This is a genomic window from Antrihabitans stalactiti (assembly GCF_012932915.1).
GTDB classification, from domain to species: Bacteria; Actinomycetota; Actinomycetes; order Mycobacteriales; family Mycobacteriaceae; genus Antrihabitans; species Antrihabitans stalactiti.
Window position 1 is genome coordinate 52334 of record NZ_VCQU01000007.1, and the last position, 108908, is coordinate 161241.

General features: G+C 63.7%; 128 protein-coding genes and 3 pseudogenes (2 of these 131 running past the window's edge). 55 read left to right on the top strand and 76 right to left on the bottom strand.

Going from position 1 to position 108908, the window contains the following annotated elements; all coding sequences use genetic code 11:
- Window positions 1-64, top strand: the end of a protein-coding gene (locus FGL95_RS19625; RefSeq protein WP_169589961.1) for a hypothetical protein. 278 nt of this gene lie to the left of the window's left edge; the window shows 64 of its 342 coding nt (coding positions 279-342); its start codon lies beyond the left edge, outside the window; its stop codon occupies window positions 62-64.
- Between the two features lie 16 nt (window positions 65-80).
- Here the strand turns inward: FGL95_RS19625 and FGL95_RS19630 are convergent, their stop codons facing one another.
- The 4 genes from FGL95_RS19630 to FGL95_RS19645 all read right to left on the bottom strand — a co-directional run bounded on the left by FGL95_RS19630 (window position 81) and on the right by FGL95_RS19645 (window position 3727).
- The gene (locus FGL95_RS19630) at window positions 81-383 is read right to left on the bottom strand and encodes a hypothetical protein (RefSeq protein WP_169589855.1); all 303 of its coding nucleotides are present in this window, start codon (window positions 381-383) and stop codon (window positions 81-83) included.
- 206 nt (window positions 384-589) lie between these two features.
- On the bottom strand, window positions 590-1798 hold the full coding sequence (locus FGL95_RS19635) for an FAD-dependent monooxygenase (protein WP_169589963.1): 1209 nt from the start codon (window positions 1796-1798) through the stop codon (window positions 590-592).
- A gap of 22 nt (window positions 1799-1820) precedes the next feature.
- Window positions 1821-3287: a class I adenylate-forming enzyme family protein gene (locus FGL95_RS19640; protein WP_169589964.1), complete on the bottom strand. Its 1467-nt coding sequence runs from the start codon at window positions 3285-3287 to the stop codon at window positions 1821-1823.
- Entirely contained in the window at window positions 3284-3727 is a 444-nt protein-coding gene (locus FGL95_RS19645) for a MarR family winged helix-turn-helix transcriptional regulator (RefSeq protein WP_169589966.1), read from the bottom strand. Before FGL95_RS19645 ends, FGL95_RS19640 begins: the two co-directional genes overlap by 4 nt.
- A gap of 153 nt (window positions 3728-3880) precedes the next feature.
- Between FGL95_RS19645 and FGL95_RS19650 the strand changes: the two genes are divergently transcribed.
- The 4 genes from FGL95_RS19650 (at window position 3881) to FGL95_RS19665 (ending at window position 7791) form a co-directional block, all read left to right on the top strand.
- Window positions 3881-4720: an EAL domain-containing protein gene (locus tag FGL95_RS19650; RefSeq protein ID WP_169589968.1), complete on the top strand. Its 840-nt coding sequence runs from the start codon at window positions 3881-3883 to the stop codon at window positions 4718-4720.
- A gap of 27 nt (window positions 4721-4747) precedes the next feature.
- Window positions 4748-5587: an LLM class F420-dependent oxidoreductase gene (locus tag FGL95_RS19655; protein ID WP_169589969.1), complete on the top strand. Its 840-nt coding sequence runs from the start codon at window positions 4748-4750 to the stop codon at window positions 5585-5587.
- A gap of 93 nt (window positions 5588-5680) precedes the next feature.
- Complete coding sequence (locus FGL95_RS19660; protein ID WP_169589971.1) at window positions 5681-6265, top strand: dihydrofolate reductase family protein; 585 nt, start codon at window positions 5681-5683, stop codon at window positions 6263-6265.
- Window positions 6266-6294: 29 nt separating this feature from the next.
- A complete protein-coding gene (locus FGL95_RS19665) occupies window positions 6295-7791 on the top strand; it encodes a carboxyl transferase domain-containing protein (protein ID WP_169589973.1) in 1497 nt (498 codons plus the stop codon).
- A 5-nt stretch (window positions 7792-7796) separates the two neighbouring features.
- Here the strand turns inward: FGL95_RS19665 and FGL95_RS19670 are convergent, their stop codons facing one another.
- The gene (locus tag FGL95_RS19670) at window positions 7797-9524 is read right to left on the bottom strand and encodes an N-acyl-D-amino-acid deacylase family protein (protein WP_169589974.1); all 1728 of its coding nucleotides are present in this window, start codon (window positions 9522-9524) and stop codon (window positions 7797-7799) included.
- 22 nt (window positions 9525-9546) lie between these two features.
- On the opposite strand from FGL95_RS19670, the gene lipE reads away from it, so the two are divergent.
- Window positions 9547-10800 carry a lipase LipE gene (lipE, locus tag FGL95_RS19675; RefSeq protein ID WP_169589976.1) on the top strand — a complete coding sequence of 418 codons (1254 nt, stop codon included), beginning with the start codon at window positions 9547-9549 and terminating at the stop codon, window positions 10798-10800.
- Window positions 10801-10843: 43 nt separating this feature from the next.
- The gene (locus FGL95_RS19680; protein WP_240963170.1) at window positions 10844-11632 is read left to right on the top strand and encodes a DUF1460 domain-containing protein; all 789 of its coding nucleotides are present in this window, start codon (window positions 10844-10846) and stop codon (window positions 11630-11632) included.
- Here FGL95_RS19680 and FGL95_RS19685 read toward each other — a convergent pair.
- Window positions 11626-12840: a serine hydrolase domain-containing protein gene (locus FGL95_RS19685; RefSeq protein WP_169589978.1), complete on the bottom strand. Its 1215-nt coding sequence runs from the start codon at window positions 12838-12840 to the stop codon at window positions 11626-11628. The two genes, FGL95_RS19680 and FGL95_RS19685, sit on opposite strands and share 7 nt — an antisense overlap.
- Before the next feature lie 108 nt (window positions 12841-12948).
- Window positions 12949-13371 (bottom strand): GNAT family N-acetyltransferase, encoded by a 423-nt coding sequence (locus FGL95_RS19690; protein WP_169589980.1) that lies wholly within the window; start codon window positions 13369-13371, stop codon window positions 12949-12951.
- Window positions 13372-13451: 80 nt separating this feature from the next.
- On the opposite strand from FGL95_RS19690, the gene FGL95_RS19695 reads away from it, so the two are divergent.
- Window positions 13452-16034 carry an ATP-binding protein gene (locus FGL95_RS19695; protein WP_206072143.1) on the top strand — a complete coding sequence of 861 codons (2583 nt, stop codon included), beginning with the start codon at window positions 13452-13454 and terminating at the stop codon, window positions 16032-16034.
- 109 nt (window positions 16035-16143) lie between these two features.
- The gene (locus FGL95_RS19700) at window positions 16144-16989 is read left to right on the top strand and encodes a class I SAM-dependent methyltransferase (protein WP_169589983.1); all 846 of its coding nucleotides are present in this window, start codon (window positions 16144-16146) and stop codon (window positions 16987-16989) included.
- Here FGL95_RS19700 and FGL95_RS19705 read toward each other — a convergent pair.
- Window positions 16970-17299, bottom strand: coding sequence for an HNH endonuclease (locus FGL95_RS19705; RefSeq protein WP_206072144.1), 330 nt, complete (start codon window positions 17297-17299; stop codon window positions 16970-16972). The two genes, FGL95_RS19700 and FGL95_RS19705, sit on opposite strands and share 20 nt — an antisense overlap.
- A 214-nt stretch (window positions 17300-17513) precedes the next feature.
- Between FGL95_RS19705 and FGL95_RS19710 the strand changes: the two genes are divergently transcribed.
- Together FGL95_RS19710 and FGL95_RS19715 are read left to right on the top strand one after the other, a co-directional pair.
- Window positions 17514-17897, top strand: coding sequence for a TA system antitoxin ParD family protein (locus FGL95_RS19710; RefSeq protein WP_169589986.1), 384 nt, complete (start codon window positions 17514-17516; stop codon window positions 17895-17897).
- Window positions 17894-18478, top strand: a complete 585-nt coding sequence (locus FGL95_RS19715) for a zeta toxin family protein (protein WP_169589988.1) — start codon at window positions 17894-17896, stop codon at window positions 18476-18478. The genes FGL95_RS19710 and FGL95_RS19715 overlap by 4 nt, the downstream gene beginning before the upstream one ends.
- On the opposite strand, the gene FGL95_RS19720 is transcribed toward FGL95_RS19715, so the two are convergent.
- The 4 genes from FGL95_RS19720 to FGL95_RS19735 form a co-directional block, all read right to left on the bottom strand.
- The gene (locus FGL95_RS19720) at window positions 18475-19377 is read right to left on the bottom strand and encodes an LLM class flavin-dependent oxidoreductase (protein WP_169589990.1); all 903 of its coding nucleotides are present in this window, start codon (window positions 19375-19377) and stop codon (window positions 18475-18477) included. The two genes, FGL95_RS19715 and FGL95_RS19720, sit on opposite strands and share 4 nt — an antisense overlap.
- A complete protein-coding gene (locus tag FGL95_RS19725; protein WP_169589991.1) occupies window positions 19374-20984 on the bottom strand; it encodes an SDR family NAD(P)-dependent oxidoreductase in 1611 nt (536 codons plus the stop codon). Before FGL95_RS19725 ends, FGL95_RS19720 begins: the two co-directional genes overlap by 4 nt.
- Before the next feature lie 80 nt (window positions 20985-21064).
- Entirely contained in the window at window positions 21065-21403 is a 339-nt protein-coding gene (locus tag FGL95_RS19730) for an ArsR/SmtB family transcription factor (RefSeq protein WP_169589992.1), read from the bottom strand.
- Window positions 21400-21846 (bottom strand): SRPBCC domain-containing protein, encoded by a 447-nt coding sequence (locus FGL95_RS19735; protein ID WP_169589994.1) that lies wholly within the window; start codon window positions 21844-21846, stop codon window positions 21400-21402. The genes FGL95_RS19730 and FGL95_RS19735 overlap by 4 nt, the downstream gene beginning before the upstream one ends.
- Window positions 21847-22039: 193 nt before the next feature.
- Between FGL95_RS19735 and FGL95_RS19740 the strand changes: the two genes are divergently transcribed.
- Window positions 22040-22783 (top strand): glutamine amidotransferase, encoded by a 744-nt coding sequence (locus FGL95_RS19740; protein WP_169589996.1) that lies wholly within the window; start codon window positions 22040-22042, stop codon window positions 22781-22783.
- Between the two features lie 13 nt (window positions 22784-22796).
- On the opposite strand, the gene FGL95_RS19745 is transcribed toward FGL95_RS19740, so the two are convergent.
- Complete coding sequence (locus tag FGL95_RS19745) at window positions 22797-23000, bottom strand: hypothetical protein (protein WP_169589998.1); 204 nt, start codon at window positions 22998-23000, stop codon at window positions 22797-22799.
- Window positions 23001-23010: 10 nt separating this feature from the next.
- Window positions 23011-23619 carry a hypothetical protein gene (locus FGL95_RS19750; protein ID WP_169590000.1) on the bottom strand — a complete coding sequence of 203 codons (609 nt, stop codon included), beginning with the start codon at window positions 23617-23619 and terminating at the stop codon, window positions 23011-23013.
- Window positions 23620-23719: 100 nt separating this feature from the next.
- Between FGL95_RS19750 and FGL95_RS19755 the strand changes: the two genes are divergently transcribed.
- Window positions 23720-24274: a dihydrofolate reductase family protein gene (locus tag FGL95_RS19755; RefSeq protein WP_169590001.1), complete on the top strand. Its 555-nt coding sequence runs from the start codon at window positions 23720-23722 to the stop codon at window positions 24272-24274.
- Here FGL95_RS19755 and FGL95_RS19760 read toward each other — a convergent pair whose 3' ends face one another.
- The 3 genes from FGL95_RS19760 to FGL95_RS19770 are packed head-to-tail and all read right to left on the bottom strand — an operon-like array spanning window position 24275 to window position 26081.
- The gene (locus FGL95_RS19760) at window positions 24275-24856 is read right to left on the bottom strand and encodes an NADPH-dependent FMN reductase (protein ID WP_169590003.1); all 582 of its coding nucleotides are present in this window, start codon (window positions 24854-24856) and stop codon (window positions 24275-24277) included.
- A complete protein-coding gene (locus tag FGL95_RS19765; RefSeq protein WP_169590004.1) occupies window positions 24853-25785 on the bottom strand; it encodes a patatin-like phospholipase family protein in 933 nt (310 codons plus the stop codon). Before FGL95_RS19765 ends, FGL95_RS19760 begins: the two co-directional genes overlap by 4 nt.
- Window positions 25782-26081, bottom strand: a complete 300-nt coding sequence (locus FGL95_RS19770) for a hypothetical protein (protein WP_169590006.1) — start codon at window positions 26079-26081, stop codon at window positions 25782-25784. Before FGL95_RS19770 ends, FGL95_RS19765 begins: the two co-directional genes overlap by 4 nt.
- A gap of 72 nt (window positions 26082-26153) precedes the next feature.
- Here FGL95_RS19770 and FGL95_RS19775 point away from each other — a divergent pair, with 72 nt between their 5' ends.
- Together FGL95_RS19775 and FGL95_RS19780 are read left to right on the top strand one after the other, a co-directional pair.
- Entirely contained in the window at window positions 26154-27251 is a 1098-nt protein-coding gene (locus FGL95_RS19775; protein ID WP_169590007.1) for an NAD(P)H-dependent amine dehydrogenase family protein, read from the top strand.
- Window positions 27248-27727, top strand: a complete 480-nt coding sequence (locus FGL95_RS19780) for a carboxymuconolactone decarboxylase family protein (protein ID WP_169590009.1) — start codon at window positions 27248-27250, stop codon at window positions 27725-27727. Before FGL95_RS19775 ends, FGL95_RS19780 begins: the two co-directional genes overlap by 4 nt.
- A gap of 60 nt (window positions 27728-27787) precedes the next feature.
- Here FGL95_RS19780 and FGL95_RS19785 read toward each other — a convergent pair whose 3' ends face one another.
- Together FGL95_RS19785 and FGL95_RS19790 are read right to left on the bottom strand one after the other, a co-directional pair.
- The gene (locus tag FGL95_RS19785) at window positions 27788-28321 is read right to left on the bottom strand and encodes a dihydrofolate reductase family protein (protein WP_169590010.1); all 534 of its coding nucleotides are present in this window, start codon (window positions 28319-28321) and stop codon (window positions 27788-27790) included.
- Between the two features lie 108 nt (window positions 28322-28429).
- Complete coding sequence (locus FGL95_RS19790; protein ID WP_169590012.1) at window positions 28430-28825, bottom strand: DUF6632 domain-containing protein; 396 nt, start codon at window positions 28823-28825, stop codon at window positions 28430-28432.
- A gap of 51 nt (window positions 28826-28876) precedes the next feature.
- Between FGL95_RS19790 and FGL95_RS19795 the strand changes: the two genes are divergently transcribed.
- On the top strand, window positions 28877-29902 hold the full coding sequence (locus FGL95_RS19795; RefSeq protein ID WP_169590013.1) for a tocopherol cyclase family protein: 1026 nt from the start codon (window positions 28877-28879) through the stop codon (window positions 29900-29902).
- Between the two features lie 3 nt (window positions 29903-29905).
- On the opposite strand, the gene FGL95_RS19800 is transcribed toward FGL95_RS19795, so the two are convergent.
- On the bottom strand, window positions 29906-30892 hold the full coding sequence (locus FGL95_RS19800) for an RNA polymerase subunit sigma-70 (protein WP_169590015.1): 987 nt from the start codon (window positions 30890-30892) through the stop codon (window positions 29906-29908).
- Between the two features lie 72 nt (window positions 30893-30964).
- Between FGL95_RS19800 and FGL95_RS19805 the strand changes: the two genes are divergently transcribed.
- Both FGL95_RS19805 and FGL95_RS19810 read left to right on the top strand, forming a co-directional pair.
- Window positions 30965-31789 carry an alpha/beta fold hydrolase gene (locus tag FGL95_RS19805; protein ID WP_169590016.1) on the top strand — a complete coding sequence of 275 codons (825 nt, stop codon included), beginning with the start codon at window positions 30965-30967 and terminating at the stop codon, window positions 31787-31789.
- A gap of 10 nt (window positions 31790-31799) precedes the next feature.
- The gene (locus tag FGL95_RS19810; protein ID WP_169590018.1) at window positions 31800-32396 is read left to right on the top strand and encodes a DinB family protein; all 597 of its coding nucleotides are present in this window, start codon (window positions 31800-31802) and stop codon (window positions 32394-32396) included.
- Here FGL95_RS19810 and FGL95_RS19815 read toward each other — a convergent pair.
- The 3 genes from FGL95_RS19815 to FGL95_RS19825 form a co-directional block, all read right to left on the bottom strand.
- Window positions 32374-32790, bottom strand: coding sequence for a nitroreductase/quinone reductase family protein (locus tag FGL95_RS19815; RefSeq protein WP_206072122.1), 417 nt, complete (start codon window positions 32788-32790; stop codon window positions 32374-32376). The genes FGL95_RS19810 and FGL95_RS19815 overlap by 23 nt on opposite strands.
- Before the next feature lie 39 nt (window positions 32791-32829).
- Window positions 32830-34182: a hypothetical protein gene (locus FGL95_RS19820; RefSeq protein WP_169590019.1), complete on the bottom strand. Its 1353-nt coding sequence runs from the start codon at window positions 34180-34182 to the stop codon at window positions 32830-32832.
- Window positions 34183-34268: 86 nt separating this feature from the next.
- Window positions 34269-34748 carry a hypothetical protein gene (locus FGL95_RS19825; RefSeq protein WP_169590021.1) on the bottom strand — a complete coding sequence of 160 codons (480 nt, stop codon included), beginning with the start codon at window positions 34746-34748 and terminating at the stop codon, window positions 34269-34271.
- A gap of 41 nt (window positions 34749-34789) precedes the next feature.
- Here FGL95_RS19825 and map point away from each other — a divergent pair, with 41 nt between their 5' ends.
- Genes map through FGL95_RS19840 form a run of 3 tightly spaced genes read left to right on the top strand, consistent with a single transcriptional unit; the run spans window position 34790 to window position 37706 of the window.
- Entirely contained in the window at window positions 34790-35557 is a 768-nt protein-coding gene (gene map / locus FGL95_RS19830; protein ID WP_169590023.1) for a type I methionyl aminopeptidase, read from the top strand.
- 55 nt (window positions 35558-35612) lie between these two features.
- Window positions 35613-36440: a VOC family protein gene (locus FGL95_RS19835; RefSeq protein ID WP_169590024.1), complete on the top strand. Its 828-nt coding sequence runs from the start codon at window positions 35613-35615 to the stop codon at window positions 36438-36440.
- Window positions 36441-36458: 18 nt separating this feature from the next.
- A complete protein-coding gene (locus FGL95_RS19840; RefSeq protein ID WP_240963171.1) occupies window positions 36459-37706 on the top strand; it encodes a M23 family metallopeptidase in 1248 nt (415 codons plus the stop codon).
- Here the strand turns inward: FGL95_RS19840 and FGL95_RS19845 are convergent.
- Window positions 37703-38701, bottom strand: a complete 999-nt coding sequence (locus FGL95_RS19845; RefSeq protein WP_169590026.1) for an NAD(P)/FAD-dependent oxidoreductase — start codon at window positions 38699-38701, stop codon at window positions 37703-37705. The two genes, FGL95_RS19840 and FGL95_RS19845, sit on opposite strands and share 4 nt — an antisense overlap.
- A 68-nt stretch (window positions 38702-38769) precedes the next feature.
- On the opposite strand from FGL95_RS19845, the gene FGL95_RS19850 reads away from it, so the two are divergent.
- Window positions 38770-39342, top strand: coding sequence for a helix-turn-helix domain-containing protein (locus FGL95_RS19850; RefSeq protein WP_338079962.1), 573 nt, complete (start codon window positions 38770-38772; stop codon window positions 39340-39342).
- 42 nt (window positions 39343-39384) lie between these two features.
- Window positions 39385-40179: a maleylpyruvate isomerase family mycothiol-dependent enzyme gene (locus tag FGL95_RS19855; protein WP_169590029.1), complete on the top strand. Its 795-nt coding sequence runs from the start codon at window positions 39385-39387 to the stop codon at window positions 40177-40179.
- Here the strand turns inward: FGL95_RS19855 and FGL95_RS19860 are convergent.
- The 3 genes from FGL95_RS19860 to FGL95_RS19870 all read right to left on the bottom strand — a co-directional run bounded on the left by FGL95_RS19860 (window position 40141) and on the right by FGL95_RS19870 (window position 43172).
- A complete protein-coding gene (locus FGL95_RS19860) occupies window positions 40141-41322 on the bottom strand; it encodes an acyl-CoA dehydrogenase family protein (RefSeq protein ID WP_169590031.1) in 1182 nt (393 codons plus the stop codon). The two genes, FGL95_RS19855 and FGL95_RS19860, sit on opposite strands and share 39 nt — an antisense overlap.
- Window positions 41322-42554, bottom strand: a complete 1233-nt coding sequence (locus FGL95_RS19865) for an acyl-CoA dehydrogenase family protein (protein ID WP_169590033.1) — start codon at window positions 42552-42554, stop codon at window positions 41322-41324. Before FGL95_RS19865 ends, FGL95_RS19860 begins: the two co-directional genes overlap by 1 nt.
- Before the next feature lie 198 nt (window positions 42555-42752).
- Window positions 42753-43172 carry a TIGR03618 family F420-dependent PPOX class oxidoreductase gene (locus FGL95_RS19870; RefSeq protein WP_169590034.1) on the bottom strand — a complete coding sequence of 140 codons (420 nt, stop codon included), beginning with the start codon at window positions 43170-43172 and terminating at the stop codon, window positions 42753-42755.
- A gap of 24 nt (window positions 43173-43196) precedes the next feature.
- On the opposite strand from FGL95_RS19870, the gene FGL95_RS19875 reads away from it, so the two are divergent.
- Window positions 43197-43949, top strand: coding sequence for a methyltransferase domain-containing protein (locus tag FGL95_RS19875; RefSeq protein ID WP_169590036.1), 753 nt, complete (start codon window positions 43197-43199; stop codon window positions 43947-43949).
- Here FGL95_RS19875 and FGL95_RS33170 read toward each other — a convergent pair.
- Window positions 43890-44432: pseudogene (locus tag FGL95_RS33170) on the bottom strand (DUF6928 family protein); the annotation flags it as partial. The gene FGL95_RS19875 and the pseudogene FGL95_RS33170 overlap by 60 nt on opposite strands.
- Window positions 44433-44453: 21 nt before the next feature.
- Window positions 44454-45599, bottom strand: coding sequence for an acyl-CoA dehydrogenase family protein (locus tag FGL95_RS19880; protein WP_169590037.1), 1146 nt, complete (start codon window positions 45597-45599; stop codon window positions 44454-44456).
- A 92-nt stretch (window positions 45600-45691) separates the two neighbouring features.
- On the opposite strand from FGL95_RS19880, the gene FGL95_RS19885 reads away from it, so the two are divergent.
- Window positions 45692-46690: an AurF N-oxygenase family protein gene (locus FGL95_RS19885; protein WP_169590039.1), complete on the top strand. Its 999-nt coding sequence runs from the start codon at window positions 45692-45694 to the stop codon at window positions 46688-46690.
- On the opposite strand, the gene FGL95_RS19890 is transcribed toward FGL95_RS19885, so the two are convergent.
- The 3 genes from FGL95_RS19890 to FGL95_RS19900 are packed head-to-tail and all read right to left on the bottom strand — an operon-like array spanning window position 46680 to window position 49222.
- Window positions 46680-47411 (bottom strand): TetR family transcriptional regulator, encoded by a 732-nt coding sequence (locus FGL95_RS19890; RefSeq protein ID WP_169590041.1) that lies wholly within the window; start codon window positions 47409-47411, stop codon window positions 46680-46682. The genes FGL95_RS19885 and FGL95_RS19890 overlap by 11 nt on opposite strands.
- Before the next feature lie 19 nt (window positions 47412-47430).
- The gene (locus FGL95_RS19895) at window positions 47431-48417 is read right to left on the bottom strand and encodes an AraC family transcriptional regulator ligand-binding domain-containing protein (RefSeq protein WP_169590043.1); all 987 of its coding nucleotides are present in this window, start codon (window positions 48415-48417) and stop codon (window positions 47431-47433) included.
- Entirely contained in the window at window positions 48410-49222 is an 813-nt protein-coding gene (locus FGL95_RS19900) for an oxidoreductase (RefSeq protein WP_338079936.1), read from the bottom strand. The genes FGL95_RS19895 and FGL95_RS19900 overlap by 8 nt, the downstream gene beginning before the upstream one ends.
- 118 nt (window positions 49223-49340) lie before the next feature.
- On the opposite strand from FGL95_RS19900, the gene FGL95_RS19905 reads away from it, so the two are divergent.
- The 3 genes from FGL95_RS19905 to FGL95_RS19915 all read left to right on the top strand — a co-directional run bounded on the left by FGL95_RS19905 (window position 49341) and on the right by FGL95_RS19915 (window position 51204).
- Window positions 49341-50135, top strand: coding sequence for a HugZ family pyridoxamine 5'-phosphate oxidase (locus tag FGL95_RS19905; protein ID WP_169590044.1), 795 nt, complete (start codon window positions 49341-49343; stop codon window positions 50133-50135).
- Window positions 50136-50140: 5 nt separating this feature from the next.
- Entirely contained in the window at window positions 50141-50902 is a 762-nt protein-coding gene (ygiD, locus tag FGL95_RS19910; RefSeq protein ID WP_476726944.1) for a 4,5-DOPA-extradiol-dioxygenase, read from the top strand.
- A gap of 71 nt (window positions 50903-50973) precedes the next feature.
- The gene (locus FGL95_RS19915; protein ID WP_169590048.1) at window positions 50974-51204 is read left to right on the top strand and encodes a hypothetical protein; all 231 of its coding nucleotides are present in this window, start codon (window positions 50974-50976) and stop codon (window positions 51202-51204) included.
- Between the two features lie 9 nt (window positions 51205-51213).
- Here the strand turns inward: FGL95_RS19915 and FGL95_RS19920 are convergent, their stop codons facing one another.
- Window positions 51214-51633: a VOC family protein gene (locus FGL95_RS19920; protein ID WP_169590049.1), complete on the bottom strand. Its 420-nt coding sequence runs from the start codon at window positions 51631-51633 to the stop codon at window positions 51214-51216.
- Window positions 51634-51719: 86 nt separating this feature from the next.
- Between FGL95_RS19920 and FGL95_RS19925 the strand changes: the two genes are divergently transcribed.
- The gene (locus tag FGL95_RS19925) at window positions 51720-53408 is read left to right on the top strand and encodes a FumA C-terminus/TtdB family hydratase beta subunit (protein WP_169590051.1); all 1689 of its coding nucleotides are present in this window, start codon (window positions 51720-51722) and stop codon (window positions 53406-53408) included.
- On the opposite strand, the gene FGL95_RS19930 is transcribed toward FGL95_RS19925, so the two are convergent.
- The 3 genes from FGL95_RS19930 to FGL95_RS19940 all read right to left on the bottom strand — a co-directional run bounded on the left by FGL95_RS19930 (window position 53405) and on the right by FGL95_RS19940 (window position 55855).
- Complete coding sequence (locus FGL95_RS19930; protein WP_169590053.1) at window positions 53405-54250, bottom strand: Abi-alpha family protein; 846 nt, start codon at window positions 54248-54250, stop codon at window positions 53405-53407. The genes FGL95_RS19925 and FGL95_RS19930 overlap by 4 nt on opposite strands.
- A gap of 2 nt (window positions 54251-54252) precedes the next feature.
- Entirely contained in the window at window positions 54253-55620 is a 1368-nt protein-coding gene (locus FGL95_RS19935) for a DUF445 domain-containing protein (protein WP_169590054.1), read from the bottom strand.
- 70 nt (window positions 55621-55690) lie between these two features.
- Complete coding sequence (locus FGL95_RS19940) at window positions 55691-55855, bottom strand: hypothetical protein (protein WP_169590056.1); 165 nt, start codon at window positions 55853-55855, stop codon at window positions 55691-55693.
- Between the two features lie 59 nt (window positions 55856-55914).
- Here FGL95_RS19940 and FGL95_RS19945 point away from each other — a divergent pair, with 59 nt between their 5' ends.
- Complete coding sequence (locus FGL95_RS19945; protein WP_169590058.1) at window positions 55915-57000, top strand: S-(hydroxymethyl)mycothiol dehydrogenase; 1086 nt, start codon at window positions 55915-55917, stop codon at window positions 56998-57000.
- A complete protein-coding gene (locus tag FGL95_RS19950; protein ID WP_169590060.1) occupies window positions 56997-57620 on the top strand; it encodes an MBL fold metallo-hydrolase in 624 nt (207 codons plus the stop codon). Before FGL95_RS19945 ends, FGL95_RS19950 begins: the two co-directional genes overlap by 4 nt.
- Here the strand turns inward: FGL95_RS19950 and FGL95_RS19955 are convergent.
- Complete coding sequence (locus FGL95_RS19955; protein ID WP_169590061.1) at window positions 57607-58317, bottom strand: hypothetical protein; 711 nt, start codon at window positions 58315-58317, stop codon at window positions 57607-57609. The two genes, FGL95_RS19950 and FGL95_RS19955, sit on opposite strands and share 14 nt — an antisense overlap.
- A 17-nt stretch (window positions 58318-58334) precedes the next feature.
- Here FGL95_RS19955 and FGL95_RS19960 point away from each other — a divergent pair, with 17 nt between their 5' ends.
- Complete coding sequence (locus FGL95_RS19960; RefSeq protein WP_169590063.1) at window positions 58335-58730, top strand: DUF1801 domain-containing protein; 396 nt, start codon at window positions 58335-58337, stop codon at window positions 58728-58730.
- A 4-nt stretch (window positions 58731-58734) separates the two neighbouring features.
- On the opposite strand, the gene FGL95_RS19965 is transcribed toward FGL95_RS19960, so the two are convergent.
- From FGL95_RS19965 to FGL95_RS33270, 4 genes and pseudogenes are all read right to left on the bottom strand, one after another.
- Window positions 58735-59964: an RNA polymerase sigma factor gene (locus tag FGL95_RS19965; protein WP_169590065.1), complete on the bottom strand. Its 1230-nt coding sequence runs from the start codon at window positions 59962-59964 to the stop codon at window positions 58735-58737.
- 2 nt (window positions 59965-59966) lie between these two features.
- Window positions 59967-60368 carry a YciI family protein gene (locus FGL95_RS19970; protein WP_206072150.1) on the bottom strand — a complete coding sequence of 134 codons (402 nt, stop codon included), beginning with the start codon at window positions 60366-60368 and terminating at the stop codon, window positions 59967-59969.
- A 104-nt stretch (window positions 60369-60472) separates the two neighbouring features.
- On the bottom strand, window positions 60473-62539 hold the full coding sequence (locus tag FGL95_RS19975; protein WP_476726943.1) for an MMPL family transporter: 2067 nt from the start codon (window positions 62537-62539) through the stop codon (window positions 60473-60475).
- Window positions 62433-62651: pseudogene (locus FGL95_RS33270) on the bottom strand (hypothetical protein); the annotation flags it as partial. The gene FGL95_RS19975 and the pseudogene FGL95_RS33270, both read right to left, overlap by 107 nt.
- Before the next feature lie 59 nt (window positions 62652-62710).
- On the opposite strand from FGL95_RS33270, the gene FGL95_RS19980 reads away from it, so the two are divergent.
- Complete coding sequence (locus FGL95_RS19980) at window positions 62711-63409, top strand: TetR/AcrR family transcriptional regulator (RefSeq protein ID WP_338079937.1); 699 nt, start codon at window positions 62711-62713, stop codon at window positions 63407-63409.
- 40 nt (window positions 63410-63449) lie between these two features.
- The gene (locus FGL95_RS19985; protein WP_240963172.1) at window positions 63450-64307 is read left to right on the top strand and encodes a YdcF family protein; all 858 of its coding nucleotides are present in this window, start codon (window positions 63450-63452) and stop codon (window positions 64305-64307) included.
- Here the strand turns inward: FGL95_RS19985 and FGL95_RS19990 are convergent.
- Window positions 64304-65215, bottom strand: coding sequence for an SDR family oxidoreductase (locus tag FGL95_RS19990; RefSeq protein ID WP_169590072.1), 912 nt, complete (start codon window positions 65213-65215; stop codon window positions 64304-64306). The two genes, FGL95_RS19985 and FGL95_RS19990, sit on opposite strands and share 4 nt — an antisense overlap.
- A 57-nt stretch (window positions 65216-65272) precedes the next feature.
- On the opposite strand from FGL95_RS19990, the gene FGL95_RS19995 reads away from it, so the two are divergent.
- Entirely contained in the window at window positions 65273-67141 is a 1869-nt protein-coding gene (locus FGL95_RS19995) for a Na+/H+ antiporter (RefSeq protein ID WP_169590073.1), read from the top strand.
- Here FGL95_RS19995 and FGL95_RS20000 read toward each other — a convergent pair.
- Window positions 67117-67917 carry a putative protein N(5)-glutamine methyltransferase gene (locus tag FGL95_RS20000; protein ID WP_169590076.1) on the bottom strand — a complete coding sequence of 267 codons (801 nt, stop codon included), beginning with the start codon at window positions 67915-67917 and terminating at the stop codon, window positions 67117-67119. The two genes, FGL95_RS19995 and FGL95_RS20000, sit on opposite strands and share 25 nt — an antisense overlap.
- A complete protein-coding gene (locus FGL95_RS20005; RefSeq protein WP_169590078.1) occupies window positions 67914-68495 on the bottom strand; it encodes a hypothetical protein in 582 nt (193 codons plus the stop codon). The genes FGL95_RS20000 and FGL95_RS20005 overlap by 4 nt, the downstream gene beginning before the upstream one ends.
- Window positions 68496-68591: 96 nt before the next feature.
- On the opposite strand from FGL95_RS20005, the gene FGL95_RS20010 reads away from it, so the two are divergent.
- A complete protein-coding gene (locus FGL95_RS20010; RefSeq protein WP_169590081.1) occupies window positions 68592-69368 on the top strand; it encodes a DUF427 domain-containing protein in 777 nt (258 codons plus the stop codon).
- On the opposite strand, the gene FGL95_RS20015 is transcribed toward FGL95_RS20010, so the two are convergent.
- Entirely contained in the window at window positions 69352-69951 is a 600-nt protein-coding gene (locus FGL95_RS20015; RefSeq protein ID WP_169590083.1) for a maleylpyruvate isomerase family mycothiol-dependent enzyme, read from the bottom strand. The two genes, FGL95_RS20010 and FGL95_RS20015, sit on opposite strands and share 17 nt — an antisense overlap.
- 35 nt (window positions 69952-69986) lie before the next feature.
- Here FGL95_RS20015 and FGL95_RS20020 point away from each other — a divergent pair, with 35 nt between their 5' ends.
- Complete coding sequence (locus FGL95_RS20020; protein WP_169590084.1) at window positions 69987-70841, top strand: alpha/beta fold hydrolase; 855 nt, start codon at window positions 69987-69989, stop codon at window positions 70839-70841.
- Here the strand turns inward: FGL95_RS20020 and FGL95_RS20025 are convergent.
- Window positions 70800-71783, bottom strand: coding sequence for a helix-turn-helix transcriptional regulator (locus FGL95_RS20025; RefSeq protein WP_169590086.1), 984 nt, complete (start codon window positions 71781-71783; stop codon window positions 70800-70802). The two genes, FGL95_RS20020 and FGL95_RS20025, sit on opposite strands and share 42 nt — an antisense overlap.
- 92 nt (window positions 71784-71875) lie before the next feature.
- Here FGL95_RS20025 and FGL95_RS20030 point away from each other — a divergent pair, with 92 nt between their 5' ends.
- On the top strand, window positions 71876-72280 hold the full coding sequence (locus FGL95_RS20030; RefSeq protein WP_169590088.1) for a VOC family protein: 405 nt from the start codon (window positions 71876-71878) through the stop codon (window positions 72278-72280).
- A gap of 66 nt (window positions 72281-72346) precedes the next feature.
- Here FGL95_RS20030 and FGL95_RS20035 read toward each other — a convergent pair whose 3' ends face one another.
- Both FGL95_RS20035 and FGL95_RS20040 read right to left on the bottom strand, forming a co-directional pair.
- Complete coding sequence (locus FGL95_RS20035) at window positions 72347-73114, bottom strand: metalloregulator ArsR/SmtB family transcription factor (RefSeq protein WP_169590090.1); 768 nt, start codon at window positions 73112-73114, stop codon at window positions 72347-72349.
- A 40-nt stretch (window positions 73115-73154) separates the two neighbouring features.
- Window positions 73155-74333 (bottom strand): FAD-dependent monooxygenase, encoded by a 1179-nt coding sequence (locus FGL95_RS20040; RefSeq protein WP_169590092.1) that lies wholly within the window; start codon window positions 74331-74333, stop codon window positions 73155-73157.
- A 92-nt stretch (window positions 74334-74425) separates the two neighbouring features.
- On the opposite strand from FGL95_RS20040, the gene FGL95_RS20045 reads away from it, so the two are divergent.
- Window positions 74426-75148, top strand: coding sequence for a TetR/AcrR family transcriptional regulator C-terminal domain-containing protein (locus FGL95_RS20045; protein ID WP_169590094.1), 723 nt, complete (start codon window positions 74426-74428; stop codon window positions 75146-75148).
- Window positions 75149-75177: 29 nt separating this feature from the next.
- On the opposite strand, the gene FGL95_RS20050 is transcribed toward FGL95_RS20045, so the two are convergent.
- Window positions 75178-76002 carry an SDR family NAD(P)-dependent oxidoreductase gene (locus FGL95_RS20050; protein WP_169590095.1) on the bottom strand — a complete coding sequence of 275 codons (825 nt, stop codon included), beginning with the start codon at window positions 76000-76002 and terminating at the stop codon, window positions 75178-75180.
- A 35-nt stretch (window positions 76003-76037) separates the two neighbouring features.
- Entirely contained in the window at window positions 76038-77609 is a 1572-nt protein-coding gene (locus tag FGL95_RS20055) for a succinic semialdehyde dehydrogenase (protein WP_169590097.1), read from the bottom strand.
- 71 nt (window positions 77610-77680) lie between these two features.
- Here FGL95_RS20055 and FGL95_RS20060 point away from each other — a divergent pair, with 71 nt between their 5' ends.
- The 5 genes from FGL95_RS20060 (at window position 77681) to FGL95_RS20080 (ending at window position 81355) form a co-directional block, all read left to right on the top strand.
- Window positions 77681-78343: a TetR/AcrR family transcriptional regulator gene (locus tag FGL95_RS20060; protein WP_169590099.1), complete on the top strand. Its 663-nt coding sequence runs from the start codon at window positions 77681-77683 to the stop codon at window positions 78341-78343.
- 54 nt (window positions 78344-78397) lie between these two features.
- Window positions 78398-78745 (top strand): YciI family protein, encoded by a 348-nt coding sequence (locus FGL95_RS20065; protein ID WP_169590100.1) that lies wholly within the window; start codon window positions 78398-78400, stop codon window positions 78743-78745.
- Window positions 78742-79980, top strand: a complete 1239-nt coding sequence (locus FGL95_RS20070) for a sigma-70 family RNA polymerase sigma factor (RefSeq protein ID WP_169590102.1) — start codon at window positions 78742-78744, stop codon at window positions 79978-79980. The genes FGL95_RS20065 and FGL95_RS20070 overlap by 4 nt, the downstream gene beginning before the upstream one ends.
- Window positions 79981-80041: 61 nt before the next feature.
- Complete coding sequence (locus FGL95_RS20075) at window positions 80042-80851, top strand: pentapeptide repeat-containing protein (RefSeq protein WP_169590104.1); 810 nt, start codon at window positions 80042-80044, stop codon at window positions 80849-80851.
- Between the two features lie 60 nt (window positions 80852-80911).
- Entirely contained in the window at window positions 80912-81355 is a 444-nt protein-coding gene (locus FGL95_RS20080; protein ID WP_169590106.1) for a hypothetical protein, read from the top strand.
- On the opposite strand, the gene FGL95_RS20085 is transcribed toward FGL95_RS20080, so the two are convergent.
- The 11 genes from FGL95_RS20085 to FGL95_RS20135 form a co-directional block, all read right to left on the bottom strand.
- The gene (locus FGL95_RS20085) at window positions 81352-82095 is read right to left on the bottom strand and encodes an MBL fold metallo-hydrolase (protein WP_169590107.1); all 744 of its coding nucleotides are present in this window, start codon (window positions 82093-82095) and stop codon (window positions 81352-81354) included. The genes FGL95_RS20080 and FGL95_RS20085 overlap by 4 nt on opposite strands.
- 3 nt (window positions 82096-82098) lie before the next feature.
- Window positions 82099-82737 carry an SRPBCC family protein gene (locus FGL95_RS20090; RefSeq protein WP_169590109.1) on the bottom strand — a complete coding sequence of 213 codons (639 nt, stop codon included), beginning with the start codon at window positions 82735-82737 and terminating at the stop codon, window positions 82099-82101.
- Window positions 82737-83078: a metalloregulator ArsR/SmtB family transcription factor gene (locus FGL95_RS20095; RefSeq protein WP_169590111.1), complete on the bottom strand. Its 342-nt coding sequence runs from the start codon at window positions 83076-83078 to the stop codon at window positions 82737-82739. Before FGL95_RS20095 ends, FGL95_RS20090 begins: the two co-directional genes overlap by 1 nt.
- A gap of 39 nt (window positions 83079-83117) precedes the next feature.
- Window positions 83118-83774 carry a DUF6230 family protein gene (locus FGL95_RS20100; protein WP_169590113.1) on the bottom strand — a complete coding sequence of 219 codons (657 nt, stop codon included), beginning with the start codon at window positions 83772-83774 and terminating at the stop codon, window positions 83118-83120.
- Complete coding sequence (locus FGL95_RS20105; protein ID WP_169590115.1) at window positions 83771-84541, bottom strand: hypothetical protein; 771 nt, start codon at window positions 84539-84541, stop codon at window positions 83771-83773. The genes FGL95_RS20100 and FGL95_RS20105 overlap by 4 nt, the downstream gene beginning before the upstream one ends.
- Before the next feature lie 8 nt (window positions 84542-84549).
- A complete protein-coding gene (locus FGL95_RS20110; protein ID WP_206072124.1) occupies window positions 84550-85020 on the bottom strand; it encodes a DUF6114 domain-containing protein in 471 nt (156 codons plus the stop codon).
- Window positions 85014-85823 carry a DUF6230 family protein gene (locus FGL95_RS20115; protein ID WP_169590117.1) on the bottom strand — a complete coding sequence of 270 codons (810 nt, stop codon included), beginning with the start codon at window positions 85821-85823 and terminating at the stop codon, window positions 85014-85016. Before FGL95_RS20115 ends, FGL95_RS20110 begins: the two co-directional genes overlap by 7 nt.
- A gap of 2 nt (window positions 85824-85825) precedes the next feature.
- Window positions 85826-86245, bottom strand: a complete 420-nt coding sequence (locus tag FGL95_RS20120) for a DUF6114 domain-containing protein (RefSeq protein WP_206072125.1) — start codon at window positions 86243-86245, stop codon at window positions 85826-85828.
- Between the two features lie 9 nt (window positions 86246-86254).
- Window positions 86255-86923: a DUF6230 family protein gene (locus tag FGL95_RS20125; RefSeq protein WP_169590118.1), complete on the bottom strand. Its 669-nt coding sequence runs from the start codon at window positions 86921-86923 to the stop codon at window positions 86255-86257.
- Between the two features lie 97 nt (window positions 86924-87020).
- The gene (locus tag FGL95_RS20130; RefSeq protein ID WP_169590120.1) at window positions 87021-87821 is read right to left on the bottom strand and encodes a crotonase/enoyl-CoA hydratase family protein; all 801 of its coding nucleotides are present in this window, start codon (window positions 87819-87821) and stop codon (window positions 87021-87023) included.
- Between the two features lie 36 nt (window positions 87822-87857).
- Window positions 87858-88418: a helix-turn-helix domain-containing protein gene (locus FGL95_RS20135; protein ID WP_169590122.1), complete on the bottom strand. Its 561-nt coding sequence runs from the start codon at window positions 88416-88418 to the stop codon at window positions 87858-87860.
- A gap of 130 nt (window positions 88419-88548) precedes the next feature.
- Between FGL95_RS20135 and FGL95_RS20140 the strand changes: the two genes are divergently transcribed.
- The 4 genes from FGL95_RS20140 to FGL95_RS20155 all read left to right on the top strand — a co-directional run bounded on the left by FGL95_RS20140 (window position 88549) and on the right by FGL95_RS20155 (window position 90666).
- Window positions 88549-89136, top strand: coding sequence for a dihydrofolate reductase family protein (locus FGL95_RS20140; RefSeq protein WP_169590124.1), 588 nt, complete (start codon window positions 88549-88551; stop codon window positions 89134-89136).
- Window positions 89137-89190: 54 nt separating this feature from the next.
- On the top strand, window positions 89191-89871 hold the full coding sequence (locus tag FGL95_RS20145) for an AzlC family ABC transporter permease (RefSeq protein ID WP_169590125.1): 681 nt from the start codon (window positions 89191-89193) through the stop codon (window positions 89869-89871).
- A complete protein-coding gene (locus tag FGL95_RS20150; RefSeq protein ID WP_169590127.1) occupies window positions 89868-90191 on the top strand; it encodes an AzlD domain-containing protein in 324 nt (107 codons plus the stop codon). Before FGL95_RS20145 ends, FGL95_RS20150 begins: the two co-directional genes overlap by 4 nt.
- A gap of 82 nt (window positions 90192-90273) precedes the next feature.
- Window positions 90274-90666, top strand: a complete 393-nt coding sequence (locus FGL95_RS20155; protein WP_169590129.1) for a DUF1761 domain-containing protein — start codon at window positions 90274-90276, stop codon at window positions 90664-90666.
- Here the strand turns inward: FGL95_RS20155 and FGL95_RS20160 are convergent.
- On the bottom strand, window positions 90647-91111 hold the full coding sequence (locus FGL95_RS20160) for an alpha-isopropylmalate synthase regulatory domain-containing protein (protein ID WP_169590130.1): 465 nt from the start codon (window positions 91109-91111) through the stop codon (window positions 90647-90649). The genes FGL95_RS20155 and FGL95_RS20160 overlap by 20 nt on opposite strands.
- Before the next feature lie 446 nt (window positions 91112-91557).
- Here FGL95_RS20160 and FGL95_RS20165 point away from each other — a divergent pair, with 446 nt between their 5' ends.
- Window positions 91558-92277 (top strand): serine hydrolase, encoded by a 720-nt coding sequence (locus FGL95_RS20165; protein WP_169590545.1) that lies wholly within the window; start codon window positions 91558-91560, stop codon window positions 92275-92277.
- Between the two features lie 2 nt (window positions 92278-92279).
- Here the strand turns inward: FGL95_RS20165 and FGL95_RS20170 are convergent, their stop codons facing one another.
- Entirely contained in the window at window positions 92280-92972 is a 693-nt protein-coding gene (locus FGL95_RS20170) for an NUDIX hydrolase (protein ID WP_338079938.1), read from the bottom strand.
- 75 nt (window positions 92973-93047) lie between these two features.
- Between FGL95_RS20170 and FGL95_RS20175 the strand changes: the two genes are divergently transcribed.
- Window positions 93048-94049 carry an SPFH domain-containing protein gene (locus FGL95_RS20175; protein WP_169590133.1) on the top strand — a complete coding sequence of 334 codons (1002 nt, stop codon included), beginning with the start codon at window positions 93048-93050 and terminating at the stop codon, window positions 94047-94049.
- A gap of 1 nt (window position 94050) precedes the next feature.
- The gene (locus FGL95_RS20180; RefSeq protein WP_169590135.1) at window positions 94051-94941 is read left to right on the top strand and encodes a diacylglycerol kinase catalytic domain-containing protein; all 891 of its coding nucleotides are present in this window, start codon (window positions 94051-94053) and stop codon (window positions 94939-94941) included.
- On the opposite strand, the gene FGL95_RS32985 is transcribed toward FGL95_RS20180, so the two are convergent.
- The 4 genes from FGL95_RS32985 to FGL95_RS20200 all read right to left on the bottom strand — a co-directional run bounded on the left by FGL95_RS32985 (window position 94924) and on the right by FGL95_RS20200 (window position 97218).
- On the bottom strand, window positions 94924-95613 hold the full coding sequence (locus FGL95_RS32985) for a TetR family transcriptional regulator (RefSeq protein WP_206072126.1): 690 nt from the start codon (window positions 95611-95613) through the stop codon (window positions 94924-94926). The genes FGL95_RS20180 and FGL95_RS32985 overlap by 18 nt on opposite strands.
- Before the next feature lie 4 nt (window positions 95614-95617).
- Complete coding sequence (locus tag FGL95_RS20190; protein WP_206072127.1) at window positions 95618-96049, bottom strand: hypothetical protein; 432 nt, start codon at window positions 96047-96049, stop codon at window positions 95618-95620.
- An 86-nt stretch (window positions 96050-96135) separates the two neighbouring features.
- Window positions 96136-96492, bottom strand: coding sequence for a BlaI/MecI/CopY family transcriptional regulator (locus FGL95_RS20195; RefSeq protein ID WP_169590137.1), 357 nt, complete (start codon window positions 96490-96492; stop codon window positions 96136-96138).
- A gap of 9 nt (window positions 96493-96501) precedes the next feature.
- On the bottom strand, window positions 96502-97218 hold the full coding sequence (locus tag FGL95_RS20200; protein ID WP_206072128.1) for a M23 family metallopeptidase: 717 nt from the start codon (window positions 97216-97218) through the stop codon (window positions 96502-96504).
- A gap of 508 nt (window positions 97219-97726) precedes the next feature.
- Between FGL95_RS20200 and FGL95_RS20205 the strand changes: the two are divergent.
- A pseudogene (locus tag FGL95_RS20205) lies at window positions 97727-98460 on the top strand (LpqN/LpqT family lipoprotein).
- Here FGL95_RS20205 and FGL95_RS20210 read toward each other — a convergent pair.
- Window positions 98447-99907 carry a cytochrome P450 gene (locus FGL95_RS20210; protein WP_338079939.1) on the bottom strand — a complete coding sequence of 487 codons (1461 nt, stop codon included), beginning with the start codon at window positions 99905-99907 and terminating at the stop codon, window positions 98447-98449. The pseudogene FGL95_RS20205 and the gene FGL95_RS20210 sit on opposite strands and share 14 nt — an antisense overlap.
- Before the next feature lie 71 nt (window positions 99908-99978).
- Between FGL95_RS20210 and FGL95_RS20215 the strand changes: the two genes are divergently transcribed.
- The gene (locus tag FGL95_RS20215) at window positions 99979-100653 is read left to right on the top strand and encodes a TetR family transcriptional regulator (protein WP_169590140.1); all 675 of its coding nucleotides are present in this window, start codon (window positions 99979-99981) and stop codon (window positions 100651-100653) included.
- Between the two features lie 144 nt (window positions 100654-100797).
- Window positions 100798-102225 (top strand): NAD(P)/FAD-dependent oxidoreductase, encoded by a 1428-nt coding sequence (locus FGL95_RS20220; protein ID WP_169590142.1) that lies wholly within the window; start codon window positions 100798-100800, stop codon window positions 102223-102225.
- Here FGL95_RS20220 and FGL95_RS20225 read toward each other — a convergent pair whose 3' ends face one another.
- The 8 genes from FGL95_RS20225 to FGL95_RS20260 are packed head-to-tail and all read right to left on the bottom strand — an operon-like array spanning window position 102226 to window position 108241.
- Window positions 102226-102567 carry an ArsR/SmtB family transcription factor gene (locus FGL95_RS20225; RefSeq protein ID WP_169590144.1) on the bottom strand — a complete coding sequence of 114 codons (342 nt, stop codon included), beginning with the start codon at window positions 102565-102567 and terminating at the stop codon, window positions 102226-102228.
- Window positions 102564-103235 (bottom strand): urease accessory protein UreD, encoded by a 672-nt coding sequence (locus tag FGL95_RS20230; RefSeq protein WP_169590145.1) that lies wholly within the window; start codon window positions 103233-103235, stop codon window positions 102564-102566. The genes FGL95_RS20225 and FGL95_RS20230 overlap by 4 nt, the downstream gene beginning before the upstream one ends.
- Entirely contained in the window at window positions 103228-103911 is a 684-nt protein-coding gene (gene ureG / locus FGL95_RS20235; protein ID WP_169590147.1) for an urease accessory protein UreG, read from the bottom strand. Before ureG ends, FGL95_RS20230 begins: the two co-directional genes overlap by 8 nt.
- A gap of 12 nt (window positions 103912-103923) precedes the next feature.
- Entirely contained in the window at window positions 103924-104559 is a 636-nt protein-coding gene (locus FGL95_RS20240; RefSeq protein WP_420838070.1) for an urease accessory protein UreF, read from the bottom strand.
- Window positions 104556-106277 (bottom strand): urease subunit alpha, encoded by a 1722-nt coding sequence (locus tag FGL95_RS20245; protein ID WP_169590150.1) that lies wholly within the window; start codon window positions 106275-106277, stop codon window positions 104556-104558. The genes FGL95_RS20240 and FGL95_RS20245 overlap by 4 nt, the downstream gene beginning before the upstream one ends.
- Entirely contained in the window at window positions 106274-106588 is a 315-nt protein-coding gene (locus FGL95_RS20250; protein WP_169590152.1) for an urease subunit beta, read from the bottom strand. Before FGL95_RS20250 ends, FGL95_RS20245 begins: the two co-directional genes overlap by 4 nt.
- Before the next feature lie 8 nt (window positions 106589-106596).
- The gene (locus FGL95_RS20255; RefSeq protein ID WP_169590154.1) at window positions 106597-106899 is read right to left on the bottom strand and encodes an urease subunit gamma; all 303 of its coding nucleotides are present in this window, start codon (window positions 106897-106899) and stop codon (window positions 106597-106599) included.
- Between the two features lie 46 nt (window positions 106900-106945).
- Complete coding sequence (locus FGL95_RS20260) at window positions 106946-108241, bottom strand: glycosyltransferase (protein WP_169590155.1); 1296 nt, start codon at window positions 108239-108241, stop codon at window positions 106946-106948.
- A gap of 61 nt (window positions 108242-108302) precedes the next feature.
- Between FGL95_RS20260 and FGL95_RS20265 the strand changes: the two genes are divergently transcribed.
- Window positions 108303-108908, top strand: partial view of a TetR family transcriptional regulator gene (locus FGL95_RS20265; protein ID WP_169590157.1) — the 5' portion only. It continues 39 nt past the right edge of the window; the window shows 606 of its 645 coding nt (coding positions 1-606); it begins with the start codon at window positions 108303-108305; its stop codon lies beyond the right edge, outside the window.

Here is a 108908-nt window from a genome sequence, read left to right on the forward strand (position 1 = left end):
GGTCGCGGTCCGAGCGTTGCCGCAGCTGCCAATTGGCGACTGGATTTGGGCAGTCGCCAACTAGCGCTGGCTGATAGCCGTCAGGCGGTGTTCATCGGGTTCGTCGGGCTGGTCGGGTTCAGCGGACTCAGCGGATTGGCCGGGTTCATTTCGTTCTGCGGGTTCCCGGGGTTCAGCGGGCTCAACGGGTTTGTCGGATCATTGAGATCGCCGCCTGCAGGCCCCTTGGGGAGCGGATTCGGCGTGGCGTTCGGATCTGCGACCCATGGACCATTCGCGCAAATCGGATTCCCTTGCGCCAATATGCATCGGGGATCCAACGGTCCGGACGGGTTGACCTGGCGAGGCGTCAGGATGCTGGAGACCTCTCCAACAGCAGGCATCGCGTACGCCGCTCCTGCCGCAGCCGACCAAGCGATTCCAACAAACACCGCAACCCCAGCTGTTCGAAGATTCACCCTGCTCATCCGTCTCTCCCTACCTGCGGACCTAGTTTGACCATGCTGACCTACCTGTCCCCCGATATTGTCATATTCGCAATTCGGCGGAGGTGAAACAGTCCTAGGCGAATTCGATAGTTTTGGCAGATTCAACCGAGGGAATAGTTCGGCAGATCGATCGCGTCGGCGATCGTGAACCACTTCTTCTCGGCGTACGAGCGAAACGGCCAGCGCTGCATCCATTTCATGATTCCGGTTCGGATCGCGATCTCGCTCGGTGTCGCCGGCATATAGGTATCGAGGTCGTTGGCCAGGTGCTGACAGCTCTCGATGTATGGCGCCATGATGGCTTCGTAGCGCTCGAATGCCGCTGCAATGCCTGCAGTGTCGAGTGATTCTGCGGGACCCAGCTCACCGGCAAGAACATACGAACCGACCAGCGCCAAACTGGTTCCCATTCCGCTCAAAGGCGATGCGCAGTAACCTGCGTCGCCGACCAATGTCACCCGGCCACGCGAGACCGTCGGCATGTGCACTTGAGCGAAGGAATCGAAATAGAAGTCGTCGGCCTCGGCGGCTGCTGCGAGAAGTTCATCGCAGTGCCACCCCTGGCCTGCCAGTCGCTCTTCCAACAGCCCGCGTTGCTGTGCCACATCGTGGCGGTCGTAGTCGATTGGCTCCGACCGAAACGCCAGACCGGCTTTCGCAATGTGGGGATCGTGCGACGGCCGCATCGATGCGTTGATTCCGGGCGCTTGGTACAGCAGGTACCAACCGTCGAGGCCGACCGTATCCGGTGCTGTGAACCAGGCGTGGTACCCACCAAGCGGTACGACGAACTGCTCTTCAGGCCCGAACACCAACCGCCGTACCGCCGAATGCGGACCGTCTGCCCCGACCACGAGATCGACCGTCAGCGACGTGCCGTCGGTCAGCGTGACGTCGACCGCGTCCCCACGGTCCGAGAGCGCGGAAATCCTTGTGCTGAAACGGTACTCGACGCCGTCTTTCGTAGCCTGATATAGCCCGTCCGCCAGGTCGCCTCGAAGAATCTCCAATTGGGAGATCAAGCCGTTGCCGTGAAACGCCGTTACCGGCATTTCGGCACGTCGACTGCCGTCGGACCGCACCCACGCCGCGCCTGCTTGGTCGAGGGACCGTGACCGCATCTCCTCGAGCAAGCCCATGCGCTGCACGACCTCGCGGCCTGCACCGCGTAGGTCGACGGTTTGACCACCCGGGCGTATCCCATCGGCGAGTTCGAGAACGATTACCCGGTAATCTGATTCGCTCAGCCAGTACGCCAGCGAGGGGCCTGCAAGTCCGGCGCCGCTGATCAGAACCGTCGGTGCGTTCATGATCGTCAGCTTAGAACTTAGGTCAGCCTTCCGATAGTTCGCGACGGTTGATTTTGCCGCTTGTCGTGAGCGGGAGCGCGGCACGGAAATACAGCCGTGCCGGGATTTTGTATGCGGCAATTCGGTTGCGCAAGAAAGACAGTAGGTCTTCGATCGTCAGCACAGCGTCGTCGCGTGGGACGACGAAGGCGACCGGAACCTGACCTTCCTCTGCGTCGGGGACGCCGATCACGGCGGCCGCGGCAACACCGGGATGCTCGTCGAGAGCGGACTCCACCTCGCCAGGTGAGATTTTCGACGTGCGGCGCACGATGATGTCCTTGATTCGACCGGTGAACCACCAGACACCGTCGGCGTCCTGTTCGCCGAGGTCGCCGGTGTGCAACCACCCGTCGGTGAGGGTTGCGGCGGTGAGCGTTTCGTCCTCCCAGTAGTGGTCCATCACCATCGGCCCGCGCACCAGCAACTCGCCGGTCTCGGGGTCGGTGCGGACCTCGAGGCCCGTGACGGGCACACCTATGCACCCGTCTCGGTCCAGCTGCGGATCACGACTGATCGTCAGCCAGATCGCTTCCGTCATTCCCCAGCCGACGCCGATGGGTAAACCGCTGGCCGCCATGAATTCTCGCTGCAATGCGGCAGGCACCGTGTCGCCGCCGGTGTAGACGCCGCGCAGCGAAGAGAACCACGATCGCTGCATTCCCGGTTCCCGCAGCACCTGCGCGAGGACGTCGATGTGCGTGCACACGAGTGTCGGACGATGTTTCTGCAGCGCTTCCACATACCTGGCCGGGTCGAAACCGTCGTACAGCGCGACAGTGCCGCCTGCCAGCAACGTCGTCATCGTCGCGATGAAACCACTGACATGGACCTGCGGTTCGAAGACCTGAGTGACGTCGTCAGCGGTCACGTCACCCAAGGCCTCGGACGTGCTCGTCAAGATCCCAAGCGCCGAACGATGGCTGTGTACAACACCTTTCGGCCGACCTGTCGATCCGGACGTGAAGAACATGACGGCCGGCGCTCCTGGGTCCGACGCCTCCGGATCGCGCGAACCGGACGGAGCGCGCACAGCCCCGAATTCCTCGTGGCCTCCGGCCGAGTCACCGACGACGAGCACACGGGTGTCGTCGAGGACGGCTGGATCGATGAGCGCGAGGTCCGCCAGTTTGCCCGAGTGCACAACGAGCCAGCGCGGGCGAGCGCGACGCAGCGCCTGCTCGAGTTCCGGTGGCGCGTAACGGGTATTGAATGGTGTTGCGACCGCGCCCGAGGCGAAACACGCGAGGTAGCACAGCACCAACTCCGGGCAATTCGGCAGCGCAAGTGCAACTCGTTCGCCTCGCAGGTCTGCGGCGGTCATCGCGCGTGCCAATTCGTCTGCTGCTGCCGCCAGTTCGGCGTACGACCACGACTCCCCCGCATAAACGAGTGCAGTTCGTTCGCTCGCCGACACGAGGGTGCTCAATTGACGCTGTGGACTGTTCATCGAATGTGCTCCGTACCAGTTGCGAGCGCGAGATCGATGAGCGCACGCTTGAATTCGTCGGTCCGTTCCGGTCCTAGTGTGAGTTCCCACGCGCGGCCGAGCTTGTCGAATCCCCTCATCGCCCCCACGACGGCTTGCTCGCCTTTGGGAGTGAGCATGACAAGCTTCGCGCGCCCGTCGGCTGGATCGGGCCTGCGCTCGAGGTAGCCCTGCCGTTGGAGCGCATTGACCAACTCGGACACCGACTGCACGCTGATCCGCGCTCGGGCTGCGATTTCGGTGATGCGCGTCCCCTCGCGGTCGAGCATATGCATGACTACGCCCTGGCTTCGAGTGATGTCACCACACCCGACGCCTTGCAAACCCTCGTCGATGTGGTCCTCGAGTGTGCGATCGAGGATGGAAACGAGCTGACCGAGAGGATAACCACTCAAGTCCATACTTAGCCCGTCCTTGCTCGACAATACTCAGGTTGCCTGAGTACTCTTGGTTTGTCTGAGTCATGATAAACCGACCATTGGTCGGCATATCGGAGGTCGGAACCGATATCCACACACGGGGTTCGAAGCCGAAGTCGCTGGGAGAGGCCACCGATGAACTCAGCGTCCACGCTCACCGACACCGAGCGCGAATGGACAGCTCGGCGGCTGAGCATCTCGACGCGCATACGCCATGCGATCGCGTCAGGCAATATCACCACGGAGTTTCAGCCGGTCGTTCGAATTCGGGACCGGTCGATCGTGGGCTGCGAAGCGCTCGCTCGATGGAACGATCCGATCCTGGGCACGGTGTGCCCGAGCGAATTCATCACGCTCATCGAGGCGTCGCCACTGATCAACGACTTGTTCGATACCGTGCTGCAGCAGGCCCTCGCCGCAGCGGTCACCTGGCAATCCGATTCGCCCGCTCACCCACCCGCATGGGTCAGCGTCAACTTGTCCGCACGCCAGCTACGTAACCCGGCACTACCGGACATGATTCTGCGTTCCGTCAGCGAAGCCGGGCTGCCGACGAACCTGCTCACCCTCGAACTGACCGAGACCGCAATTCTCGAACCTGATCCGATCACCGACCGCGCGCTGCACACCCTCCGCGAGGCGGGCATCGGCTTCCACCTGGACGATTTCGGCGTCGGCTACTCGAACATGGCGCGCCTGGGCGAACTGATCGCGAAGGGCGTGTTGCGCAGCGTCAAAATCGATCGGCAATTGGTGCAGCCGCTTCCCGACAACGACGCCCGCTCGCTGCTGAACGCCCTCCGCACCATCACGCACGCCGTCGGACTGGATGTCATTGCCGAAGGCGTCGAATGCACTGCCCAGCTCGACTCGCTGGCCAGCCTCGGCTACGACTACGCGCAGGGTTGGCTGTTTCATCGAGCGATGCCCGCGCATGCGGCGCGCACCCTGATTCTCGGGCAACGCGCGGAATAGGACTTCTCGTTCGCTGTTCTAACGAATATGACCAACGAAAACTCTGCCCACATCGCCCGTTTCGGAACACACGGCGTCTGGGGGTCGTTCGGCAAGTTCGCCCCGGACCAGGCGCGCGCGATCGAGGAGTTGGGTTACGGCACCATCTGGCTCGGCGGGTCGCCTAAGCATCTGAGGCCGGTCCGTAAGGTTCTCGACGCCACGGAGGCCATTACGGTGGCGACCGGCATCGTCAACATCTGGAACACCGACGCCGCGACGATCGCCGACGAGTTCTTCGACCTCGAGCAGGACTTTCCCGGTCGCTTCTACCTCGGCATCGGCGCGGGACATCCCGAGGCCACCGCGGAGTACGAGAAGCCATACGACGCGGTCAGTCACTACCTCGACGTGCTCGACAAGAAGGAGGTTCCGGTCGAGCGTCGCGTGCTCGCCGCCCTCGGCCCACGGATGCTGCGACTCGCGGCAGATAGGTCCCTGGGAGCGCACCCATACTTGACGCCGCCGGCGCACACGCAGTTCGCTCGCGAGCAGCTCGGGCCGCATGCGTTGCTCGCCCCGGAGCACAAGGTTGTTCTCGACGCCGACCCCGAAGCCGCCCGTGCGGTCGGGCGTCCACCGGTGGACCGCCCGTACCTGCACCTGCGCAATTACGTCTCGAACTTGAAGCGCGTCGGCTGGACCGACGCCGACATTGCCGACGGTGGCAGCGATGCGCTCATCGACGCCCTCGTCGCGCACGGAACCGCAGCCAGCGTCCGCGCGCAGGTCGATGCGCATCTCGCGGCCGGTGCCGACCATGTGGCCGTCCAGATCCTCGGCGACGGCGATCCCGTAGCCGCACTGACTGAGATCATCCGCGCCTGAAATTTTTGCGGAGGTGTCGTATTGCGTCGCGGCCGTTCGTGGCTCTAGTAAGGAGGCAAGCAAGGGGCTGCCTCATTCACTGGAGGAGACATCATGACCGCGACCTACACGTACGACATCTTCAGCAGCCTCGACGGGTTCGCCTCGTACGGCGGTGACGGCGACTGGGGCGGCTACTGGGGCAAGCAAGGGCCCGAATTGCTCGACCATCGCCTTGCCTCGTACGCCGGGGAGCAGCGAATGGTGTTCGGGGCCAACACGTATCGGGCATTCGCGCAGATGCTCGCCGAGAGCACCGAGGACTCCGATGTGCGTGACCCCTGGGTCACCCGGATGCGGAACCTGCCGGCAACGGTGGTGTCGTCCACCCTCGAAGGACCGCTCGACTGGCCGGACGCGACCATCGCGCGAGGTGACGCGGTCGACGTCATTACTCGGCTGAAGGAGGAGTCCGACGCGCCGTTGCGCTCACACGGCAGCTTGTCGTTGAACCGAGCACTGATGTCCGCTGGACTGGTCGACTTCGTGCAGGTGACGCTCTTCCCGGTCCTTACCGGGCGGTCGGGAACGGAACCGATCTTCAAAGGTGCCGCCGACTTCGACCTCGAACTGATCGAGACCCGAACCCTCGACGGCCGCACCCAAGAACTCATCTACCGGCCGACCCTGCACGGCTGAGTCGGTCCGCGCTATACCATCGCCAGGCCATGAAACTTGTGCGGGATTCACCAGCGGCGCGGACGGTGCTCGATGCCGTCCTCGACCCTGGGACCTTCAGGTCCTGGGACACCGTCGTCGAGTCGAACTGGAACATCGGTCCGGCCTATCGCGACGCGTTGACTGCCGCGCAAGCGAAAAGTGGTGTCGACGAGGCCGTGGTCACGGGCGAAGGGACCATCGCCGGACACCGCGTTGCGATAGTCGTCAGCGAGTTCGCGTTTCTTGCCGGGTCCATCGGTGTGGCGACCGCCGAGCGACTGGTTCTTGCGGTGGAGCGCGCGACTCGCGAAGGGCTTCCGCTCATCGCCGCGCCTGCATCCGGTGGCACCCGGATGCAGGAAGGAACCGTCGCGTTCGTGCAGATGATCAAGATCGCGATCGCGGTCGCCGATCACAAAGCCGCCGGACTCCCCTACGTCGTCTACCTACGGCATCCGACGACCGGTGGCGTCCTCGCGAGCTGGGCGTCGCAGGGACACATCACATTCGCCGAACCAGGCGCATTGATCGGTTTTCTGGGCCCGCGCGTGTACAAGGCCATCCATTCGCGCGATTTCCCAAGCGGAGTCCAAGTCGCCGAGAATTTGTACGCGCACGGCTTGGTCGACGGCGTTGTCCCACTCCACAACCTGGCTGGTGTTCTTGGGCGCGTGTTATCGCTTGTCGCACAGCCCGGTAAGCGCGAGAAACCCGAAACAGGCCGTCCTGCAACAGTATCCACGAGTGGCGAGGCCTGGGAATCGATCACGCGCTCCAGGCTGGCCGACCGACCCAGTGTTCGAGATGTGTTCGCCGCGTGCTCGGACGTGGTTCCACTCCACGGCGTGACGGCCGACGGATCGGATCCAGGACTCGTCGTCGCCCTCGTCCGCCTCAGATCAACGGTCTGCATCTGCATCGGGCACGACCGAAACAGGCAGAGTCCCGCGCATTCCGTCGGCCCCGACGACCTTCGCTCGGCTCGTCGCGGGATTCGCCTGGCACAGGAACTTCGGCTTCCCGTCGTCACGGTGATCGACACTCCCGGCGCAACGTTGTCGGCCGAAGCGGAGGAAGGCGGCCTCGCTGCCGAGATCTCGAAGTGCCTCACCGATGTCGTGATGTCGCCCTCGCCTACCGTTGCACTCCTGCTCGGGCAAGGGGCCGGCGGTGCGGCACTCGCGTTGCTCCCCGCCGACAGAATCGTTGCCTGCCAACATGGCTGGCTATCTGCGCTACCACCCGAAGGCGCGAGCGCCCTTATTCACAGAACCACTGAGCGGGCGCCCGAGGTCGCCGCAGAACAGCGGGTGGACTCGCAGGATCTGTTCGACGACGGCATCGTGGACAGGATCATCGCCGAGGACGGCACAGACCTGAGCCAGCAGGTTGTCTCGACGCTGGAGGAGGAGCTCGCGTTGCTGAACTCCTTCTCCACCGATCACCGGATTCAGCTCCGTCGAAACCGATTTCGCGCCGTAGGAATTCAGCACGCGGGAAGCTGAGCGCGTCAGGAATCCTTCGCCCGCAGGAACTTTCCGGCATGAATCGTACTTCCGAAACCGTCGGCGAAAGTGCCGTATTCGTAGAGCACCTGACCGCCGACGATCGTTGCGGCGACGGCGGCATCGTTGCGGTTGACCATGCGGTCGATCCCCTCGAGCCCCGGCATGGGTGCCTCCGCGTACGCGGCGCTAGAGCCGTCGAAACCGGCGGGGTCGATGACGGCGATGTCGGCGCGAGATCCGATGCGGAGATGGCCGGCGTCGAGGCCGTACCAGTCGGCGAGTTCGCCCGTGAGGCGGTGCACGGCGCGTTCGATGGACATGAACTTGCGTGTGGCGACGCGTTCGAGCATGCGCACACCGAAGTTGTAGAACGCCATATTGCGCAGGTGCGCACCGGAATCGGCGAAGCCGACCTGTACGACGTCGGACTGTTGCAATCGGTCGAGGACGTCGTCGCGGTCGTTGGCGATGGTGGTGCGCCAGCGCAACGCCTTGCCGTGCGCGACCGCGAGGTCGAGCAATGCGTCGGCGGGCTCGATTCCGCGCTCGTCGGCGACGTCACCGAAGGACCGGCCGACGACTGAGGCATCGGGGCACGCGACGATCTCGGCGTCGTACAGGTCACGGTGCCAGACCTTGAAGCCCCTCGCCGTCATGTCTTTGCGGAACCGGCGCCGATAGCTTTCGTCGGCAAGTAGATCGCTCCGCTCGAGGACATCGCGGATGTTCAAAGCGTCCGCACCGGAACCGAATTCCTCGAACACCACCAAGTCGACACCGTCGGCGTAGACCTCGAACGGGACGGGGAGGTGTTGCCAGCGAAACCCGTTCCCGCCGAGTTTGTTGACGACCTTCGCCGCAGCGATCGCCGCCTTGACCACGGTGCGGTCGGCTTTGACGTCCGCGGCGCTGATGATCGTCGTTTTCAACGGCCTACGTCTGCCGCCCATGCTTTGCGCGAAGTAGCGCGCCATCTCCGAGCGCTTCGCGAGATTGGGCGTGCTCTGGTGGATGCGGCCCCGAGATCGCAAGACGTTGTTGAGCGCGCCGAACTCTTTCCAGCTCGCGAAGGTCGACGGTAGTAGGCGGGTAGGCCAGCGAGTGCCCTCCAATTTCGAGAACGAGCTGCGGATGGTCGAGAGGCCGACGAATCCAGCATCGAGGGCTTCGCTGAGCATCTCTTTCATGCGAGAAAGTTCGCTGGGGCTGGGCGCGACATCCGCGGTGGTCGCACGGTCCAGGCCCAGCACTGTTGCGCGGATATCGGAGTGTCCGATGAATCCTGCGACGTTGAGCCCGAGCGGCTTGGCGTTGATCGCGTCGACGTAGGACTTCGGCCCGTCCCACGTCTTGTTCTCCTTGACTGCGGAATGCACTGCATCCCAAGGCAAGGCTTCGACTCGGGCGAACAGGTCCGCACAATCGTCGGCATCGGCATACACCGTCGACAACGAGCAATTCCCGAGAATCACCGTCGTCACGCCGTGGCGCACGCTCTCGCCGAGACCTGGAGAGGTCAGAACCTCCGCGTCGTAATGCGTGTGCGCGTCGATCATGCCGGGGATCACCCACTTGCCGTCCGCATCGATCTCGCGCTCGGCGCTCCCGGGTTCGATACTGCCGATCGTGGCGACGACGCCATCGCGGACACCCAGGTCCGCGCGGATCGGCGCCGACCCGTCGCCATCGAAGAACGTGCCGTTTCGGATCACGAGAGAGTAGTGCGACATCAGCCCAGCCTAGGCTGGGCGCGTGACCAAGGCGACTACCGCTGCAGAAGGCCGGATCCCCGTTGTCGAGGATCTCGATGCCATTACCGACATAGGCAACGAAGACCATTCCGAAGTCGATGCTGCGTCGGTGGACCGGGTCTGGCGTGCTGCTCGCCATTGGTACAGCGCCGGTATGCAACCGGCGATTCAGGTCTGCATCCGCCGTAACGGCGTGGTCGTCCTGAACCGAGCGATCGGTCACGGCTGGGGCAACGGTCCGAGCGATCCGCCGGACGCGGAGAAGATCGTCGTCCGGACCGACACGCCCTTCTGCGTCTACTCGACGGCGAAGGGCATCTCGGTGACCGTGCTGCACATGCTCATCGAACGTGGCGTGCTGTCGCTCGACGACCGAGTATGCGACTACCTCTCGACGTACACGAGCCACGGGAAGGATCGGACGACGATCCGGCATGTCCTCACGCACAGCGCGGGCGTGCCGATCCCGACCGGTCCGCGCATGGACCTTCGACGTTCCGAGGACAGCGCGTACACCCGCGAGTGGCTCGGCCAGCTCAAGCCGATCTATCGACCGGGCATGGTGCACATGTACCACGCCTTGACCTGGGGTCCGCTGGTCCGCGAAATCGTCAGCGCCGCAACAGGCAAAAGCATTCGCGACGTACTGGCCGACGAAATCCTGGACCCCCTGGGCTTCCGCTGGACCAATTACGGCGTCGCCGAGCAGGACCTCACGCTCGTCGCGCCGAGTCACGTCACCGGGAAGCCGCCACCGCCCGCGATCGAGGCTGCGTTCCGAAAGGTTCTCGGCGGCAACATGGCAAAGACCATCGCCAGATCCAACAGACCTGAGTTCTTGACCGGCGTCGTGCCGTCGTCGAACACCGTCTCCACGGCGTTCGAACTCTCGCGGTTCGCCGAGATCCTGCGCCGCGGCGGCGAATTGGACGGTGTGCGGATCGTGCGGCCCGAAACGTTGCGCGAAGCGGTCGTGCAGTGCCGCCGGCTACGTCCTGACATTGCCAGCGGGGGCACTCCCCTGCGCTGGGGCACCGGCTACATGCTCGGGTCGCAGCGCTTCGGACCGTTCGGCCGCAACGCGCCTGCCGCCTTCGGGCACACCGGGCTCACCGACATCGCCATGTGGGCGGACCCCAGTCGCGGACTTGCGGTCGGGGTGGTCAGTAGCGGAAAGCCTGGTTCGCATCCAGAAGCCAAGCGATATCCAGCCCTTCTCGACACAATCGCCGCCACGTTCGCAGCGACGGACTAACGTTGTTGTGGGCCTGGGTGATCGACGAACTCTGGGAGGTGTTTTGCGCAAGCTCGCGTGTCTGCTGTTGATCGTGCTGGGCATCGTCTTCGGCGCCGGGTCCGCTGTCGCCGAACCGAACATCGACGATGTCACTGCCACGTCCATCGACGAAATGCTTGCGATGCGCGCCGCGGCAGGCGCGGTGAGCAAGGGCGACCTGATCGGGCTCTTGTCGCGTCAGTTCCTGGGAACGCCGTACGGAGCCGACATGCTCGTCGGTTCGGCTACCCAGCCTGAACAACTGGTCGTCGACTTCCGCCGAGTCGACTGCTTCACCTACCTCGACTACGTCGAAGCGCTCAGCAAGTCCGCCACCCGGGATCAGTTCGTGGCCAACGTGATCGCGACGCGCTACGTCGACGGTCAGGTTGCATTCCCGCAGCGCAGACACTTTTTCAGCGATTGGTCGCAGACCGACGCCGCTCCCGCAAGGGACATCACGGCTGGTCTGGGTGCCGGCACCGTCACGGTCGCCAAGCAGCTCAACGCGAAAGCCGATGGCGGACAGTTCCTTCCCGGCCTGCCGGTGGTGGATCGCGACATCACCTACATTCCCAGCGACGCCGTGAGCTCCGACGTCATCGGCAATCTACGAACCGGCGACTTCATCGGCGCCTACACCGACATCGCGGGCCTCGACGTGACTCACGTCGGCATCTTCGTCGCGACCCCTGACGGTCCCGTCTTCCGGAACGCATCGTCGCTTGCCGCGAACAACAAGGTCGTCGATTCGTCATTCGTCGACTACGTACACACGACCCCGGGGATCGTCGTCCTGCGCGCTCAGTGAAGATTCAGGCCCGCGTAGATCTCCTCTAGCAGCGGTGCAAGCATCCCCTGTGCGGTCGTGTTGCCATCGGGCGAGAGCGTCAAGTTCGTCCAAATCACCAGGGTGACGTCGTTATCGGGGTCGTAGCCCATGAACGAGTTGAAGCCCGGCAATTCGCCGCCGTGGTAGTACATGGCCGCGTGCTCACCGAACCGCTGGTAGGAGATCCCGTACCCATACTTCTGCCCGTCGGGTGCCGACGGGTCCTCGGCTTGCACACTGTCGAGCCATTGGCGGTGGAAGTCGCTGTTGAAGACCTTGCCCGACACGAGAGCACGCATCCAGGTGCCCAAGTTGTCAGCTGTCGAGATCGCACCGCCGGCTGCCGTTGCGTACGAAGAGTTCTGATTCGTGTAATCGATGGGCTGGAGCGTTCCGGCCTTCGCGGCAGCGGTCAGCTCAGCCGGATAGTCGACGTCGGAGAGGGCGTAGAACGAACCGCCGTACATGTATCCGTGCGAATAGGGAGCGGGGATGGCGGTGTCGTCAGCAACGGGCACCGACGTCTGGGCAAGCCCTAACGGACCGAAGAATCGATCTTTCAACTGCGTCTGCAACGGTTGTCCGCCAACCTTCTCGGCGATCAGTCCCAGCAGCGCGTAGTTGGTATTGCTGTACTCGTATTCGGCGTCGGGCGCGAATTGCGGCGGGTGCCGAAACGCGATCGCCAAGACTTCTTGCGGCGTCCAGGCTTTCGCGGGTTCGGCATCCATCGCGGCAGAAAGGTCCGGGTCCTGCGTGTAGCCGTACAGGCCGCTGCGCATCTTCAAAAGCTCAGCGACGGTGATGTTCTCGCCATTCGGCACACCAGGAACATAGGACGAGACCGGGTCGCCGAACTTCAGCTTGCCCTCCTGCGCGAGCAGAACAATCAGGGCTGCAGTCATCGTCTTGGTATTCGACGCAATTCGGAAATGCGTGCTCGGGTCCGGTTTCGTCTGCTTCCCGAGCTCGGTCGTCCCGACGTCGGCAGCGAAAGTCCCCTGGGGAGTCCGCAGTAGGACAACGGCACCCGGCACGAAGAGGTCCTTGGCAAGGCGCTCGACAACGCCCTGGAAGGCACCTTGATCGATTGTCTTCACGTGGGACGGCTGTTCGGACTTCGACGAGCAACTCGCCAGCACGAGCGCAACGCAGACGGCGAATATCTTGCGGGATGTAGTGCTCATCTCGACAACACCGCCTCAGCCACGTTGCACATGCGTTTGTCGAGAGCGTAGTCCCTCCTGAGGGGTACGAGAAGGGTCGGTGATCGCGAGTCCCCGTGGGGACGAAAGTCAGTTCATATCCCCGCTGTGCGGACCGAATGCGTCACGCACGATGCGGCTCATCCGAAATCCACACCGCTGATAGAAGCGGAGGTTGCCGATATCGGCTGTCGCGGTAGCCAATTCGACCCGGTTGGCACCGCTGGATTTGGCTTCGTCAACTGCGCGTTCGAGCAAGCGGCGCCCGATCCCAATCCCCTGACGATCCTCGACCACGGCGGTGTTGACGACCTCCCATGTCGAGCCGTCCACGCTCGCAACAGCGTGTATGTGCCCGACGACCTCCGCCTGTTCGGTCACGGCGACCCACACCCGGCCAGAGTCGATGTACTCGTCGAGCTTGGTATCGGAGTCCTCGGCGAGCCGGAACGACCTTTCAAGGTCCCTGTGGTCTCCGTCGAATTCCTCGATTCGAATCTCGTCGCGGTTCATATGGACTTTCTATCCGATCTGGTCGCCTGTCCCGGGAGTGCTGGTCCCAAACGCCGCAAATCGGTAAAATCTTCAATGTGATGCTCACCGAGCGCGAGCACGAGTTCGGTGAGCTCGAGACACGCGCAGCCGACGCCCGTGCCGGGCGCGGCGGCGCAATGCTAGTGTGTGGCGAATCCGGCGGCGGCAAAACGTCGTTCGTCGAGTCGTTCATCCGAGAACTCGACGCGGAGGTCCGCGTCCTATGGGGCGCGTGCGACCCGCTGTCGACGCCGCGACCGCTCGGACCGCTGCACGATCTCGCCGACCAGTTCGACCCCACAACGCAATTGCTGTTGCGCAACAGCGATCAGCCGTTCGACATCTTCGCCGCGGTGTTCGACGACCTCCGTGCCGAACCGACGATCGTTGTGCTCGACGATCTCCACTGGGCCGATCAGGCAACGATCGACTTGTTCCGCTTCCTTCTCCGCCGCGCACCTCAGACCAATCTTTTCCTGATCGGCATCGCGCGCGACGACGAGGTCGGGGTGACGCATCCGCTGCGGGGCCTGCTCGGTGACGTCGCACGGTCTCCACATGCGCGATCGCTGACCTTGCCGCCGCTGAGCCTGCACGCGGTGACGAGGCTGGTCGGTGATCGTTCCGTCGACCCCGCATGGCTGCACCGCGTGACCGGCGGCAACGCGTTCTTCGTCTGCGAGATGCTCGACCACCGAACCGGCGAATTGCCCACCACGGTGCGCGATGCGATCCTGGCTCGCACGGCCGGACTCGACAGCGCGTCCTGGGATCTGCTCAACCTGCTCACCTGCGCCCCAGGGGCTATCGCCGATCACCTGCTCGCCGATCTCGGCGTCACTATGTCCGCGTTGCGCGCGCTCGACGACGCCAAACTCATCCGACGCAACGATCGTGGCGTGGCGTTTCGACACGACCTGTGCCGCTTGGCGATCACGAGCGTCATTCCACCTGGCGCAGAGCCGGAGCTGCATCGTCGATTCATCAACGCCCATCACGCGTCGTCGAATCCGGACCCCGCCGTCATCACCCATCATGCGCTGGGCGCAGGCAATCGCAGCTTGATCACCCAGGCGGCAACCGACGCCGGTCGGGCCGCGGCGCGAACCGGCGCTCACACCCAGGCGACCGAGTTCTTTCGTATTGCACTCGATCAGGGCGGCATACAACACCACATCGAAGCCGAGGTTCTGGAACTACTTGCCGCCGAGTACTACCTGACGGACCGCCTCGATGACGCAATCGACGCATGCAGACGGGCAATGGTGCTGCGGGAGGCGATGCGCGCTGATACGGCAGTCAGTGCGAACCATCACGCGTTGGCGGTTTACGAGTGGTACAACGCGAACCGCGCGGTCGCCGAGGAACATGTGGCTGCGGCGATCGCCGGCCTCGATGGCAACAGCGGTCCTGACGAGCCGACGAAACTCGCGCAGTTGGGGCACGCCTTCGCCTTGCAGGCGTTTCTCGCCGTCCAATCGAGTCGACTCGACACCGCGGCTCAGTTGCTCGAGCGCGCCGGCGAAATCGCTGCCAAGGCAGGCGATCCCACACTTGTCGTCCGCGTCGAGCTGATCTTGGGTTTCTGCGCCATCCTCAGCGGAAGACAGGTCGCCCGGAATGGGCTGCTCGAGATTCTCACCGGCGGTCCGCGTCATATCGACGAGATCTACTCCAGCGGGTACACGAACCTGACGTACTTCGACGTCGAACAGCGGCGCCTCGATGCGGCAACAGACCTACTCGATGTCTCGATCCCGTTGATGGTCGAGCACGATCTGCCGGTCTGCCACGTCGTCCAACTCGGTTCCCGCAGCAGGCTGAAACTGCTTGTGGGCGACTGGAGCGGCGCACTCGCCGATTCCGACCTGGTGTTGGGCAAGCGCAGTGCACCGCTCGCTCGAACCTGGCCGTTGCTGATCCGCGCGCTGGTCTCACTGCGGCGGATCGGCGACGATCTGGGCGGCCTCGACGAGGCCTGGCACCTTGCGTGGCGCTTCGGCGAGCCGGTCCGGCTGATTCCGGTGGCCTCTGCCATCGTCGAAAAGACCTGGTTGACCGGGATGGCCGACGACCGACTCGACCAGTGTCGGTCGCTGCTCGACTCGTCGCCGGCGGTCGGACTGGAATGGACGCGCGGCGACTTGGCTATGTGGCTGTACCGCATCGGAGACTGTGTCGAACCCGGATCGGTTGCGCCGCCGTATCGACTGCTGTTGGACGGGCAGCACCAAGCCGCTGGTGAGTCGTTCGAAAAGTTGTCGACGCCGTACGACGCCGCCCATGCCTTCGTCGACTCCGGCGATGCCGCGCTCGCAAGGCGTGCACTCGACATTCTCGACCGCCTCGGAGCCGACGCTGTCGCTGCCAAGGTGCGCTACGACCTCCGGGCACGCGGCGCGACCGCGGTGCCAGCGCCCCGACGCGCGACGACTCTCGCCAACCCGGCCGGTTTGACTACCCGGCAGATCGAGGTCCTCCGGTTGCTGGAAAGCGGTCTGACCAATGCAGAACTAGCCGAACAGCTATACCTGTCGGTCAAGACCGTCGACCATCACGTCTCGGCGATCCTCAACAAGCTGCAGGTCACCGGGCGCCGTGAAGCCGTGCGGCGAGCACGAGAAACGGGCATCCTCCAGTAGGTGGCCGCCGCCGCAATATGGGGAAGTTCTCCCGATGTTCCCTACCCCGTCTTCGTCGAGAGTTATCTCCTAGCACCGAACGGACGGCGAAGACCAGGGAGCATTTCAAATGAGCATCGACAACGATCACACCCAGACCGCAGACCAGCAGCTCAAGGCAAAGCATCGGGCGCTCTGGGCGTCGGGCGATTATCCCGCTGTGGCGGCGGAACTGATTCCCGCGCTCGGACCAGAGTTGGTCCGCGCCGCCGGAATCAAGCGAGGTAACCGTGTGCTGGACGTGGGCGCAGGGTCGGGTAATGCCGCGATTCCGGCTGCAAGGGTCGGTGCGGTCGTCACCGCAAGTGATCTGACACCGGAACTCCTGGACGTCGGCCGCACGATCGCGGCGCGCAGCGGTGTCGCACTCGAATGGGTCGAGGCCGATGCGGAGGCAATGCCCTTCGAGGACAACAGCTTCGACGTGGTGATGTCATGCGTCGGCGCAATGTTTGCGCCGCATCATCAAGCGACCGCCGACGAGTTGGTCCGCGTGGCACGTCCCGGCGGCACGATCGCGATGATCAACTGGACTCCCGAAGGTTTCATCGGCAACCTGTTGACGACACTGAAGCCGTATGCGCCGCCGCCCCCTCCCGGTGCAGGCGCACCGCCGCAGTGGGGTAACGAAGAGCATGTCCGAAAGTTGTTCGGTGACAACGTGACCGACCTGAAGATGCAACGTCAGACGGTCCGGATGGACCACTCCGCGAACCCATTGGAGTTCCGCGAGTACTGGAAGACCAACTACGGTCCGACCATCTCGGTCTACCGATACAACGAGGGCCAGCCCGACCGGATCGCCGCCCTCGACAACGATTTCCTCGCGATGCTGACGCGCTGGAATCAGGCGTCCGAAGCCGGCCGCACCGAGTACGACGCCGAATACCTCCTGATCACTGCGACGAAGAAGTAGCGAGGCTCTCCGGCTGCGGGAACTGCTCTGCCAGTGCGGCTTTGATCTCGACGTAGCGGGCGAGGAAGGACCGCTCGTCGAGCCGCTTGCGGCGGAGCCAGCCGGTGACTTCGTCGTTGCACTTGCTTGCATTGCACGAACCACAGGCGGGTGCAATGTTGTCGAGGGTGTAGCGCCCGCCTCGCGAAATCGCTTGGACGCAGTCGCGTTGGAGCGGCTTGTTCGTTGCGCCGCAGTACGCGCAACCGCCCCAGGCCGCTTTCAACGCTGCCCACTGTTCGTCGCTCAGATCGTGTTCGACGAGATCCATCCGTCGTTTGCGCCTGCGGGCGATCCGCGCCCTGCGAGTCTGTTTGACGGCCACCGCGTGAGCGTAAAGCCCAAATCAGCCGTAGTGGCAGACGCCGTCGAGCGTGTCGATGATTTCTAGGTCGAAACTCGAATAGCCCGGCCGTCTACGCACACCCATTCGATGTAGCGACTTGCTACAATGAGTTGCAGTATTGCTACAGAGGGTGAGTGCCATGGCAGGCGTTGCAGACAAGGTCACCAGGTTGTCCGCCGATCTTATTGCGAGCGCGATCGCGGAAGGTGCTCGCGAGAGCCGGTCGGGGCGCCAGCAGCTCGAACACTGGGCACGTGTTGGCCGGGAAGTGTCCAACCAGCGCAAGGTTGCGCGCCAGCGGGTCGAGGCCGCGCTCGCGGGTCGATTGCCTCTGCGCGCTCTGAGCGCGGAGGAAGGCGTCGTCTTCAACGCCGAGGTCGCGGCTGCGCTCGAAGAGAGCTTGTCGACGGGTAACCATGTTGCCGATCGCGCTGCTCGCGGCCTGTCCTCGGTGGTGCTCGACGACGAGGGCCGCGTGGTCAAGCACAACCCGGACGGGACCATCATCGTGCTGTCTTCGTGAGGCGGCTCGATCTGGTCGTCGGTTCCAACGGTGCAGGTAAGACTACCTTCGTCACGCGAAGGCTGCAGCCGCTTCTGATCGAGAGCGTGTTCGTCAACGCGGACGTGATCGCGGCGGAAGAGTGGCCTGACGCTGCTGCGGAACACTCCTACGAGGCTGCCCGAATTGCCGCGCGAATGCGGACGACGCTCATCACCTTGGGTGAGTCGTTCATTGCCGAGACTGTGTTCTCCCACAAATCGAAACTCGATTTGATCGAAGAGGCGCTTCGGCACGACTACACCGTGATCCTGCACGTGATGCTGGTGCCGGAGGAGCTGACGGTCGAGCGTGTGCGGCAACGCGTACTAGAAGGCGGGCACCTCGTCCCGGAAGACAAGATCAGGGAGCGCTATCACCGCTTGTGGGATCTCGTCGCGATCGCGATCACGCGATGCGACTCGGCAACGGTGTACGACAACAGCGCCGCCGACATCACCCGCATCGTCGCCCGATTCAGCGAAGGCGAGGCGGTCGGCACGGTCGCGTGGCCGAGGTGGACCCCGGCGCCCCTCCGTGATCGCTGGCCATCGACCAGCTAGCCACGTCGCTCGAGGTTTGGTCTGATCAACTCGTCCGCCACCCAGCGCGCAACGTCGTTCGGATACGGCGACGGCAGGTTCAGCACAACATGGGTGAAGCCGACGTCGATCAACTCCCGAACGATGACCCGGGCGAGAGCCGGGTCGTCATAGGAAATCGCGACCTGCACCGAGCGCGTGATGCTGCGAGGGTCCCGCCCACTAGCTGCGCAGTACCCGTCGAGAACGCGGCTGCGCTCCAAAAGCTTTGCCGCGGTGTTCAGCGGCGGGCCGATCGCATTCCACACGTCGGCGTGCTCGGCAACGATCCGCAAGGTAGACGACCCAGTTCCCGCGATCAGAATCGGCACACGCGACTGGACCGGTGTCGGATTGCACCGCGCACCGACCAGGCGGTAGCGCTCCCCTGCAAAATCGAACTCCTCCCCACTCCACAGGCGACGAATGATCGTGCAGGCTTCCGAAAGGCTGGCGACCGCGGCACCCCACTCCCCGACCGGAATGCCGAACGCCTCGTATTCGGGTGCCACCATGGTCGCGAATCTGGGGTCCGATGTCGGTAGACCCCCGACGCCGATCCCGAAGTCGAGGCGACCGTTGGAGATACCGTCGATGTTTGCCGCGATCTTGGCGAGGACCGCGGGGTGCCGGATCCGATTGTTGTTCGCAAGCACACCGATTCGCAGCCGCTGCGTCCGCGCGGCCAGTGCGGAAAGCAGTGTCCACGCTTCGTAAATCGGTTCCGACCCCGCACCGACGCGCGGGAGCAGATGGTCGTACAGCCAGGCGTGCTCGATCTCGGGAATCGCGTCTGCATCGAGCCACACCCGCAGAATGTCGTGGTAGCTGACATTCGCGGGTGTGGTTTTGATCCCGAAGCTCAACGCTGACTCGCTCATGCCCTCGAGGTTAGGGCTCCAACAGCAATCAGGTCTCGGAGATTGCCGGTGACCAGGCCACCCCACGCGTCGGAGCAGGCGTCGAAGCACTCGTAGTCCGGCACCAATCCGACGTGGGTGAAACGAAGTTCGGTTCGATCGCCCTGGTCGACGATGTCGAACTCGATGGACGTGCCTGCCCATTCGTTGGCGACACCGACAAAGGTCGGACCGCCTTCGAGCACCTGCCAGACGACCCTGCGACCTGGAACAGATTCCGTCACCTTCTGCTTCGAGACGTGGAGATCTTCGTAGCGGTAGGTGAACTCGTCACCGACGTCGGTGGTGCTGCCGTCGATTTCGCCCGTCCACCAGCCGCGAACATTGTTGACTGCGGCGAAGACCTCGTCCGGAGTCTGTTGCACCGTAAAGGTTTTGGTATAGCTGCGATCAGAAGCCAGTGCGCGCTCGCCGTCGGTGATGGCCTCCCCGACGTTCGGCTTGCCTTTGCCTGTCTCGATCAGGTCCCACAGACTGCCTTTGATGTAGGTGCCCCAGCCGTCGGAGCAGACGTCGTAGCACTCGTATTCCGGCACCAAGCCGTGGTGCGTGAAATTCAGTTCGGTCTTGTCGCCCTTCTCGGCGATCTCGAAGGTGATGGTGGTGCCCTTCCATTCGGTCTTGTCGTCGATGAAATCGAAGTAGTTGTCCAACACCGTCCAGACGACGCGCTCGTTGGGCACGAGCTCGGTGATCTGCACTGTGCAACGATGGACGTCTCGGAAGTGGTAGTCGAACACTGCATTCAGTTTGTCCGTATCGCCGACGATGTCTTCCGACCACCAGCCGCGAACATTGGTGATGGCCGCGAATACCTCTGCCGGCGACTGGTCGACGGTAAAAGTGGCGGTGTAATTGCGGTCGACGACATATTCGGCGTTTTGCCGTTCCAGAGCCTTCGCTGGACCGTCCCGCCATGCTTGCGCGATTGTTTCCGACAATGGATCGGGAAAGATTTCTTCCTCGCCACTGTCGACGCCGTCGAAAATTGCGCGCGCAGCGGATTCGGGTGAGGCCTTCGGAATGTCGAGACCGGCGTTCATATCGGTGTCGACCGGCCCGGTGATGACCGCATGAACGCTGACTCCCCTGCCAGCGAGGAGGGCGCGCATGGACTGCGACATGGAGAGCGCGGCCGACTTCGAGATCGAATACGCCGGGATGATCGGCAGCGGTGCGATCGCGGCGAGCGACAACGCATTGACGATCGCCCCGCGCGAACGTGTCAGCAGCGGCAGGAACGCGTGCGTAACATCAAGCGGTCCAAACAGATTAACCGCCAGACTCTGTTCTATCGCCGAGCGGTCGGTCAAATCGTCGTAGAGCGCAATTCCCGCGTTGTTGACCAAAACGTCGAGGGATTCGACCTGCTCGACCGCGGCAGCGATCTGCGCAGGGTCGGTGATGTCGAGAGTCAGCGGCGTCACTCGCGGATCGTCGTGAACCGACGGACCGCGCGTCCCGGCGTAGACGCGGGAGGCACCGCGTCGCAACGCTTCCTCGACCAATGCTTTTCCGATTCCGCGATTCGCTCCGGTGATCAGAACGGTCTTGTTTGCGATTGTCATTTCCACTCCTTGGTTGTTGAATTGCCGGCCGAAAAAGGGCGCACGAAATACACCCCCACTACTCGGTTGGTTTAGTCGGTTTACTTTTCTTTACTGCGCTGAACAGCCTCGGCGATCAGCTTGATTCGGCGTAACCGGGCATCCCAAGTCGCGCCGACCGAAGAAAGCTGCGCGACCGCGCGAGCCAGTTGCTCGTCGTCCACCTGGTACCTCATTTCCCGTCCAGCGGGCGTGACGTGGACCAAGCCGACACGGTCCAGCACTCCCAGATGCTTCGCCACGGCTTGCCTCGTCACGGGCAGTTGGTCGCTCAGCGACGTCGCCGTTCCGCCGCCTGATGCGAGGAGCAGGTCGACCATGCGCCGCCGCATCGGGTCGCCGATTGCCGACCAGAGGTCGTCGTCGATTCCGGAGGTCATCGCAGCGACCCGACTCGCGCGGCGTACGCGCCGAGGATGGGGATGAAGCGGTTCCAACCCTCGACGTGTTCGGCGTACTGCTGCTCGAGAACGGCGACCTCCCAGCCCATTTCGCGAAACCCGGTCTCGCTCATGCGAAGCAGCGTGCCCTCGCCTTGCGCGATGAGTTCGAACGTCACGAGCAGCGAGTTCTCTAGTGTCGCGCCGTCGGGGTAGCACCAGCGAAAGGAGAACGACCGCGGGCGGTCGACGTCGACGATCGTGATCGGTGAGACATGATCCCGGTCGCCCCAGACGAGTTCCCCGGCGGCGCCTGGCGCCGACTCGAAGTCGGCCTCGTCTGACCACCACTCGCGGATGTGCTCGGGCTGACTGACTACCTCGAAAACCACGTCGGGCGACGCGTCGATGTAGATGTCGCGCTCGATGCTTCCGTATTCCATGATGTTCTCGCTTCCTGCAACGTTTGGTTGCACATCACCGTAACTCATCGATTTCGTTCGCGCAACCATCGGTTGCAGTTAGGATTGCATCTGGTCGCGCCGCCCGCGGAAGCGCAGTATTCCGGCGATTCTGCATTCGGCCTACCCTGAGAACCGAGAGTTCACCCAAATCGCCCCTGACTGACGAAGCCGCATGAAACCGAAGCCCTTCCTGCTGCTGTCGATCCGCGCCGAAGACGATGCCGCCGACGACGAATACTCCTCGGTCGTGCGCTTTTCCGGCCTCGAAGAGGCGGAGCTTCGGCGAGTCAACCTCACCCACCATCCGTTACCTGCCATCGACTTCGACGACTGGTCGGGGATCATCCTGGGTGGCGGACCGTTCAATGCCAGCGACCCGAGCGAGGAGAAGTCGGACACTCAGGTCCGCGTCGAGTCGGAACTGTTGCCGTTGCTCGACCGGATCGTCGACCAGGACTTTCCCTTCCTCGGATGTTGCTACGGCGTCGGCACACTCGGCAGCGTCGTCGGCGCGACGGTGGACCGAACCTACGGCGAGCCGGTCGGTGCCGTGACCATCACCCTCACCGACGCCGGTCGCAACGATCCGCTGTTCGTCGACGTCCCCGATGTCTTCGACGCCTTCGGCGGCCACAAGGAAGCAGTGAGGCGGTTGCCGTCGAATGCTGTCGCGCTCGCGTCGTCGCCCGCGTGCCCGGTGCAGGCATTTCGGGTCGGGCAGAACGCGTATGCGACGCAGTTCCACCCCGAACTCGACGTAGACGGTCTGTGCACTCGGATCGACGCGTACCGCAACCACGGTTACTTCGACCCCAACGCTGCCGACTCGCTGAAATCGGCTGCCAGGGAACGTGATGTGACCCATCCACAAGAAATCCTGCGGAGGTTCGTAGAGCGCTACGCAGTGCCTGCGTGAGGGACCGAATTGATCACGGAGAATGGTTGGGGCGCCCGCCTTGCCAGCCGTACGCGGCGACAGCAAGACCCGCGAGGGCAATCACCGGACCGAGAATCGACCACGTCGTGGTGTTGCTCATCGGACTGCCAGACACCACCCCGAAGCCTTGCAATGCGAACAACGTACCGAACAGCGCCACGACAATGCCCAGTACGACGAGAATCGGTTTCCGCATACTGGCGACCTTAGCTCGCCAACTTCGTGATCACTTCCTGCGCGGCGGCGGTCCAGCGTTCGTCGGTCGGGGGGCTGGGCAAGTTGCTGCCCACCAGGAAAATGGTGGTGACGAATTTATCTGTCGCCAACCAACTTTGCGGGTAGTCGGCCTTGTCTTCGATCAGCAGGGTCCGTGCGACGCCGGGCACCTTTCGTGCTCCTGGTCGGGTGATGCTCGCGATAACGTCGTCGGTGACTGGGCCGTCCTTCGGGCGCAATACCTTGATCGACGCGGTGAACGACAAGATGCCGCCGGCGGTGAGGTAGTAGGTGCAGCTTTGCCCCCACGTCCCGTCGCTGCGCTTCGTTCTCGTCGCTTGGCCGTCGTCCAGACTTACCCCTGTCAGCGTGCTGATCTGCGCACCGGTGAGGACGCACTCGTCGTCGACGGCGTGTTCCTCGAGCGCGACCGTGGGCTTGGTTTTCGATGTCGGCGCGGAAGCCGTTGTCGTGGAAGTCCTTTCGGATACAGCCACTGGATTCCCATCCACCGTGAGCGCACACCCACCCGCCACAGCCAGCGCCGACACCACGAACCCCGCGACAGTTGTCCTACCGATAGCTGAATAAACCCCCATGGCCTCGACGCTACTGGGTTGACGACCGTAAACAAACCGTAAGGGACGTAGACCACGCTGACAGCACAACACCGAGAGAACGCGAGAAGGGATCGATTCGATGCGCACATTCAAGCTTCAAGTCCAGACCACGGTCGACGGCTACATGGCCGGACCGAACGGTGAAATGGACTGGCTGACGTTCGATTGGTCCGACGACTTCAAGGCTTACGTCGACGCGCTGACCAAGCCGGTCGACACCATCGTCTTAGGTCGGAAGCTCGCCGAAGGCTTCATCCCGGCCTGGGCAGCGGGCCCTCCCGGCGAGGACCAGGAATCCATCGACAAGATGAACAACACGCCGAAAGTCGTGATCTCCGAAAGCGTTACCGAGTCACCGTGGGACGGTGTCACCATCGCGAGCGACCTCGTCGCCACGGTGAACGAACTCAAGGCGCAGGACGGTGGCGACATCATCGCTTACGGCGGTGGGACATTCGTCTCGAATCTGATCGCCGAGGGACTGCTCGACGAACTCCACCTGTTCGTCAACCCCACGTCGATCGGCGGTGGCATGCCGGTCTTTCCTGCCAGCGCCTACCATCGCCTCCGCCTTGTCGCCGCCACGCCGTTCGAATGCGGTGTCACAGCGCTGCACTACGCACCGACGCGCTAGTTACTCCGCCGCGCTCGTTCTGGGCAGAACGGTCAGTACTCGACAGGTGTGGTCGCGGAATTCCTGCATGAAGTCGGTGAGGAATTTCTCGGTCTCGGGATTGGTGATGTCGCCGTCGTCGGTGATCAAGCCCGGCTTCAGTTGAATGTAGGCCTCGGGAGTCGTCATCTGCCTCGCGTTGCAGAAGCTCAGCACACCACGCAGACTCTGCTGCGCGAGCGCAGTCCCGATCGCTCCCGGCGATGCGCCGATGACGGCCGCGGGCATGTGGTCGAACGAATTCTTGCCCCATGGTCGCGATGCCCAGTCGATCGCATTCTTCAGTGCGCCAGGGATCGACCGGTTGTACTCAGGCGTGATGAACAGGACCGCGTGCACCCCGGCGAGAGCTTCCTTCAACGCGACACCGGTCGGCGGATAGTCCTCGTCGAAGTCGGGGTTGTAGAGCGGGAGGTCCTTGATGGGGATCTCAGTGAACTCGAGTTCAGCCGGGGCCACTTTGATCAACGCTTTGGACAGCTTTCGATTGATCGATCCAGATGCGAGGCTTCCGATGAAGTAGCCGACTTTGTACGTGGTCATTTCGATCCTCCAGTGGCTGCGATTCGATCGTGTCCACGCTTCAAGGTGGATTCGAAGATGGCTCTACGATTCTTGGGGTCGAGCGAGTTGCCGCCCATCGCCGCCACATCGTACGGCGATGGAACCAGCACCCGAGCGTGTTTACCCGCTTTCCGTAGCACGCGAACCTCCGCCGCCAACTTTCTTTGCATTCCCTTTCTCATGACGAATTCGGGGACCGCCGTGGGACTGGACGGTCCACCTTCGCCCGCCATCGGCGCGAGCACAATCACCTCGTCCACGTCCAGCGACGCGACCAGATCGGCGGACGTCGACGAGTGGACGCCGCCGTCGATATAGCGGCGGTCGCCGATTCTCGTCGGTTCGCACACCCCGGGCACAGAACTGGACGCACGCACCGCATCGATGATTCCCGCTTCAGGCGCACCTGGGGCGCCGAAGCTGACGCGCTCCCCGCTGTCGTAATCGACGGCGACCGCCCAGGTCGCCGGATGCGCCACCCACTCGTCAGGCTTCCACAGCGCCGTCAGCGGCGCGACCCAGGTGTCCAGCGAACTTCGACCGGCAGGCAGCAACCCCGACAGCGCGGTCGTCGTCGCCACCCTCCCGGGCCGCAGCAATGCGCGGATCGCCATACCCGGCGCAGCCGGAAGGGGCACCCGAGAGCCTGAATTGCGTTGGCGGGCATCCGGCTTGTGCCGCAACGGATGAGTGACCGGCAGTTCGCGTCGGTACCACGCAGTGAGGTCCGCCGTGCCGATCCCGCTGGCCAGCAAGGCAACCAACAGCGACCCCTGCGATGTGCCGACGAAGACGTCCGCGTCTCGGGGGTCCCAACCCGACTCCGCTTCGAGCACGGCGAGCGTGGCGCTGGACCATGCCAAGCCGGTCGCTCCCCCAGCTCCGACGACAAGTGCGCGTGTGGTCACCAAGGACTCCCTGTGAAATGTAGATCCGGCCACGGTGGGCGCCGAAGCACCGCGAGCGTGGCGATGACGGCAGTCGCCAAGCCGAGCAGAGCAATTCGGGTCACGTCCGCCGCGGGTTCCCAGCTGACCTGTCCATTGTGGACGACGAAGATACCGACCGGCGCAGCGGCGCCCGAGATCGCCCGATATCTCGTCACGGTGATGATGGTGGTTCCGTCGACGGTCTCGTATGGATCGCTGTACACACGCGCTGCCGACAGGTCCGCAGACCGGTCGAGGACTTCGCGAAGGTTCATCGCACGATCACACCGCCGCAGGGCACTTTTGGCAACTATCGAAACTGGAACGTGTTCTATATCGTGGAGGCCATGAGCAGCCAGGGTTCGGCGCGGACGGTCGTGTGGGGCACCGGAAACGTGGGTAGGGCGGCGATACGCGCGGTCGACGCACATCCTGACCTCGACCTCGCCGGGGTGATCGTCCACAACCCCGACAAGGTCGGGAAAGACGCCGGCGAGCTTGCCGACCTGGACCGCTCGCTCGGCGTCGCGGCCACCGCCGACGTCGACGCAGCGCTCGCCGAAGCCGATGCCGTGGTGTACGCGGCGTCGGGCGAGGTCCGCCCGGTCGAGGCGCTCGCCGACATCAACAAAGCAATCCGAGTGGGTGCTTGCGTGGTGACGCCGTCGGTCTATGCCATGTACGACCCCAGGTCTGCTCCCCCGGAACTACGCGACCCGGTCCTTGCTGCGATCGCCGACGGCGGCGGATCACTCTTCGTCTCCGGCATCGACCCGGGTTGGGGCAACGACATCTTGCCCATCCTCGCAACAGGATTGGCGTCGAGCATCGACCAGGTCCGCTGCCAGGAGATCTTCGACTACTCCACCTACGACCAACCCGACTCCGTGCGCTATCTGGTCGGCATGGGTCAGCCGATGGACTATCTCCCGCCGATGGTGGCGCCCGGCGTTCCGACGATGGTCTGGGGCGGCCAGCTTCGTCTGATCGCCCGCGCACTCGGCGTCGAACTCGACGAAGTTCGCGAAACGCTGCTGCGGCGCCCACTCGAGTCGAGCGTCGAAACGGCGGCAATGGGCACGTTCGAGGCCGGCAACCAGGGCGCGTTGCGCTTCGAGGTCCAAGGCGTCGTCGATGGCGAGCCGCTCATCGTCATCGAGCACGTCACGCGCATCCACCCGTCGTGCGCGACGGATTGGCCGATGCCGCCGGACGGTGGCGACGGCGCGCACAAGGTGATCATCGAGGGGCGCCCGCGCATCGAGATCAACATCGAGGCGACCGACGAAGGCGGCAATCGCTCCGCGGGCGGAAACGCCACCGCGGTCGGCAGATTGGTCAATGCGATCCCGTGGCTACGCGCCGCCGGGCCCGGAATCTACGACGCGCTGGACGTGCCACTCAGCCCCGCGGTCGGCAAACTGAGAAGGAAGGCATCAGCATGATCGTCGATGTGCCAGAGGGCAAGGATCCGATCGGATACGTGTGGGGCGAAATGGTGCCGGGCATCGGCACTGCGGCCGCCAAGTTCTCGATGAAGGTGTACTCGGACAGCACCCTTGATCTGCGCGAGTTCGAGGCCGCCCGGCTGCGGATCGCGCAGATCAACGGCTGCATCTTCTGCCAGGACTGGCGCACCGAGCGCGACGGGGTGAAGGTCGAGGCCGATTTCGATGCGGCAGTGCGTGATTGGCGGACCACCGACGCCTTCGACGACCGCACCCGCTTGGCCGCCGAATACGCCGAGCGGTACGCGCTCGACCATCATTCGATCGACGACGAGTTCTGGGCCCGGATGACCGCAGCCTACGAGCAACGCGAAATCGTCGAACTGACCATGTGTTTGGGGTCGTGGCTCGCCTTCGGCCGGCTCAATCGGGTGCTCGGCCTCGACACGGCCTGCGTCATACCCACCCACTAACCCCCTCGTGAGTCTTTTAGGAGTCCATAGACTCCTAAAAGACTCACGAGGGTTGGGGCACTAGGCAACTGGGGCGTAGACGGAATGCAGGACGCCGGAGCCGAACGTCGTCGACGACAACAGCTTCAGCGGCACCTTCGCTCCGTCGGCGAACAGCTTCTTGCCTTGACCGACGACGACCGGGTGCACGAACAAGTGCAACTCGTCGATGAGGCCTTCCTCGACCAGCCAGCGGACCAGCGTGGCGCTGCCCGTCACGCCGAGGTCGGTGTCCTGCTTGAGCTTCGTCAGTTCGGACTTCACGTCGCCGCTGATGATGCTGGAGTTCTCCCAGCTGGCGTCGGTAAGCGTGTTGGAGACCACGTACTTGCGTGATCCGTTCATGATCCCGGTGAGCGGGTCTTCGGGATCAGCGTTCGGCCAGTAGCCGGCGAACTCGTCGTAAGTTGTGCGTCCCAGCAGCGTCGCATCGTTCTGCATCAGCGCGCCGACCGCGGCGCCCATCTCATCGTCGAAGTAGTCGAAGTGCCAGGTCTGCGGATCCTCGATGACGCCGTCGAGCGAGATGAAGAGGCTGCCTTTGATGTATCCCATGATGTTCTCCTTGTCGGATTCGGTCGTTGATTCGGTCAACTGCAAGTGCGTCGAGCGGCGTAGCGCGTTTTCGACAGCAGTGACCGAACGAATCCGAATCCTGGAGATTCAGCGTGTGGCGAGCCCAGCCGACCGCAGGAGGATCGGCAACACGACGGCGACGACAAGCAAAGCCGGGACGTCGCCCCACAGGTGACCGTGATGGTGTCCGCCCATGTCGAACGATTCCACCGCCATGACCGCCGCATGGACGAGGCTCGACACCGCGGCGAACCAGATCAGGCTGATATTCGCCTCGGGGCGTCGCGCGGCGTTCAACAGAAAGAGGCCCAACGTCACGTACACGCCCACAATCATCATGAAGTAGTGCGACTCGTACGGAGCGCCGTGATGCCATGCCCAGCCTGACGGCCATACGACGGCCAGCGGATAGAGACAGATCATGACCGTGCCGAACGCCGCGAGCGCGATCTGCAGAAGCCTGTAACTGGGTGTCGATGCCATACCTGAGCGAACGGAGAATCAACCCTCGCGGTTCACCGGTAGCGTGGCGACATGTCACTACTCGACCGGTACCGCGCAACCGGCGCAGATTTACCCTTCGGTGATCCGCGCCAAGCTCACGGCGTTGCGATGGAAGGGTACTTCTGGCGTTTCAGCCAACCTGATTCCGGCCGCTCCATAATTGCGTTGATCGGAGTCAATCGGTCCGAGACAGGCATGTGGTCGACCCTCGGGCTCGGGTCGCATCCGAACGGCTTCCTCCGCACCGTTGTCCATCCGGAGGGGTCGGCCGATCCGAACGCCCTCGGCGCGTCGGCGGGGTCCGCCTTCCAAGGTTCGGCTGATCGCCTGCACGTCGACCTCGGCCCCGATGCCAAGCTCGACGTACGGATCTCGGATCGAGTCGAGTGGCCGCGCCCGGCGTTCGGCGGGTCCAGCGTCTTCCAGTCCGTTCCGGCGCTCAACCAGTACTGGCATCCGTGGCTGCTCGGCGGGCGCGTCGAGGGTACCGCAACAGTGGGTGGCGACGAGTGGAACCTCGACGGTGCTCAGGTCTACGGTGAAAAGAACTGGGGCAAAGGCGGATTCCCCGACTCTTGGTGGTGGGGCCAAGCGCAGGGCTTCGCAGAGCCGCAGGCTTGCGTCGCATTCGCCGGCGGTGAGATCACCGCCGGACCGTTGCGCACCGAGGTCACAGCGTTGGTCGTGCGGTTGCCGAACGGTCGGGTTCTTCGACTTGGCAATCCGGGCGTCTCGCCGGTGCGCGCCGAGGTCGGCGACGAGCGGTGGTCGCTGCAAGGTCGGCGAGGCCTGGTCAGCGTGACCGTCGAAGGCAACGCACCGCTGGGTGCCGCACATGTGCTCCCCGTGCCTTTGCCGCTCGAGCGCCGCAACATTGCCGGAGCTATCGAGCATCTTGGCGGAAGATTGTCGGTCGAGGTCCGCAGTCGCGGAAGAATCGTCTGGCGCGGCGAATCGTCGTTGGCCGGCCTCGAACACGGCGGCATCGACCGTGCCCGCGCGGAAGTCGTTCGCCGCGGCGGCGCGCCCGAGGATTCGGACGCACCCCCGGTCTGAAGTTCATGCCACGGAGGCGGGCAACCCGAAGGCCAGGTGTTGTTCGGCCCCGATGAACGTCGTGACTTCCGCGATTCGGTCGCCGCGAAGGGTCAAAACGTCGATCGCGAACGGTAAGTGCGTGCCAGCGGTGTCGTCCCACAGGTACGACCCGAACGCAAGCTGACCGTTCGCTTGCGTCGGTACGCGACGCCAGGCTCCGCACGCATCCATCGGCACCCGGACCGCGAAGTCCATGACCGCGTCCAATCCGCGATACCAGTGCGGCAAGGGCGGCATCGACCACGTGACGTCGGCGGTGAGCAATTGCACCAGCGCGTCGGCGTCGCCGCGCTCGAGGGCACCCGAATACTGGGCGACGATTTCTCGCAACCGCAGGTCGCCGATCCCCTTCAGCGTCTGAGCCTGCGTCATGGGCGGCACCTTCTCCGCGACGATGCGGCGAGCGCGTTGGAGTGCACTGTTCACCGACGCGGTCGAGGTATCCATGATCGTCGCGATCTCCGCGGCAGAGAACCCCAGCACCTCGAAGAGCAGCAGTGCCGCACGCTGATTGCCCGGCAGATGTTGAAGGGCGGCAACGAAAGCCAGTTCTACGCCTTCGCGCTGTTCGTATCGGGCGTCCGGATACGGACCCAACCAGGCGACATCCGCGAGCGGCACATCGCCGACGACGGCGCTCTCGCTCGACGGTCCGAGGTCGATGGGCAGCGCACGTTTGCGGCGGTGTTCGACCGAGTCCAGACAAGTCCGGGTCGCGACCGTGTAGAGCCACGAGCGCAGTGAACTTCGTCCCTCGAATCGCGCCAGGCTGCGCCACGCCCGAAGGAGGGCGTCCTGCAATGCGTCTTCGGCATCGTGTGTCGACCCGAGCATGCGGTAACAGTGCGCGTGCAACTCGCGCCGCAGCGGTTCGACGAGACGATTGAACGCGGCGTCGTCACCGTCGCGCGCGAGGTCGAGATCCGTTGTCGAAGGAATTTCGCTCACACCGATGAGTCTGCCCGACGCCTGGAGTCTTCATTTCGAACGCAACCGCTTCTCACCGCTTGGGAGACCTGAATGAACCCCACCATCACCGCCCATACCCTGGACGTTCCCGGTGCCCGACTGCACTACGAACTGCGCGGCACGGGCCCGCTCGTCGTGCTCATCGGCGCTCCCATGCACGCGGAATCCTTTGCGCCGCTGGCCGATCTGCTGGCTGACGAGTACACCGTTCTCACCACGGATCCGCGCGGCATCAACCGCAGCACCGTCGACGATCGCGACCAGGACTCGACGCCGGAACTGCGCGCTGACGATCTTGCCCGGCTGATCGCGCACGTCGACGCCGGCCCGGCGTCGGTTTTCGGGTCCAGCGGCGGCGCGGTCACGGCACTCGCTCTGATCCAGGGGCACCCCGAATCGGTCCGCGTCGTCATCGCACACGAGCCACCGTTGGTGGAGCTGCTCGACGACCGGGTGGCGGTCCGCGCGGCGACGGAGGACTACTGCGAGACGTTCCTGCGTGGCGACCGCGTCGGTGCGTGGCGAAAATTCTTGGCCACGGCGAACCTGCACATGCCCGAGCCGGTGTTCATGCAGGTATTCGGCAACGAGCCCGAGCCACAGCAGGCGGCAGACGAGCGGCACTGGTTTGCCAACGAATTGCGTGCGAGCTCCTTCTGGCACCCGGACATTACGGCACTGCGCGCGGTCGCAGCCAAGATCGTCGTCGGCATCGGCGAGGAGTCGGGTGAGCAGGAATGCGAGCGGACCTCGAACGCGCTCGCCGCTGCTCTCGATATCGCACCCGTCAGGTTCCCCGGCGGCCACACTGGTTTCGTAGACGATCCAGCCGGCTTCCTCCCGCGGCTACGCGAGGTGCTGACGCCGGCAAAGTGAAAGGGCACGCATGGAGCCGAAGGACGTTCTGCGCCGCTACCTGCAGACAGCGCGAAACGCGGTGCTGTGGAAACTCGACGGGCTGTCCGAGTACGACGTTCGACGTCCGCTGACGCCCACAGGCACCAACCTGTTGGGGCTGGTCAAGCATCTGGCAGGCATCGAGTTCGGCTACTTCGGTGAAACGTTCGGGCGCCCGCCGAACGAGCCGGTACTCGACAGCTGGTTCGCACCCGATGCCGAGCCCAACGTCGACATGTGGGCTACCGCTGACGAGTCACGCGACGAGATTCTCGGTTTCTACACGCGCGCTTGGGCGCACGCCGATGCGACGATCGAGGCGCACGCGCTCGACGATGTCGGCGAGGTACAGCATTGGCCACCCGATCGCAGGGTGGTGACGCTGCAGCAGATTCTGGTCCACGTCATCGCCGAAACGAATCGGCATGCGGGACATGCCGATATCGTTCGCGAACTCATCGATGGCGCGGCCGGATACAGGGAAGGCAACGCCAACATGGCTCCCGGTGATGCGGCGTGGTGGAGGAACTACCTCGCCAGAGTCGAAGACGCCGCTCGCAGTTTCAATCCCGGACGAGTGCAATGACGGGGATGATCCGATCCGTCTTTGCCTCGTGGTCGGCGAAGAACGGATAGTTCGCCTTCAGCATGGCCCAGACGTGCTCGCGTTCTTCGCCGTCGATGGTCGACGCTGTCGCTTCGTAGATTTCCGTACCCACCTCGACAGTCACCCTGGGGTTTGCCGCGAGGTTGAGGTACCAGTCCGGGTGTCTGGGTGCTCCGATGTTCGAGGCGATGACCAGCAGCCGACCGCCGTCGTCGTGAAACATCATCGGCGTCGTGACACGTTGGCCGGACTTGCGCCCCAACGTCGTGAGGAGCAGAAGTCGATCGCGATTCATGCCGTCGACTTCCCCGCCGGCCCGGAACTGTTCGATTGCTGCGCGGTTGATCGCCTTCATATCCACGGCATCCACCATGCCATCCGACCCCGACACTTGTGCTTGAAGCTTGCGAGATCAGGTGAGTGAGACCGCAGACATCCCATACGACTCGAACACATCGAGCACAAGGCTTCGCAGCTGCGCAGTGTCAGCCACGCGATCGTCGTGAAATCCGACAAAGCGCAAGGCTATCTGGCCGCACGCTTCGACGATCAAAACCGAAAGCATGCTGGATTGAGATTGGAGAGCGCGACCGTCCTCGAGCTGCGGGTTGACCAACCCTGCCCATACTGAACTCGCCTCGCCGCCGTCGATGAAAGGTAGCTTGTGGTCGAGTTTGCCGACCACAGAGCACACAGATTGGTCGGTCGCGAGGTGCTCGCCCGCCATTTCGACCACCTCGCTGAACTGAGCCTGAGGCAACGAGATCAAGGCGCGTGCGTCTCGCCGATCACGTTTGCGGCTCGGCTGAGCGGCAAGCGACTGCTTGATCAACTGCCTGATCTGTGCCAGGTCCGGGGCCTTCGAGCCGTCGAAAGAGACCGGAACATTCAAGGGGGTGCTCGCGATCGCGTTGCCCCGGATGTCATCCGGTCCGGTCCGGGTGCTGACCGGCATCAACAGCGTTGCTACGCCATCACCATTCACGCGTCCGAGCGCGCTGGCAATCGACGCCGTGACCGCAGCACAAAGACTGGTTGTCGAGCCGTTCAGCTTCTCGGCGGACTGTTGCCACTGCTCCGCCGGAATGGCGACCGCAACACGCGCTGGTCGCGGCGGTGGCCCCGAGGGCTCTGAACTCGTGTTTCCGCCGGTTTCAGCGGAGGCAATTTGCTGCGTGTTCGACTGTCGCGCGACTATCGACGCGACCCGACGAATGGCAAGCGTGCACCCAACCGCAGATCGCATCGTGATCGCAGCCAGATATTCGGCGAGCGAAGACCTGCGTCCGGTGCCGTTCGAGCTCACTTGATCAGCGCCGGATTCATCGGTGCGTACCGCCTGCGCGACAGCCTGACTGATTGCCTTGACGTCGGCAATCTTGTGTGTCGCTACGAGGCACACCGCCGATCCGCCATCTGCGAACGCGGTGGTCGACAGCCGCCAGCCCGGACCGCCGGCTGTCGAAAGGGGCTCGGCTATCCGAGAGTCCAGCCAGCCCTCGAACTGCTCCCGGGCGATCGGATGTGGTTCGACGAACAACTCGGCAAACGTGTCCGCCATAACCCAGCGGCCACTCGCACCGCGAATGGGCGATGCTTCGATCGATCGACCAAGCGGGCCTCGTTGCAATGCGACATGGAATTCTCGCAAGCGTGCGTGATCGACTGGTCGGTCGTAGTGCCAGACGGTGACGATAACTGCGTCGCCAATAGCGTCGAGCAGTCGTGACTGCAGCGCTTCCAAAGGATCGAGGAATCCAAGCATCGATCAAAGCCTACCGACTGCGTGCTTGCAAAGCTCGTCCCGTACGTGTCCCCTCGTTTCGCGTGTCGTTCGGGCACCGACATTCGTCACCGAATGCCGACGACAACCCGCTTCACGTCACGGACCCAGCCACCAGCGTCCTCGCGGACCGCAAAGCCCACCTCGCCACCATCGGCCAAACCAAGTACGACGTTCGTCCAGCCTGCGCTGGCCGATCTCCGGAACGACCTGGATTCGCGCACACCGGTAACCGCCCCGTCGGCACGATAGATCAGCGGGCCACCTCGAAACGTCTGCAGGATCAGCGCTTCGTCGGTGAGGGCAGCAATGGCCTTGCCGTTGACTCGCCCGGCGGATCGACTCGTCGAACCCATATAACGTGCGCGATAGGGAGGACGGATCGTCCTCGCGCCGGACTTTCGAATCGCACGCTCGACCTCGGCGGTGACACGTGTCCACTGCTTTCGCCAGTGCCGCAGGATCAAGGTCCACATCAAGCCCTGGAACAGGATGTTTCCGAGAAGCACCGAGCCGACGATGATCAAGGTGAGCTGCGTGCCTGTCACGTCACTACGGTAGAGAATTATCGGCGAGGACGGAGAAGACATTGCTCGAACTGAAGACACGCGGCGAGATCGACAAGATGCGCATCACTGGCGGTTTCGTCTCCCGCGTGTTGGACGAGCTGACCGACCTCGCCGAGGTCGGAGTCAATCTTCTCGATCTCGAACTCCACGTGCGACGGCGGATCGAAGAGCGCGGCGCCGTGTCCTGCTACTGGGACTACGCGCCATCGTTCGGCGAGGGACCGTTTCGCAATACGGTCTGCCTGTCCGTCAACGATGCCGTGCTGCACGGACTTCCGTTCGACTACCGATTGGCTGACGGCGATCTGCTCACCATGGACCTCGCGGTCTCGATCGATGGCTGGGTCGCAGACTCGGCGCGCAGCATCGTCGTCGGCACGCCGGATCCCGACGACCTCCGGCTGATCAAGGCCACCGAGGAAGCGCTCGTCGCCGGTATCGCGGCAGCGCAATCGGGAAACAAGCTCGGCGACGTGTCCCATGCGATCTGGACGGTGGCGGACTCCTACGGCTACCCGGTGAATACCGAGTTCGGCGGTCACGGGCTGGGCCGCACCATGCACGAAGATCCGCACGTACCCAACAAGGACCGCCCTGGACGCGGTCTGAAGCTCCGCCCTGGTCTGACGCTCGCACTCGAACCATGGCTCGCCGCCACGACCGATCGAATCGTCTTCGACCCGGACGGTTGGACGATCCGGTCGGCTGATGGCTCGCGGACGGCGCACACCGAGCACACGATCGCGATCACCGAGGACGGACCCGAGGTGCTCACGCTGTCGGTCTGAACCTGTCGGTGGGTGCCGCTAGCTTGGGTGGCATCAACCGAGAGGGGCGATTGCGATGACCGAGGTACGGACCTATCCCGCGGGTGTGACGTCGTGGGTCGATATCGAGTGCGGCGATGTCGACGGGGCAAAGGCGTTCTACGGCGGCATCTTCGGCTGGATATTCGAAGACGCGGCGCCGCCATCGGCGCCGTATCGATACGTCATCGCCCAACTCGACGGCAAAGACGCGGCTGGCATCGGCGGTCCTTTCGACCGGGCGGTCTGGAATACCTACGTCGCCGTCGACGACGCTGCGGCAGCGGCCGAGCGCGTCACGCGCGCGGGCGGCAAGATTCTCGAGCCCCCGACGCCGGCTGGCCAGGCTGGCATTTCGGTCGCGTGCGCTGATCCGTTCGGCGTGAAATTCAGCCTGTGGCAGGCGAAGTACCGCAAGGGTGCCCAGATAACGAACGCCCCTGGATCGTGGAATTTCAGCGACCTGCACGCAGCCGATCCCGCTGCATCGGCGGCGTTCTATACCGACGTGTTCGGGTGGTCGATCGACGACATCGGCTACGCGATCATGATTCGCAGACCGGGTTACGGCGACCACTTGGCCGCGACGGTCGACCCCGACATCTTCGAACGCCAGTCCGGAGACTTTGTGCCGCCCGGATTTTCGGACGCGATCGGTTGGCTGGCTCCTGCGGGCGACACTGAGACGCCCAATTGGCACGTCTCGTTCGCCGTGGCCGACCGCGACGACACAGTTGCCGCCGCAGAGCGACTGGGCGGAATTGTCCTGTCCGGCAACGATTCAGAGTGGACGAAATCGGCGGTGATCCGCGACCCGCAAGGAGCGGAATTCACCGCAAGCCAATTCACTCCGCCGTCGGCCTGAGGGCGTTAGCATCGTCCGATGATGCGCCGGATTCGTCTGAATCGTCTTGCTACATCGGCAGTTGCCGCCGCCGTCTTCGTGTCGATGGCGGCCTGCTCGTCATCGTCGGATTCGTCCTCGTCGACATCATCGTCGGGCACCGAAACGACCTCTGCCGCTCCGGCCGTCGTCACGCCGGTAATCGCCTCGGTCATCGCGGCGCCGATCGCGGTTCCGGCGACGGACAAGAAGATTCACATGGCCTATGAAGTGATGCTGACCAACGTCTTGCCGTCGCCGACGACAATCAAGTCGTTCAAAGCCATGGCGGGCGACCGAACGCTCTTCGATCTCTCCGGCGACAAGCTGATCACATGGATGAAGGTGTTCGGCGCGAAAGAACGTGGGCCAGTTATCGGTCCAGGTCAGTCGGCGATCGTATGGGTCGATGCCACGGTGGACACCCGCGCTGACATTCCCGACACGATCTCCCACGCCGTCGACATCGAAGTTGCCGAGCCGAGCCCGCCGCTGATTCCCCAGACTCTGGTCGAGCAGGTCGCAACGACGAAGGTCGACAAGAAGGACCCGATCGTCATCAAGCCACCGCTGGACGGTCCGCATTGGCTCGACGGCGATAGCTGCTGCGAGGTCCAAGGTCACCGCGGCGCAGCCAATCCGATCAACGGCCAGCTCTTCCTGGCCGAACGATTCGCCATCGACTACGTGCAACTCAACAACGACGGATACCTGTACACGGGCGATAAGACGAAGACCGAGAGCTACGCCTACTTCGGCACCAACGTGCACGCGGTCGCGGACGGCAAAGTTGTTGCGGTGGTCGACAATCTGCCTGAGCAGACGCCGAGTATCGGTGCGACGGGGTTGCGTATCGACGAATACGGCGGCAACCACGTCGTCCAGGACATCGGCGACGGCCACTATGCGTTCTACGCCCACCTACAGGGCAAAGATGGCGTGAAGGTCAAGGTCGGAGACGACCTGAAAGCAGGACAGGTCGTCGGACTGCTCGGCAATTCCGGTAACTCCGACGCCCCCCACTTGCACTTCCACGTAATGAACGGTCCCGACCCGCTCGCCGCGAACGGACTCCCCTTCGAAATCGATTCGTTCGAGTTGGAATCGCGCCTCATTTCGAACGACGCCCTCGGCCCGCTCATTGACGATCACACGAAGGCCGAGTATGCGCCCGACGTCGATGCCGGCCAGCGGACGAAGGAGAGTCCGCTGATCCGCGACATCATGGGCTACAAGGTGGCGAACTAGACCGAGGCGAGTGCCCGCCGGGCGGCCACAGCGAGGCGCGTGTCTTCAAGAACAAGATCGGCGTTGATCTGCGCTGCCGCTGCGACTCCCCGAGCCGCTGCGACGATCACCTGAGCACTCATGTCGGACACGTTGCCTGCCGCCCACACGCCCGGGACCGACGTCGCGCCATTCGCGTCGGCGGTAATCGCCGTACCGAAGACGTGACCTCCCATGTCGATGTCCTGCGCCTGCAACCCCAGCCCGGCGAGGAAGTCGACGCGCGCCTCGAATCGCGGCGCCACGACGACCGCCTGGCACTCGAGAACCCCACCGCTGGCGAGTTGCACGCCCGTCAGTCGGTCGTCGACAACCGTCAATCCGGTCGCGGTGTCCTCGACAACGGCGATGTCGCGTGCGGCGAGCTGCTCGAGTTCGTCGTCGCTCAGCACAGTCGAATTATGGAGCAGCACAGTTACATCGGAGCTGAGCTGCCGAAAGAGCAACGCTTGATGCATCGACATCGGGTTGGTCGCGAGAATGACGATCGCCTGGTCGCGGACTTCCCAGCCGTGGCAATACGGGCAATGCAACACATCTCGACCCCAGCGGTCGGCGACGCCCGGCACGTCCGGCAACCGGTCGACAAGCCCAGTGGCGACGAGCAGCCGCCGGCTCTGCACGGTCTTGCCGTCTGCGAGGGTGACTTCGAACCCGCCGTCGATCGCCGATGTTGCAGACACGCGTCCTGACACCACCTCACCCCCGTACTCGGCCAACTCTCGGCGCCCGATCGCGAGCAGCTCGAGAGGCGGTGTGCCCTCACGCGCGAGGTAGTTGTGGATGTGCCCGGCAGGCGCGTTGCGGGGTTGACCGTCGTCGACGACGAGCACGCTCCGACGTGCGCGAGCAAGGTTCTTTGCGCCGCTCAGGCCGGCCGCGCCGCCTCCGACGACAATCACGTCGTATTTCGGGACATCGCGTTTCGATACATCGACTGTCGTTGATTTCGTCATGTTGTCGAGAGTGCTCGCCATCGGACGATATGGCAAGTAAACTTGCCGATATGGCAAACGATGACGCGATCGACAAGGCGCTGGATGCGGTCGGGCCGCGATTACGAGCGGTCCGTATGGATCGCGGCGTCACGCTCGCACAGCTTGCCGAGAACACCGGGATCTCGGTGAGCACGTTGTCCCGACTCGAATCCGGTCAGCGACGGCCCACACTCGAACTGCTACTGCCGCTCGCCCAAGCTCACATGCTCCCGCTCGACGAGCTGGTCGGCGCGCCCGCGACAGGTGATCCGCGGATCCATGCGAAGCCGATCACCAGAAACGGTCAGACAATCATCCCGCTGACCAGGCGACCCGGCGGCATACAGGCGTTCAAACACGTTATCCCGCCACGCGATCCGGGAATCGATCCCGACCTCAAGACCCACGAGGGGTACGAATGGTTCTACGTGCTCTCAGGACGGATCCGCCTGCTGCTCGGTGAGCACGACCTGATTCTGACGGCGGGCGAAGTGGCGGAGTTCGATACGCACGTGCCGCACTGGTTCGGCAACCCCGGCCCCGGACCTGCGGAAGTCCTCAGCCTGTTCGGTCCGCAGGGCGAACGTGCGCACGTTCGGGCCAGGGCCGGAAACAGCTGATCAGCGGAGACGCGGCGAACAGCGGCGGCTACGGTAGGGCTCATGACCGCATTGACGTTCGATCGCCATGCTTCGGAGATCGTCACGCAGACAGACCTTTTGGTGGCGGCCATCGACGGCGCGGACCTCACGGTCCCCGTCCCCTCGTGCCCCGGCTGGAATGTAGGGCAGTTGCTACGGCACCTCGGCGGCGGCCAGCGCTGGGCGGCGGACACCGTCGGAACTCGCGCGACGGACCGACTCCCGGACGACCACTTCCGCGATCTCTCCCCCTACGCCAATGAAGATCCTGCTGTCGTCGGTCCGTGGTTGGCGGAGGGTGCGCGGCTGCTGGCGGATACGCTTCTTGAGGCAGGTCCGGACTCACCCGCGTCGACCGACCCGGTGCCGAACGGGACGGCTGCGTTCTACGCTCGCCGCTTCATGAACGAGACGCTGGTGCACCGTGCCGATGCGATCTTGGCGCTCGGTGCACCGTTCACCGTCGAACGTGACGTCGCGATCGATGCCATCGACGAGTGGATGTGGCTCGGCTCGCTCCCGATGCATTTCGAGTTCCACCCGCAGATGCGCGAATTGCTAGGTCCGGGTAGGACGCTGCACTTCCATGCCACCGACACCCCACCCGACGCGCACGCCGAGTGGGTGATCGACCTGACCGGCGACGCGATCGCGTGGCGCCGCGCGCACGAGAAATCGGCCGTCGCCGTGCGGGCACCCCTGGTCGATCTCGTGCTCGCCATCTTCAAGCGTCGCGACATTCGCAGCGCTGGAATCGAAATCTTCGGCGACGAGGAGCTACTCGACTTCTGGTTGGAGCGCGTCGATTTCGGGTGAAGGCTGCGCCTGCATGTAGCGCGCAATGTGGTAATCCGCCGGACCGTATTCGTTCTCGATCGCAGTCAGCCGCTTGAAGTAGTGGCCGATCGCAAGCTCTTCGGTCATGCCCATGCCGCCGTGCAGCTGGACTGCATTCTGACCGATGAATCGTGCGGCGCGGCCGATCGTCACCTTCGCCGCCGAGACCGCGCGAGCGCGTTCGTTGCGGTCGGAATCGAGGTTGAGGATCGCGAGATAGACAGCGGCGATGGACTGCTCCAGCTCGATGTACATGTCCACCATGCGATGCTGCAACACCTGGAAGCTACCGATCGGCTGACCGAACTGCTGGCGTTGCTTCGCATATTCGACGGTGTCCGCAAGCACTTTTCGCATACAGCCGACTGCTTCCGACGCCACCGCGGCGGTGGCCTCGTCGATCGCTTGCTCGACCGATTCCCAAGCCGTGCCGTCGGTACCCAACAAAGCGTCGGCGGGCAGCCGCAGTCCGTCGAACACGATGTCCGCCGCGCGGCGATCGTCGATGGTTCGATACGAGTGGACCGTGACGCCGGGTGGCGGGCTGTTCGGATCGAATTCGAGGACGAAGAGCGATATCCCGTCGGTGTCGCGTCGCGACCCCGCGGTCCGCGCGGTGACGAGGAGGTGAGTCGCCAATGGCGCGCTGCTCACAACGGCTTTCGCGCCGTCGAGCACCCAGGAATCGCCGTCGCGCCGTGCGATCGTCGACACGTCGTGCAAGCCGTAGCCCGACGTCGGCTCGGTGGCAGCCAACGCAGTGATCACGCTGCCGGACACAATTCCCTGCAGCAGCGCTTCGGCACGATCGCCGCCCGCTCGGTGCAGCAGACCACCGCCGACGACGACCGTGTCGACGTACGGCTCGACCGCAAGAGCGCCACCGAGCGCCTCGCTGACGATCATCAACTCGACTGGGCCGCCACCGATTCCGCCGACGCTCTCTGGCAAGGTCGCGCCGAGAATGCCCAGCTCGTCGGCAAATCCGCGCCAGATATCGGGCTGCCAACCGGCGCCCGTCTTGGCGACGGTCCGGCTCTTCTCCAAGTCGTACCGGGTCGCCAGGAATCCGACAACGGTGTCGCGGAGGAGCACCTGTTCATGGGTGAAGTTGAAGTCCATCAGAGTCCCAACGCTGCTTTGGCCAGAATGTTTCGCTGAATCTCGTTGCTACCGGCGTAGATCGAGCCGGCGCGGTCGTTGAGGTAGCGCAGCGGCGCAACGGCCTGCCACTCCTCACCGCTGACGTAACCGTCTGCAGGCGGAATGAATTCGGCAATCGGGCCGCCCGGTTTCGTCGCATGTGGCTGGTAGACGCGGCCCCGTGGGCCAGCGGCTTCCAGCGCCAGTTCGGTCAGCTTCTGACTCAGCTCGGTCGACAGGATCTTCAGCATCGATGCTGCCGGACCAGGATTGCGGCCCTCCGCCATCGCGGCCAACGTCCGGAATTCGAGAATCTCGAGTACCTCCGTGCGGATGCGTGCCTCGGCAAGCTTGGCCGCGAACGTGCGGTCCTCGATCAGTGGCCGACCGTCGGGTCCAGGCTGCTCGGCAGCCGCGTCGGCCACCGATTCGGCCATGACCTGCAACATCGGTGCTGCCGCGCCGCCGCCTCGCTCGAAAACGAGCAGGTACTTCGCGACAGTCCAGCCGTCGTCGATCTTGCCGAGCACGTTGGACTTCGGCACTCGGACGTTGTCGAAGAAGACCTGGTTCTGCACTTCTTCACCCGACGTCATGACGAGCGGCCGGACTTCGATGCCGGGTGTGTTCATGTCGATCAGGACGAAGGTGATGCCCTGTTGCTTCCTGCCGGTGCGCGACGTGCGGACCAGGCAGAAGATCCAGTTCGCCTCGGTCGCGTGCGTAGTCCAGATCTTGCTGCCCGTGCACACGAGGTCGTCGCCGTCGTCGATCGCGGCCATGCTCAGTGACGCAAGGTCCGACCCCGCCTCTGGCTCGGAGTAGCCCTGGCAGAAGAACACCTCGCCGGTGAGGATGCGCGGCAGATAGAACGCCTTCTGCTCGGGCGTTCCGAACGCGATGATCGCGTGGGCGACCATCCGAAGTCCCATGGGAGACAACCACGGTGCGCCGGCGAGCGTCGATTCGCGGCTGAAAATGTAGTGCTGAGCCAAAGTCCAATCGCAGCCACCGTGCTCGACCGGCCACGCAGGCGCAGCCCAGCCGCGCTCGTGCAGAATGCGCTGCCACTCCATGCTGGCCTCGTGATCGGAGTACACACTCGTCATCAGCCTTCCGGCCCGGCGCAGGTCCGCGGTCAAGTGCTCATCGAGGAAGGCGCGCACTTCGTCGCGAAAGGCTAGGTCGGCTGCCGACCACTCGAGATCCATCTGAAAACTCCCGTTGGCAAATTGCGTTGTCCAGACATCATGCACACCTTATTGGCAATCTGCCAACTGCGGGTCGGGCCCAATTGCCGAGAGTGCAGTTGTTCAGGCATTTCGGTGCTTGTGAGGCTGAACAACTGCACTTTCGATGTCAACAGTCGACGGCGGCGACAACACCACCGAGCTTGGCCTTTCCCTGGGTCAGCTGACCCACGGACCGAAGCCGCCGAGTCGGTCGGGGCTTATGTGCACGACAAATCCGGGCGGTGCGCCGGGCGGCAGCGGGAACTCGGCATCCGGACTTGCGTACACCTTCACAAGCCGGTTGAGCACGTCGGCGGCGCCGCCTTCGGTGACGGTCGCGGTGCCGTGGACGACGAGGTACTCCTGCATGCCGATCGGGTTCTTACCGTCGGCCTGAATCGAGAGCACGATTCGCGGATCGCGCTGCAAATTGCGGACTTTCGCGTTGCGTGGAATATGTGCCATGACGATGTCGTCGCCGTCTAGCCCGACCCACACTCCGCTGACCTGCGGACTGCCGTCGGCGTTGACCGTTACGCAATGGGCGAGGCGCCCGGATTCGATGAGCGCACGCGCACTCTCGGGAAGTTTGCTCACCTCGACAACGGTACGGTCAACCGCGTGACCGAACCAGGGTTTCTGGAATCGACTCGCGCGTCGTATGACGCGATCGCCGTGGACTACGCAGCGCGATTTGCCGACGAGCCCGAGGCAAGGCCGCTGGAGCGAGCCGTGCTCGCGGAATTTGCCTCCCTTGTCCATGGGACTGTCCTCGAGGTGGGGAGCGGCCCTGGCCGAGTGACCGCGCTACTGGATGCACTGGGCTGCAAGGTGTTCGGCATCGACCTCTCGCCGGAGATGGTCGCGCTGGCGACGCGCTCATATCCGGGACTGAAGTTCGAGGTCGGCTCGATGACCGCGCTCGACATGCCCGACGGCGCGCTGAGCGGGATCGTTGCCTGGTACTCGATCATCCACATTCCCGACGACTTGCTGCCGCAGGTGTTCGCCGAGTTTCATCGAGTCCTCGAGCCGGGCGGCTGTTTGGTGGTCGCATTTCAGGTCGGCGACGAGCCGCTGTGTTTCGCGGAGGCATTCGGTCACGCCGTGGCGCTGGAGGTTCGTCGACTGCAACCGGACCGCATTGCAGAGTTGTTGACCCAGGCCGGATTCGCAGTCCGCGCTCGGTTGGTGCGGGAGGCCGAGGGTGTGGAGACGACGCCGCAGGGTTTCCTGCTGGCGTTAGTTGACCCGAAACCCGGCGAGCGTGATCGACGCGAGGTTGGGGTCGTCGTCGAGAACGTAGCCCTCGTAGTTGAAACCGAGCAGGGCGCGCAACGCTTCCTCGCCCAGCTCGAGCGGGTGGAACGGTAACGGATACTCGTCTTCGACGGGGTGCTCGCCGAACCAGTACGGTTCTTCGAATTCTTCGGCCGCGCCGATGTTTTCGATGATTCCGGTGTCCGGCGACAGGCTGAGAAGCCGAGTCGGCACTCCCCCGGTCCATACTCCGTATGCGAACCAGTCGTTGACGCTGTGCATCGCATGCAGCATGACCGCGGCGCCATCGGCTGCATCGATGAATCGACTGTCGAGCTGCGACGGGCGGTCGACGGCGACGTCGACAGTCGCCAGCACCGTCAACCCCGGAAAGACGCCGATATAGAGGTTGCCATCGGCGCGGACCGGAAACGCACTGCTTTCGAGGTCGCCATCGTCGACCTCGTCGACCGTCGAGTCCGGGTAAAGGCGCGCCACCAATCGGCGCGCCTTACCTCGGTCCAGCTTCGGCTTCGAGCGCAGCACTTCCATTGCGTTGTGCGTCGAATAGAACAGCAGTGCAGTCTTCGCCCCCATGGGCGCCAACAATAGCGAGGGCTACAGCGTCCGCGCGATGATCTCCTTCATGATTTCGTTGGTGCCTGCGTAGATCATCTGCACACGGTTGTCGACCCACGCTCGGGCGATCGGGTATTCGGTCATGTACCCGTAGCCGCCGTGGAGCTGGAGGCAGTTGTCGGCGACGGACATCGCGCGCTCGGTGGTCCACCACTTCGCCATGGCGACGGTCGGGATGTCGAGTTCGCCGCGCAGGTGCTTGGACACGCAGTCGTCGACGAACACGCGCGCAATCTTGGCGTCGGTCGCCGCTTCCGCCAGTTTGAACTTCGTGTTCTGGAACGCGAAGATCGGCTTGCCGAAGGCCTGCCGGCTCTTGGTGTACGCAATCGTCTGCGCCAGTGCGCCTTCCATGCCCGCCACAGCGCCGACGGCGATGATCAGCCGTTCCTGTGGAAGCTGCTGCATCAGCTGGATGAAGCCCAGGCCCTCGGCTGTACCCAAGAGGTTCGACGTGGGAATCCGGACGTCGTCGAAGAACAGTTCGGCGGTGTCTTGCCCACGTTGGCCGAGCTTGTCGAGCACGCGACCACATCGGTAGCCGGGACGGTCCGCCTCTACGAGGACCAGCGAGATGCCGTTCTTCGCCTCCGCGGTGTCGGTCTTTGCGACGACGATGACCAGATCGGCTTGGGAACCGTTGGTGATGAACGTCTTCGAGCCGTTGACGACGTACTCGTCGCCGTGCTGGATTGCCTTCGTCTTCACGTTCTGCAGGTCCGAGCCGGTGCCGGGCTCGGTCATGGCGATTGCACCGACCACCTCGCCGGTCGCCATCTTCGGCAACCACTTCTGCTTCTGCTCCTCGGTGCCGTAGGAGAGCAGGTAGTGCGCGACGATGCTGTTGTGGAGGCTCACGCCCCATGAGGTGTCGCCGACTCGTGCCTGTTCCTCGATCAGCACGGCTTCATGGGCGAAGGTGCCACCGCCGCCGCCGTACTCCTCGGGAATCGACATGCACAGCAAGCCCAGCTCGCCTGCCTTGTTCCACAGGTCGCGATCCACGTGGTGCTGCTCGATGAACTTCTCGATGTTGGGTGCGACTTCCTTCTCGAAGAAGTTTCGAGCAAGGTCTCGCACGTCGGCAAGATCCTCGGTCATCCAACTCGAGGTTTGTGCGGTCATCGATGATCCCTTTCGGTGCTTGACTGAGACGACGAGTCCCAATAGGTTGTAAAAGGTACTCCGGACTACCGGATATTCACAAGGAGGCATCGATGACGCTGTCAACTTCGAAGACGAGCGAGCTGTGGGACGCGCAGTATCGCGATCTCATGCACACTCTGTCCGACGGTTCGGTGAACCGACGCTTCGACCCGTATCTGGACATCCCCTGGGATTCACCGGAGTTCGCGATCGATCCCGACGATCCGCGCTGGGTACTGTCGCCCGAGATCGACCCGCTCGGCGCGACCCAGTGGTACCGGGATCTACCGCTGGAGCGGCAGATCGAGATCGGGAAGTGGCGTCAGGCCAATTCGATCAAGGTCGGTGCCGCCTTCGAGAGCATCCTGATCCGCGGAATGATGCAGTACATCATGAAGCTGCCGAATGGCTCGCCCGAGTTTCGGTACTGCTTGCACGAGATGACCGAAGAGTGCAACCACATCCAGATGTTCCAAGAGCTGGTCAATCGCATCGGCGTCGACGTACCCGGGATGCGGCCGATCTTCCGGCGGCTGTCGCCGATCATCGGCGTCGCCGGTGGCTATGCCCACGTCATCCTGTTCATCGGCATCCTCGGTGGTGAAGAGCCGATCGATCACTACCAGAAGGCCCTCATCCGCGAGGGAGCCGACATTCCGCCTGCCGTATTGCGGACCATGCAGATTCACATCGCCGAAGAAGCTCGCCACATCTCCTTCGCACACGAATTTCTGCGGTCGCATATAGAGCGCATGAATCCACTCAGCAGAGGGGTGTGTGCGTTGGCGTTCCCGCTCGCCATGCGGTGGCTGGTCGGCGAAATCATGACGCCGCCTCGCTCGTTCGCGACGGAGTACGACATTCCGAAGGACGTTTTCCGGGACGCCTTCTGGCGCAGCCCGCAATCCCGCAAGATCCTCGCCGACTACTTCGGCGACGTACGGATGCTCGCCGACGACCTCGGTCTCATCAACCCGATCACGAAGCAAGTTTGGAAGTTGCTCCGAATCGACGGCGCGGTGTCGCGCTTCCGCAGCGAACCGTTGCGCGAGGCAAAAGCTATCGCTTGACCTCGGTCATCAGCTTGATGACGTCGACCAGTCGACCCTTCGGGTCGACATCGAGGCCGACCGAACGGCACGCACCATCGAGAACGAACCAGGCGTAGGTCGCGAGGTCGTCGACGATCTCGGCGCGCGATTTTTCCGCGTCGGGATCGCGAACCCAGTGCGTCAGGGACCCTTCCACCATGGTGACGACCGCGAACGGCAACGATTCGAACCCCGTGCTGTCGACACCGATCAACACCGTGACCGACTCGATGATGTCGCGCGCTCGGCGGGCAATTCTGGCTTTCACACTCGCGACCGCGTCGATGTTCGTATCGTCGTCATCGGTCGGGCCGGTCCGCATGAATTCGAGCAGACGCGGATTGTCCGCAATCCAATCTGCCACGGTCCGAACAGTTCTCGTCAGCAGCTCCTCGAGCGACCCGTCGGCGATGTTGAGCTTGGTGTCGAGGGTCTTGGCGAAATCGTCGGCGACGTAGGACCTGATTCGGCGGTCCAGATCCTCGCGACCGTTGAACTGCCGATACACCACCGATTTCGCGAAACCAGCGCGTTTGGCGATCTGCTGCACCGGTACGTCTGCGCCGGCCGGGCTTTCCTCGAGCAACTCGACGGCAGCTTTCAGAATCAACGACTGCCGTTCGGAGTTGTGCCGCTCCCACCGGGCGACTTGGCCCGTGGCCGCGCCCGGCTCGTCGGGTACTGTCGGGCGGCTCGGCACGGTGGGAGTCTATCGCGCGTTACACGGCGAACATCCGGAGCTGTTCGGGAGTGGTGCCGGTCCACGCATTGAACGCTCGATAGAACGAATTCGTGTCGTTGTAGCCGAGCAGAAAAGCGATTTCGGGGACAGACAGGTTCCCGGCGAGCAGATAGTGGCGTGCCAGCGCCTCACGCGTGTGATTGAGGACCGCCCGAAATGTCGTCGACTCCGCCTGGAGTTGGCGTTGCAGCGTCCGGGTGCTGACCGCGAGCTCACGAGCCAGTTCTGCCATGGATGCCGTACCGGCAGGCAGCATTTCGTGGAACGCCGCACGCACGCGCTCAGTCATGGTGGCGGCGTCGTCCAACTCCGACAGTCGTTTACGGAGTTCGGGCTCGAAGAATTGCCACATCTCGTCGTTTGCCGTCAAGAAGGGTCGGACCGCGTCGACTGCCGAGAACGTAATCGACTGCACCGCGCGATGATCCACGCCGACACCGAAGAAGGACGTCGCAGAGGCCGAATTCGCTTGCTGGACAGGCGCACTGACTCGCGTCGGTGAAATCGCCGACCGGGTACCGAGGCGCGCCAGCGCCACCCAGAACGCGAGCTCGGTGACGATCAGCAGATCGGGCGGCTGCAGCGCCCCGGGCCACTCGTACTCGACCGCAAGCGAATCCCGCGTCGATGTCACGTGTACCCGCATCGGTCCGATGAGCTTCTTGTAGACGGCGATTCGGCCGGCGGCAACAGCAAGGTTCGGACTGCACAGCGCGGCAAACAGCGACGGCGCGAAGACCTCCGCCGACATCGCCCGACCGATCCGAAACGCAAGGTCCGGGTCGTCGGCTTCGTCGTCGAGCGCCTGCCAGAATGCGAAGTATTCGACGGGTCCGACGACGGCCGGACCGCCGCTGAGCAGGTTCTGCGGCAACCCTGCCCGGCGCAGAACATTCACAACGGCGATCCCCAGATCGGCGAGCAATGCCCTCGCCGACGGATCGATCGCAAATTTGTCAGACACGGCTCATGACTACCCGATCGAACACTCGATCTCCGAACAATTTGCGCATGACGATCAGCGGCTGCGCATACCGTCCGGCAACATAGCGAGTCTTCGGCCGTTTCGCTGCGATCGAGTGGGCAATCACGTCGGCGATCAGCGATGCGGGCGAGCCACCGTTGGCGTCCTTCATCGCGGTCGTCGCCTCGGCGACCTTGGTCGCGAGATCTGCGTACGCCCCTTCCCCGGACCGCTCCAGTAGTGGTCCGACGAGAACGTCGCCGAACTCGGTTTGCATGATTCCTGGCTCGATCACAATGACGTCGATGCCGAACGGCTTCAGCTCGAGGCGCAGACAGTCCGACCAGCCCTCGACGGCGTGTTTGGTCGCGTGGTACCAAGCCCCCATCGGGGTGTAGATCTTCCCGCCCATCGACGAGATGTTGACGATGGTGCCTGCGCCTTGCTGGCGCATGTACGGCAGCACGAGCTGAGTGAGACGGGCGAGACCGAACAGGTTCACCTCGAACTGGTAGCGGGCGTCTGCGAGCGCGGTGTCTTCCATGGCCCCGTACGTGGCGAACCCGGCATTGTTGATCAGGACGTCGATGCCACCGTTTTCGGCGGCAATTCGGTCGACTGCGGCGACGACGTCGGCGTCCTTGGTGATATCCATCGCGATTGCCACCGCGCCGAGCTCTTCGAGATCGCGCATCTTGTCGAGTCGGCGAGCCGCGACGTAGACGATGTATCCCTGCGAGAGCAGCTTCTCCGCCGTGGCCTTACCCATTCCGGACGACGCGCCGGTGACGAGAACAGTTTTCACGCTTCGAACGCTATTCGCGCCACGACGCCCGGTCACTAGCAGAACGCGCCAGATCTCTTGCACAAGACGCCACACTGCGGTCGGGACTTACGGTCGAGGTCCGCGTACCGTTCGTGAAATGACCCTCGATCATGGCGACCCCGGCGACGCACCCACCGTTCCGCCCCCACTGACCGACGTCGTCGACTCCACGCGGCCGTCGGCGGCGGAGGAGGCTCGCACGATTGCGCATTCGACGAACATCGGCACATTGGCCAGCCTCACCGCCGACGGCGATCCGTGGGCGTCGTTCGTGACCTACGGGCTGCTCGACGGTGCCCCGGTGCTGTGTGTTTCCCGGATGGCCGAACACGGCCGCAACCTCGCCCGCGACCCGCGCGCGAGCATCGCCATCGTCGCGCCGAACCCGCCGTCGGATCCACTTGGTAGCGCACGGATTACGCTCGCCGGCTACGTCGAGCGGCCCGTCGACGACGAGCTCGTCGCCGCACGTGCGGCGCATCTCGCGGCAGTCGCGGCAGCCAAGGTGTACATCGACTTCAGCGATTTCTCCGTGTGGATCCTGCGCGTCCAGCGTATCCGGTGGGTCGGCGGATACGGACGGATGGATTCTGCGACCGCGGAGGCGTACGCGGCCGCGGCACCGGACCCGGTAGCGCCAGCAGCCAAAGGCGCGATCGACCATCTCAACGCCGACCATGCCGAGGCGCTACTTGCGATGGCGCAGAAGTTCGGTGGATTCCCCGACGCGACACAGGCGGCGTGCGAGGGCGCGGACCGCTATGGCCTCGATGTGCGGGTCACAACACCCCGCGGCATCGCCGTCACGCGGGTGGGCTATGCGAAGCCGATCGACTCGGTCGGCGAGTTACGTGCTGCAACAGTAGATTTGGCGAAGAGGGCAAGAGCATGACAACAATGCCTGCCGCATTCATCGGGCACGGCAATCCCATGAATGCGTTGGAGCACAACAAATACACAGACGCGTGGCGGAGGTTCGGCGCATCGGTGCCGCGGCCCCGCGCCATTCTCGTCATCTCCGCACACTGGTTCATCAACGCCACCGCGGTGACGGCGATGCCTCGTCCCCGCACAATCCACGACTTCTACGGCTTCCCAGAGGAATTGTTCGCCGTCGAGTACCCCGCACCTGGATTGCCCGAGCTGGCAGCCGAAGTCGCCGACGCAGTCGAGCCGACCTGGGTCGGCAGCGACGCAGACAGCTGGGGCATCGACCACGGCACGTGGTCGGTGCTGGTGCACGCGTTCCCAGATGCGTCGATACCCGTAGTTCAGCTGTCACTGAACGCATTCGAAGGGTTGGACCATCATCTCGAGCTGGGTCGCAAGCTCGCGCCGCTGCGCGAGGACGGCGTCTTGATCATCGGCAGCGGCAACATCGTGCACAACCTTCGGACGGTCGATTTTCGCCACCCGGACATCGGATACGACTGGGCGTTGCGCTTCGACGACGCCGCAAGAGAGATTCTCGAGCACTCCCCCACCGAGATCGCGACGCTCGACTCACACCCGGATTTTTCCAAGGCCGTGCCGACGCCCGACCATTACTTGCCGATGCTCTACATCGCCGGACTGGCGGACACGCAGCCGCTGAACCTGCTGGTGGACGGGCATGCCGCAGGCTCGATCTCGATGGCCGCCTACACCCTGGGCATGTAAGTGCCGAACCTGTTATCCCCAGTTACATCTGCCTTCTGGCGCGGACCGCACGGTACTGCAACCATTCATTGATGACGTCGTCGTCGTACCAGACGGACTCTTTACTGCGTTGCTTCGGCAATCGTTCGATGGCGTCGTTCTCAACCAGCGCTCGACGCGACGATTTCTCGAGGTCAGCGGGCGACGACTTCGAACGCCTGCGCCGGACCGCCGACCGCGCAATGTACGCCGACAAGCGCCGCAAAGGTGTCGTGGCGGCCCCTCGGAAACGCACCAAGGCGACCGCCGCAGGCACCGAGTGATACCGCGAGTTAGGCCGCTGAACTGGCGATGTTGACCATCCAGACGAAGCCGAATTGGTCTGTGAGCATGCCGAATTCGTCGCCCCACATCTGCTTTTCCAATGGGACCGTGATCGTGCCGTCGACCGACAACCCTGCCCAGTAACCACGAAGTCCCTCGGCGTCGTCACCACTGAGACTGATCGATACCCCGTTGCCGATGTTGTACTCGGACGGATCGTCCGGCGGGCTGTCTGCACCCATGAGCGTGAAGCCGTTCGGAGCCTCCAGCATGCCGTGCATGATGTTGTCCGCGATCGAAGCGTCGGGCGCACCGAACGAACCGAACGTGTTGAGGACGAGTTCGCCGCCGAAGATGGACTTGTAGAACTCCAACGCTTGACGCGCGTTGCCGTTGAAGCTGAGGTACGGGTTGAGACGAGAAGCCACGTGAATCTCCTTGTTCGTTGCCGCCGCTCGGGCGTGGAGCAGAGTAGTGCAACGGTGATCCTCCCCGCCGGGCTAACCTTTACGTCGTGGAATTCGCGTATCAAGACCTGCTCCCCCTCGGCCCCGACGAGACGAAATACCGCAAGCTGTCGAGCGACGGGGTCCGGACTGTCGACGGTCCGGGCGGCCGCACCTTTCTCGAGGTCGATCCCGAGGCGCTTCGCCTGTTGACCGATACAGCGATGCACGACATCGCGCACTACCTGCGCCCCGCGCACCTCACCCAGCTGCGATCGATCCTCGACGACCCCGAGGGCAGCAACAACGACAAGTTCGTCGCCCTCGACCTGCTCAAGAATGCGAACATCGCGGCTGCAGGCGTACTGCCGATGTGTCAGGACACCGGCACCGCAATTGTCATGGGCAAAAAGGGTTCTCAGGTGCTGGTCGGCGAGCCTGGCGGCGCGCCCGACGAGGCCGCAATCGCACACGGGGTCTACGACGCCTACACCCGGCTGAACCTGCGCTACTCCCAGATGGCGCCGATCACCATGTGGGAGGAGAAGAACACTGGGTCGAACCTGCCCGCGCAGATCGAGCTGTACGCCGACACCGAGCCGGGCCACGAGACGCAATACAAGTTCCTGTTCATGGCCAAGGGCGGCGGTTCTGCGAACAAGTCGTTCCTGTACCAGGAGACGAAGGCCGTCCTGAACGAGAAGCGCATGATGGCGTTCCTCGACGAAAAGCTGCGGTCGATCGGCACGTCGGCGTGCCCGCCGTACCACCTTGCGATCGTCGTCGGCGGGACCAGCGCCGAGTTCGCTGTCAAAACCGCCAAATACGCCAGCGCGAAGTACCTCGATTCGCTGCCGACGACGGGAAGTCCGTCCGCGCACGGCTTCCGCGATGTCGAGTTGGAGCAGAAGGTCCTCGAGCTGACTCGCCAGTTCGGCATCGGCGCCCAGTTCGGTGGCAAGTACTTCTGCCATGACGTGCGCGTCGTTCGGCTTCCCCGCCACGGTGCATCCCTGCCGGTCGCCATCGCCGTGAGCTGCTCGGCCGACCGGCAGTGCCTCGGCAAAATCACGGCCGACGGTGTTTTCATCGAAGAGCTTGAAACAGATCCCGCGCGGTTCCTGCCGGACACGACGCACGAACAGCTCAGCCAGGGCGCCGAGGACGACGTCGTGCGCATCGACCTCAATCGTCCGATGCCCGAAGTGCTCGCCGAGCTCAGCAACTACCCCGTCAAGACTCGGCTGTCGCTCAACGGCTCCCTTGTCGTCGCCCGCGACATCGCGCACGCGAAGATCAAGGATCGCCTCGACGCCGGCGACGGCATGCCTGAGTACCTCAAGAACCACGCCGTGTACTACGCCGGTCCTGCGAAGACGCCCGAGGGTTATGCGTCCGGTTCGTTCGGCCCGACGACCGCGGGCCGGATGGATTCCTATGTCGAGCAATTCCAGGCGGCGGGCGGGTCGATGATCATGCTGGCCAAGGGAAATCGGAGCAAGCAGGTCACCGAAGCCTGCAATGCACACGGCGGCTTCTACCTGGGTTCGATCGGCGGTCCGGCAGCTCGGCTGGCGTTGGACTGCATCAAGAACGTCGAAGTGCTCGAGTACCCCGAACTCGGTATGGAAGCCGTCTGGAAGATCGACGTCGAGGACTTCCCGGCCTTCATCGTCGTGGACGACAAGGGCAACGACTTCTACGCGTCCACGTCGAAGCCGACCGTCTTCGCGACGATCGGCACTCGACCGAGCTAAGGCAGCCGCGGGCCCTTTCCGAGGTACACGTCACCCGACTCGTATTCGGCCCAGCCGCCGCCGTTGTAGCTTTCGAGGTCGAAGCAGATGTCGGCGAATTGTTCGCCGAATCGAGACAGGTAGATGCTGCGGTAGGTCGAGATTGCCTTCATGTTGACCCGCTTGAACGCTTCCTGCGCGATCGGCTGTGCCTCGATGAACGCGTAGCGCCGATAATCGGCGACCGCCTCTTCCGAGAACCGGAGCAGACCGAGGCGGTTGAGGTTGGCGAGGTAATGCTGGTCGTGGTCGGGCCACGTGCAACCGGCCATACGGGCGACCATGCTGATGCCCGCTGCGAGACGCTGTGAACCGATGCCGAACAGGGCCTTCGTTCGAATGTCGATCGAGGGCTGCGGCCCTGCGACGGCAAGGAAGCGGACGATCCGTGCCTCGTCGGGTGTGATGTCGTCGAGGATCGACGCGTACGACGGATGCACGTCTCGCGGTTGGACCGAGGGGTCCCAACCGCTGACGATCATCGCCTGTCCCCGCTTGCGAAGGTCGCCGGCCGTTGCGCCGGGCCGAACCTTGGCGCCAGGGCCCTCCAGGCCGAGCGCCTCCGCGGTCGCGTGCCGGACCTGCTCGACACGATGGTCGACGATTTCGGTGATCGGCTCGCCGGACCGCACTTCCTTGGCGATGTCGCCCGCCGTGTCGATGGATCCCTTGGTGATCGCACCGACAGCCCGCAATACGGATGCACCCGCGACGCGAGCAATCGCGACGGCATCGCCCGGGATGCTTCTACCCTCTTCTTTGTCGGGCAGGGCTAGTTCGTCGCCTGGCTCTTCTTTGGTCATCGTCACACTCCGAATATGAGGATGTGGGTGGCGCCGACAATGATGCCGAGCAAGCCTCCGTGCAGATATAGCAACCACGCGTCTTGCTCGATCGCGGTGTACAGCATCTCGACGAATTCGTCGGCGGGTAGCTCCCGCAACTTCTGCGACGCAAGCGTATCGATCTTCGCCGCGGTCGACTTGGAGAATTCGACGTCCTCGCTCAGCCACGGCCGAAACTCCGACGCCAACGACTTACCCGCCGAGTCCTGCAAGGCGTCGAACTCCTTGCCACCGACGGCCAACCGCGCGACCTGCTTCAACGGGCCGAGAATGCGGTCGATTTCCTTCTTGAGGAAGTGCTCGATCACGGCGCGGGTTTTGTCGCCGCTCGGTCCTTCCAGTAGGTCGTTGGCGATGATGTCGAGCGTCACCACCTGGTAGGCGATCGCGTGACCGAAGTCGGTCGCGGCTTGTTCTTGCCGCTTGGCAAACTTCGCGTGCTTCCACAGGTACTTGTACCAGGGCTGCGGCGTCGACGGCTCGAACACGACCTTGATCGCGATGATGTTCACCACCACACCGACCGCCGCGGCACCGATCAGAACCCACACCCAGTTCGGGAGGATGGTCAGGACCGGTGGGTGGAAGTAGTGCAACCACGACAACCACAACGCGAGCCCGATCCCGAACGGAAAGCCGAGCAGACCGATGCGGACCATGAACCGCAGTTCGGGGGCGCCCAGGCCGTAGACGACGTCCTTGAGGATGTCGCGACGCTCGCGCAGGAATCCGACGACCATCAATTTGATGTCGAGCAACTGGTTGAAATTCTCGCCGATGAAATCGAATGCGCGATGCGTGATTGCCGGCAACTCGGACTCGACCCGCGAATGCAGGATCTCCCGTGCGCGCGGCGGCAGATCCGCCCAGAGCTGCGGGTGCTCTTGGCTCATTATTCGATCGACCATCTCGCGAAGATTCGGCTGCGCGACTTTTGCGACCTGATCGGCAATGGCTTCCGGTTCCATTTGATAGAAGAAGTCCTGCGCGGTGCCGATCTTTGCGACGGCATTGTCGACGACGAGGCTCGCCATCTTTTCGGCTCGCGCAGGAATGAAACCCTGGAAACCGAGAATGCCGCCGGGCGCAAAGGTCGGCAGAATCTGCACCATGCGCGGCAGCAAAGGGAACAGCCGTTTGAGGCCCGGAACATAGAACCCCGTGAAGCGAACCGGGGCGAACAACATGATCACGCCGGTCCAGTTGGTGATGAGACCGGCGACGGCACTGAATATGGGAATGCTGATCATGTCGACCCAAAACTTGTTCAGGCCGGTGATCTCCTCCCAGTCCAGGAGTCCGAAAAATCCTGCTGCCGTAGCATTCATCGCGCTCCCATGAAGATCGACACCGAAGAAATTCAAACATTAGTGGGTTGACGAGACCTCTCGGCCGGTTTCACGCAAACCGTGCCACTCCGTCGCCTGCGAGCGGGTCGAACGCCACCGGCCTACCTGGCGAATCCGCGCAGAAGGTGCCGTGGCTGGGTGCTCGTCCAAAGGGCTGCAACAGGTGCGCGGCAACGTCTTTGACGGTTCGGCCCGTGCAGGGTGATTGCGCCACGGCACGAATGTGACGCCAGACCTGGTCTCGACCGAGTCCTATCTGGAAAGGTCTACCCCATGCCCACAGTCGTGCAAGGAGTCATCGCAAGAAGCAAGGGAAACCCCGTCGAGCTCGTCGACGTCACGATTCCCGATCCGGGTCCGAACGACGTCGTCGTGAACGTGCAGGCGTGCGGCGTCTGCCATACCGATCTCAGCTATCGGGACGGAAACATCAACGACGAGTATCCTTTCCTGCTCGGACATGAAGCTGCCGGTGTCATCGAAACCGTCGGCGACAATGTGACGAAGGTCGAGGTCGGCGACTTCGTCGTCCTCAACTGGCGGGCAGTGTGCGGCGCATGTCGGGCGTGCCGACGCGGACGTCCCTGGTACTGCTTCAACACTTTCAACGCAAGCAAACCGATGACGCTTGCCGATGGGACCGCCTTGACGCCTGCGCTCGGCATCGGCGCGTTCGCCGAGAAGACTCTCGTCCACGAAGGTCAGTGCACGAAAGTCGACGCCTCGGCCGACCCTGCGGTCGTTGGACTGCTCGGCTGCGGTGTCATGGCGGGCTTCGGCGCCGCGGTCAACACCGGCCATGTGTCACGCGGGGATTCGGTCGCTGTCATCGGCTGCGGCGGTGTCGGCGATGCAGCCATTGCGGGCGCACGACTCGCAGGCGCGTCGACGATCATCGCCGTCGACCGCGACGCGAGCAAGCTCGAATGGGCGCTCGACCTCGGTGCCACCCACACCGTCGATGCGTCGAAGGAAGACACTGTCGAGGCAGTTCAGGCCCTGACCGGCGGGTTCGGCGCCGACGTCGTCATCGACGCTGTCGGTCGCCCGGAAACGTGGAAGCAGGCGTTCTATGCTCGCGACCTCGCTGGAACTGTTGTCCTCGTAGGCGTTCCGAGCCCGGACATGACCCTCGAGATGCCGTTGATCGACCTCTTTTCCCGCGGCGGATCGCTCAAGTCGTCGTGGTACGGCGACTGCCTGCCCGACCGCGATATCCCGGTACTCGTCGATCTCTATCAGCAGGGCAGGCTGCCGCTGGAGAAATTCGTGACCGAACGTATCGGTCTAGGCGATGTCGAGGCGGCGTTCGAGACCATGCACAAGGGCACAGTGTTGCGCTCGGTCGTCGTCCAATGAGCGGAGACGTTCGCATCGACCGAGTCGTCACGTCCGGGACCTTCGAACTCGACGGCGGCACATGGGATGTCGACAACAACATCTGGTTGATCGGTGACGACAACGAGGTCGTCGTCATCGACGCGGCCCACGATGCCACGCCGATCGTCGATGCAGTCGGAAATCGTCACGTGGTCGCCGTCGTCTGCACGCATGGCCACAACGACCACATCACCGTCGCTCCAGAACTCTCTCGGCAACTCGACGCCCCGGTGTTGCTGCATCCGGCCGACGACATGCTGTGGCGTGCAACGCATCCTGATGCGCCGTTCTCGGGGCTGACCGACAGTCAACGAATTGCCGTAGCGGGCATCGAGCTTCATGTGGTGCACACTCCCGGTCACTCGCCCGGCTCGTCGTGCTTGTACGTGCCGATGCTCGGCGTGCTGTTCACCGGGGACACCTTGTTTTCGGGCGGTCCGGGCGCGACTGGCCGCTCCTATTCGGACTATCCGACGATCATCGAGTCGATCCGCAGCAAGCTATTGCCGCTGCCCGGCGAAACTACCGTGCGCACGGGCCATGGCGACAACACCACGATCGCTGCCGAGGGACCGAACATCCCAGCTACGGACGATTGAACAGCGCTGGGTCGACGACGATCCACACCTGCTCGGCAGTCGCGAGAACCTTTCCGTCGGCGTCGAACAGAGACACTGCTGTGCGCGACTTGCGGCCCTGATTCTCGAGTGCCTTGCCTGCGATGACGTAGGTCGCGCCGACAGTCGGCAGCGAATCGATGCGAACTGCCATGCGGCCGAGCACCATCGGTCGATCTTCGGTGATGGCCGACCAGCCACCTGGGCAATCCATTGCCGCCCAGATGATTTCGGCGGGAATATCCCCATTCTCGTCGACCAGGCTCGCATCCGGCGTCCACGTGGAAGCGACTAGTCCGTCGGCGACCGGGCCAGGGAAGATCCGGAGTCCGTCACCTTCGGACCGCTCGGGTCCGCATGTGAAGCAATTCGGAAACGGGTGCGAGGACCAGCCGTCGTACCGTGCCATTGCGTCTTCGGCCTGCTCGACGGTCAGCGCCTCGACCGGCGTGGGCGCGACATCCGCGATTCTCGCGTCGGCGACGACGGCGCCGTCGTGCGTCAACTGAGCTGCGGTGTCCGACACCTCGATATCGAGTGCGACGTCGAGCGGCGGCGGCCTACGAAGCGTCACCTCGACAACAGCGCCAGGGCCGAGCGCCGCGGCGACAAGTCCCGACGAGTAACCACCGTTACCGGACACATCCGGACCGCGGAACCTCCTACTGATCATCACCATGTGGTTAACGTAGTCCGGTGACCTACAGTTCAGACCCTCGCGTCGACGCCTATATCGACCGGCTCCCCGAGTGGCAGCAGGAGATCTGTCGCGAGGTCCGCGACCTGGTCCACGCTGCGGATCCCGAGGTAGTCGAAACGATCAAACGCACCGTGCAGCCGTATTTCGTACTGCAGGGCAATATTTGCGCATTGCTCGCGGCGAAGACGCACGTGAATGTCTTTCTCTACGACGGTGCCATCGTCCCCGACCCGGAGGGCATCATCACCGGCGGGCACGACAACAAGACCGCCCGCACGGTCGCGATCAAGCAGGGCGAAACCATCAACGCCCCCGCACTGACCGCAATGTTCCGTCAGATCATCGCCAACAACCGCGCCGGTGGGTGGCGAAAGTTGAAGGGAAAGGCGTGAGCCGCTACTCGCCACCGAGTCGGTCGGCCCGGGCGTTGAGGTAGCGCTGCTGCGGGAGGCTCATCGTCAACTTCGCCGCGGCGCGGTACGCGTTGCGAGCGGCGTCGAGGTCGCCGGACATTTCGTGCAAATGTGCACGGACCGCGTGAAGCCGGTGGTCGTCCGCGAGACGTTCGTCGCCGGCGAGCAACTCCATCGCCGCGGCCGGACCGCTCGCCATGGCAACGGCGACAGCGTGATTCAACGCGACCATCGGGTTGTCGTCGATCTTCAGCAACAGACCGTAGAGGGCCACGATCTGCGGCCAGTCGGTCTCGTCGTAGCTCGGGGCCTCGTCGTGCAACGCGGCGATCGCGGCCTGCAGCTGGTACGGACCGGTCGGGCCGTGCGGCAGCGCCCCGGTGATCAGCGCGACGCCCTCGGCGATGTAGTCGGCGCTCCAGGCAGATCGGTCCTGCTCGGCCATCGGAATCAACGCACCGTCCGGACCCGTTCGAGACGGTCGTCGCGCATCGGTGAGCAGCATCAACGCGAGCAAACCCGCGACCTCGCCGTCGTCGGGGAGCAAACGAAAGACGATGCGGGTCAGCCGTATTGCCTCTGCCGACAACTCGACTCGGACCAAGTTGGGACCCGACGTCGAGGCATAACCCTCGTTGAAGATCAGGTAGAGCACGTGCAGGACCGCGGCCAAACGGTCCGCGCGGTCGGCGTCGCGTGGCATGCCGAACGCCGTCCCGCTGGACTTGATCGTCTTCTTCGCCCGGCTGATTCGCCGGGTCATCGTCGCTTCGGGGACGAGAAATGCGCGGGCAATCTCCTCGGTCGTCAAGCCGCCGACTGCGCGAAGGGTCAGCGCGATCTGAGACGCGGCTGAAAGCGAAGGGTGGCAACACATGAACAACAGGATGAGCGTGTCGTCGGTCTGCGATCCGCCACGGTCGGGGGCAGGAGCCAACCAGTCCTCCGGCAACACCCATTGCGCGACAGTGTCTTCGCGGCGTCGTCTGGCCTGCTCGTTACGCAGTAGATCGGTCAGTCGACGCGATGCAACGGTGATCAACCAGGCCCGCGGGTTGTCCGGGATGCCGTCGGCAGGCCACTGCTGCGACGCGGCCAACAGCGCTTCCTGGACTGCGTCTTCCGAGAGGTCGAAATGTCCGTAGCGTCTAACGAGAGCACCGAGGACCTGCGGCGCCGATTGGCGCAGCAGGTCCTCGATCGCAGTGGTCATTCTCAGACTTCGAATTCGCCCGGGTAATCCTCCAGCGGACGTACGTCGGCATAGGCGGACTCCGCAAGCCCTTCGGGCCCCGGGCAATTCCGGAGTTGTGCGGCGATTTCGGTTGCCCGATCGAAACTTTCGCACTCCACGACCCAATAGCCGGCGAGCACCTCTTGCGTCTCCGCATACGGACCGTCCGTGACGACGGCGGCTCGACCGCTCACCCGGCGAGTATGCACCGGCGCCGCAAGTCCGCGCGTTTCCACCAGCTCGCCGGACTCCTCCAACGACGCGTTGAACGCTGTCATGAACGCGCCCATCGCGGCGAAATCTTCGGGCGTCCAGGCCGGCTTGTCGGTCGCCACCCCACCCATTCCGTCGTAGTCCTGCTGCGAGGCGTAGGTCAGGATCATGTACTTCACTGGTCTTCTCCTTACTAGGTGGGCACCGCGTTGCGCCCTTTCAGCAGAGACGTCGGGACCGTCGCGACATTCCGGACATCGATCTCACACCATTCTTATGCCTCGGCCATTCCGACCCGGGCATGCAACGCCTGAAGCGGTGCGGGTGCGTACCACGCCGCCTTGCCGAGCACCCGCATCGCGACCGGCACCAGCACGCCACGGACCAGCGTCGCGTCGATCAGGATCGCTAACCCGGTTCCTAGGCCGAAGAACTGGATGAACCGAACATCGCTGATCACGAAGGCGAAGAAGCTTATCGAGATCAGTCCAGCAGCAGTGGTCACGAGCCGGCCGGTATGTGCCAGACCATGCTCGACGGCGTCACGGGTGGACGCTCCCCTATCGTGCATCTCCTTGATCCGGCTGACGACGAACACTTCGTAGTCCATCGACAGCCCGAACGTGATGCAGAAGAGCAGCAGCAACATCGAGACATCGAGGGGCGCCGGGGTGAAACCGACCAGGTCGGCGAAGTGACCCTCCTGGTAGACGAACACCATGGCGCCGAGAGTTGCACCGAGACTCAGCGCATTCAGCACCAATGCACGCAGCGGCTGCACGACGCTGCCGGTGAAGACGAACAGCAGCACGAATGTGGTCAGAACGATCCAGCCGACCGCGAGCGGCAGTTTCGCGCCGATGGACGCCAAGGTGTCGTTGAGTTCCGCCGCCGACCCACCGATCAACGCGTGCGTACCAGTGGGCGCAGGTACAGCGCGGGCCTGCTCGACGAGGTCGCGTGCGGCCGTCGATGTCGCATCGAGGTCGGTCACGATCGACAGTCGCTGGGCGTCGGGTCGCGCGAACCGTACGTCGGCCGGCGAGGACACAGCCAGAGCACCGTTCGCGTAGGTTCCGACGCTCGATTCGACCATCGTGACGTGCGGCAACTGCGACAGCCGCGCCGCGTAGTCGGCGAGGGGTCCGGCGTCGACGCCGGACGTCGTGACAACCGTCATCGCGTCGGAGTCACCACCGCTGAACTCCGACCGCAACACGTCGCCGACCTGACGAGCCTCCGAGGTGGTGGGCAGAACCCGGTCGTCGGGCATACCGAACTGCACATTGAGCAGCGGCGCGGCTGCGACCAGCAGCACCGCAACGACGGGTATTCCGGTCAGCAGCGGCCTGCGCATCGCGAATCCTGCTATCCGGCCCCACAATTGCGCCTCGTTGCCCTGGATTCCGCGGATGCCGGGAACCTTCAGCGCGTCGGCCTTCTCGCCCAAAACTGCGAGCAACGCGGGCAGCACGAACAAAGCGCCTACCGCGGAGATCAACACGACGCCCATCCCGGCATACGCGAACGACCGCAAGAAGTACGGCGGGAACACCACGAGGGCGGCCAAGGCCGCGGCGACCGTCGACGCACTGAAGGCGATTGTCCGTCCCGCGGTCGCCACAGCTTTCACGATTGCGGCGTTCGGTTGCGCACCGCCGGACCGCTCCTCCCGAAACCGGCTGACCAGGAGCAGTCCGTAGTCCATGGCAAGGCCGAGGCCCATTGCCGTGGTCATGTTGACTGCATAGATCGACACGTCGGTGAGCGAACCGAAGACGGACAGTTCGGCGAAGGTGCCCAGTATCGAGATTCCGCCGATGGACAGCGTCAGTAGTGCAGCGATCACATTTCCGAAGGCAAGGACCAACAGTGCCAAGGTGAGTGGGATCGCGATGGCTTCGGCCAGCGTCAGATCCTTGGCGATCTGATCGCCGACGGCTGCGAACGTTGGTTGCTGTCCGCCGAATTGGACCGAAATGGCAGGCCCGTCTCGTCGGTAGCTGTCGATGATGGCGTCGGGCTTCTGCTCGTCGTCCCGACTGCTCACCAGGATGATTGCCGAGTCACCGTCGGCGGACTTCATCGCCGGTGCGTGCGTGTCGAAGTAGGAGACGACATCTCGCAGGCGGTCATCGGTTTGCAACTGACGAGTCAGTTGTTGGCCTGCGGTCGTTGCTGCCGCGCTGTCGACCGACCCATCGGCAGCCTTGACAAGCAGCACGAAATCGCTGTTCCCGCCGAACTTTTCGTCGAGGCGCTCCGCCGCGGCAGTTGATTCCGAGCTCGGATCGTCGAACCCGTGATCCTTGAGTTTGCCGAAGGCGCTCGCCGCGAGCACTCCCCCGCCGATCAGTGCGATGAGGCTGACGACGAGCACCCACCGCGCCTGCCGCACCACGAATTCGCCAAGTCGTTGAAACATTTCCAGGCCTCCCACCTAATGTTGACATGCGTAAACTTTGCAGGTGTTAACTTGCCACGCAATGTGTACGGGTGTCAACATCCTTTTGTGACCAGCGACGACGCAGCACCGAACCGCGACGCCTACCACCACGGCGACCTCCGCAACGCGCTGGTGGCTGCATCAGCGGAGCTCGCGGAGACGGGCGGACCCGACGCGGTAACGGTCCGAGCGGCGGCGCGGGCCGTAGGAGTGACGGCGACCGCGGCGTATCGCCACTTCGCCGGACGCGACGAACTCATCGCGGCAGCAAAGACGCAAGCCCTTGCAAGCCTCTTCGGCTCGATGCAAACATTTCTGAAATCGCTCGCACCGCAAGAAGATCCAGTCCAGGACGCCGTCGCACAGATGTACGCGATCGGCCAGGGGTACGTCCGGTTCGCCCTTGCCGAACGCGGGCTGTTCCGAACGGCGTTCTACGGCGACGAGCAGGTGGTCACCGAGGCGAAGGAACTCAGCGGCGGCGACTCCGCGTTCGAGATGTTGTCGCGATCACTGGACGACCTGGTCGCGGTCGGTTTCATGGACCCGCGGGATCGACCGGAGGCCGAGGTTGCGGCCTGGTCAATGGTGCACGGGCTCGCGATGCTCATGATCGACGGCCCCTTGCGCGGACTGGCTGAACCCGCACGCGCGGTGTTGATCCATCGAACCCTCGCCGCCAGCCTCCGCGGGTTCGCCGACGGACCCAATGCCGAGCCCGTCCGGTCGACCGATCCGCATGTGACGGGAGAGCCGCTCCGATAATTGTGATACTGATGTTACAGAACTCGTTTACCGTGACGGAATGCGACGCGTGTTAACCATGGTATGGGCTGCCTCGGCAGTGGTTCTGTTGTCGACGGTGAATGCGCCGAGCGCATCCGCGAGTCCGGTCGAGCTGTACAACCAGGCCCAGGGGTCTTTCAAAGAGGGCGAGACCGACGACGGACTACGCAACCTCGACGAACTGCTCAAAGCAGCACCGACGGACGCAGATGCGCTGGCGCTGCAGGCGATCTGGGCCGATTTCGCGCGCGACGAGAAGGTCAAGGCACGTGCGTTGAGCGAACTCGACAAAGTCGCGCCCGACAAGGTGGCCGGCGTCGAACACGTCCTGGAAGCAATCGCCGATGCCGCCGCGACCCCGCCGAACCCATTCCCCTCCCTGTTGGAACCGACGACCGCGATCGTCGTCCTGGGCTTCGGGCTCCTGCCCGACGGAGCACTGCGTCCCGAATTGGTCAGTCGCCTCCAAACCGCATCGCTGCAGGCGTTCGCAGCGCCCGACTCACCGATCATCGTGACCGGCGGCAATCCGCAGAACGGCATCACCGAAGCCGAGGCCATGCAGAACTGGCTCGAGGAGCACGGCATCCCGTCGAGCCGCATTCATGCGGAGAAGAAGGCGAATTCGACGGTGCAGAATGCGTTGTTCTCCACCGAGATCATCGATTCGATCGGGGCCGACAGCGCGGTCCTTGTGACGTCGGCAAACCACGTGCGCCGCGCAACCGCCGACTTCACGATCGCCGGAACCGAGGTCGTTGCCGCAATGGCGACGGTCAGCGGCATCCTCGGTCAACTCCCGCCGCTGGACAAGGAACAGCAGCTCGGGATGTACACCGACGCAACCCGCGTCTTCGGCCTACCGGCCACCCGCTAGCGGTATCCCGTCACATCAGCCGGCTTGCCTGCATCCTGCACCTCGACCAGGTAACGCCAGCAATCCGGCTGGCTTCCATCGATATCGGTGAAGCCGTAGATCTTCGCCAACTCGCCGCTCGACACCGACTTCCCGTTCCACCGCGCCACGTCGGGGTCAGCCGCCAACGCCGCCACTGCGCGGCCCACGAACGCCGGACTTTCCGTGATCGCGAAATGCGGTTCCTTCTCGGTCGCGTCGAGCCAATTCGCCTCGGTGACGCCGTACACGTCGAGCATCACCTCCGAGCGCAGCCAACCCGGGGTGAGCGACAGCGCCGTTGCGCCATGGGGCTGCAGTTCGTGCGCACGTGCGAACGCCATCCGATTGACCGATGCTTTGGCGAGATCGTAGAAGAACGAGACGCGGTAGTTCTTCGAGTTGTATTCGTCGGTACCGTCGGTCATTTCGACGACCAGACCACCGGGTGCGCGCAGCAGCAAGGGAATTGCGAAATGACTCGTGATGGCGTGCGTTTCGACGCTGAGCCGCAATACACGCAGACCGATGTCGAGCGTCGATTCCCAGACCGTCTTGTTCCACTCCATCGTCGTGAGCCCGAATATGTCGTTGACCAGCACGTGCAGACAACCCTGCTCGTCGTCGATCCGCCGCACCAACGCAGCGACCTCGTCGGGAACCAGATGATCGACTCGGACCGGGATTCCGTGCCCCCCGGCCTCGTCGACGAGAGCCGCAGTCTCCTCGATCGTTTCGGGACGATCCATCTCCGATCGTGTCGAGCCACTGGTGCGACCTGTCACGTACACGGTCGCGCCTGCCTCCCCCAACGCCACCGCAGTCCCCCGACCTGCTCCTCGAGTGCCACCTGCAACCAACGCAACTTTGCCAGTGAGTGGTTTGTCCATATAACCGAAAGTACGTCGCGGGTCCGACATTTCTGACACGCCTGGCAGGATGGGCGAGTGGATCTCGCATTCGGTTTGGTCATTCTCGTCGCTGCCGCGGCGGCGCTGGCGACGGCCGCCCGACGCTTCGGCGTGTCGGAGCCGCTGGTTCTGACCATCGCTGGGGTCATCGGGTCGTACTTGTGGTTCGTGCCGGACATCGAGCTCGAACCCGAACTCATTCTGCTCGGCCTGCTGCCGCCGCTGCTCTACACGGCGGCGATCAAAACGTCGCTGGTCGACTTCAAGGCGAACAAGCGGGCAATCGGCTTGCTGTCGGTCGGGCTGGTGCTGTTCACGACGTTCGCGGTGGCGACGGTGGTGTGGCTGATTCTGCCTGTGCCATTTGCCGTCGCGGCAGCGCTGGGTGCAGTCGTGGCTCCGCCGGATGCGGTCGCAGCCACCGCAATTGCGCGCAAGATCGGTATGCCGCGCAAGATCGTCACAATCCTGGAAGGCGAATCGCTCTTCAACGATGCGACCGCGCTGGTCGCGCTTCGCACCGCCATCGCAGCATCGATGGGAACTGTGCATTGGTGGGACGCCGGTTGGGACTTCCTGAAGGCCGCGGGCGGCGGCACCCTGGTCGGCGTCATCGTGGCGTTCGGCCTGGCGATGTTGCGCCGCCGCATCACCGACCCGGTGCTGGATACGACGCTGTCCTTCCTGGCGCCGTTCGTCGCGTACCTGCCCGCCGAAAAGATCCATGCGTCCGGCGTCATCGCGGTTGTCGTCTGCGGGCTCATCCTCGGCCACGGCGCACCGGTGTGGCAGAGCGCTGCGTCGAGAATCGCCGAGCGGACCAACTGGCAAACGATCCAGTTCATTCTCGAAAGCACCGTCTTTCTCATCATCGGCCTACAGGTGCGCAAGATCGTCGACGACGCATGGCACAGCGAACTCGACCACGGCCGCTTGATCTTCGCGTGCGTCGCTGTACTGCTGACGGTTGTGGTCGTCCGACCGCTCTGGGTCTTCCCGACCACATATGGACCGCGCAAGTTCGAACGGATTCGCCGGGTCGACCCGGCACCGCCGTGGCAGTACCCGGCAGTCGTCTCGTGGGCGGGCATGCGTGGCGTGGTCACCCTTGCTGCGGTGTTCGTCATCCCCGCAGAGATAGCGCACGTCGACGTCTTGCGGTTGCTCGCGTTGGTTGTCGTGGGTGGCACCTTGCTGCTGCAGGGCACGTCGTTGCCGTGGTTGGTGCGACTGTTGAAACTGCGCGGACCGAGTCATGCCGAGGATGCGCTCCAACAGGCCGGACTGTTGCAGAAGGCCGCCGACGCCGGACTTCGCGCACTCGACGAGCACATCACGCCCGACACATCACCCGAAATCATCGAGAACCTGCGCAATCGGCTGGCCATGCGAACCAATGCGTCGTGGGAACGTCTCGGACCGATCGAATCGGAGTTGACCACGCCGAGTGAGGAATACCGCCGCCTACGACTGAAGATGCTGGCCGCGGAACGCGAAGTGGTTCTGCAGGTGCGCGATTCCGGCGTGCTCGACCACGAGGTGCTGCAAAGCGTGATGGGGGTCCTCGACCTCGAAGAGTCGATGATCGACCGGTTGGACGAGGCCGAGGACAACTTGAAGACGGAATCGCTGACGGCAGGCGTTGCCGGCGGCTGCGATCATCTGGCGGACGCACCGGTCACCTGCGTGCCCGACAACCCTGGTCAGTGCCAGGAATGCATCGACGAAGGACTCACGTGGGTGCACTTGCGCATGTGCCTGACGTGCGGTCACGTTGCCTGCTGCAATTCGTCACAAGGCAACCATGCGACAAAGCATTTCGAGAGCACGGAGCATCCCGTGATGCGAAGCGTCGAGCCCGGCGAAGAATGGCGTTGGTGCTACGTGGACAACCTGCTCGGCTGATCCAGCCGGGGCGCAAGAACAGTCGCTACGACGGCAGTGGCGTCCAGCTCTTCGGACCGCGCAACTCGCGGCGCAAAGCCGTGCCCGGCAATGATGTCCACTGCCGTCGCTACCTGACGTTTGCTCGTCTCGAACAGCAGACTGGCACCTGGCGCCAGCCACTCACGTGCGCCTGACACCAATCGACGGGCGATGTCGAGTCCGTCGGCGCCGCCGTCGAGCGCAGACCGGGGCTCGTAGGTCCGCGCCTCGGGCGGCATCGTCGCCACCGCGTCGGACGGCACGTACGGGACGTTTGCCACGAGGATGTTCACCCGCCCACGCAACGATGCTGGCAGCGCATCGAACAGGTCGCCCTCATAGACTCGAGCACCGATATTTCGCCTCGCGCAGTGCACGGCGGCTGGATCGTTGTCGGCAGCATGCAGGTCGATACCGTTCAGCCGCGCCAGCAGCGCCGCCCCGACTGCGCCTGAGCCGCAGCACATATCGACGACGACTGCCCCGGTCGACGCCAAGGCCGCGGCTTCGTGAACGAGCAGTTCGGTGCGGCGGCGCGGGACGAAAACGCCTGGCTCGACGACGATTCGGCGACCGCAGAACTCTGCCCAGCCGAGGATCTGCTCCAGCGGCTCACCGCTGACCCGCTTTTGCACGAGGCGCGCCAGGTCTTCCGCCGACGTGGCCGCGTCGATGAGCAACCGCGCCTCGTCCTCGGCGAAAACGCAACCGGCATTGCGGAGCGTGCCCACAGTGGAGGCGTAGTCGGCAGTCACGCGATCCCGCACTCCTGGCGCAGGTCACTGTGCAGAGCAGCGGCCGAGCTGCCGAAAGTGACCGACGCATGCATCAGTGCCCCGAGAGCCGCGCGGAGCGGGTCAGGATCGAGTGCACTGAAGAACGCGGGTATCGCATGCCTCGGCCGATCGATCTTGCCGAGGTCGAAGGGCGAGCGCTCTGCCTGCGGTCGTACGACCGACTTCTCGTACGGCCAGTCGACCGTCCCGGACGAATCGGCTCGTAGCCGAGCGAACGCATCGTCCGGATTCTCGAACGGCGGTGGCGGCGGTGCGCCGTCGTCCAACGCGCGCAGTGCGGGTACGACCCACTCGCGCTCGGCGAGCCCTGCCCAGCCGAACACTCGCCGAGTCACCCACCGCGCAATTCTGCGCTGCCGCTCCGGGTCCGCCGCAATGATCGCGTCGACGAGTTCGCGATCGAACCACGCGAGGGGCTGAATACCGAGGTCGTTGAGGTGGGTCAGCGGTTCGCCGCCACCCCAGGCAGCCCGCTCGCGCGCGGCGGCTCGGGCACGGAAGTCGCTGATGCGGGCTGGTTCTGCGTGTTCACCCACGACCGGACTCCTCGACCCTCGAACCGACCAGCCCGCCGCTGATGCAGAATTGACCGTAGTCCACGCCACTGACCAACGCTGTGTGAGGAGAAGTCCATGCCGGACTACCCGCAGACGCTCGTGCCGGAGAACCACATCGAGCCGGTCCCGCGACGTATCCGGGCCACCCTCGGCGGCAAGGTCGTGCTCGATACGACCGGTGCCATCTACGTCTGGGAATGGTCTCCCTATCCGCAGTACTACATTCCGCTGGTCGACATCGATTCGAGCGTATTGGTCGACGAGGCCCACGAAAGCAAGCTTCGTCGTGGGACCGCGCGCCGCTACGGCCTGGAGGTCGACGGAATCGTGCGCCCGGGTGTCGTGCACGTCTACACCGAAGACTCGCTCGAAGGGCTTGCGCACATGGTGCGCATCAACTGGTCCGCCGTCGACAGCTGGTTCGAGGAGGACGAAGAGGTATTCGTGCATCCGCGCAGTCCGTACGCGCGGGTCGACGCACTTCGTTCGACCCGGACGGTCCGCGTCGAGCTCGACGGCGTCGTGCTGGCCGAATCATCCTCGCCGATCATGGTTTTCGAGACCGGCCTGCCGACGCGGTATTACTTCAACCGCACCGAGGTCAACTTCGAGCATCTCGAGCCCACCGACACCGTCACGTCGTGTCCGTACAAGGGCATGACGAGCGAATATTGGTCGATCGTGGTCGGCGACAAGACGCACACCGACCTCGCGTGGTGCTACGACTTCCCCACGCGGCAGCTACTGCCGATCGCCGGATTGGTCGCGTTCTACAACGAGAAGGTCGACGTCTTCATCGATGGTGTCGAGCAGGCTCGACCGGTCACTCATTTCTTCAAGCCCGAAAAGTAGCGACCGTCTGACGACCGGTGACGAGCAGCAGCAACGCAGATGCGGGGCCGGTGAGGAGCGGTCCGTCGCCGACTTCCCACGCGGTGTCCGTCGTTCGCAGTCTGTAGCCGGCGAGCTTCTTGCGGGCATGGAACGGGAACGACTTGACCCACACCCGTTCGAGTGCGAGTCGCGCTGCATTGGTCGGCATCTCATGTGCGATGCCGAGTGGAATCGCGACATCTTGGGCATGTACAAGGATGTCGGTGAGCTGGTCGACCGGTCCGGTGCCGATCGGGGTGACGCGGGATCCGACAGTCGCGCGCACGCCGGCGACCAGTTCCTCGACGCTGTGCACCCGGCCGTACTTGATCGCCGTGTCGCGGATCATCGCGTCGATGTTGCCGCGGCTTCGTGCAAGGTCGATGACCAGGCGTCCCACCGTGTTTCGCGGCTGTAGCGCGACGTGAGCAGCAACGTCGCGCACCGTCCATTGTCCGCACAGTGAATCGAGTTCCCAGTCCATGTCGGACAGACCTTCGAGGAGGTCCGCGAACGCGAGTCGCTCGAGGTCGACAGCGTGCCAAATCTGCTGGGTGTCCATGTCTGCACATACGAAGTTGTGGGTACATCCGTTCAATGAGGGCGTTCGACATCGAGACCTCGCGTGCGCGCATTCATGGCGTCGTCGGCGGAAGCGGTCCGCCGTTGCTGTTGCTGCATGGCATACCGGAGACGCACGTGATGTGGGACGACGTCGCCGCACGGCTCGCGGACCGGTTCACCGTCGTCGCCACCGACCTTCGTGGCTTCGGCGACAGCAGTGCCCCGGCCGACATCGAGTATTCGATGCGAAGCCTCGCTCACGATCAGGTAGAAGTGATGGCAGCGTTGGGTTTTGGCGAGTTCGCCGTCGCGGGTCACGACCGCGGGGCGCGCTGTGCCTATCGAATGGCGATCGATCATCCTGACCGCGTCCGGCGACTCGCTGTACTCGACATCGTGCCTACCGGTGATGCGTTCGAACGCGCGGACCAACGGTTTGCGATCGGCTACTGGGTGTGGACTTTTCTCGCCGCGCCAGCTCCCGTGCCGGAGACGCTGATCGGCGGTGCGCCTGAGCAATTCGTCGATCACATGCTCGATGCCTGGTCCGGAGCCGGCTTCGCTTTTCCTCGCGCCAGCAGGGACCGCTACGTCGCGCAGTTTCGTGACCCGGGCCGTGTTCGAGCAATCTGTGCGCAGTATCGCAGCGCCGCAACGGTCGACACGCAACTCGACCTCGAAGATCGCACCCGCCAACCGATCCGCTGCCCGACGTTGGTGCTATGGAGCGAAACCGGCCCTGTAGCAGAGTGGTACGAACCGCTGTCGATCTGGCGGGAGTGGGCAGGTGCGGTCGAAGGATCGGCGATTCCCGCTGGCCACTTCTTGCCCGAGGAGGCGCCGGACCTAGTTGCGGACCGTTTCGCTCGGTTCTTTGCCCCGAGGTGAGGCGCCGTATCGCTCGATCAGCTCGGACCCGATTCGCGCCAGTTCTGCCTGCACAGATTCGGGTTCGACCACCTCGACGCCGTTGCCCCACCCGGCCAACGTCTGGGCAATCATCATCGGCACCGGCGCGGCGACTCGGACTCGCGCGCGACCGTCGTCGACCTCTCCCTCCATCGTGCAATGCCGACCGAAGTGGTCGCGCAATACGTGGACGTGCTTGCGATCGACCAGCACCGTTGCGGACACCAGTGATCGTGCGTGCTCGACATGGTCGACGACCTGGTCCCACGCCTGCGCCAATTCGAAGTCGGCGGGACGGTCCGCCTCGATGTCGGTGACGGTCATGTCGGCGATGCGGTCGACTCGAAAGGTTCGCTGTCCCTTCGGTGTTCCCGCGACGAGGTACCAGACATCGTCCTTGTCGACCAGTCCCCACGGATCGATGAGTCGCTGCGAACTGTCCCCGCCGCGGTTCACGTAGGTCAGCTTCACCTTGCGCCTGCGCACGATCACGTTCTCCAAGGTCTTGGCCATCTCGGGACGCTCCCGCAGGCGCTCCCCCCAGCCCGCAGAGTCGACGACGACGGCGTCTGCCGCTGCCATCGCGTCCGCACGGAATGTTCCCGGCAGCGCCCGCACGAGCTTGCGCATCGCCGATTTCGCTTCGGGCACAACAGCCGCCGCCGGACCGAGCAGCAAGAACAATGCCTGCGCCTCGTTGGAACTGAGACCACTCAGGTCGGTTCTCGCTCCGCCGATCAGCGACCAGCCCCCGCCCCGACCGGCTTGCGGATACACCGGAATGCCTGCCGCCGACAGGGCTTCGAGATCGCGGCGGGCGGTGGCCACCGAGACTTCGAGTTCGGTCGCAAGTTCGGCTGCGGTGAGTCGGCCGCGCGCCTGCATCAGCAAGAGGGCGGCTACGAGTCGGTCTGCGCGCATAAATATGAGTCTGCCAAACAAAGTGCTCAATTGATGAGCACTTTATCCTGGAGACTAGGTTTGTCAGCAAAACGAACCGAAGGGAACCACCAATGTTGCGAGGACTAGCGACCGTCAACTTTTTCGCAGACGACGTGACGGAGGCAGCCAAGTGGTACTCGGAGTTCCTGGGTATCGAGCCGTATTTCCATGTTCCCAACCCCGAAACTCCGATGTACGTCGAGTTCCGAATCGGTGACTACAACGACGAATTCGGCATCATCAATCGTCGTTACGCACCGCATCAACAGGATGCGCCCGGCGGCGCAATCGTCTACTGGCACGTCGACGACCTCGCCGCGACCGTCGACCGGCTCGTGGCCTTGGGCGCCAAGGTGCACGAAAAGATCACTCCCCGCGGTGACAGCGGATTCGTCACGGCATCGGTCATCGATCCGTTCGGCAACATCCTCGGCGTGATGACCAACCCGCACTACCTCGAGGTGCTCGGCGGCTGAATCCCTCACCCTCGTGAGTCTTTTCGGAGTCTATAGACTCCGAAAAGACTCACGACCGTCGTAGCTTCAGTGCGCCATTTCCCACGGAGCTTGTGGCAGAGCGTGGCCGGTTTCGAGGAACGACTTCAGGTTCGACAGCACCGCAGGCCAACCGCTGGCGACGTCGTCGTGCTCGGCCTGGCTCGGCAAGTCTTCGTGAGTCACTGTGAGCCGCACTATTTCTCCGTACTCCTGCACATCGAAGGTCACTCGTGAAGTTGCCTCGGGGGTGGCGGGGTCCGCCCAGGTCGTCACCAGCCGGGTGGGCGGATTGCTCACGACCACGGTCCCGACGACGTCGGCGATGGCCGACCCATCGGTTCGCTGGTGTTCCCATCCGGACCCCACTTTCCAGTCCGAGACGTTGCTGTGGCCCCAGTACTCGCCCGACAGCTGAGCATCGGTCAGGGCCTCCCAGACTTTCGCCGCGGACGCCTCGATGTAGGTCACGTATACGAATGTCGGTTTGTCGGTCATTGCATCCTCCGCTCGTCGTTTGACTGCGCTCAAGGCTCGGAGCCGCGGGCGTTCGAACTTGTCGATCCAGCGCTCTTGAATCTCGTTGAGCGGCACCGGGTTCAGGTAGTGGAGCTTCTCCCTCCCCCGCCGGACGGTGCTGATCAAATTGGCCGCCTCCAGGACACCGAGGTGCTGGGTCGCCGATTGGCGAGCCATCCCCAGACGCTCACACAGTTCGCCGAGCGTCTGCCCGTTCTGTTCGTGCAACCTGTCCAGCAAGTACCGCCGAGTGGGATCGGCGAGCGCTTTGAACACCGCATCCGTTTCCGTGGGCACACCACTACAATAGGCAGGTATTTACCTGCATGTCAATGCCTCACGACCGGACCAGAGCCGGATAGTCGCGCAGGTCGATGTCGGTGGCGAACATGTCGGTCACCTTCAACATCAGCCGCATCGGCAGGCCGAACTTGAAAGTCCAGTTGCGCAGCCGGATTCGCAACGGCGAGGCCGGCGCCATGAACGGTCCGGCATTGACCGAGCGCGCGGACTTGGCATAACGGTGCATGACCTTGTCGTACCGCTCGAACGCGACCACGTGATCGCCGCCCGCGGCGGCGAGTTCGCCCGCGAGCACATATGCGCCGACGATCGCCAGCCCAGTCCCGAAGCCACCCAACGTATTTCCATATGCGGAATCGCCGACGAGGGCGACGCGCCCCTTGGTGTAGCGGTCCATGGCGACGCGGGCGATCGAATCGAGGTAGAAGTCCGACGAATCCGGCAGCGTCTCCAGCATCTCGGGCACGCGCCACCCGACATCTACGTAGGCATCTGCGACAAGCCGCTTCTGCGCATCGATGTCGTTGCGGTCGTAGTCGATTCGGTCCGAAGCGAAGATGTACAGCTCCGGCGCCTTCGCCCCGCCGACCACGGCCATCTTGCCCGGCACGTTGTACATGAGGCCAACTGCGCGGTCCTTGTCGACGGTCCCCCCGCGCCGATTCGCACCGACCACCGCGTAGTAATAGCCGAGGTGATCGACGTAGTCATCCTCCGCACCGAAAGCCAATCGACGTACGGCGGAGTGGATTCCGTCGGCGCCGAGCACAAGGTCGAAGGTGCGCGGCGGAGCGTTCTCGAATGTGACGTCGACTCCCGATTCCGCCTCGCCGAGTGCGGTGATCGTGTCGCCGAAGAGATACTCGACGTCGCGCTCCGTGCGCTCGAACAGAATTGCCGCCAAGTCGCCCCGCAGGATTTCGACATCTCCCCCGGTGAACTCGCCCGGGATCGTCGCCAGTTCCTTGTCGTTCTCGTCGATGATGACCAGGTCGCTCTTGCCGGTCGCCCGAGCACGGACCTCGTCGAGGATTCCCATCTGCTCCAACACCTTCCGGTGCGTCTCGCCCTTGAAGTCGACCGCTTGACCGCCGGGCCGCAGCGCGCGCCCCCGCTCCACCACGGTCACCGCGAAGCCGTACCGGTTCAGCCAGTACGCCAGCGCTGGTCCCGCGACGCTTGCACCGGATACGAGGACGGTTTTGTTCGACATCGATGAGCCTTCCAGACCACAACTGTTTCTACCGGACGCAGTTTAGTTTATGGTAGACACAGTTTCCCGTCAAGCGTCCTCCAGGAGGATCGGTGCCCGACTCAACACGAACTGCCGAACTGCTGTGGGATACCGGCGACCGGGCACGGCGCGGTCCGAAACCGAGCTTGACCCTCGGCCGCATCGTCGAGGTCGCGATCGCGAAGGCGGACGCCGAGGGCATTGCCACGCTGTCGATGCAGCGCATCGCCGACGAACTCGGCTACACCAAGATGTCTCTGTACCGCTACGTTCCCGGCCGGGCAGAGTTGCTGGCGCTGATGCTGGACACCGCGCTTGGCGCACCGCCCGAGCTAGCCACAGTGAACGGCGGTTGGCGACCACGACTCCACGCGTGGGCACTGGCCTGGCGCGATGTCGCGAATGCCCACCCATGGGCTCTCGAAACGGCGGTCGGCGCTCGGGTCTACGGACCCAACGAGCTCGGCTGGCTGGAGGTCGCCCTCGGCGCGCTGGCGGAGACGAACCTGACCGGTGGCGAGCGTTTGGACGCGATCGTCCTGGTCAACGGCCACGTCCGCAGCCTTGTCCAGCAGACGGCGCCGGCCGGAACATCCGAAAAGGACACCGGTGCGCTGATGGCGGGGATTCTCACCGACCGCGCGGACCGATATCCCCAGGTGGCGGCGGCATTCGCAGCGGCGGGCGCGAACGACGAGCAAGACAACGCGCTGGAATTCGGGCTGGAACGGATTTTCGATGGGCTCGCGGCCCTCATACAAAACCGTGCGCGAGTCTTACCCCGCCAGGGGTAAGACTCGCGCACGGTAGGTGGAGTCGAAGGTCAGCGCTCCCGGCCCTTGAATTCCTCCATCGACTTGTACACGCCGGCAAGGTTCAAGAAGGCATCGCGCACCTTGACCGGGAGGACACCGCTCAGAACTTTGTTCAGCCGCGAGGTCCAAGGGAGGATGACGAACGGTCCGCCGTTGGTCATCTCGTCCCACGTGGCGTTGACGACGTCTTCGGGCTGGAGGATCGGCGTCAGGAGCATCCCCTTCGCGCCGTCGAACATGCCGGTGTCGATGTAGGTCGGACAGACCGTCGTCACGTGAATGTGCTTGTGACCGGCCTGCTCCAGCTCGAGACGGATCGAATCGGAGAAGCCGACTGCCGCCCACTTGGATGCGGCGTAGACAGCCATCCGCGGGTTGGCGACGAGGCCTGCCGACGAGGCGATGTTGACGATGCGGCACTCGGAATCCGACTCGATCATGCCGGGTATGAATTCGCGCGCAATGTACATCGGAGCCAGCGAGTTGATGGCAATCGTCTTTTCGATGTCGGCGACGTCCTTGGTCTCCCAGAAGTAGGAATTGCCGCGAACAATGCCTGCGTTGTTGAACAGCACCTCGACGGTGCCGACGTTGTCACGCACCAAGGCGGCGGCTTCACTGATCGACTCGAAGGAGGACACGTCGACGACATAGGTGTGGACTGTGCCACCCGCAGCCTCGAGTTCGGCAGCAGTTTCCTTCAGCGCGTCACCGTTGATATCCCACAGCACAACCGCGGCAGCGTGTTCCGCGACGGCGCGCGTCGCGAACAGCTTGCCGAGGCCCATTGCGGCGCCGGTGACGAGCACGATCTTGTTGGAGACATTCTTCATTTACATCGGTCCATTCTGAAATTCGATTCGGGGAGTTACTTGAGGCCCAGCAGTTTCATGCCACGGAAGGCCAAGGTCATCGTCTTCGCCCATACTTCGTCAGACATACCCGGCAGCGGTGCAATAGGCAAGAGGTGCTGCACAGCGATGGTCTGCGAGTCGGTGTACTTGAGAATGCCGTCCGCGCCGTGACGACGCCCGGTGCCCGAGTCACCGAGACCGCCGGACGGAGCGTCGATGCTGCCCCAGGCGGCTATGAAGCCTTCGTTGATGTTGACCGCGCCGGACCGCAGCTGCTCGGCGATCTTGCGGCCACGCTTCGTATCGCGGGTCCACACACTCGCGTTCAGTCCGTATGCGGTGTCGTTCGCCTGCGCGATGGCTTCCTCGTCGCTTGCCACGCGGTAGATCGACACGACAGGTCCGAACGTCTCGTCGCGGTAGACGGCCATCGCATCGGTGACATCGGCGAGCACCGTCGGCTCGTAGAAGTACGGACCGAGGTCGGGCCGCGCCTTGCCGCCGGTGAGGACGGTCGCGCCCTTGGCGACCGCGTCGTCCACGTGTGCGCTGACCGAGTCGAGCTGACGCTGGAAGGTAAGCGACCCCATGTCGCTGTCGAAGGCAAGATTCGCGCCGAGCTTCATCTCATCGACGAGGGCGACGAACTTCTGGACGAACTCGTCGTAGACGTCGGTGTGAACGTAGATCCGCTCCATCGATTCGCAGAGCTGGCCCGCCGAGCTGAAGCATGCGCGGATGCCGCCGTCGGCAGCCTTGTCGATGTCGGCGTCGTCGAGCACGAGCATCGGGTTCTTGCCACCCAGTTCGAGTGAGCAGCCGATCAGCCTGGTGGCCGCCTGAGCCGCAATCGTACGACCGGTGGCGGTCGAACCGGTGTAGTCGACGTAGTCCGCGCGGGCGATGACTTCTCCACCAATTTCCCGTCCGCGACCGAGCACGACCTGCCAGACACCAGCAGGCAAGCCCGCGCGCTCGGCAACTTCGTTTGCCCAGAGTGCGGTCAACGCGGTCTGGTTGTCGGGACGCGAGATCACGGCATTGCCGGCGATCAGCGCAGGCAGAGCGTCCGACGCCGACAGCGCGAGCGGGTAGTTCCACGGCGAGATTACGGCGACAACGCCCTTTGGGCGCCTTACCTCGGTGGTCTGCGTCAGGATCGGCAGCACGCCGTTGCGCTTGTGTGGGTCGAGCAGCCCGGCGGCAACCTTCGCGTAGTAGCGCGAGTTGACGGCGACATCGCCGACCTCGTCGAACGCGTGCGGGCGCGACTTACCTGTCTCGGTCTGCAGGATGTCCAGGATATCGGCCTGCTCGTCGAGAAGAATGTCGTGGAATCGCTTGAAGACTGCCGCGCGCTCGGCGATCGGACGCGCCGCCCAATCCCGCTGCGCTTCGCGTGCCGTAGCAAACGCCTGTTCGATGTCGGCGACCGAAGACTGCGGAAGGTCCCCGATCTTCACACCGGTGGCGGGCGCATGCACTGCGACCGCTGCCGCGCCTCCGGCGGCTGCTCGTTTCGTCAGACGTTCGACCGTCTGGGCGGGCAACGCAAGCTGTTCGGCGGGCGAGATTACTGCGGTCAAGTCGATGCCTTCCACTTTTTTGAACACCTGTGTTCAACTAACACTCATGTTAGCTTAAACACGGAGGTCACATGGATGTCAAGGAACCGGCAGCTCGGCGCGGTCGACCGCCGCAGACGCCGGAAGAAGCAGAACGCGTCCGCGCGAGCATCGTCGCCGCGACCGCTGACGTGTTCGCCGACGTCGGCTCGCGCGGACTCAGCGTCGCGCTCATTCTCGAACGTGCGGGCATTGCCCGTCCGACGTTCTATCGGTATTTCGCGAATGCCGAAGAGCCACTTCACATGCTGCTGTCCGAGTCCGACGAAGCATTGGTTCGCACCGTCGGCGAGGCGATCCGCAAAACCGACAACGACGTCTCGATGTCGATCGGCGCAATCAATGCCTATCTCGACTGGGCTCGAGAGCGCGGACCCGTCCTGCGACCCCTCTTCAGCGAAATGTACGACCGCAGTTCCCCGGTAGCGGCCCATCGGGAACTTGCGCTCCAAGAGCTGCACGCGCTCCTCAACGCCAAAATATGCGAGCTTGGACGCGACAAGCCGGACTCGCTGGACGTCGACACGCTGCTCAATGCCTGCGAGTTCGTCGGCTATCGGCTCTGGCTCGCCGACGACCCGGATCCCGGCCTCCTGGACCGTGCTCGCTCGACCATGATCCGGATCGCCCTTGCGACGCTCGGCAACCCCGACGACCTTGGCCGCGCGTTGGAAATTCCGGGCGTTTTCAGCTGAAGTGTCGAATCGACCGGCCGGCGTTCGTATAGACGACATACGAAAAGAAACGCCATGACCAAGTACCTGCTCAGCTGCTACCAGCCGGACGGCCCGATTCCAGCGCCCGAGATTCTCGATCCCATCATTGCCGACCTCGAGGCGGTCAATGCAGAGATGAAGGCGGCAGGCGCGTGGGTCTTCGCCGCCGGATTGCACCCGCCCAGCACCGCGACCGTCGTGCGTGCCCGCGACGGCGATGTCATCACCACCGACGGACCGTTCATCGAAGCCAAGGAACACCTCGGCGGATTCACCGTGATCGAGGCGCCGGACCTCGACGCCGCACTCGAGTGGGGCCGCAAGGTCAGCCAAGCGTCGACATTGCCTGTGGAGGTCCGGCCGTTCCAAGACGAGCAGTGACCCAAGCGGTCACAGAGGACGACATCGCGCGGGTGTTCCGAAGCGAACACGGTCGGGCGGTGTCGGTCCTGGTCGGCACCTTCGGCGATATCGACATCGCCGAGGAGGCCGTCCAGGACGCCTTCGTCGCGGCAGCCCAGCGCTGGCCCGAAACCGGCCTGCCCGCGAGCCCGGCGGGCTGGATCATCACGACCGCGCGCAACAGGGCGATCGACCGGCTACGACGCGATGCGACGCGCAACGACCGGTACGCGCAAGCCGCGCTCATTTACGCCGAAGACGAGTGGGTAGAGGAGGGTCCTGTGCGAGACGACCGACTCCGATTGATCTTCACCTGCTGCCATCCCGCGCTGGGCGCGGCCGCACAGGTCGCATTGACCCTGCGCCTCCTCGGCGGGCTCACGACGACGGAAATCGCCCGCGCCTTCCTCGTGCCCGAAGCAACTATGGCGCAACGCATCACCCGAGCGAAAGGGAAGATCCGCGCCGCGAAAATCCCTTACCGCGTCCCCCGCGACGCCGATCTTCCCGACCGAATGCACGGCGTCCTGGCGGTGCTGTACCTGATCTTCAACGAGGGCTACACCGCGAGTTCCGGCGAGCGCCTCGTCCGCGAGGACCTGTGCACCGAGGCCATCCGGTTGGGGCGCGTGCTCGCCGAGTTGATGCCCGACGAACCCGAAGTGTGGGGCTTGCTCGCCCTGATGTTGCTCAACGAATCGCGTCGCGCGACTCGTACCGGCCCGGCCGGCGACCTACTCCCCCTGGCCGACCAGGACCGCCAATTATGGAATCAGGCCCTCATCGACGAAGGGCACGACATTGTTCGGAAGTGCCTGCGACGCAACCAACCTGGTCCGTATCAGATCCAGGCTGCGATCGCGGCGGTGCACAGTGACGCGCCTGCCGCTGCGGCGACCGACTGGTCGCAGATCGTCGCGCTGTACGACCAACTCATCGCCATGCAGCCGACGCCGGTGGTCGCACTCAATCGTGCAGTCGCGGTTGCCGAGGTGAGCGGTCCAGCGGTGGGGCTGGAACTACTTGCCGAGTTGGACCTCGATCGCTACTACCCGTTCCACGCGGTCCGTGCGGAGCTGCTGCTCCGGCTGCACCGGACAACCGAGGCGGCCCGGGCCTACGAGGCCGCGATCGCGAACACCGACAACGAAGCCGAGCAAGGCTACTTACGCGGTCGGCTTGCGACTATCCACGAATCGCCACCACCCTCGTGAGTCTTTTCGGAGTCCCTGGACTCCTAAAAGACTCACGAGGGTTGGTAGGCTCGTCGAGACGATGACTCAGAAATCCGACCTGCGCGCAGATTGCGCCAATTGCTTCGCACTCTGTTGCGTCGCACCGGCTTTCACGCGATCAGCCGATTTCGCCATCGACAAGAATGCAGGAACGCCCTGCCCGAATCTGGCCTCGGACTTCCGCTGCGGCATTCACACTCAGTTGCGGCAGAAAGGTTTTCGAGGCTGCACGGTGTACGACTGCTTCGGTGCCGGGCAGAAGGTCTCGCAGGTCAGTTATCTGGCCGTGAGCTGGAAGGACGCGCCTGATAGCGCTCGACAGATGTTCGACGTGTTCACAACGATGCGTCAGCTGCACGAATTGCTCTGGTATCTCGACGAGGCGCTGACACTTCCTGCGGCACGCACACTTCATGGCGAGATGCGGCGGCTGTTCGACGAAACCGAGCGATCGACGCGCGAGCCCGCACCCGACATTCTGGCAATCGACGTCGACGCGCGCCGCAGTGCGATCAACGCCCTGCTGTCGCAGACGAGCGAACTCGTGCGTGCAAAGTTTAGTAGCAGCAAGAACTTTCGCGGCGCTGACCTCATCGGCGCAAAACTGCGCAAGGCCGACCTGCGAGGTGCGAACCTGCGCGGCGCGTTGCTCATCGGCGCGAATCTCGCTGGTGCCGATCTACGAAACGCCGATGTGATCGGCGCCGATCTTCGCGGCGCGAACCTCGCAGGCGCCGATCTCACCGGCGTGATCTTCCTCGTCCAAGCCCAACTCGATGCGGCGACGGGTGACGCGAAAACCAGGTTGCACGACGGATTTCGTCGTCCCGAGCATTGGGGTTGTGGATAACCGATCACGGCTGTGGATAACCAAATTCACGGTTGCGCGATTTCGGCAATGCTGACAGCCATGACCAAGAACATCCCGCCCTTGCCGCCCTTCGACCCGACACCAGTAGTTCGCAACGCCGCCGACATGCATCGGCAATGGCGGATCTTGATGGGCGAGTGGGGTTTCGCCGAACGCACGCTGTGGTTCACGTTCATCGCCCCCGACGGCGAGGTGGTGAAAGTCCTACAGCAGATCGCCCAGATCCCACTCAAGCCCGATACTCGCACCTTGGACAACGTGATCACCGCGTGCACCGAATTCCTCGCCAGTTCCGCGATCGAAGACGGCTCCGCCGCATTCTTGTTGTCGAGACCGGGAAGCGCCCAGTTCACGTCCTCGGACCGCGCGTGGGCCAGTGGCCTCGTCAAGGCTGCGAAGCGCGGCAACCTGCGCCTACAGCCGATCCACTTGGCAACCGACGACGACGTTCGGGTATTCGCGGCCGACGACCTGATCGACTAGCGGGCCTTCGCGGCCTCGACGGCCTCGCGAATGGGTCCGACGTGCGGTGCGCCATGACCCGGAATCAAGCTGCCTGCATCGAGGGTCGCGATGACGTCCAGGGCCGAACGGGTCTCGGCTTCATCGTGATTGAAGAATCCGGGCAACAAATGCGGACCGTTGATTTTCGTCAGTGCATGACCGGTCACGAGCGCGTCACCGGTCGCGACAACGCCGACGGCAGGCAGAAAGTATGCGGTATGGCCAGATGTGTGTCCGGGCGTGGCGACAGGTGTCGGCGCGCCGGGTAGATCGAGGGCACCCGACGTCGGAAACGGTTGCGCGTGGCCGAGAACGGGCTTCTTCGATGCCCCGCCGCGGAGAATTCGCAACGACCACGGCAGCATTCCTGGTCGCCACAGTCGCTTGATTACGTCGAGTTCTGTTGCACCCTCGTGGAATTCGCCGTGAGCGTGCTTCGTCTCGGTATCCGACAGATATACCGGAGTGCCGTAGGTGCTGTGGAAATGGTTGACCGCACCGATGTGGTCGACGTGCGCGTGAGTCACCAGAATCGCGCGCACGTCCTCGGGCCGACCGCCGATGTCGCGGATCGATTCCTCTACCGCACCGGTATCGCCCGGATAGCCGGCATCGATCAGCGTCAGGTCCGTGCCGTCGCGAAGGAGGATCCAGTTGACGTCGGTGCCTCGAGCGCAAAACACTCCACTCGCGACCTCGGATACATCCGCCTTCGCCATCCGCTATCCCTCCGCTGGAGCCGCCGTGTAGGCAGCCAGAGTACGGTCCGCGGCGGCCTTCGCTGCGGCGGCGTCCTCCCCCGCTGCGATCGCGGCTGCACACCAACGGTCGTTGCTCAACGTCATGAACTCGGCGCCCGCTGCCGACATCGTCCATTCCATTCCCTCTTGCGGATCAACGGCGGCGCCGGACTCGAGATGCTTCGCGAGGCCGACGAAACTCAGATCCCAGCCGATGCCGACAGCACCGGGGCCGAACTCGGTCCAACGATCGTCAGGAAGGGCAATGTGATCGAGTGTGAACCGCGCCTTGTCGCCCTCGGCAGTCAGTCGCAACTCGATCCACGACACCTGGCCCCCGTATTCCCAAGTGGCGCTGAAGCTTTCCGGAGGACTGCACGATTCGATCGTGCCGCCCGCATTGCCCTCGAGTTGGTAGGTCCCACCGAGCACGAGGTCACCGCTGATCGGCAGGAACCACCGAGGAATTCGTTCCGGGTTGGTGCAGGCGTCCCAGAGATCTTCGACCGAGGTGTCGTAGACCTGGCTGATCGTCACGACGCTGGCGGTACCGGCCTCTATCGTGCGAGATCCCACTGCGCGGTCTACAGCGTTGATCTGGTGGTTGACGTCAACAAGCATCAGGATTCTCCCTTTAGTCGGCGCGCACGCTTCCCTCTCGCCACTTCGGTTGCGAGGGCATCGAGATGCGGGGTCCAGAAACGACGAAACTGATCGAGCCAGACATCCACGTCTCGGAGCGGATCGGAATTCACTGCGTACAGCCGACGCGTGCCTTCTGCCCTGACTGTCGCAAAGCCGCTGTCGCGCAGCACCTTCAGATGCTGCGACACAGCCGGCTGGCTGATCGTGAAATCGTCTTGAACCACGCTGCAAATGGCACCGGCGGTCATTTCACCGTCGGCCAACGCCTCGAGAATCCGGCGCCTTACCGGATCGCCGAGTATGTCGAAAGCGTGCACAATTCAGTTCTATCAGCTTGCACTTATATAAGTCAAAGGTTATTTAACCGGTGGACATTCCCGGTCGCCGACGAGGAAGTTCGCCTTGAGATCGGCAACGTTGGGCAAATGGATGAGCTCGGCGTCGGATACTCGCGCCGTGACCCCGCGGAGTACAGCGTTTTGAGCCTCGAGACCGAACTCGACCGGCGACGCACCAGGCGCGGTCGGCGCGCCGGGAATGGCGATATCACCAGGATTCTTGTTGATGTAGGTCATCCCCTGGGCCTGCAGATAGGTCGTCGCGTCATAGACGTTGAGCGTGAGACCCTCGATTTCGATCTCGTTGGTCGACGGGTCGTCGTCGCCGGCTGTGAGCATCAAGGTCACGGTCTGGCCGAACAGCGTCGCCTTCTCGGTCAAACACACCGAGTTCGCATAGCCGTGGCCGATCAGGAAGGTCGCCACCCATTCGTCGTAATTTTCGCTATTGGCATTGCGAACCGGAATGGCGCGAACAATCGCGCCGACCTGATCGGTGGTCAAACCGCTCGCGGTGAGTCCACCCGACGTCGAGGTCGCGACGTACGAAGCGGCCAGCGCCCCGCGAAACATCGTGAGACCGATTCCTGCGACAAGCGCGAACGCAAGGCCAGCGGCGATCGAGGTGCGCCCCCAACGAGTCCGGTATACGACTTCTTCGGATTCTTCGATCATCGGGTGACCCCCACGATGCCGAGCGGCGCGGTCACCGCTGGGCGTCCGGGACCGGTAGTGACTTTTGCTGTGGCGGCCGTCAGGTCCAAGTTGGCCGCTGGAAGTGAGGCTGGCAATGGCACACCGTGGTCGATGAAAACTGCCACCAGCGGCAATAGTGTGTTGATTTGCAGGCAGGGCCCGAACCCGCCTAGCGCGCTTTCCGCGGTCGGCCGGAACGTGTCGGCAACCAACGCGAGCAGTTCGTCCAACCGGCCGCCGAACACTCCTGCGTAGCCCACCGCGAGTGAATAGAACGTGTCCGCGGTAACGCACAGGGCAAGCGACTTCACATCGATCCAGAGCTCGACAGCTGTTCCTGGGTCGTCGTTCCCGACCACTGCGGCGTTGCTTTCGTCGGTGCCGTTGAAGTTTTTGATGACGAAGGCGTGGTCGGGCCGCACGCTGGAAATGGTCACATCGTCGAGCTCGATCTTGTTGACGCGCAGATACACCGTGGTCGGCGGCGACATCGAACCGTCCGCAAGGAGAATCGGCGAGCGAGGAACAACCTTCTGAAAGCCGGCGATCCGTGCGCGGGGTGCCTGAATCTTCACCGGTGTTCCGCTCGGGATATAGCCGATGGATTCAGGCGCCGGAGGTGGCGGAAGCTCGCGGAAACCGAGTGCAGTCGCGATGTTTCCAGGGCCGTACGCCGTCGCAGCGACGACCGAGGCGATGCCCACGATGGTCAACATTCGCATCCACAACCCGCGGGCCGAGGACATCCGATCGATCATGCGGACGACTCACTCGGCTTCGGGGCCCCGGCGGTGGCGTCCGCAAGTTCGTCGCTCGGTGTGCTCTCGGTCGCTTCGGCAGCCCGACGCTTACGGCGCTTCGTCGGACCCCAGCACAACACCATCGCGCTCCCGACGATGCCGAAGAACATCCCGACGAAGAGCCCGCCAAGATTCGAGATCACGAAGGACACGACCGCCAGCAACAGCCCGATCAGCCCAGCAAAGAACCGTTGACTCGGTGCCAGCCACGCGGCGATACCGCACAGGATCAGACCGCCGCCCGACAGCCAACCACCGAAACCGGTGAGCCCGGCGGAGAACATCAACTGCAAACCAACCAGCGACAACTTGAGGATCGCCCAGCCGCCGACGATCATCCATAGTCCGCCCCAGAATGGCCGACTTCGCCGAAAGCCCCGAAACCAGTGGAGCGCCAGCCGAAGTCGCTCTCTCGCGATCAGCAATTTTCCACCTCGCCCGGCTTGATGGACGCGTTGAACACCGGCGCCTCGAGGGATCCGAGAATGCTCGCGCCGAGCGCTGTGCCGCTGACATCGTTGAGGACCGCTGTTCCGTTGCCCGCATCGAAGCCGAAACCGCCCGGCTGGCCGCCGAGGTTCTGGCCGCTGACCTCCAAGTCGTCAGCGGACTTGCCGATGAAAGCGTTGGAGATCTTCACATCGTGGGCAACGAGATCGGTGACGTCGAATTGCACGTTCGCACCGGTCGCAAGCTGGTCCAGGCCTGGGGGAACGCTCAACACGACGGAGTAGGTCGCGCCCAGAATTGCCTGCTTCGCGATGATGCATACGCCGTCGATCTGACCGTTGCCGATTGCAGCGTGCAACAACGCAGTCGGGTTCAACGAACCGTCCTCGTTCTTGACGTTGGCGGATGCCATCACGATGCCCAAACCATCTGCCGCCACGCTGTTGATATGCAAGCTGATCGGCTGGTTTGCCAGGTTGAAGTTCGCGGCGAGTGCACCATTGCCGATTGCCGCTGCCATTCCACCGATGGCCAAGAAGCTCGGCACGATGATCGACGCGCCACGGCCCCAGCGCGTACCGACCTGCGCGTCGCCGTCGGCTGCATCGAGAACGGTGCTGTTCCATGTCTTGATCGATTTCGTTGTCGTCTGGCGCGACGCTGCGACGTATTTCGACGCCGCGTCTTGCGCGCTCGACACCCATCGACGAACGAGTGGTGGCTGCGTCTCCTCGACCACCTTCGTGGACACGCCTGGGTCGGCCGTTTCGTCGATCATTGTCAAACCCTCTCCGTAAACGATCCGCTGCCCGTTGGGGCCGTAAGCTGTTCTGCGCCTTCGTCGGTGTCGTCAGCAGGAAGCGACCAGCCGAAGGCGAGGCAGCCACCGATGATTCCCGCCATCATGCCCACGACGAATCCGCCGAGGTTCGACACCGGAAACGATATGAGCGAGATGATGACCGCCACAATTGCCGCGCCGTACCGCAGTTTCGGCCGGAACCACAGGCAGAGCCCTGTGACGATCAGAATCAGACTGCATAGATAGCCGCCGATACCGCCGATACCGGCGTGAATGATGTCCGTAACGGGACCGAGCGGTAGCCAGCCGATGATGGCGCCGCCCGCCATGACGAACAGCCCGCCCCAAAACGGGCGGGTCCAACGAAATTCCCTGAAGCGAATCCACAATTTCTTCATGGCGTCACCTCAGTAGCATTCGTTGTGTTCGACGCCGCGACCGTGGCCAAGCTTGGGAATCCCGATACCGTTCAGCTTCGCGGTACCGGAGATCAATGCGCCCTTCGCGGTTGCCTGCAAGCCACCCATCTTGACGACGCCGGGGATGTTCAAGCCCATCGTGCCCGGGCGGCCGCCAACCTCGGAGGCGTCCACATTGATAGCACCGGGCGCCTCGATATTGCTGCCGGTCGCATCCGGATCCTTGCCGTCTTTGGTGCGGCTCTTCATCGACACACCCTTGATGAACATCTCGGCGGCGCTGGCCTTCATGTCTTCGACAACGGTCTCACCGCTCGTGTGAATCTGCAGTGTGTTGGTGCCGATGAAGGGGAAGGTCAATACGAGCGACAGGCACATGCCGTCCTCGAGCGTGGCTTCCGGAAGGCCCGCGACAAGCACCGGTTTCGTCGCCCCGTCCTTCATCTCGATCGTCGACGGATAGGCCGTCAGGCCCTTCGCTGCGACCGCCGGACCGCCGTTCGACGACAGCTTGAAGTCTTGTCCGCTCACGGCAAGACGCAGCGGCATCACACCCTGGATCGTCATGATCGTGAGGATTCCGACGCCGAGGAGGGCAGGGAGCAGCAAGATGAAGCAGCGCCGCCACCGCGTCTTACCGCGGTCCTTCTTCTGCATTCCCCGGCCTTCCGCTAGCCATAGATTTGCGGTCAACATACCGTGGGGATCAGCTGCGACGACGCAGATTGCCGAGAATTCGGGTTACGTCATCCGCTCAGCCGATAGTCCGAGCGACCCACTTGGGGATTTCCTTCGCCTTTCCTGCAGCGCGCGCGATCTTGTGGTTGCGGCCAAGTAGCAGGCGGAGCTGCAGCTCGCTCTCGGTCCAGAAGGCCGACCGCGGCGACGACGTCCACGTCTCGTGGAACAGCTTTTTCGTCGCTGCAACGGAATCCGGTGAGCGAGTGGCAATCTCAGCAGCGAGGACCTTCGCGGCGGCAAGCGGATCCGGACCGACCTCGGTGACCAACCCCAGCTCTTTCGCGCGATTGCCGTCGAATATCTCAGCGGTCATCGTCAACCGCTTGGCGACATCCATGCCGACCAACTCGCGCAGCGTGACCGATCCGGTCATGTCGGGAATCAGGCCCCACTTGGCCTCCATCACCGAGAACTGGCAGTCGGCGGTGGTGAAGCGGAAGTCGGCAGCGAGGGCGAGCTGAAAACCGCCGCCGAAGCAATAGCCGTGGGTCACGGCGAACACCGGAACTGGCATCTCGCGCCAGGCCCAGCACGCCTTTTGATACAGGTTCGTGGTTTGCACCGGCAGCTTGGCGAACCCCTTCACCTGACCGACCTGGTCTTTCGACACCGCCGCGAAATCCAGGCCGCTGCAGAACGCGGGACCGTCACCGCGAAGGATCACCGCCCGGACCGAAGTGTCCTTGGCGATCTCGCCGGGGACCGAGGCGAGCTCCTTGAACATCGGCAGATCGAGAGCGTTCATCTTGTCTGCGCGGTTGAGGGTTGCGTAAGCGATTCCGTCGACTGTCTCGACGGTGATGCGATCCGACATCGCGCCACAATATCCGACCGAAGATCGGGCTAGCGGTCAGGAATGCTCGGAGATCAACACCGCAACGGTGTCGCGCTTCAAGGCCTTGAAGACGTGGGCTTCGTCGCCGGGATAGGCAATGTAATCGCCTGGCCGAAGCTCGATCGGCTCGTCTGCGAGGCCGATCAGTGCCGCGCCGTGACTGATGACGACATGCTCGACGACCCCCGGCGTGTGCGGATCCGACAGGCGCGGCTCGCCGGGCTGCGCGGTGATCAGATAGATGTCGCGTCTGGCGTTCGGCGGGCACGACGCGAGCAAGGTCGCGACGTAGTCTGCGCGGTCGGACGCGATCGATGGGCCCTCCCCCGCACGAATGACCTGAACGTTCGGTCGCGGGGGCTCGACCAGCCGTGCGAACGGCACATCGAGCGTCACGCTCAACGCCCACAGGGTCTCGACGCTGGGGTTGCCTGCGCCCGATTCCAGTTGCGAGAGAGTTGATTTGGCAATACCGGCCCGCCGTGCGACTTCGGCGAGCGAGAGTCCGGCACGACGGCGTTCGCGCTGCAACGACTGCGCGATCACGTCGAGCGGGGCACCCTTGGATTCGACCATTCGTTCATCATAGACTCCGCTTCGTACGATCTGGCGAACCTTTCACGAGCCTGTCGAAATCGGCTACGCGCGTTCGTGTAGTGGGTGACGGGATGCCACCGGGCTACCGATTCGAGAAGGAGAACTCGCGATGCGCACGATCAGCGTCACCATGAACGTCACCCTCGACGGAGTGGTCCAGGGCCTGGGTCGCCCGGACGAAGACACTCGAAACGGCTTCGTCCACGGCGGCTGGGGCGCCAACTACCAGGACGACATCCTCATGCAAGAAATGGGTCGCGGAATGGCAGAGCCCGGCGAAATACTGTTCGGGCGGCGCACCTGGGAAGACTTCATCGGCGCGTGGTCGACCCAGACCGACGGCAACCCGTTCACCGAGCACATGAACGCGGTGCAGAAGTACGTCGTGTCAAGTTCACTCGCAGCCGCCGATGCGTGGCAGAACTCGACCCTGTTGGCTGGCGACGCAGTGCAGTCGGTCGGCGCACTCAAAGCCACGCCGGGCCCGAAACTCAACGTGATCGGTAGCGCGGCGCTCGTGCGTAGCCTGCATGCCGCAGGCCTGCTCGACTCCTACACCCTGGTGATTCACCCACTGGTACTCGGCAGTGGCGCGCGGCTATTCGACAAAACGTCGCCCCGGGTCGGATTCGAGCTCGTGCGGAGCGTCCCGACCACCGCAGGCGTGATCGTCGCGACCTACGAACGTTCGCTGTAGAAGACTAGTTGTTCGACTTGACGAACGACACCAAAGCGTTCAACATGGACTACCATGCGTACGATTTGGCGAACACTTGGCCGCGAAGGAATTCGGGACATCGCACCGGTCTGTCTGGCCAGCGGCGTGGTCGGCGCATCGTTCGGCGCGATCACGGTCGGCGCGGGCCTCCCCCTCTGGCTACCCGTTCTGCTGTCGTTCGTCGTCTTCGGCGGCGCGTCCCAATTCCTGTTCATCGGAATCATCGCCGCAGGTGGCAGTCCAATTGCCGCCGTCGTCGCCGGGTTGCTGGTCAATTCTCGGCATCTCCCATTCGGCATGGCGCTCGGCGATGTCTTCGGATCGGGGCTGCTGCGTCGAATCGCAGGTAGCCACCTGATGATCGACGAGTCGGTCGCATTCGCACTCGCCGAACGCAACCCCGACCGGCGCAGCGCCGCCTACTGGGCGTGTGGCCTCGGCTTGTTCGTGTGCTGGAACACGGGGGTGCTGCTCGGTACCGTCGGCGGCACGATCATCGGCGACCCCAACGCCTTCGGCCTCGACGCCGCCTTCCCAGCGGTGCTGCTCGCTCTTGTCTTGCCCGCACTTCGCGACGTCGTGACAATGCGTGCCGCGTTGATCGGCGCACTGATCGCCCTCGCGACCTCGATGTTCCTGCCCGCCGGACTTCCCGTCCTCCTCGGCCTCGCCGGTTTGGGTGTTGCCGTTCCTCGCACGAAGGTGCCCGCATGAACACCACATCGTCATTGTTGATCGCTACGGCCGTGCTCGGCGCAGGGACGTTCGCGTTTCGCTTCGCCGGACCGCTCCTGCGCAGGCGCGTCCACCTCTCGAGTGAGGCCGAGCGACTGATGAGCGTCGCCGCCGTCGTGCTCCTCACCGCCTTGGTGGCAACCGCCGCTCTCACCGACGGGCACGAATTCGTGGGCCTCGCCAGACCCGCAGGCGTCGCAGTAGGCGGATTCCTCGCCTGGCGCAAAGCGCCTCTCGTCGTGGTGGTAGTCGCCGCCGCAGCGACTGCCGCCGGACTTCGGTTGTGTGGAGTGCGTTGACCGAACCACTTATGTCGATTCGTCGCACCCAGTCTCGACGTCCCGATCGAAAGCTCAACTTCGACCGGAGGCAGCAATTCACATGGACGACATCAACTTCCTAGCCGTCGGGGCAGCGACGATCGTTGCATTCGTATCGGCGTCGGTGTTCTACAGCGTTTTTGCCGCGCAGTTACAAGCCGTGAGTTCGGCAGCCAACCCAACCGAGCGCCCGCCGGCGTGGAAGATGCTGGTCGAGATCGCCCGCTGTGTCGTGCTCACAACGATTTTCGCAGGGATTGCCGCAGAGATCGGCGTCGACGGAATCGGCGGAGCAGTGCTTCTGGCACTCGTGCTGTTCATCGGCTTCCCCGCAATGCTGTGGACCGGCGCGATGCTGTGGGAGAACACGCCTTGGCGGCTCGCCGCACTGCACGGCGGCGACTGGTTGCTGAAACTGTTGTTGATCGCGGTGGTCATCGGCCTTTGGCGCTGAGGATGTTGGCACCTGCGATGATGGCCCGCAGCGCCGAATCTGTTGGGCTGTCGGAGATTGCGATGGCCCAGTGCCGCCGCCCGTCATGCTCGCAATGCACGAATGTCGCGGTTCCCTCGGCGACCGGTCGCTGGTGAAAGGCGAGAATCTCGACGCCGTGGCCGGCCTCGTGCAGGAATGTGGTCAGGGCGGCAATCGGTCCGGTGGCGGCAGTGCTGAAAGCCGCGACCCTGCCGTCGATGTCGAGAATGCCGTCGTAGGAACGCATTCCGGCGATGCCAGGCGAGACCGACCACTCGCGCAAGCGCATCGGACCGGAGGTCGGGCTATAGCGCTCGAGGAATTCCGACCAGCTGATGCCGGCAGTTTCCGCCTGCAGAGTGCGCGGGCTGGCGATCCCGAAACGGGCTGTGAATGGATCGGTAGAACGAGTGATGGTGTTCATCGAAGCGGGCTTCCATCGAGAAGGAAGGACCGAAACGCAGCAACAACCCGCAACGGGGGTCGGTCCGAATCAGACCCCGCTGCGGCTGTCTACTACGAGCACGCGCTTCATGGGACGAAAGCATAGAGACCCGCGCGCCTTCCTGCAAACCAAATTCGGTCATGGCACCCTGAGGTATGGGTTCGGGAAAGCGGTTTTCGGCGGCGCTTGCTGCCGTGCTGATGGCTGCAGGTTGCACAATCCCGACCGATGCGGACCGATCTGGGTTCGCCGCGCCGTTGCCGTCGACGGTTCCGTCCGCGCCGTCGACCACAACTCCCCCGCCATCGACTTCGACCACGCAGTCGACGACAACGACAACCACCACCACGTCAGCGCCGCCCTCGACCACGACTCCCGCTGCCGCGCCGACCTGCGCAGCGTCGGCTGCGACGCTCGATTGCGATATGCAACAGCGCATTTCGGCTGCCAACGACTACATCGCCGCACGGCCGGGAACGGTCGGGTACGTGCTGCGCGACCGTGTAACCGGCGCCGTCTATCAGAACGACAACGCCGCGACGCACGTCTGGACCGCATCGACGATCAAGCTGGCCATCACCGTCGACCTGTTCACTCGCAACCGCGCGGGCGAGATCGCACTGACACCAACGGACCGCGCCCAGATTCAGCAGATGCTGCATTCGTCGGACAACGACGCCGCCGATGCACTCTGGATTCGTTACGGCGGGGACGATCACGCATCCTTCAACAACAACTTCCCCAAGTACGGAATGACCGACCTCGCACCGCAACCCGGTTTCAGCGAGATCAACCCGTATTGGGGCTTCCAGAAGTGCACGCCCGCCGACCTCGATCGGCTCATGCAATACGTGCTGACGCAACTGAATCCGACCGACAGGGCGTTCATCGTCAAAGAACTGCAGAACGTCGACCCGAACCAGCAGTGGGGTGTTTGGGGAGCCGGACCGGCGGCGCAGCCCGGCAACAAGGACGGCTGGTCCGAGGAGGACAGCGGGTGGATCATCAACTCCGTCGGTTTCGCGGGCCCAGGCCAGCGTTACACGCTCGCGATCATGAATTCGCTTGGTGGCGAAGGTGATTACGACGACGGGACAGTGACCGACTCGCAGGTCGCGCAGATTCTGCTGTCGGGACGCGCCTAGCGTCAGTCGGCGCGCGGTCGCAGCATCGCGGGGTGCAGCAATCGGGCATCACCACGAGTGAACAGCTGCGCCGGACGCCCACCCTGTCTCGTCATGCGGTCGGTGGGTGTGACGAATCCCGCTGTGCTGGTTACCTTGCGATGAAAATTGCGCGGGTCCAACGTCGTGTCCCAGACCGTTTCGTACACTCGGCGCAGCTCCGCAATGGTGAACTCGTTGCCGCAGAACGCAGTTGCGAGCGGGGAGTACTCGAGTTTGTCCCTCGCCCGTTCGACGCCGTCGGCCAGGATCTGCCGATGATCGAATGCGAGTCGCGTCGGGTCCGACATCGCGTCCGTCACCGTGACCAGGCGCGCTGCCGCCGCGTCCGTACCGGGAACTGGCTCGGGCAGCGTCGGCGCGAGGGCCAGATACGCGGTCGTGACCACCCGCCCACGCGGATCACGTTTCGGTGCACCATAAGTCGCGAGCTGTTCGAGATGAACGTGATCGACGGTCACTCCCGTCTCCTCCGCCAGCTCTCTGGCTGCGGCAGCGGGAAGGTCTTCGTTCTCCAGCACGAAACCACCGGGTAGGGCAAGCCCGCCGCGATACGGCGCCACACCCCGCTCAACGAGAAGCACCGCCAGGCGTTCCTGCCAGATCGTCAAAACGACGAGGTCGACGGCAACAGCGGCGTTCAGTCTCAGCGGCACAGCCGAATCATAATCGTCATCTTGACGATAACTCAACCTTCGAGTTATCGTCATGTTGACGAAAAGGAGGTTGTCATGGCTGACATCACGAAGTTCTGGTTCCTGCGCCACCTGCGCGCAAACGCGACCGCGCACATCCGCCACCTCAACAGGGCACGCCTGTCGCACGACGGCGCTGGGCAGGCATTCTGGTTTCGCCCACTCAATGCGGCGCTGAGCGAGGTGCCTGTCGACGACCGGGAGCAACCGTTGTTGTTCCACGCCCGCACGGTCGACTTTCAAGACGTGACGGTGCAAGCGACGATCACCTACCGCGTCGCCGATCCCGCCCTCGCCGCCACACGCATCGACTTCGGGATCGACCCCGATACCGGTGCATGGCGGTCGAGGCCGCTCGAACAGGTCGGCGGGCTGCTGACCGAACTCGCCCAGCAACACGCGCTGGAACTACTCGGTCGGATGACACTGCCGCAGGCACTCGCGGAGGGCATGGCGGCAGTACGCGATCGGATCACGTCCGGACTTACCGCGGACCAGCGCATCGCAGACACGGGGCTCGCGATCATCGACATTCGGGTCGTGGCCGTCCGCGCCGAAGCAGACGTCGAACGTGCGTTGCAGACACCGACGCGCGAACGGGTGCAACAGGATTCGGACAAGGCGACATTCGAACGGCGGGCACTTGCCGTCGAGCGGGAGCGGGCCATCGCGGAGAACGAGCTGCAGAACCAGATCGAACTCGCCAAGCGGGAAGAGCAGCTCGTCACTCAGAAGGGCCAGAACGAGCGCAAACGCGCGACCGAGCACGCAGCAGCGAAGTGGGTGGAAGCCGAATCGAAGGCAGACCAACAACGGCTCCTCGCCGACGCCGAAGCACAGGCCACCCGAGTTGTCGGGCTGGCCCAAGCCGAGACCGAGGCCGCACGTCTCGGCGCGTACCGCGACCTCGACAACACCACTGTGCTCGCCTTGGCGCTGAAGGAGATCGCGGGCAATCTGCCCAACATCGGCACCCTGAACCTGACCCCGGATGTGCTCACCGAAGTGCTGACCGGGCTCACCGCAGGAAGGCAATGAGATGACGCTCGCGCCGCGCGCCGTGGTGGTTCATCGTCGTACCGAACTCGACGACCTGCTCGGCCGGCATGGGACGCTCCAGCAGGCAGCGTTCTTCCTCGCCGGCCGCGGTCGGACGTTGGATGCGGTGCAGGCACGCCACGACGCGCAGCTCGCGGCATTGGCGGCAGCGTCGGCGGCGATCCCGCTCGATTGGCGGCGGGGCCAGGTCGAGCGGGAGGACCTCAGCCGATTCGTGTTCGGTGCCGAAGACATCGTCGTCGCCGTCGGGCAGGACGGGCTGGTCGCCAACGTGGCGAAGTACTTGGACGGCCAAACCGTCGTCGGAGTCAATCCCGACCCGGACCGAAACCCGGGGGTGCTGGTACCGCACGGTCCGGCGGAGATCGGTCGCGTGTTGCCGAAGGCCGGCGCCACCAGCGCGCAAATTCAGTCGCGCACGATGGTGCACGCCGAGCTCGACGACGGTCAGACCTTGAGTGCACTCAACGAGATCTACGTCGGACATCCCAGCCACCAGTCCGCCCGCTATCGGATTGCGACACACGACGGCGCGGTGGAGCGACATTCGTCGTCGGGTGTGTTGATCGGGTCCGGTACCGGCGCGACCGGCTGGTGCCGGTCGGTGTGGCGCGAGCGCGCGAGCGAGATGGTGCTGCCGAAGCCGAACAAACAGCAGCTCTGCTGGTTCGTTCGTGAAGCGTGGCCATCCCCCGCAACCGGGACCGATCACACCGAAGGGCTGCTCGAAGGTCGGCAACAGCTGTCGATCATCGCCGAGTCCGACCTCGTCGTCTTCGGCGATGGAATCGAGTCCGATTCGCTGTCGCTCTCGTGGGGGCAGCAGGTGATGATCACGGTGTCACCGCGCCGATTACGGCTCCTTGTCTAGTCCGTCCGGTGTTCGCAGGTCCGCGATCAGGTCGAGAACCTGGTGCAAGTTGGACCGAAGTGGGCGCAGGCGGGACAGGGAAATGATTCGCTCCAGCAGCGGCGCGACCCGGCGAACCAGCATGCGGGTCCGCCGCTGACCTGAACTCGAATCGTGGACCCAGAACAGCACGACGCCCATGTGAGCGAGCCACAACAAGTCCGGCAGTTCGTCGAGCAGGCGTTTGTCGGCCTTGATCCGCGAACCGTCGACGACACTGCGCATGATGTCCGTCGACGCTTGGCGGGCTGGGAGACTGTCCGCGCTGAACGGACTCAACGGGCTCGACGGATCAGCTGCGGTGACGAAGAACTTCCCTGCGAACTGGTGATAAGGCTCTGCAACGTCGATGAATGCGGTCGTCGCGATCAGCCACCGGTCTGCCAACGACTCGGAAGGCCCGAGCTTCCCACGGACCGCGGCTTCGTGCAGGGTTTGAATCTGCGTATAGAAGCCCTGGACCAGATGGTCCTTGGAAGCGAAGTAGTAGTACGCGTTGCCGAGGCTGACGCCGGCTTCCCCGGCGACAGCTCGCATCGTCGTCTTCTCGTAGCCCTTTTCCTCGAACAAGCGCATCGCCGCGTCGACGATGCGCTGTCGAGTCTCTTCCCCACGCGAGGTCGGTGAGATCACAAAATCAGCCTGCTTGCGGAGCCGGGCCGTGCGCCTGATAGCTGGGTGGTGCCCACGGAGCCATCATCATGGGCGCAGCCGGACCTTGCTTGGCGACTCGCCGATTCCGCTTCATCCGCGTGAGAACGAAGAGATTGAAGAAGTGCATGGCACCGAGAACGAGCGACACGCCACCGAGCTTGAGCGCCAGCGCCTCGAACCCCTGGCGTGCGGTGTCTAGATCGCCACTGACCTTCAGGGTGAGGGCGATGTAGCCGAAGTTGATGAGCCAGAACCCGACGACGAGTAAGTGGTTCACCGCGTTCGCAACGTCTTTGTCGCCGTCGAAGACCTCTTCGAGGAACATGCCGCCGTGCCGGTAGAGCGTGCGCGCGATATAGAACGTCAACGCCAAGCTGACGGTGGTGTAGATGGCGTAAGCGATAACTGCGCTCATGACGATGCGCCTTCCCCTAGTTTTGAACGTGTTCAACTAGAGTAGCACCAAGTTGAACATGTTCAAGTACTAGCGAAAAGCGCAGGTCAGGATACGCGTCGAGCCCATCCGCGGGTCAGTGCGGTGAATTCGGCCTGATTCAACGTTGGTCCGAGGAGTTCGAGAACCGCTGCCGAATCATCGATGCTGTCGAGCATCGCGCGGACGGCGCTGAAAACAGCTTCTTCTCGGGTCCGTGACGGGTAGTAGAAGTACGCCCGCTGCCTTTTCTCCCGTTCGACCCAACCCTTCTGGTGCAGGTGGGTAACTACGGTCAAGACGGTGGTGTACGCGAGCTGTCTCGAGGTGCTGAGGCGATCGACAAGGTCGTGGACCGAAAGCTTGTCCGTCGACGACCACAGTTGTTCCATCGCCTCGGCTTCGAGTTCGCCGAGTCCAAACATGACCGGGGCCTACGCGGCCGGTGCGATCAGCTGAATGCCACGCTGGACCAGCCAGATCAACGGATCGGTCTTGGTACCGTCCGGCGCCCAGATTTCGAAGTGCAGGTGCGGGCCGGTGGACTGACCACGGTTACCGATCGTCGCGATGAGATCGCCCGCACGGACCTTCTGTCCGGCCGCAACCATCATCTCGTTGACATGGCCGTAAACAGCGATCGTGCCGTCGTCCTGCTGGACGCGGACCCACAAGCCGAAGCCCGAGGCCGGGCCGGCTTCGATGACCGTTCCATCCGCGGCGGACACGATCGGGGTACCGATCGGCCCCGCAAGGTCGATTCCGGCGTGCATGGCGCCCCAGCGCTGCCCGAAGGTGGATGTCAGGATGCCTGCAGTCGGCTGCACAGCGTGCGGACGACGTGCTTCGGCTTCCAGTGCCGCCTTGGCTTCCTCGGCGACCTTGCCAGCCTTCCACGCAACCCAGTCCGTCTGATCTGCCCGAAGGACCGTCTCGTCAACCGGAGCGGCCGCTTCGGCAGCCTTCACGTCCTGCTCGCTCAGCGGAAGCGCGGTCGCGGACGACGCACCGAGCATCGCGCTGACTGCAACAGACGCTGCAAGCACACGACGGGTGGTGCGACGACGTGCCGCGCGATTGGTGGTCGGCTCGCAATCAGCAATGGACGACTTCGCATGAATCCGATTAGGTAACGAAACAATCTCAAACATGAAATGAACCGTACAACTATTCGACATAGTAGTTGTAATTTGATCGTGATAAATGGCGCTTCAATGTCCGATTTCCGGGTGTTCTGCAGGTCCAATCTTCCGTTCCAAAAAGGTCTGCCTACCAGGGACGATGCCGATCAGCGGAAACCAAGATCGAATAGTGATTTGTATTCTGAGTCACATATCGCTCAGATAACGCTATAGCGGCCGATTTCGGCCACAAAACGCTCATGAAGGGCGCTTTGGCGCTAGCTCGCCGTCACCGGGCCTCTGACCTGGCAATTCTCCGCGCGACGAGCGAGCAATCGCGCAAATTGCCGTTGTGACCGCCGTCACCAATTGGATCGAATTCTGCTGGATTGACCGCCGAATTGCGCAAGAGAAAAGCCATTCTTCGGTGAAAACAATCGGCGTGCTGACCAATGCTTGATGCGGGCGGCATGATCACCGTCGACCAACTCTGAACTACTACCGATCGGATGGCACGGCCGGCGTTACGCTGCTGTCCATGCCAAATTTTGCACTCCGTTCGGTGGCCGTGGCCACCACCGCCATCGCCCTGACGCTGCCGCTCGCCGGGTGCGGAAACGACTCCAAGGATTCGTCCTCGTCCAGCGCGAAGACGACCAGTGCGGCCAAGTCGAGCAATTCGGCAAAGCCGTCGAAGACCGGCAGCAAGCTCATTCCTCGGACCACGGAACAACCAGATTCCGGCTCTAATCAGACGATCGCCGACTACATCAAAGCCAACAACATCACCGAGGTCGTTCAGCATCGCGGCGACCCGGGGGCGCCCACGCTCGACCTGCCGGTGCCCGAGAACTGGAAGGACGCGAGCGCGGACGCACCGGACTGGGCATACGCCGCGATCGTCTACGACGGACCGGACGCCGGCGCTTACACCGCGAGTGTCATCGTCCTTATGTCGAAGCTCACGGGCGATGTCGACGCCGCCAGCTGCTCCAGTACGCGCCGGGTGAGCTGAAGAACCTTCCCGGTTACGAACCGCTCGGCGACGGCGCCGAGGACACCCTCGACGGCTTCCAGGGCTACGAACTGGCGGGCAATTACACCGGTGACGACGGAAAGAAGCTGGTCTCGGCCCAGAAGACCGTGATAGTCCCGGCAGACGACGGTGTGTTCATCATTCAGTTCAACGCAGACGGCGCCGACGAGCAGATCGACGCCCTCAAGGAGGTGACCACCTTCATCGACGACAACGTCAAGATCAAGCCAGCTTGATTCTGCGTTGTAGCGTGATCGGGGCTCCATCCCTGGGAAACGGCATGGAACTGAACGACCACGGGATTCGATAGTCGCTGGGAACCGTCCACTCGAAGTTGCGCAACATCGCGTCGAGGATGGTCTTCACTTCGAGCATGCCGAAGTGCATCCCTATGCATTTGTGCGCGCCTGCACCGAACGGCATCCACGCGTAGCGATGCGACTTGTCCTCGCGGCGTTTCTCGCTGAATCGGTCAGGATCGAAGCGTTGGGGGTCGGACCAGTACTCCGGCAGCAGATGATTGACCCAGTGGTCGACACTGACCATCACGCCGGCTGGCACGTACCGACCGAGAATCTCTGTGTCTTTCACCGTCTTGCGCACCAAACCGGGCACGGGAGCGACGAGCCGCAGGCATTCCTTGATCACCAGTTCCAGGGTCGGCATCCCCTCCAACCCGACCATGTCCAGCGGTGCATCGCCGCGAGCCAGTGCCTCGGCGCGCGCTCGCTCCTGCCATTCCGGGTGTTTGCCGAGGTAGTAGGCGGCGGTGGTCGCGGTCGTCGTCGACGTGTCGTGGGCAGCCATGACAAGGAAGATCATGTGGTTGACGACGTCGGCGTCGCTGAACCGGCGGCCGTCCTCGGTTTGCGCATGGCACAACGCGGAGAACATGTCGTCTTCTCTGGATGCACGCTTGGTCGGCAACATCCGATAGAAGTACTCCTCGAGCACCTTGCGACCCTGCAGACCTCTGCGCCAATTTCCGCCCGGCACCGGATGACGGACGACGGCCAACGCCGCGTGAGTACAGGCGATGAAGGCGTCGTTGAGTCGGTCTCGTTCCGGCCCAACGTCGGCGTCCATGAAGATTTCAGCGGCGATGTCGAGCGTCATTGCTTTGATCGTCGGATAGCTGGGCAGTTGCCGATTCGGCTCCCACTGGCCGACTGCGTCGTCGACGAGCCGTGTGAGGTCGTGGAAGTACGCAGCCAGCCGATCTCGCGTGAATGCGTGCTGCATCAGGCGACGATGAAACATGTGCTCCTCGAACTGCAGCAACAGCAGTCCGCGAGGAAAGAACGGTCCGATGTAGTAGTCCCAGCCCTGGCCGAAGGCTTTGTCTTTGTTGTTGACGACGACCTGCGTCGCGTCGGGGCCAGTCACGAGGACGGTCTTGTTGCCGAGCGGTTTCTCCCACGAGACCGGCCCGTACTTGCGGTAGAGGTCCAACTGTTGGGCTGGGCCCCAACGCAACCAGCCGAGACCGTGACCGATGAACGGCATACCGAGATCGCCGACGACCGGTTGCAGACCGCTCCCCCGCGGGGGCTTCGCGAGTATCGCCGCGCGTTCTGGCGTCATCGCCGCCAATGCGATATCGAGCGGTCGATTGCGCGGAATCTCGAAGAACTGACGATTCTCGCTGCCGAGATCGACAGGTCCGTGCTGGGCGATTACCACGCTCGACCTCCGCGACAACGGGCGACGTTGCCCGTAAAGTACATCTCGCACATTACGTCTGGGAGGACGCCGTGACAAGAGTGCGCACCACCGTGTCGGGCCGCGGCCGCGGCAGGCCACCAGGTCCGCCGGTCGATCCAGCGGTCCGTCGCGAGGAGATTTTGGACGCGGCCGAGCGGGTTATCGCGCGCACCGGTGCAGAACTGTCGTTCGCCGACATCGCAACCGAGGCCGGATTCGCCCGGACCGCCATCTACGCGGCCTTCGCCGACCGACCTACCTTGGTACATGAACTAGCCGAACGGCACACGCAGCGAATCATTCTGCAAGCCAACGAGATTCTTGCGCAGCCTCGACCTGTCAAGGAACTGCTCGCCGAACTGATCGACTTGATCAGCGGATTCGTCGAGGACAACTCCAGGCTGCATTTCCTTTTGATGCAAGCCTTCTACGTCGACGAGCCCAGCGGTCATGGTCGGCCGCTCTTCACCCGGACCGCCGACTGGGCGACTCTCGTCTTCGAGGCGTTGTTCGACCGACTCGGCGCCGACCCCGCCCTCGTCCGATCATGGGCCTCCGCGACCGTCGGCGCCATCCTGCTCGCCGCGGAAGATTGGAGCGCGAACTCGACCACGGACCGCGCTCGACTCGTCGACAACCTCACCGCTTTCTTGTGGCCTGCGCTAAGTGCGATCGGTGCCGACGACCTGACGGGCCCGCTCCTTCCGGGGTTGCCTGACAAATAGCGGTGGCACGCCGCCACCACTGTGACAACGCTTGTAGCAACGACGAATGTGTCACGTTGCCAGGACGGCCGCACCGATGACGACTACGGTTTGTCAGGTGGCGCCTAGCGTTGGGCGCCTTGTGAAGCGTGGAGGAGTGCAGTCATGAGCGTCCAGTCCGCAAAGCCGCGACGCCATCAAGTCGTCATTATCGGCTCGGGCTTCGGAGGGTTAGCAGCAGCGAAGTCGCTGAGAAGGGCAGATGTCGACGTCACGCTCATCGCAAAGACGACCCATCACCTGTTCCAGCCGCTGCTCTATCAGGTTGCGACCGGCATCCTTTCTGAAGGCGAGATCGCGCCTTCCACCCGTGTGATCCTGCGCAAGCAAAAGAATGCTGCAGTGCTGCTGGGCGAAGTCACCGGTATCGATCTCGCCGCGAAGACGGTCACGTCGAAGCTGATCAACATGGAAACGGTCACGCCGTACGACAGCCTGATCGTCGCCGCTGGCGCGCAGCAGTCCTACTTCGGTAACGACCATTTCGCGACGTACGCGCCCGGAATGAAGACCATCGACGACGCGCTGGAGCTGCGCGGTCGCATCGTCGGCGCGTTCGAGGCGGCGGAAGTGACCAACTCGCAGGCAGAGCGGGACCGGCGGATGACTTTCGTGGTCGTCGGCGCAGGTCCTACCGGTGTCGAGCTGGCCGGACAGATCGCAGAAATCGCCGACCGCACCCTGGAAGGCGCATTCCACAACATCGACCCACGTGATTGTCGAGTAATCCTGCTCGACGCTGCGCCGGCCGTGCTCCCCCCGATGGGCGAGAAACTCGGGCTCAAGGCGCAGCGTCAGCTCGAGAGCATGGGCGTCGAGATTCAGCTCAACGCGATGGTCACCAACGTCGACTACATGGGCATCACGGTCAAAGAGAAGGACGGCACCGAGCGCCGCATCGAATGCGCGTGCAAGGTCTGGTCGGCCGGTGTCCAGGCGAGCCCGCTCGGCAAGCTGATCGCCGAGCAGTCCGACGGCACGACGACGGACCGCGCAGGTCGCGTGGTTGTGGAGCCCGACCTCACGGTCAAGGGTCATCCGAACGTCTTCGTCGTCGGCGACATGATGAGCGTGCCGAATGTGCCGGGCATGGCGCAGGGCGCGATTCAGGGTTCGCACTATGCAACCAAGCTGATCAAGGCGGGTCTGAAGGGCGAGGACGACCCGGCAACTCGCAAGCCGTTCAAGTACTTCGACAAGGGCAGCATGGCCACCGTGTCGCGCTTCAACGCGGTCTGCCAAATCCGCAAGTTCGAGTTCGGCGGCTTCATCGCGTGGCTCGCGTGGCTCGCCCTGCACCTGTTCTACCTGGTCGGATACAAGAGCCGCGTCACGACGACCTTCTCGTGGTTCATCACGTTCCTCGGCCGTAGCCGCGGCCAGATGGCGATCACCGAGCGGTGGATCTACGGCCGCATTGCGATGGAACAGTTGAAGAAAGAGTCCGACGCACTCGAAGCACCGCCGTTGGCTTCCGGTGACGGCGCTGCGCCCCCGGTCGAAGTCATCAAACAGTCGCAGGCCGCCGGCTAGTCAGTCGGCATGGGTGGCGCCGACGTCGTGCAGCAATCGATGCACGACGTCGTCGTCGAGCCGGTAGCTCATCTTTTTGCCGACGCGCTCGACGGCCACCCAGCCCTGGTTGCGGAGCAGCCGCAACGCTTGCGACACGGCCGTCGGGGTCATCTCCAGCGCGGCAGCCAAATCGGAGACGCAGATCCCCGGCGCGCGATGCATGCTGAGCAGAATGCGCAATCGTGTTGGATCACCGAGCAATTCGAACCGCTGCACCCATTGTGAAAGGTCCGCGGCCGCTTCGAGCGCCGCGCGCGCCTGCGCTACGTGCTCTGGATCGAACGCGGTGTCTTCGGTCATCCCTCTACGGTAGCCAGTGCGGTGGGCAATCGAGCGCCCATCCATGTCGCAAGTGTGCCGCCTGCCGCTAGTGGGAGCCGTGCGGCGGACAGCCCGGTCACCTCGGCCGTCCGCGAGTCGGGATAGACGAGTTCGGCGATCATCGCGCGCGGCGCTTCGATCGCGTCGTCGGCGACTGCACTCGCGCCCACATCCACCCGGTGCCGCAGCATCGGCTTGCCATCGAGATCGGCGACCATCTCGCCTGCCCACCAGCCGCTGGTCTCTGTGTCGCGGCCGATCTGGACCCGCTCGCGCAGGCGCAGCGAGGCCGACGAAGCCAGGCCAACAACGGTTTTCGCCAAATGGTGAGCGCCGGCGCCGACGATCAGCGGCATTGGATCGAAGTCCAAGCTCGCACCCTCACCCACCTCTATGGTCCATTCGGCGGTCGACAAGATGCGATCGCGTGCCGGTAGCGCGATGGTTGCCGCCACCGACCGAACCCGCAGGCGAGCACCCGGACCGACCCGTACAGTCACGCCGATGTGATCGCCACCGAGAGGTGTTGCGGCACTTCCGATCAGGTGCACGGTATCGGTATTGGTGATGCGTGCCGTCAGGCCGCCATCGGCATGAATCTGCGGCAGCCGACCGACGGTGGCGACAATCGTGAGGCAGCTACGCATGCACGGGCAGCGTGAGCTGCTCCCTGACCCAGGCGAGAACCTTCGTCGCGGCGGGATCCTCGGTGAGCGAGATGAGGACCGTCGGGCGGCCCTCCCGGACGCGTGTTGCGTCGCGTTCCATCACACCGAGATCAGCGCCGACCATCGGGGCGAGGTCTGTCTTGTTGATCACCAACAGATCCGAGAACGTCACGCCCGGACCGCCTTTGCGCGGCACCTTGTCGCCACCCGCGACGTCGACGACGAAGATCTGCACGTCGATCAGCCCGGAGGAGAACGTTGCCGTCAGGTTGTCGCCGCCGGACTCGACGAGGATCAGGTCGAGCGGCGGGTTCGCCTCGATCAGGTCGTCGATCGCATCGAGATTCGCCGTGATGTCGTCGCGGATCGCGGTGTGCGGACACCCACCGGTCTGGACAGCGGTGATCCGCTGGTCCGGCAGCACCGCATGCCTGCGGAGAAAGTCGGCGTCCTCGGTGGTGTAGATATCGTTCGTCAGGACCGCGAGCGACAGCTGGTCGCGCAACTGCCTGCACAGCGCGGCGACCAGCGCGGTCTTACCCGAGCCGACCGGACCGCCGATGCCGACTCGCAGCGCTTCCCCAGGTTGCCGGGTCCGCTTGGGGCGGTCGTGGCCGTGGCTGTGCGGCTCGCCGTCGATGAAATGTGGGGGCATGGCGTTCTCCTCCTATGACGCGAACAGGGGTCGTTCGCGCTCGATGTGGCGCTGAGCGAGCACATCGAGCAACGGATCGGACAGTGCCGCGAGACCGAGCACCGCGGTGTCGGCGGTGCGGTTGCACAGGTCGGCAAGCGTGAACGTGAGAGCCGCGACGTCGGCGGGATCGAGCGCGAGCAGGCGCTGCGCGGCGGTCGCCGTGCCGGTCATCGTCGTATAGCTGACAACCGCAGCGGTCTCGGTAGGCGTCGCGCTGACCACTCGCCCAACCGCGCCGAACATCACCGGGAGGTGCGGGCGAAGACCGATACCTGCCCAGTCTTGGTGCGGCCACACCCGTTTCGCGAGACGCAGTAGTCCCCTGCCCTGCGCGCGCGAAGCGGTCCGGGCGGCGGGCGACGGTGTCCGCGCATCGGTTTCGACGTCGGCGGTCACGGGGTCCAATTGGCCCGCACAGACCGCGGCCGCAATCGATCCGCCGACGAGTCCAGCGGTCCGGATTCGTCTGCGCAAGAACGCCTCCAACGTCGCAACATCGCGAACGACCCCCGACTCGATTGCCTCCTCCACTCCCCCGGAATGAACATGACCACCGATCGGCAATCGGGAGTCGGCAAGGGCGAGCAGCGCAGCAAAACTCATCAGAACAGGAAGTATCGTTGGGCCATCGGAAGTTCGGTCGCCGGTTGTTCCTGCCAGACCTCCCCGTCGATGCGGACGGTGAACGTGTCGGGGTCGACCTCGATGCGCGGTTGCGCATCGTTGTGCGGCATGTCGGCCTTGCCGATGCGCCGAACATCTTTGACAGGCAGCAGCTTTCGATCACACGCCAAGCGGTCCGCGAGACCGTCGTCGATGGCCTGCTGTGACACGAAATGCACTGACGTCGCGGCAGCCACCTTGGGTGACGCGCCGAACATGGGCCGCGGGAGGACTGGTTGCGGGGTCGGAATCGAGGCGTTGGCGTCACCCATCGCAGCCCAGGCAATGGCGCCGCCCTTGATCACCGCATGCGGCCGAACACCGAAGAAGGCCGGTTCCCACAGAACGAGGTCGGCCAGTTTGCCGACCTCGACCGACCCGATCTCGCCGTCGAGTCCATGAGTGATCGCCGGGCAAATCGTGTATTTCGCGATGTAGCGCTGCACGCGGGCGTTGTCCGCCGCAGTGTCGCCTGCCAGTGCTCCACGACGTTTCTTCATCACATGCGCGGTCTGCCAGGTGCGCAGCACCACCTCGCCGATTCGGCCCATCGCCTGCGCGTCACTGCCGATCATGGAGATTGCGCCCATATCGTGCAGCAGGTCTTCTGCGGCAATTGTCGACGGCCGAATCCTGCTCTCCGCGAACGCAAGATCCTCGGGTATCGACGGACTGAGGTGATGACAGACCATCAGCATGTCGAGATGCTCGTCGAGCGTGTTCACCGTGTGCGGCCGGGTCGGATTCGTCGAGCTCGGAAGCACATTGGAATGTGCGGCAATCGTGATGATGTCGGGTGCGTGCCCGCCACCCGCCCCCTCGGTGTGATAGGCGTGGATGCCGCGGCCACCTATCGCCGCGACGGTGTCCTCGACGAACCCCGCCTCGTTCAACGTATCCGAGTGCAGTGAAACCTGAACGCCCGCAGCGTCGGCGACCCGCAGGCACGCGTCGATCGCCGCAGGCGTCGAGCCCCAATCCTCGTGGAGTTTGAATCCCGAGGCGCCTGCTCGCAATTGCTCCCACATGCTTTCAGCGCTGACCGTATTGCCCTTGCCGAGCAACACGATGTTCAGTGGCCAGCCGTCGGTCGCTTCCAGCATGCGTGCGAGGTGCCAGGCGCCGGGTGTGACGGTGGTGGCCTTGCTGCCCTCCGCGGGCCCGGTGCCGCCGCCGATCAAGGTGGTGATACCACCGCCGAGTGCTTCGTCCATGATCTGCGGACAGATGAAATGGACGTGACAATCGATCGCGCCTGCGGTCAGGATGCGACCGTTGCCGACGATGATCTCGGTGGACGGTCCGACGACGAGGTCCGGGTGGACGCCGTCCATCGTGTCCGGGTTGCCGGCCTTGCCGAGAGCGACAATCCGACCGTCACGAATCCCGACGTCTGCCTTGATGATTCCCCAGTAATCGACGATCACCGCGCCGGTGATGACGGTATCGGGGGCACCCTCGGCGCGCGTAGCCCGCGCCTGACCCATCGACTCGCGCAACACCTTGCCGCCACCGAAGACCGCTTCGTCGCCCGCTTTTCCCGGTCCACCACAACGGTCTTCGGTGATCTCGATCAACAAATCGGTGTCGGCCAACCGAATTCGGTCGCCCGTCGTCGGTCCGAACAGCTGGGCATAGCGAGCTCGACTCAAGGACGTCATGCTGGTCCCAACTTTCCGGGCGGCGTCAACGACAGACCGTGCACTTCGCGCGTTCCACCGAGCGGAACGAGTGAAACCCGCTGCCCCAGGCCGGGTTCGAACCGAACCGCGGTGCCTGCTGGAATGTCGAGCCGACGACCGTGGGCCGCCTCGCGGTCGAATCGCAAAGCTGCGTTGGCCTGGGGAAAATGCACGTGGCTCCCCACCTGCACTGGACGGTCGCCCGCGTTGACCACATCCAGCTCTACGCGGTCGGCACCCTCGTTCAACTCGATAGTGCCTTCGGCACAAAGGTATTCACCCGGTATCACGAGACCCCCTAAGCGATCGGATGGTGAACGGTCACCAGCTTGGTCCCGTCGGGAAAGGTTGCCTCGATCTGGACGTCGTGGAGCATCTCCGGAATGCCGTCGAGCACGTCGTCGCGGGTCAGGACTTCACGGCCCGACGACATCAACTCGGCCACCGACCGGCCGTCCCGTGCGCCTTCGAGCACGTGGTCGGTGATGATGGCCACCGCCTCGGGATGGTTCAGGCGCAATCCCCGTGCGCGTCGTCGCCGCGCCAACTCTGCGGCATAGCTCAGCAGCAGTCTTTCCTGCTCGTGCGGCGACAGTCGCATGCCCCTCTTCTCCTCACGTGGTGAGGAGAATCGTAAGGCAGACCCGCTATCCGCGCCGGGTGGCGAGTTCCTCCAGCAGGTCCGCGCCTTCGTTGCCCGCGTCGTGCTCGGCCATCTCGGCTTGCACCTTCCGCGCGGCTACAGCGAAACTCGGCTCGTCCAGCACTCGCCGGACCGCGCGACGAACCTTCTCCGGCGCCGGGTGTGTCTTGCCGAGCCGCAGCCCGACTCCGGACCACTGGATTCGGGCCGCGTTCTCCGCTTTCTCCTCGGTCGTGCCTGCCTGGACCATCGGGACGCCGTGCGACAGTGCAAGCGTGACTCCGGTGTAGCCGCCGTTGGTGACGAAGACGTCGGCAACCGCCAACAACTCGTCGTAGGGAACCCACTGCGCGACAATGCAGTTCGACGGGAGCGGTCCGCCGTATGCACGCTCGACGTCGGCTTCGGTCGGGCCGCCCGTCGTGACGACACTCAACACGGGTTCATCGGCAAGCGCGCGGATGGCTGGAACGATCAGCTCCGTCATGTCCGGCCGCAGGCTGCCTTGCGTGATGTGCACGATCGGCCGCTTCGCGATCGTGAGCCGCGACCACCACGCCGGCTTCACCCAGTCGCGCTTTGCGTCGGGCTTCAGCGCACCTACCCAATGAATATGTGAAGGCAGGTCGGCATGGGGATATTCGAACGACGGCGTGCACGCCTGCAGATGCAACATCGGCGAGGCTACGGAAACTAACGCCGACTGTGAATCACGCGGTAAGCCGAGGTCGCGACGGATCCGGTCGTACGTACGCTCGGTCTCGGCGAAGATCAACCGTCCGGCAGCGGCTCTGACGATCCGATTCCGCAGCCGACCGACGGGGCCACGCATCGGCAGCAGCCCCGGACCGAACGGTGGAGTGTCGGCGTCGCTGTACGGCAACGGACCGTCGGCGAACGTCGCCCACGGGATTCCCTCCAGCTCCGACACCATGCCGACGCCGAAGCTCAGCCCGTCGGTCAACATGGCGTCGACGTGCTGAGCAGTCGTGATCGCGCGAAGGTCGGCCACACGATGGGCGGCGTGCCCGACGAAGATGTCGTTGAACGCCGTGCCGATCATCTTTGCCCCGGCCATCCCCTCGAACTGCGGGAAGAACTCGAAGAGGTCCTGACCGCTGAAGTCCGGCGCGGCGACGTACGGGAACGGCTTTGCGCCGATCGCGGCGATCCGATCGTGAAACGCCCGCCCGGCGTACCAGAGGACTGTGTGACCGCGCTCGACAAGGCGAGCCGCGATGGGCATCGGGTTGGTCGTGTGGGCTTCGATTGCGACGGACGCGAAGAGGAATGTCGACATGTGTGGGTCCTCCTGACTAGGGTGCTTATAGTAAGAATAAAATGAATTGAGTTGGAGTCAAGTGAAATCTTCCGACCGCAGTTACTCCAGCCCTGTCCGCGCTGAGCAGGCCGAGCTGACGAAGCGTCGAATCACCGATGCGGCGTACGAGTTGTTCCTGGAACGCGGCTACCCCGCGACCACGGTCGCCGAGATCGCGAAAGCCGCCGGCGTCACGGGCCAGACGGTGTACAACACGTTCGGGAGCAAGCCGGCGCTGCTGAAACGGGTGTACGACATTCGTCTCGTCGGCGACGAAGCGCCGATACCCCTTGCGCAACGTCCCGATTTCATTGCGATGTATCAGCAGGAAGATCCGGTGCGGTTTCTCGAGGGTTACGCCCAGCTCGGTCGCGAATTGATGGACCGGCTCGGCCCGTTGCTGCTGGTGGTGCTAGCAGGCGCGCAAGCGGGCGATTCCGATCTCGCCGCGCACATCGACACGACCAACGGCGAACGGCTCATCGGCACGGGCATGGCGGCGAACCGAGTGAATGCGTTGAATGCGCTGCGCCCCGGCCTGACCGTCGAGCGGGCGCGCGATCTGATCTGGACGCTCAACAGCGTCGAGGTGTGGCATCTGCTGACTGGTCTTCGAGGGTGGTCTAGCGACGAATACGCAGAATGG

Excerpts from the sequence above, each read along its gene's own strand:
- FGL95_RS19750 (WP_169590000.1), bottom strand. The coding sequence starts at position 23,619 with ATGGGGGTTTATTCAGCTATCGGTAGGACAACTGTCGCGGGGTTCGTG.
- FGL95_RS19810 (WP_169590018.1), top strand. The coding sequence starts at position 31,800 with ATGGAGCCGAAGGACGTTCTGCGCCGCTACCTGCAGACAGCGCGAAAC.
- FGL95_RS19945 (WP_169590058.1), top strand. The coding sequence starts at position 55,915 with ATGCCCACAGTCGTGCAAGGAGTCATCGCAAGAAGCAAGGGAAACCCC.
- FGL95_RS19805 (WP_169590016.1), top strand. The coding sequence starts at position 30,965 with ATGAACCCCACCATCACCGCCCATACCCTGGACGTTCCCGGTGCCCGA.
- FGL95_RS19990 (WP_169590072.1), bottom strand. The coding sequence starts at position 65,215 with ATGGACAAACCACTCACTGGCAAAGTTGCGTTGGTTGCAGGTGGCACT.
- FGL95_RS19735 (WP_169589994.1), bottom strand. The coding sequence starts at position 21,846 with ATGGAATACGGAAGCATCGAGCGCGACATCTACATCGACGCGTCGCCC.
- FGL95_RS19965 (WP_169590065.1), bottom strand. The coding sequence starts at position 59,964 with ATGACCACTGCGATCGAGGACCTGCTGCGCCAATCGGCGCCGCAGGTC.
- FGL95_RS19820 (WP_169590019.1), bottom strand. The coding sequence starts at position 34,182 with ATGCTTGGATTCCTCGATCCTTTGGAAGCGCTGCAGTCACGACTGCTC.
- FGL95_RS20015 (WP_169590083.1), bottom strand. The coding sequence starts at position 69,951 with ATGGACACCCAGCAGATTTGGCACGCTGTCGACCTCGAGCGACTCGCG.
- FGL95_RS20200 (WP_206072128.1), bottom strand. The coding sequence starts at position 97,218 with ATGTTTGAGATTGTTTCGTTACCTAATCGGATTCATGCGAAGTCGTCC.
- FGL95_RS19685 (WP_169589978.1), bottom strand. The coding sequence starts at position 12,840 with ATGAGCACTACATCCCGCAAGATATTCGCCGTCTGCGTTGCGCTCGTG.
- FGL95_RS20180 (WP_169590135.1), top strand. The coding sequence starts at position 94,051 with ATGACGCTCGCGCCGCGCGCCGTGGTGGTTCATCGTCGTACCGAACTC.
- FGL95_RS19700 (WP_169589983.1), top strand. The coding sequence starts at position 16,144 with ATGAGCATCGACAACGATCACACCCAGACCGCAGACCAGCAGCTCAAG.
- FGL95_RS20090 (WP_169590109.1), bottom strand. The coding sequence starts at position 82,737 with ATGCTTGTTGACGTCAACCACCAGATCAACGCTGTAGACCGCGCAGTG.
- FGL95_RS19770 (WP_169590006.1), bottom strand. The coding sequence starts at position 26,081 with ATGAACCTTCGCGAAGTCCTCGACCGGTCTGCGGACCTGTCGGCAGCG.
- FGL95_RS19705 (WP_206072144.1), bottom strand. The coding sequence starts at position 17,299 with ATGGATCTCGTCGAACACGATCTGAGCGACGAACAGTGGGCAGCGTTG.
- FGL95_RS19815 (WP_206072122.1), bottom strand. The coding sequence starts at position 32,790 with ATGGTGGATGCCGTGGATATGAAGGCGATCAACCGCGCAGCAATCGAA.
- FGL95_RS19640 (WP_169589964.1), bottom strand. The coding sequence starts at position 3,287 with ATGAACAGTCCACAGCGTCAATTGAGCACCCTCGTGTCGGCGAGCGAA.
- FGL95_RS19855 (WP_169590029.1), top strand. The coding sequence starts at position 39,385 with ATGACCGCATTGACGTTCGATCGCCATGCTTCGGAGATCGTCACGCAG.
- FGL95_RS20245 (WP_169590150.1), bottom strand. The coding sequence starts at position 106,277 with ATGACGTCCTTGAGTCGAGCTCGCTATGCCCAGCTGTTCGGACCGACG.
- FGL95_RS20175 (WP_169590133.1), top strand. The coding sequence starts at position 93,048 with ATGGCTGACATCACGAAGTTCTGGTTCCTGCGCCACCTGCGCGCAAAC.
- FGL95_RS20075 (WP_169590104.1), top strand. The coding sequence starts at position 80,042 with ATGACTCAGAAATCCGACCTGCGCGCAGATTGCGCCAATTGCTTCGCA.
- FGL95_RS20030 (WP_169590088.1), top strand. The coding sequence starts at position 71,876 with ATGTTGCGAGGACTAGCGACCGTCAACTTTTTCGCAGACGACGTGACG.
- FGL95_RS19970 (WP_206072150.1), bottom strand. The coding sequence starts at position 60,368 with ATGATCCTGACCTACGCCTCGCAGCAGGACTACGACGGAATGGGTGGG.
- ygiD (WP_476726944.1), top strand. The coding sequence starts at position 50,141 with ATGCCTGCCGCATTCATCGGGCACGGCAATCCCATGAATGCGTTGGAG.
- FGL95_RS20260 (WP_169590155.1), bottom strand. The coding sequence starts at position 108,241 with ATGTCGACATTCCTCTTCGCGTCCGTCGCAATCGAAGCCCACACGACC.
- FGL95_RS19755 (WP_169590001.1), top strand. The coding sequence starts at position 23,720 with ATGCGCACATTCAAGCTTCAAGTCCAGACCACGGTCGACGGCTACATG.
- FGL95_RS19985 (WP_240963172.1), top strand. The coding sequence starts at position 63,450 with ATGCGACGCGTGTTAACCATGGTATGGGCTGCCTCGGCAGTGGTTCTG.
- FGL95_RS19935 (WP_169590054.1), bottom strand. The coding sequence starts at position 55,620 with ATGAATGCTACGGCAGCAGGATTTTTCGGACTCCTGGACTGGGAGGAG.
- FGL95_RS19760 (WP_169590003.1), bottom strand. The coding sequence starts at position 24,856 with ATGACCACGTACAAAGTCGGCTACTTCATCGGAAGCCTCGCATCTGGA.
- FGL95_RS20125 (WP_169590118.1), bottom strand. The coding sequence starts at position 86,923 with ATGCAGAAGAAGGACCGCGGTAAGACGCGGTGGCGGCGCTGCTTCATC.
- FGL95_RS20020 (WP_169590084.1), top strand. The coding sequence starts at position 69,987 with ATGAGGGCGTTCGACATCGAGACCTCGCGTGCGCGCATTCATGGCGTC.
- FGL95_RS20225 (WP_169590144.1), bottom strand. The coding sequence starts at position 102,567 with ATGACCGAAGACACCGCGTTCGATCCAGAGCACGTAGCGCAGGCGCGC.
- FGL95_RS20220 (WP_169590142.1), top strand. The coding sequence starts at position 100,798 with ATGAGCGTCCAGTCCGCAAAGCCGCGACGCCATCAAGTCGTCATTATC.
- FGL95_RS19915 (WP_169590048.1), top strand. The coding sequence starts at position 50,974 with ATGACGTCGTCGTCGTACCAGACGGACTCTTTACTGCGTTGCTTCGGC.
- FGL95_RS19645 (WP_169589966.1), bottom strand. The coding sequence starts at position 3,727 with ATGGACTTGAGTGGTTATCCTCTCGGTCAGCTCGTTTCCATCCTCGAT.
- FGL95_RS19930 (WP_169590053.1), bottom strand. The coding sequence starts at position 54,250 with ATGACCAAAGAAGAGCCAGGCGACGAACTAGCCCTGCCCGACAAAGAA.
- FGL95_RS19695 (WP_206072143.1), top strand. The coding sequence starts at position 13,452 with ATGCTCACCGAGCGCGAGCACGAGTTCGGTGAGCTCGAGACACGCGCA.
- FGL95_RS19950 (WP_169590060.1), top strand. The coding sequence starts at position 56,997 with ATGAGCGGAGACGTTCGCATCGACCGAGTCGTCACGTCCGGGACCTTC.
- FGL95_RS20065 (WP_169590100.1), top strand. The coding sequence starts at position 78,398 with ATGACCAAGTACCTGCTCAGCTGCTACCAGCCGGACGGCCCGATTCCA.
- FGL95_RS20230 (WP_169590145.1), bottom strand. The coding sequence starts at position 103,235 with ATGCGTAGCTGCCTCACGATTGTCGCCACCGTCGGTCGGCTGCCGCAG.
- FGL95_RS19725 (WP_169589991.1), bottom strand. The coding sequence starts at position 20,984 with ATGACAATCGCAAACAAGACCGTTCTGATCACCGGAGCGAATCGCGGA.
- FGL95_RS20165 (WP_169590545.1), top strand. The coding sequence starts at position 91,558 with ATGCAACAGCGCATTTCGGCTGCCAACGACTACATCGCCGCACGGCCG.
- FGL95_RS19650 (WP_169589968.1), top strand. The coding sequence starts at position 3,881 with ATGAACTCAGCGTCCACGCTCACCGACACCGAGCGCGAATGGACAGCT.
- FGL95_RS20120 (WP_206072125.1), bottom strand. The coding sequence starts at position 86,245 with ATGAAGAAATTGTGGATTCGCTTCAGGGAATTTCGTTGGACCCGCCCG.
- FGL95_RS20085 (WP_169590107.1), bottom strand. The coding sequence starts at position 82,095 with ATGGCGAAGGCGGATGTATCCGAGGTCGCGAGTGGAGTGTTTTGCGCT.
- FGL95_RS19775 (WP_169590007.1), top strand. The coding sequence starts at position 26,154 with ATGAGCAGCCAGGGTTCGGCGCGGACGGTCGTGTGGGGCACCGGAAAC.
- FGL95_RS19635 (WP_169589963.1), bottom strand. The coding sequence starts at position 1,798 with ATGAACGCACCGACGGTTCTGATCAGCGGCGCCGGACTTGCAGGCCCC.
- FGL95_RS19880 (WP_169590037.1), bottom strand. The coding sequence starts at position 45,599 with ATGACCGCACAAACCTCGAGTTGGATGACCGAGGATCTTGCCGACGTG.
- FGL95_RS19745 (WP_169589998.1), bottom strand. The coding sequence starts at position 23,000 with ATGCGGAAACCGATTCTCGTCGTACTGGGCATTGTCGTGGCGCTGTTC.
- FGL95_RS19860 (WP_169590031.1), bottom strand. The coding sequence starts at position 41,322 with ATGGACTTCAACTTCACCCATGAACAGGTGCTCCTCCGCGACACCGTT.
- FGL95_RS20130 (WP_169590120.1), bottom strand. The coding sequence starts at position 87,821 with ATGTCGGATCGCATCACCGTCGAGACAGTCGACGGAATCGCTTACGCA.
- FGL95_RS20135 (WP_169590122.1), bottom strand. The coding sequence starts at position 88,418 with ATGGTCGAATCCAAGGGTGCCCCGCTCGACGTGATCGCGCAGTCGTTG.
- FGL95_RS19710 (WP_169589986.1), top strand. The coding sequence starts at position 17,514 with ATGGCAGGCGTTGCAGACAAGGTCACCAGGTTGTCCGCCGATCTTATT.
- FGL95_RS19785 (WP_169590010.1), bottom strand. The coding sequence starts at position 28,321 with ATGGGATACATCAAAGGCAGCCTCTTCATCTCGCTCGACGGCGTCATC.
- FGL95_RS19835 (WP_169590024.1), top strand. The coding sequence starts at position 35,613 with ATGACCGAGGTACGGACCTATCCCGCGGGTGTGACGTCGTGGGTCGAT.
- FGL95_RS19655 (WP_169589969.1), top strand. The coding sequence starts at position 4,748 with ATGACCAACGAAAACTCTGCCCACATCGCCCGTTTCGGAACACACGGC.
- FGL95_RS20100 (WP_169590113.1), bottom strand. The coding sequence starts at position 83,774 with ATGATCGAAGAATCCGAAGAAGTCGTATACCGGACTCGTTGGGGGCGC.
- FGL95_RS20105 (WP_169590115.1), bottom strand. The coding sequence starts at position 84,541 with ATGTCCTCGGCCCGCGGGTTGTGGATGCGAATGTTGACCATCGTGGGC.
- FGL95_RS19660 (WP_169589971.1), top strand. The coding sequence starts at position 5,681 with ATGACCGCGACCTACACGTACGACATCTTCAGCAGCCTCGACGGGTTC.
- FGL95_RS20195 (WP_169590137.1), bottom strand. The coding sequence starts at position 96,492 with ATGTTTGGACTCGGCGAACTCGAAGCCGAGGCGATGGAACAACTGTGG.
- FGL95_RS19795 (WP_169590013.1), top strand. The coding sequence starts at position 28,877 with ATGTCACTACTCGACCGGTACCGCGCAACCGGCGCAGATTTACCCTTC.
- FGL95_RS19730 (WP_169589992.1), bottom strand. The coding sequence starts at position 21,403 with ATGACCTCCGGAATCGACGACGACCTCTGGTCGGCAATCGGCGACCCG.
- FGL95_RS20040 (WP_169590092.1), bottom strand. The coding sequence starts at position 74,333 with ATGTCGAACAAAACCGTCCTCGTATCCGGTGCAAGCGTCGCGGGACCA.
- FGL95_RS19720 (WP_169589990.1), bottom strand. The coding sequence starts at position 19,377 with ATGAGCGAGTCAGCGTTGAGCTTCGGGATCAAAACCACACCCGCGAAT.
- FGL95_RS19670 (WP_169589974.1), bottom strand. The coding sequence starts at position 9,524 with ATGTCGCACTACTCTCTCGTGATCCGAAACGGCACGTTCTTCGATGGC.
- FGL95_RS20060 (WP_169590099.1), top strand. The coding sequence starts at position 77,681 with ATGGATGTCAAGGAACCGGCAGCTCGGCGCGGTCGACCGCCGCAGACG.
- FGL95_RS20115 (WP_169590117.1), bottom strand. The coding sequence starts at position 85,823 with ATGATCGACGAAACGGCCGACCCAGGCGTGTCCACGAAGGTGGTCGAG.
- FGL95_RS20080 (WP_169590106.1), top strand. The coding sequence starts at position 80,912 with ATGACCAAGAACATCCCGCCCTTGCCGCCCTTCGACCCGACACCAGTA.
- FGL95_RS20190 (WP_206072127.1), bottom strand. The coding sequence starts at position 96,049 with ATGAGCGCAGTTATCGCTTACGCCATCTACACCACCGTCAGCTTGGCG.
- FGL95_RS19740 (WP_169589996.1), top strand. The coding sequence starts at position 22,040 with ATGAAACCGAAGCCCTTCCTGCTGCTGTCGATCCGCGCCGAAGACGAT.
- FGL95_RS19790 (WP_169590012.1), bottom strand. The coding sequence starts at position 28,825 with ATGGCATCGACACCCAGTTACAGGCTTCTGCAGATCGCGCTCGCGGCG.
- FGL95_RS20050 (WP_169590095.1), bottom strand. The coding sequence starts at position 76,002 with ATGAAGAATGTCTCCAACAAGATCGTGCTCGTCACCGGCGCCGCAATG.
- FGL95_RS19840 (WP_240963171.1), top strand. The coding sequence starts at position 36,459 with ATGATGCGCCGGATTCGTCTGAATCGTCTTGCTACATCGGCAGTTGCC.
- FGL95_RS19865 (WP_169590033.1), bottom strand. The coding sequence starts at position 42,554 with ATGGATCTCGAGTGGTCGGCAGCCGACCTAGCCTTTCGCGACGAAGTG.
- FGL95_RS20010 (WP_169590081.1), top strand. The coding sequence starts at position 68,592 with ATGCCGGACTACCCGCAGACGCTCGTGCCGGAGAACCACATCGAGCCG.
- FGL95_RS20255 (WP_169590154.1), bottom strand. The coding sequence starts at position 106,899 with ATGCGACTGTCGCCGCACGAGCAGGAAAGACTGCTGCTGAGCTATGCC.
- FGL95_RS20140 (WP_169590124.1), top strand. The coding sequence starts at position 88,549 with ATGCGCACGATCAGCGTCACCATGAACGTCACCCTCGACGGAGTGGTC.
- FGL95_RS20155 (WP_169590129.1), top strand. The coding sequence starts at position 90,274 with ATGGACGACATCAACTTCCTAGCCGTCGGGGCAGCGACGATCGTTGCA.
- FGL95_RS19885 (WP_169590039.1), top strand. The coding sequence starts at position 45,692 with ATGACGCTGTCAACTTCGAAGACGAGCGAGCTGTGGGACGCGCAGTAT.
- FGL95_RS19780 (WP_169590009.1), top strand. The coding sequence starts at position 27,248 with ATGATCGTCGATGTGCCAGAGGGCAAGGATCCGATCGGATACGTGTGG.
- FGL95_RS19955 (WP_169590061.1), bottom strand. The coding sequence starts at position 58,317 with ATGGTGATGATCAGTAGGAGGTTCCGCGGTCCGGATGTGTCCGGTAAC.
- FGL95_RS19630 (WP_169589855.1), bottom strand. The coding sequence starts at position 383 with ATGCCTGCTGTTGGAGAGGTCTCCAGCATCCTGACGCCTCGCCAGGTC.
- FGL95_RS20150 (WP_169590127.1), top strand. The coding sequence starts at position 89,868 with ATGAACACCACATCGTCATTGTTGATCGCTACGGCCGTGCTCGGCGCA.
- FGL95_RS19690 (WP_169589980.1), bottom strand. The coding sequence starts at position 13,371 with ATGAACCGCGACGAGATTCGAATCGAGGAATTCGACGGAGACCACAGG.
- FGL95_RS19905 (WP_169590044.1), top strand. The coding sequence starts at position 49,341 with ATGACCCTCGATCATGGCGACCCCGGCGACGCACCCACCGTTCCGCCC.
- FGL95_RS20145 (WP_169590125.1), top strand. The coding sequence starts at position 89,191 with ATGCGTACGATTTGGCGAACACTTGGCCGCGAAGGAATTCGGGACATC.
- FGL95_RS20160 (WP_169590130.1), bottom strand. The coding sequence starts at position 91,111 with ATGAACACCATCACTCGTTCTACCGATCCATTCACAGCCCGTTTCGGG.
- FGL95_RS20025 (WP_169590086.1), bottom strand. The coding sequence starts at position 71,783 with ATGCGCGCAGACCGACTCGTAGCCGCCCTCTTGCTGATGCAGGCGCGC.
- FGL95_RS19845 (WP_169590026.1), bottom strand. The coding sequence starts at position 38,701 with ATGACGAAATCAACGACAGTCGATGTATCGAAACGCGATGTCCCGAAA.
- ureG (WP_169590147.1), bottom strand. The coding sequence starts at position 103,911 with ATGCCCCCACATTTCATCGACGGCGAGCCGCACAGCCACGGCCACGAC.
- FGL95_RS19665 (WP_169589973.1), top strand. The coding sequence starts at position 6,295 with ATGAAACTTGTGCGGGATTCACCAGCGGCGCGGACGGTGCTCGATGCC.